Annotated in this window: 113 protein-coding genes (2 of these 113 only partly in view); 108 read left to right on the top strand and 5 right to left on the bottom strand. The window is 36.8% G+C overall.

Translation table 11 applies throughout. From position 1 onward, the window contains the following. The 107 genes from trmD to BN1243_RS04240 form a co-directional block, all read left to right on the top strand. Positions 1–276, top strand: partial view of a tRNA (guanosine(37)-N1)-methyltransferase TrmD gene (trmD, locus tag BN1243_RS04770; RefSeq protein WP_062105096.1) — the 3' portion only. Its footprint begins 432 nt before the window's first position; 276 of the gene's 708 nt are visible here — the last part of the coding sequence; its start codon lies beyond the left edge, outside the window; its stop codon occupies positions 274–276. 153 nt (positions 277–429) lie between these two features. Next, the gene (gene rplS / locus BN1243_RS04765; protein WP_062105095.1) at positions 430–774 is read left to right on the top strand and encodes a 50S ribosomal protein L19; all 345 of its coding nucleotides are present in this window, start codon (positions 430–432) and stop codon (positions 772–774) included. A gap of 170 nt (positions 775–944) precedes the next feature. Further along, on the top strand, positions 945–1487 hold the full coding sequence (gene lepB, locus BN1243_RS04760) for a signal peptidase I (RefSeq protein ID WP_062105094.1): 543 nt from the start codon (positions 945–947) through the stop codon (positions 1485–1487). 19 nt (positions 1488–1506) lie between these two features. Continuing rightward, positions 1507–2376 carry a ribosome biogenesis GTPase YlqF gene (gene ylqF / locus BN1243_RS04755; RefSeq protein WP_062105093.1) on the top strand — a complete coding sequence of 290 codons (870 nt, stop codon included), beginning with the start codon at positions 1507–1509 and terminating at the stop codon, positions 2374–2376. 26 nt (positions 2377–2402) lie between these two features. Next, complete coding sequence (locus BN1243_RS04750; protein ID WP_062105092.1) at positions 2403–3167, top strand: ribonuclease HII; 765 nt, start codon at positions 2403–2405, stop codon at positions 3165–3167. Between the two features lie 657 nt (positions 3168–3824). Beyond that, positions 3825–5114, top strand: a complete 1290-nt coding sequence (locus BN1243_RS04745; protein WP_062105091.1) for a hypothetical protein — start codon at positions 3825–3827, stop codon at positions 5112–5114. After that, positions 5111–5380: an EscU/YscU/HrcU family type III secretion system export apparatus switch protein gene (locus BN1243_RS04740; RefSeq protein WP_062105090.1), complete on the top strand. Its 270-nt coding sequence runs from the start codon at positions 5111–5113 to the stop codon at positions 5378–5380. Before BN1243_RS04745 ends, BN1243_RS04740 begins: the two co-directional genes overlap by 4 nt. A gap of 92 nt (positions 5381–5472) precedes the next feature. Next, positions 5473–6633, top strand: a complete 1161-nt coding sequence (sucC, locus tag BN1243_RS04735; protein WP_062105089.1) for an ADP-forming succinate--CoA ligase subunit beta — start codon at positions 5473–5475, stop codon at positions 6631–6633. Positions 6634–6729: 96 nt separating this feature from the next. Then, on the top strand, positions 6730–7632 hold the full coding sequence (gene sucD / locus BN1243_RS04730) for a succinate--CoA ligase subunit alpha (RefSeq protein ID WP_062105088.1): 903 nt from the start codon (positions 6730–6732) through the stop codon (positions 7630–7632). 69 nt (positions 7633–7701) lie between these two features. Continuing rightward, positions 7702–8577, top strand: coding sequence for a DNA-processing protein DprA (dprA, locus tag BN1243_RS04725; protein ID WP_062105087.1), 876 nt, complete (start codon positions 7702–7704; stop codon positions 8575–8577). Between the two features lie 195 nt (positions 8578–8772). Next, entirely contained in the window at positions 8773–10848 is a 2076-nt protein-coding gene (topA, locus tag BN1243_RS04720; RefSeq protein ID WP_062105086.1) for a type I DNA topoisomerase, read from the top strand. Between the two features lie 382 nt (positions 10849–11230). Then, the gene (gene xerC / locus BN1243_RS04715) at positions 11231–12130 is read left to right on the top strand and encodes a tyrosine recombinase XerC (RefSeq protein WP_062105085.1); all 900 of its coding nucleotides are present in this window, start codon (positions 11231–11233) and stop codon (positions 12128–12130) included. 22 nt (positions 12131–12152) lie between these two features. Further along, complete coding sequence (hslV, locus tag BN1243_RS04710; RefSeq protein ID WP_062105084.1) at positions 12153–12698, top strand: ATP-dependent protease subunit HslV; 546 nt, start codon at positions 12153–12155, stop codon at positions 12696–12698. Positions 12699–12767: 69 nt separating this feature from the next. After that, entirely contained in the window at positions 12768–14159 is a 1392-nt protein-coding gene (gene hslU / locus BN1243_RS04705; RefSeq protein ID WP_062110412.1) for an HslU--HslV peptidase ATPase subunit, read from the top strand. Positions 14160–14296: 137 nt separating this feature from the next. Continuing rightward, the gene (codY, locus tag BN1243_RS04700) at positions 14297–15073 is read left to right on the top strand and encodes a GTP-sensing pleiotropic transcriptional regulator CodY (protein ID WP_062105083.1); all 777 of its coding nucleotides are present in this window, start codon (positions 14297–14299) and stop codon (positions 15071–15073) included. 337 nt (positions 15074–15410) lie between these two features. Then, the gene (flgB, locus tag BN1243_RS04695) at positions 15411–15800 is read left to right on the top strand and encodes a flagellar basal body rod protein FlgB (RefSeq protein WP_062105082.1); all 390 of its coding nucleotides are present in this window, start codon (positions 15411–15413) and stop codon (positions 15798–15800) included. Between the two features lie 7 nt (positions 15801–15807). Then, a complete protein-coding gene (gene flgC, locus BN1243_RS04690) occupies positions 15808–16242 on the top strand; it encodes a flagellar basal body rod protein FlgC (protein WP_084782281.1) in 435 nt (144 codons plus the stop codon). Between the two features lie 26 nt (positions 16243–16268). Continuing rightward, positions 16269–16577 (top strand): flagellar hook-basal body complex protein FliE, encoded by a 309-nt coding sequence (gene fliE / locus BN1243_RS04685; RefSeq protein WP_062105080.1) that lies wholly within the window; start codon positions 16269–16271, stop codon positions 16575–16577. A 122-nt stretch (positions 16578–16699) separates the two neighbouring features. Then, positions 16700–18292, top strand: coding sequence for a flagellar basal-body MS-ring/collar protein FliF (fliF, locus tag BN1243_RS04680; protein WP_062105079.1), 1593 nt, complete (start codon positions 16700–16702; stop codon positions 18290–18292). A gap of 11 nt (positions 18293–18303) precedes the next feature. After that, positions 18304–19311, top strand: coding sequence for a flagellar motor switch protein FliG (fliG, locus tag BN1243_RS04675; protein ID WP_084781815.1), 1008 nt, complete (start codon positions 18304–18306; stop codon positions 19309–19311). After that, positions 19304–20068 (top strand): flagellar assembly protein FliH, encoded by a 765-nt coding sequence (gene fliH / locus BN1243_RS04670; protein WP_062105078.1) that lies wholly within the window; start codon positions 19304–19306, stop codon positions 20066–20068. Before fliG ends, fliH begins: the two co-directional genes overlap by 8 nt. Continuing rightward, positions 20065–21387, top strand: coding sequence for a flagellar protein export ATPase FliI (gene fliI / locus BN1243_RS04665; protein ID WP_062105077.1), 1323 nt, complete (start codon positions 20065–20067; stop codon positions 21385–21387). The genes fliH and fliI overlap by 4 nt, the downstream gene beginning before the upstream one ends. Beyond that, the gene (fliJ, locus tag BN1243_RS04660; RefSeq protein ID WP_062105076.1) at positions 21384–21830 is read left to right on the top strand and encodes a flagellar export protein FliJ; all 447 of its coding nucleotides are present in this window, start codon (positions 21384–21386) and stop codon (positions 21828–21830) included. Before fliI ends, fliJ begins: the two co-directional genes overlap by 4 nt. Positions 21831–21937: 107 nt before the next feature. Next, on the top strand, positions 21938–22429 hold the full coding sequence (locus tag BN1243_RS04655; protein WP_230200100.1) for a MotE family protein: 492 nt from the start codon (positions 21938–21940) through the stop codon (positions 22427–22429). A gap of 32 nt (positions 22430–22461) precedes the next feature. Continuing rightward, on the top strand, positions 22462–23658 hold the full coding sequence (locus BN1243_RS04650) for a flagellar hook-length control protein FliK (protein WP_062105074.1): 1197 nt from the start codon (positions 22462–22464) through the stop codon (positions 23656–23658). Positions 23659–23666: 8 nt separating this feature from the next. Further along, positions 23667–24296 carry a flagellar hook assembly protein FlgD gene (gene flgD / locus BN1243_RS04645; protein ID WP_062105073.1) on the top strand — a complete coding sequence of 210 codons (630 nt, stop codon included), beginning with the start codon at positions 23667–23669 and terminating at the stop codon, positions 24294–24296. Between the two features lie 18 nt (positions 24297–24314). Then, positions 24315–24704: a TIGR02530 family flagellar biosynthesis protein gene (locus BN1243_RS04640; protein WP_230200099.1), complete on the top strand. Its 390-nt coding sequence runs from the start codon at positions 24315–24317 to the stop codon at positions 24702–24704. A gap of 30 nt (positions 24705–24734) precedes the next feature. Next, positions 24735–26156 carry a flagellar hook-basal body complex protein gene (locus BN1243_RS04635; RefSeq protein WP_062105071.1) on the top strand — a complete coding sequence of 474 codons (1422 nt, stop codon included), beginning with the start codon at positions 24735–24737 and terminating at the stop codon, positions 26154–26156. 45 nt (positions 26157–26201) lie between these two features. Further along, on the top strand, positions 26202–26420 hold the full coding sequence (locus tag BN1243_RS04630) for a flagellar FlbD family protein (protein ID WP_062105070.1): 219 nt from the start codon (positions 26202–26204) through the stop codon (positions 26418–26420). After that, entirely contained in the window at positions 26404–26838 is a 435-nt protein-coding gene (gene fliL / locus BN1243_RS04625; protein WP_062105069.1) for a flagellar basal body-associated protein FliL, read from the top strand. The genes BN1243_RS04630 and fliL overlap by 17 nt, the downstream gene beginning before the upstream one ends. 33 nt (positions 26839–26871) lie before the next feature. Then, entirely contained in the window at positions 26872–27873 is a 1002-nt protein-coding gene (gene fliM / locus BN1243_RS04620; protein WP_062105068.1) for a flagellar motor switch protein FliM, read from the top strand. After that, on the top strand, positions 27863–29029 hold the full coding sequence (gene fliY, locus BN1243_RS04615; protein WP_062110408.1) for a flagellar motor switch phosphatase FliY: 1167 nt from the start codon (positions 27863–27865) through the stop codon (positions 29027–29029). Before fliM ends, fliY begins: the two co-directional genes overlap by 11 nt. Positions 29030–29045: 16 nt before the next feature. Further along, the gene (locus BN1243_RS04610; RefSeq protein WP_062105067.1) at positions 29046–29408 is read left to right on the top strand and encodes a response regulator; all 363 of its coding nucleotides are present in this window, start codon (positions 29046–29048) and stop codon (positions 29406–29408) included. A gap of 3 nt (positions 29409–29411) precedes the next feature. Further along, positions 29412–30104: a flagellar biosynthetic protein FliO gene (locus BN1243_RS04605; RefSeq protein WP_062105066.1), complete on the top strand. Its 693-nt coding sequence runs from the start codon at positions 29412–29414 to the stop codon at positions 30102–30104. After that, positions 30097–30765 carry a flagellar type III secretion system pore protein FliP gene (fliP, locus tag BN1243_RS04600; protein WP_062105065.1) on the top strand — a complete coding sequence of 223 codons (669 nt, stop codon included), beginning with the start codon at positions 30097–30099 and terminating at the stop codon, positions 30763–30765. The genes BN1243_RS04605 and fliP overlap by 8 nt, the downstream gene beginning before the upstream one ends. 43 nt (positions 30766–30808) lie before the next feature. After that, complete coding sequence (gene fliQ / locus BN1243_RS04595) at positions 30809–31078, top strand: flagellar biosynthesis protein FliQ (RefSeq protein WP_062105064.1); 270 nt, start codon at positions 30809–30811, stop codon at positions 31076–31078. A gap of 4 nt (positions 31079–31082) precedes the next feature. Then, on the top strand, positions 31083–31862 hold the full coding sequence (gene fliR / locus BN1243_RS04590; protein ID WP_062105063.1) for a flagellar biosynthetic protein FliR: 780 nt from the start codon (positions 31083–31085) through the stop codon (positions 31860–31862). Further along, positions 31859–32941, top strand: coding sequence for a flagellar biosynthesis protein FlhB (gene flhB / locus BN1243_RS04585; RefSeq protein ID WP_062105062.1), 1083 nt, complete (start codon positions 31859–31861; stop codon positions 32939–32941). Before fliR ends, flhB begins: the two co-directional genes overlap by 4 nt. 32 nt (positions 32942–32973) lie before the next feature. Beyond that, positions 32974–35007, top strand: a complete 2034-nt coding sequence (flhA, locus tag BN1243_RS04580; RefSeq protein WP_062105061.1) for a flagellar biosynthesis protein FlhA — start codon at positions 32974–32976, stop codon at positions 35005–35007. Further along, on the top strand, positions 35004–36143 hold the full coding sequence (flhF, locus tag BN1243_RS04575; RefSeq protein ID WP_062105060.1) for a flagellar biosynthesis GTPase FlhF: 1140 nt from the start codon (positions 35004–35006) through the stop codon (positions 36141–36143). The genes flhA and flhF overlap by 4 nt, the downstream gene beginning before the upstream one ends. Beyond that, a complete protein-coding gene (locus tag BN1243_RS04570) occupies positions 36136–36996 on the top strand; it encodes a MinD/ParA family protein (RefSeq protein WP_062105059.1) in 861 nt (286 codons plus the stop codon). Before flhF ends, BN1243_RS04570 begins: the two co-directional genes overlap by 8 nt. Before the next feature lie 30 nt (positions 36997–37026). Beyond that, entirely contained in the window at positions 37027–37620 is a 594-nt protein-coding gene (locus tag BN1243_RS04565) for a CheB methylesterase domain-containing protein (RefSeq protein WP_062105058.1), read from the top strand. A 15-nt stretch (positions 37621–37635) separates the two neighbouring features. Further along, complete coding sequence (locus tag BN1243_RS04560) at positions 37636–39645, top strand: chemotaxis protein CheA (protein WP_062105057.1); 2010 nt, start codon at positions 37636–37638, stop codon at positions 39643–39645. 19 nt (positions 39646–39664) lie between these two features. Then, a complete protein-coding gene (locus BN1243_RS04555) occupies positions 39665–40132 on the top strand; it encodes a chemotaxis protein CheW (protein ID WP_062105056.1) in 468 nt (155 codons plus the stop codon). Continuing rightward, the gene (locus BN1243_RS04550) at positions 40122–40757 is read left to right on the top strand and encodes a chemotaxis protein CheC (RefSeq protein ID WP_062105055.1); all 636 of its coding nucleotides are present in this window, start codon (positions 40122–40124) and stop codon (positions 40755–40757) included. Before BN1243_RS04555 ends, BN1243_RS04550 begins: the two co-directional genes overlap by 11 nt. Then, entirely contained in the window at positions 40750–41241 is a 492-nt protein-coding gene (locus BN1243_RS04545; RefSeq protein WP_062105054.1) for a chemotaxis protein CheD, read from the top strand. Before BN1243_RS04550 ends, BN1243_RS04545 begins: the two co-directional genes overlap by 8 nt. A gap of 40 nt (positions 41242–41281) precedes the next feature. Then, entirely contained in the window at positions 41282–42046 is a 765-nt protein-coding gene (locus BN1243_RS04540) for a FliA/WhiG family RNA polymerase sigma factor (protein ID WP_062105053.1), read from the top strand. Between the two features lie 14 nt (positions 42047–42060). Continuing rightward, positions 42061–42378 (top strand): hypothetical protein, encoded by a 318-nt coding sequence (locus tag BN1243_RS04535; RefSeq protein WP_062105052.1) that lies wholly within the window; start codon positions 42061–42063, stop codon positions 42376–42378. Between the two features lie 9 nt (positions 42379–42387). After that, the gene (locus BN1243_RS04530) at positions 42388–42930 is read left to right on the top strand and encodes a hypothetical protein (RefSeq protein ID WP_062105051.1); all 543 of its coding nucleotides are present in this window, start codon (positions 42388–42390) and stop codon (positions 42928–42930) included. Positions 42931–43079: 149 nt separating this feature from the next. After that, positions 43080–43811 carry a 30S ribosomal protein S2 gene (gene rpsB, locus BN1243_RS04525; RefSeq protein WP_062110406.1) on the top strand — a complete coding sequence of 244 codons (732 nt, stop codon included), beginning with the start codon at positions 43080–43082 and terminating at the stop codon, positions 43809–43811. A gap of 339 nt (positions 43812–44150) precedes the next feature. Continuing rightward, positions 44151–45032 (top strand): translation elongation factor Ts, encoded by an 882-nt coding sequence (gene tsf, locus BN1243_RS04520; protein ID WP_062105050.1) that lies wholly within the window; start codon positions 44151–44153, stop codon positions 45030–45032. A 96-nt stretch (positions 45033–45128) separates the two neighbouring features. Beyond that, positions 45129–45854 carry a UMP kinase gene (gene pyrH, locus BN1243_RS04515; protein ID WP_062105049.1) on the top strand — a complete coding sequence of 242 codons (726 nt, stop codon included), beginning with the start codon at positions 45129–45131 and terminating at the stop codon, positions 45852–45854. Further along, positions 45854–46411 carry a ribosome recycling factor gene (gene frr / locus BN1243_RS04510; protein ID WP_062105048.1) on the top strand — a complete coding sequence of 186 codons (558 nt, stop codon included), beginning with the start codon at positions 45854–45856 and terminating at the stop codon, positions 46409–46411. The genes pyrH and frr overlap by 1 nt, the downstream gene beginning before the upstream one ends. A 336-nt stretch (positions 46412–46747) precedes the next feature. Further along, positions 46748–47545 carry an isoprenyl transferase gene (locus BN1243_RS04505; RefSeq protein WP_062105047.1) on the top strand — a complete coding sequence of 266 codons (798 nt, stop codon included), beginning with the start codon at positions 46748–46750 and terminating at the stop codon, positions 47543–47545. Then, a complete protein-coding gene (locus BN1243_RS04500; RefSeq protein ID WP_062105046.1) occupies positions 47542–48321 on the top strand; it encodes a phosphatidate cytidylyltransferase in 780 nt (259 codons plus the stop codon). Before BN1243_RS04505 ends, BN1243_RS04500 begins: the two co-directional genes overlap by 4 nt. A 25-nt stretch (positions 48322–48346) precedes the next feature. Continuing rightward, complete coding sequence (gene dxr / locus BN1243_RS04495; protein WP_062105045.1) at positions 48347–49495, top strand: 1-deoxy-D-xylulose-5-phosphate reductoisomerase; 1149 nt, start codon at positions 48347–48349, stop codon at positions 49493–49495. A 14-nt stretch (positions 49496–49509) separates the two neighbouring features. Then, positions 49510–50778: an RIP metalloprotease RseP gene (gene rseP, locus BN1243_RS04490; RefSeq protein WP_062105044.1), complete on the top strand. Its 1269-nt coding sequence runs from the start codon at positions 49510–49512 to the stop codon at positions 50776–50778. Between the two features lie 26 nt (positions 50779–50804). Further along, a complete protein-coding gene (locus BN1243_RS04485; RefSeq protein ID WP_062105043.1) occupies positions 50805–52514 on the top strand; it encodes a proline--tRNA ligase in 1710 nt (569 codons plus the stop codon). Between the two features lie 61 nt (positions 52515–52575). Beyond that, positions 52576–56898, top strand: coding sequence for a PolC-type DNA polymerase III (locus BN1243_RS04480; protein ID WP_084781813.1), 4323 nt, complete (start codon positions 52576–52578; stop codon positions 56896–56898). 298 nt (positions 56899–57196) lie between these two features. Continuing rightward, the gene (gene rimP / locus BN1243_RS04475) at positions 57197–57664 is read left to right on the top strand and encodes a ribosome maturation factor RimP (RefSeq protein ID WP_062105042.1); all 468 of its coding nucleotides are present in this window, start codon (positions 57197–57199) and stop codon (positions 57662–57664) included. Between the two features lie 143 nt (positions 57665–57807). Then, positions 57808–58914: a transcription termination factor NusA gene (gene nusA / locus BN1243_RS04470; RefSeq protein ID WP_062105041.1), complete on the top strand. Its 1107-nt coding sequence runs from the start codon at positions 57808–57810 to the stop codon at positions 58912–58914. Positions 58915–58925: 11 nt separating this feature from the next. After that, positions 58926–59207, top strand: coding sequence for an RNase P modulator RnpM (gene rnpM, locus BN1243_RS04465; protein WP_062105040.1), 282 nt, complete (start codon positions 58926–58928; stop codon positions 59205–59207). Further along, positions 59207–59512 carry a YlxQ family RNA-binding protein gene (locus tag BN1243_RS04460; protein ID WP_062105039.1) on the top strand — a complete coding sequence of 102 codons (306 nt, stop codon included), beginning with the start codon at positions 59207–59209 and terminating at the stop codon, positions 59510–59512. The genes rnpM and BN1243_RS04460 overlap by 1 nt, the downstream gene beginning before the upstream one ends. 15 nt (positions 59513–59527) lie before the next feature. After that, complete coding sequence (gene infB / locus BN1243_RS04455) at positions 59528–61822, top strand: translation initiation factor IF-2 (RefSeq protein ID WP_062105038.1); 2295 nt, start codon at positions 59528–59530, stop codon at positions 61820–61822. Then, positions 61819–62097 carry a DUF503 domain-containing protein gene (locus tag BN1243_RS04450; protein WP_062105037.1) on the top strand — a complete coding sequence of 93 codons (279 nt, stop codon included), beginning with the start codon at positions 61819–61821 and terminating at the stop codon, positions 62095–62097. Before infB ends, BN1243_RS04450 begins: the two co-directional genes overlap by 4 nt. 17 nt (positions 62098–62114) lie before the next feature. Further along, positions 62115–62456, top strand: a complete 342-nt coding sequence (gene rbfA / locus BN1243_RS04445) for a 30S ribosome-binding factor RbfA (protein WP_062105036.1) — start codon at positions 62115–62117, stop codon at positions 62454–62456. A gap of 226 nt (positions 62457–62682) precedes the next feature. Next, entirely contained in the window at positions 62683–63591 is a 909-nt protein-coding gene (gene truB / locus BN1243_RS04440; protein ID WP_062105035.1) for a tRNA pseudouridine(55) synthase TruB, read from the top strand. 23 nt (positions 63592–63614) lie between these two features. Next, positions 63615–64568: a bifunctional riboflavin kinase/FAD synthetase gene (locus BN1243_RS04435; protein WP_062105034.1), complete on the top strand. Its 954-nt coding sequence runs from the start codon at positions 63615–63617 to the stop codon at positions 64566–64568. A gap of 115 nt (positions 64569–64683) precedes the next feature. Continuing rightward, entirely contained in the window at positions 64684–64953 is a 270-nt protein-coding gene (gene rpsO, locus BN1243_RS04430) for a 30S ribosomal protein S15 (protein ID WP_062105033.1), read from the top strand. 427 nt (positions 64954–65380) lie between these two features. Then, positions 65381–67504 carry a polyribonucleotide nucleotidyltransferase gene (gene pnp, locus BN1243_RS04425; RefSeq protein ID WP_062105032.1) on the top strand — a complete coding sequence of 708 codons (2124 nt, stop codon included), beginning with the start codon at positions 65381–65383 and terminating at the stop codon, positions 67502–67504. A gap of 77 nt (positions 67505–67581) precedes the next feature. Continuing rightward, positions 67582–68601 (top strand): polysaccharide deacetylase family protein, encoded by a 1020-nt coding sequence (locus BN1243_RS04420; RefSeq protein WP_062105031.1) that lies wholly within the window; start codon positions 67582–67584, stop codon positions 68599–68601. Between the two features lie 57 nt (positions 68602–68658). Then, positions 68659–69891 carry a M16 family metallopeptidase gene (locus BN1243_RS04415; protein ID WP_062105030.1) on the top strand — a complete coding sequence of 411 codons (1233 nt, stop codon included), beginning with the start codon at positions 68659–68661 and terminating at the stop codon, positions 69889–69891. A 277-nt stretch (positions 69892–70168) separates the two neighbouring features. Continuing rightward, positions 70169–70408, top strand: a complete 240-nt coding sequence (locus BN1243_RS04410) for a YlmC/YmxH family sporulation protein (protein ID WP_062105029.1) — start codon at positions 70169–70171, stop codon at positions 70406–70408. Positions 70409–70532: 124 nt separating this feature from the next. Further along, on the top strand, positions 70533–71432 hold the full coding sequence (dpaA, locus tag BN1243_RS04405; protein ID WP_062105028.1) for a dipicolinic acid synthetase subunit A: 900 nt from the start codon (positions 70533–70535) through the stop codon (positions 71430–71432). Next, positions 71429–72019 carry a dipicolinate synthase subunit B gene (dpaB, locus tag BN1243_RS04400; protein ID WP_069201762.1) on the top strand — a complete coding sequence of 197 codons (591 nt, stop codon included), beginning with the start codon at positions 71429–71431 and terminating at the stop codon, positions 72017–72019. The genes dpaA and dpaB overlap by 4 nt, the downstream gene beginning before the upstream one ends. A gap of 228 nt (positions 72020–72247) precedes the next feature. Continuing rightward, on the top strand, positions 72248–73300 hold the full coding sequence (gene asd, locus BN1243_RS04395; protein WP_062105026.1) for an aspartate-semialdehyde dehydrogenase: 1053 nt from the start codon (positions 72248–72250) through the stop codon (positions 73298–73300). Between the two features lie 32 nt (positions 73301–73332). Beyond that, entirely contained in the window at positions 73333–74568 is a 1236-nt protein-coding gene (gene dapG, locus BN1243_RS04390; protein ID WP_062105025.1) for an aspartate kinase, read from the top strand. A 22-nt stretch (positions 74569–74590) separates the two neighbouring features. Further along, positions 74591–75466, top strand: coding sequence for a 4-hydroxy-tetrahydrodipicolinate synthase (dapA, locus tag BN1243_RS04385; RefSeq protein ID WP_062105024.1), 876 nt, complete (start codon positions 74591–74593; stop codon positions 75464–75466). A gap of 212 nt (positions 75467–75678) precedes the next feature. Then, the gene (locus tag BN1243_RS04380) at positions 75679–77349 is read left to right on the top strand and encodes a ribonuclease J (protein WP_062105023.1); all 1671 of its coding nucleotides are present in this window, start codon (positions 75679–75681) and stop codon (positions 77347–77349) included. 130 nt (positions 77350–77479) lie between these two features. Continuing rightward, positions 77480–78238: a ClpP family protease gene (locus BN1243_RS04375; protein ID WP_407638878.1), complete on the top strand. Its 759-nt coding sequence runs from the start codon at positions 77480–77482 to the stop codon at positions 78236–78238. Next, entirely contained in the window at positions 78235–78447 is a 213-nt protein-coding gene (locus BN1243_RS04370; protein ID WP_062105021.1) for a YlzJ-like family protein, read from the top strand. Before BN1243_RS04375 ends, BN1243_RS04370 begins: the two co-directional genes overlap by 4 nt. A gap of 143 nt (positions 78448–78590) precedes the next feature. After that, positions 78591–80903 carry a DNA translocase FtsK gene (locus BN1243_RS04365; protein WP_062105020.1) on the top strand — a complete coding sequence of 771 codons (2313 nt, stop codon included), beginning with the start codon at positions 78591–78593 and terminating at the stop codon, positions 80901–80903. 227 nt (positions 80904–81130) lie between these two features. Further along, positions 81131–82408, top strand: coding sequence for an EF-P 5-aminopentanol modification-associated protein YfmF (gene yfmF, locus BN1243_RS04360; protein ID WP_062105019.1), 1278 nt, complete (start codon positions 81131–81133; stop codon positions 82406–82408). Then, positions 82408–83697 carry an EF-P 5-aminopentanol modification-associated protein YfmH gene (gene yfmH, locus BN1243_RS04355; RefSeq protein ID WP_062105018.1) on the top strand — a complete coding sequence of 430 codons (1290 nt, stop codon included), beginning with the start codon at positions 82408–82410 and terminating at the stop codon, positions 83695–83697. Before yfmF ends, yfmH begins: the two co-directional genes overlap by 1 nt. Positions 83698–83777: 80 nt before the next feature. After that, the gene (gene ymfI, locus BN1243_RS04350) at positions 83778–84506 is read left to right on the top strand and encodes an elongation factor P 5-aminopentanone reductase (RefSeq protein WP_062105017.1); all 729 of its coding nucleotides are present in this window, start codon (positions 83778–83780) and stop codon (positions 84504–84506) included. A 73-nt stretch (positions 84507–84579) separates the two neighbouring features. Further along, the gene (locus BN1243_RS04345; RefSeq protein WP_062105016.1) at positions 84580–84837 is read left to right on the top strand and encodes a DUF3243 domain-containing protein; all 258 of its coding nucleotides are present in this window, start codon (positions 84580–84582) and stop codon (positions 84835–84837) included. A 366-nt stretch (positions 84838–85203) separates the two neighbouring features. Continuing rightward, positions 85204–85992 carry a DUF3388 domain-containing protein gene (locus tag BN1243_RS04340; protein ID WP_062105015.1) on the top strand — a complete coding sequence of 263 codons (789 nt, stop codon included), beginning with the start codon at positions 85204–85206 and terminating at the stop codon, positions 85990–85992. Between the two features lie 18 nt (positions 85993–86010). Then, a complete protein-coding gene (locus tag BN1243_RS04335) occupies positions 86011–86883 on the top strand; it encodes a helix-turn-helix domain-containing protein (protein ID WP_069201761.1) in 873 nt (290 codons plus the stop codon). Between the two features lie 133 nt (positions 86884–87016). Then, positions 87017–87595: a CDP-diacylglycerol--glycerol-3-phosphate 3-phosphatidyltransferase gene (gene pgsA / locus BN1243_RS04330; RefSeq protein WP_062105013.1), complete on the top strand. Its 579-nt coding sequence runs from the start codon at positions 87017–87019 to the stop codon at positions 87593–87595. 72 nt (positions 87596–87667) lie between these two features. After that, positions 87668–88939, top strand: coding sequence for a competence/damage-inducible protein A (locus BN1243_RS04325; RefSeq protein WP_062105012.1), 1272 nt, complete (start codon positions 87668–87670; stop codon positions 88937–88939). Between the two features lie 230 nt (positions 88940–89169). Then, entirely contained in the window at positions 89170–90219 is a 1050-nt protein-coding gene (gene recA / locus BN1243_RS04320; RefSeq protein WP_062105011.1) for a recombinase RecA, read from the top strand. Positions 90220–90444: 225 nt separating this feature from the next. Then, on the top strand, positions 90445–92007 hold the full coding sequence (gene rny / locus BN1243_RS04315) for a ribonuclease Y (protein WP_062105010.1): 1563 nt from the start codon (positions 90445–90447) through the stop codon (positions 92005–92007). Between the two features lie 89 nt (positions 92008–92096). Beyond that, positions 92097–92894 carry a TIGR00282 family metallophosphoesterase gene (locus tag BN1243_RS04310; RefSeq protein ID WP_062105009.1) on the top strand — a complete coding sequence of 266 codons (798 nt, stop codon included), beginning with the start codon at positions 92097–92099 and terminating at the stop codon, positions 92892–92894. Between the two features lie 448 nt (positions 92895–93342). Beyond that, the gene (gene spoVS / locus BN1243_RS04305) at positions 93343–93603 is read left to right on the top strand and encodes a stage V sporulation protein SpoVS (RefSeq protein WP_018705045.1); all 261 of its coding nucleotides are present in this window, start codon (positions 93343–93345) and stop codon (positions 93601–93603) included. A 222-nt stretch (positions 93604–93825) separates the two neighbouring features. Then, positions 93826–95364: a tRNA (N6-isopentenyl adenosine(37)-C2)-methylthiotransferase MiaB gene (gene miaB, locus BN1243_RS04300; RefSeq protein WP_062105008.1), complete on the top strand. Its 1539-nt coding sequence runs from the start codon at positions 93826–93828 to the stop codon at positions 95362–95364. Next, a complete protein-coding gene (locus BN1243_RS04295; protein ID WP_062105007.1) occupies positions 95365–95790 on the top strand; it encodes a YlbF/YmcA family competence regulator in 426 nt (141 codons plus the stop codon). A gap of 189 nt (positions 95791–95979) precedes the next feature. After that, a complete protein-coding gene (gene cotE / locus BN1243_RS04290) occupies positions 95980–96528 on the top strand; it encodes an outer spore coat protein CotE (protein ID WP_062105006.1) in 549 nt (182 codons plus the stop codon). A 196-nt stretch (positions 96529–96724) separates the two neighbouring features. Then, positions 96725–99313, top strand: a complete 2589-nt coding sequence (gene mutS / locus BN1243_RS04285) for a DNA mismatch repair protein MutS (RefSeq protein WP_195892148.1) — start codon at positions 96725–96727, stop codon at positions 99311–99313. Between the two features lie 17 nt (positions 99314–99330). Then, positions 99331–101178, top strand: coding sequence for a DNA mismatch repair endonuclease MutL (mutL, locus tag BN1243_RS04280; protein ID WP_062105005.1), 1848 nt, complete (start codon positions 99331–99333; stop codon positions 101176–101178). A gap of 107 nt (positions 101179–101285) precedes the next feature. Next, positions 101286–101543: a hypothetical protein gene (locus tag BN1243_RS04275; RefSeq protein WP_062105004.1), complete on the top strand. Its 258-nt coding sequence runs from the start codon at positions 101286–101288 to the stop codon at positions 101541–101543. A 136-nt stretch (positions 101544–101679) separates the two neighbouring features. Further along, a complete protein-coding gene (gene miaA / locus BN1243_RS04270) occupies positions 101680–102603 on the top strand; it encodes a tRNA (adenosine(37)-N6)-dimethylallyltransferase MiaA (RefSeq protein WP_062110399.1) in 924 nt (307 codons plus the stop codon). Positions 102604–102635: 32 nt separating this feature from the next. Further along, a complete protein-coding gene (hfq, locus tag BN1243_RS04265) occupies positions 102636–102863 on the top strand; it encodes an RNA chaperone Hfq (RefSeq protein ID WP_062105003.1) in 228 nt (75 codons plus the stop codon). Positions 102864–103053: 190 nt separating this feature from the next. Beyond that, entirely contained in the window at positions 103054–103995 is a 942-nt protein-coding gene (gene spoVK / locus BN1243_RS04260; protein ID WP_062105002.1) for a stage V sporulation protein K, read from the top strand. A gap of 169 nt (positions 103996–104164) precedes the next feature. Further along, a complete protein-coding gene (hflX, locus tag BN1243_RS04255) occupies positions 104165–105415 on the top strand; it encodes a GTPase HflX (RefSeq protein WP_062105001.1) in 1251 nt (416 codons plus the stop codon). Between the two features lie 208 nt (positions 105416–105623). Then, on the top strand, positions 105624–106883 hold the full coding sequence (locus tag BN1243_RS04250; RefSeq protein ID WP_084781811.1) for a methionine gamma-lyase family protein: 1260 nt from the start codon (positions 105624–105626) through the stop codon (positions 106881–106883). Between the two features lie 135 nt (positions 106884–107018). Then, positions 107019–108353, top strand: coding sequence for a type I glutamate--ammonia ligase (gene glnA / locus BN1243_RS04245; RefSeq protein ID WP_062104999.1), 1335 nt, complete (start codon positions 107019–107021; stop codon positions 108351–108353). A 411-nt stretch (positions 108354–108764) separates the two neighbouring features. Continuing rightward, the gene (locus BN1243_RS04240; protein WP_084781809.1) at positions 108765–109265 is read left to right on the top strand and encodes a transposase; all 501 of its coding nucleotides are present in this window, start codon (positions 108765–108767) and stop codon (positions 109263–109265) included. Here BN1243_RS04240 and BN1243_RS04235 read toward each other — a convergent pair. The 3 genes from BN1243_RS04235 to BN1243_RS04225 all read right to left on the bottom strand — a co-directional run bounded on the left by BN1243_RS04235 (position 109245) and on the right by BN1243_RS04225 (position 113129). Then, positions 109245–110474, bottom strand: coding sequence for a PucR family transcriptional regulator (locus tag BN1243_RS04235; protein WP_062104995.1), 1230 nt, complete (start codon positions 110472–110474; stop codon positions 109245–109247). The genes BN1243_RS04240 and BN1243_RS04235 overlap by 21 nt on opposite strands. Positions 110475–110671: 197 nt before the next feature. Beyond that, positions 110672–112222, bottom strand: a complete 1551-nt coding sequence (gene pruA, locus BN1243_RS04230) for an L-glutamate gamma-semialdehyde dehydrogenase (protein WP_062110397.1) — start codon at positions 112220–112222, stop codon at positions 110672–110674. A 22-nt stretch (positions 112223–112244) separates the two neighbouring features. Further along, a complete protein-coding gene (locus BN1243_RS04225) occupies positions 112245–113129 on the bottom strand; it encodes a proline dehydrogenase family protein (RefSeq protein ID WP_062104998.1) in 885 nt (294 codons plus the stop codon). A 281-nt stretch (positions 113130–113410) separates the two neighbouring features. Between BN1243_RS04225 and BN1243_RS04220 the strand changes: the two genes are divergently transcribed. Beyond that, on the top strand, positions 113411–113911 hold the full coding sequence (locus BN1243_RS04220) for a transposase (RefSeq protein WP_084781809.1): 501 nt from the start codon (positions 113411–113413) through the stop codon (positions 113909–113911). On the opposite strand, the gene BN1243_RS04215 is transcribed toward BN1243_RS04220, so the two are convergent. Continuing rightward, entirely contained in the window at positions 113891–115120 is a 1230-nt protein-coding gene (locus BN1243_RS04215; RefSeq protein ID WP_062104995.1) for a PucR family transcriptional regulator, read from the bottom strand. The genes BN1243_RS04220 and BN1243_RS04215 overlap by 21 nt on opposite strands. 197 nt (positions 115121–115317) lie before the next feature. Beyond that, a protein-coding gene (gene pruA, locus BN1243_RS04210) for an L-glutamate gamma-semialdehyde dehydrogenase (protein WP_062110397.1) crosses the window boundary here: on the bottom strand, positions 115318–115343 show its 3' portion. The gene runs 1525 nt beyond the window's last position; only the last 26 of its 1551 coding nucleotides appear in the window; its start codon lies off the right edge, out of view — the gene reads right to left on this strand; its stop codon occupies positions 115318–115320.

Raw genomic sequence — 115343 nt, 5'->3', positions numbered from 1 at the left:
GCTATGGTTATGATAGATGCTGTTGTCCGACTATTACCAGGTGTTCTCGGCAATGATGCGTCACCAATCTATGATTCATTTAGTCAAGGATTGCTTGAACATCCTCACTATACACGTCCAGCTGATTTCAGAGGGATGAAAGTACCTGATATACTACTATCAGGCAACCATGCGAAAATAGAAGAATGGCGAAAACAAGAGTCGATAAAAAGGACGAAGGAACGACGTCCAGATTTGTGGTCGCGGTATCAGTCCGATCCGCTAGAAGAAGACTGAGAATATTATTCCTTTTCATTTAAAAATTCAATTGAAATCAGCTTTTCAATGTGTTAATATATTTTTTGTGGCTAATCCGTTTAGCCTTAACAACGATGTTCCGCTACGAGGCAGAATGTTTGTAAGAGCATCGGTTGGAAGGAGATGAATTCGATGCACAAATTAATAGAAGAGATTACAAAAGAACAGCTTAAAACAGATCTTCCAAGTTTTCGCCCTGGAGACACAGTTCGTGTTCACGTAAAAGTCGTGGAAGGAACTCGTGAAAGAATCCAGTTGTTCGAAGGTGTAGTTATTAAACGCCGTGGAGGCGGAATTAGCGAAACATTTACGGTTCGCAAAATTTCCTATGGTGTTGGGGTAGAGCGTACTTTCCCTGTACACACTCCAAGAATTGCAAAACTTGAAGTCGTGCGTCGTGGTAAGGTACGTCGTGCAAAACTTTACTACATGCGTAAATTACGCGGTAAAGCAGCTCGAATCAAAGAAATTCGATAGTTATACCGAAATAATTAACAGCAATGAATGTAAAAGGAGCTTGAATGAAAACAAGCTCCTTTTTCTATACTTATTTTTAATTGTTTTTAATTAGTTAGTTTTCTTGTACAATAGTGTATACATATAGTGTAGGGAAAGATCGTACTGGAAATTAATGGGATGGTGACAAGATGGCAAAAGAAAAAAATGAACTTTGGGAATGGACAAAAGCATTGCTGATTGCGATTGCACTAACTGCAATCATTCGTTATTTCTTATTTACTCCAATTGTAGTTGATGGCTATTCTATGATGCCAACTCTTCATAATGGAGATAAAATGATTGTCAATAAACTTGGTAAACCGGAGCGATTTGATATTATCGTTTTCCACGCACCAGAACATAAAGATTATATAAAGCGTGTTATTGGTCTACCTGGTGATACTGTAGAATATCGAAATGATGTTTTATATATTAATGGTAAAGCTTATGATGAACCCTATTTAGCTGATTATAAGGCACAAATTGTCGATGGATTATTAACAGAAGATTTCTCTTTAGAAGATACACCACTCGGACAGGCTACTGTTCCTGAAGGCGAGTTATTTGTTATGGGGGATAACCGACGATCTAGTAAAGACAGTCGCCATATAGGGACAATTTCTATAAATGAAGTCATCGGTGATACGAAGGTCGTATTCTGGCCAATGAAAGATATTAGAGTTGTGAAATAGAAGAACAGGGTGAGAATTTATGACGATACAATGGTTTCCAGGCCATATGGCGAAAGCACGTCGAGAAGTGACCGAAAGATTAAAATTAGTCGATATTATTTTTGAGCTAGTTGATGCACGTATTCCCGTGTCGTCCTCCAATCCGATGCTAGCAGAAATTATTCAGCAAAAGCCTCGGCTCATTTTATTAAATAAATCTGATATGGCTGATAAAGCACTGACAAGAAAATGGATTGATTATTATGCAAGTCAAGGGCAAGTGGCACTGTCGATTAATTCCCATGCTGGGGTTGGAATGAAAGAGATCGTTAAAGCGGCGGAAACAGTCTTAAAAGAGAAACGGGAAAGAGATAAGGCTAAAGGATTGAGACCTAGAGCCATTAGAGCAATGATTGTAGGCATACCTAATGTCGGGAAATCAACCTTAATTAACAGGCTTGTCAAGCGTAATATCGCTAAAACTGGGAATACACCAGGGGTAACGAAGGCTCAACAGTGGATCAAAGTAGGTAAAGAACTGGAGCTTTTAGACACTCCTGGGATTTTATGGCCAAAATTTGAAGATCCTCAAACGGGCTATAAACTGGCCTTAACAGGGGCAATTAAGGATACTTTACTTAATATGCAAGATATTGCGACTTTTGGTTTAGAATTTATTCAAAATTACTATCCTGATAAGCTGCTAGAGCGTTATCAAATAACTGAATTTCCCGATGAAATAACCGACTTATTTAAAAAAATTGCTGCATCTAGAGGATTGATTTCAAAACTTGGCGAAGTAGATTATGATAAAACAGCCGAAATGATAGTACGAGATATACGTTCGCAAAAATTAGGCAATATGACATTTGATTTTCCAGAAGATGATCTCCAAATAGAGATAGACTAATTATTTTTGAAGTAATGGAGTTTAAAATGAAGACATTAACGATTAAGGAAATAAAAGAACGATTAGAAACAATAACTGATGAGCAAGATGCTTTCTTGAAGGAATTAGAGTTCGATTCTCGTAAAGGAGTATATAATCTTAAAGAGAACTGGTATAAGCGAAAACAAAAAGAGTTAGAAGAGCAAGAACGATATAACAGTATGTTAAAATATGAAAGCGAATTGACTGACCAAGGTTTTCATTTTATTGCTGGTATCGATGAAGTTGGGCGTGGACCACTAGCAGGACCAGTTGTTTCTTCTGCTGTTATATTACCTGCAAATATATACATTAAGGGATTAAATGACTCAAAACAATTAACTTCAGCTAAACGTGAGTATTTGTATGAAATAATAATGGAAAAAGCAGTTGCAGTTGGTATTGGAATTATTTCAGCTGAAGAAATTGATCGCCTTAATATTTATGAAGCGACGAAAAAGTCAATGCTTGCGGCTGTGAGTAGCTTGAAGACAAATCCTGACTTTTTATTGATTGACGCGATGACACTGGGTAGTCCTTATCCTGAAAAATCAATCATTAAAGGAGATAGCCATAGCGTTTCAATAGCAGCAGCTTCTATTGTGGCAAAAGTTACAAGAGATAGAATGATGAAGGAATATCATAAAAAATATCCCGAATATGGATTTAATGAGCATATGGGATATGGCACAAAAGCTCATTTAAACGTAATTAACACACTAGGACCATGTCCCATCCACCGCAAATCATTTGCTCCTATAAGAAAAGCGTAAGCGCCTGTTTAGCGGCGTACGAACTTTTAAATAAGGATGAACGGCTAAAGACACGCCGTCCTGGCGCAACGCCGTTCTGACCAACGTCCTGTTGGCCTGAGATAAAGGAAACACGGCGAGGAACGAGCCGATGTTGACTTATCGTAGGAAGAAGCTGAAAGTTCGCTAGCCGCTAGGCGCTGAAGCTAGTCAATAGAAAAGCGGAAGGCAGCGTTTAGCGACGTACAAACTTTTTAAATAAGGATGAACGGCTAAAGACGCGCCGTCCTGGCGCAACGCCGTTCTGACCAACGTCCTGTTGGCCTGAGATAAAGGAAACACGGCGAGGAACGAGCCGATGTTGACTTATCGTAGGAAGAAGCGTAGAAGTTTGCTAGTCGCTGCTGCCTAGAGCTAGACAAAGAAAAGCGTAAGCGCCTGTTTAGCGACGTACGAACTTTTAAATAAGGATGAACGGCTAAAGACACGCCGTCCTGGCGCAACGCCGTTCTGACCAACGTCCTGTTAGGCTTATCGCAGGAAGAAGATGAAGCTTGCAAGTCGCTAGTTTCTGTAGCTAGGCTAGTTTAAGAAACAACATGCTAGTTTAAAAAGCCGCGCGATGGAAATTTAAACTTTCCTATTCTAATTAAACTGTTAAATGAGTGTGAATTAGGTATGCAATTTCAATCAGTCTTAAATTCAATGTTTCAGGATATTGTCCGAGAAGAACGTTCGCTTCAATTCAGAGTTGGACAAATTTTTTATGGAAAAGTGAATCGACTTTTTAATGGACAGCACGCAGAAATTTCTCTTGGTTCTCACAAGCTAATTGCAAAATTGGAAGTCCCTCTAGTAAGTGGCGAAGGTTACTGGTTACAAGTAGCGTCGGATGAGGAAGGCGTACAATTAAAATTATTAGAAGGTTATTCACAATTTCCCCAAAACACCTCAAAGGTTGCTACTTTTATTCGAACCCTCGGTCTCCGCGATACGAAAACTAATCAAATGCTCGGAAACTATTTACTTAAAGAGGAGCTATCCCTGACAAAGGCTGAAATACTCACAGCTGCAAAGTTATTGTCGGAAGTCTCTGATACAGGATTGGGATTACAAACAATTAAGATGATGAAAGAAAAAAACATGCCACTAAATGAGGCTGTTTTTAAATCGTTTATGGCCGTTGAGCAAGAGCATTCGACCGTGGATTTAATACGTCATTTGCAGAGGGCGCTTACGATAGAAAAAGATATTCAGCGCTCTGGACAGGACCTCTTACAATTAATAAGAAGTTGGAATTTAGAGTCTGAAAAACAAATGACTTTGCAAACTGAATTTGGACGCCACGAAGCACTAAAAGAATTAAAACAGGGGATAACGCGAACAGGCTTCGATTATGAAGCCAAGATATTAAATGGCGATATACAAAAGGAAAATTTCTCAGAGGCCCTTAAGCCCTTATTAGTTCGATATATTCAGGATGGAAGCATCCATAGTAGTCTACAGACAAAGGAAATAGTCGGACAATTATTAAACAGAATGAATGGTTTTCAACTTCATTCGAATGAGTTTAATCAACTTCAAACTATAATGTACGAAATTCCAATTACAATTGGTGGATCAATAAGGGAGCTTACGATGCAATGGTCTGGAAAAAGAGCAAATGATGGAAAACTTGATCCGAATTTTTGTCATATTATGTTTTATTTGGAACTACAAAACTTGGAAAGCACTATCGTAAATATGCATGTCCAAAATCGGATAGTTAACATAACTATCATTAATGACTCAAAAACTATTCAAACCATGGCTGGGGACCTCATTCCGGTATTGAAAAACGGTCTAAAGGATTTAAATTATACGTTATCAGGTGTTCATTTCAAAGAAACCTATCAAGAAAAAGTACAAAAAAAGAAGAAAGCTTATCATCAAACGTATGCAAGTTCAGGAGTTGATATAAGAATATGAAAAATAAAATAGAGGCTGTTGCGCTACGATATTCTGGGAATGTAGATGATGCCCCTGTAGTGTTGGCGAAAGGGAAAGGTGTAGTCGCCGAGAATATTTTAGATAAAGGAAAAGAACATCAAATTCCCATACAAGAGGATCCTACACTAATCGAATTATTAAGCCAACTAAACATTAATGAAGCGATTCCCGAAGAGCTATACCAAGCAGTTGCTGAGGTTTTTGCTTTTGTTTATCGTTTAGACCAAAAGCAAGTGAAGAATTAAGCGTTTTAATTTTAAAGGTGGACAGAAAGTAACCGTTTTAATACAATAGAAAAGGCAACGTATTTTTTGATTGTATGACAGGAGGATGGAAAATGAATATCCATGAATATCAAGGTAAGGAAATCCTTAGGAAATATGGGGTTACTGTACCGAATGGAAAAGTCGCTTTTAGTGTAGAAGAAGCGGTTGATGCGGCGAAAAATCTTGGTTCCGCAGTATGTGTTGTCAAAGCCCAAATCCACGCTGGCGGAAGAGGAAAAGCTGGTGGTGTTAAAGTTGCTAAAAATTTGGATGAAGTACGTACATATGCAGATGAAATATTAGGGAAAACACTTGTAACCCATCAAACAGGTCCTGAAGGTAAAGAAGTTAAACGCCTACTTATTGAAGAAGGTTGCGATATTAAAAAAGAATATTATGTCGGTGTAGTAGTAGACCGAGCAACAGACAGGGTTGTATTGATGGCCTCAGAAGAAGGTGGTACTGAAATTGAGGAAGTTGCAGCTCAAACACCAGAAAAGATTTTCTATGAAACCGTTGACCCTGTTGTAGGATTAACTGGATTCCAAGCGCGCAGACTTGCTTTTAATATTAACATACCTAAAGAACTTATTAATAAGGCCGCTAAGTTTATGATGAGTCTTTACACTGCTTTCATTGAAAATGATTGCTCGATCGCTGAAATTAATCCGCTTGTAGTAACTGGAGACGGAAATGTTATGGCGCTCGATGCTAAACTAAATTTTGATGATAACGCATTATTTAAACATAAAGATATTCTTGAATATCGTGACCTTGATGAAGAAGATCCAAAAGAAATTGAAGCATCTAAATATGACCTTAGCTATATAGCACTTGATGGTAATATTGGCTGCATGGTTAATGGAGCAGGTCTTGCAATGGCCACAATGGATATCATCAAGCACTATGGTGGAGACCCGGCAAACTTCCTTGATGTTGGCGGCGGTGCTACTGCAGAAAAAGTAACTGAGGCTTTTAAAATTATCCTTTCAGATGATAAAGTAAAAGGTATTTTCGTTAATATTTTTGGTGGAATTATGAAGTGCGATGTCATTGCTACTGGGGTTGTCGAAGCCGCTAAGCAAGTTGGACTAGCAGTTCCTCTAGTTGTTAGATTAGAAGGAACGAATGTTGACCTTGGTAAAGAAATATTAAATCAATCAGGATTAAATATTATTGCTGCAGAATCAATGGCAGATGGAGCACAAAAAATTGTAGAACTTGTAGGTTAATAGTTTACAATTTCGCTATTTCAGTATGAGAATAAAAGCTTTCATATTAGATAAAGTAAATGAACGCCGGAGGAAATAGGAAAGGCAGGGAAAATCATGAGTGTTTTTGTCAATAAAGATACAAAAGTAATTGTTCAAGGAATTACGGGTTCTACAGCTCAATTTCATACGAAGCAAATGCTTGAGTATGGTACAAAAATTGTTGGAGGTGTCACTCCAGGAAAGGGCGGCACAGAGGTAGAAGGGGTACCCGTTTTCAATACGGTAGAAGACGCTGTGAAAGCGACAGGAGCAAATGCATCTGTTATTTATGTTCCAGCGCCATTCGCTGCAGATGCTATTCTTGAAGCGGTAGACGCCGAATTAGACCTAGTTATTTGTATTACCGAACATATTCCTGTGTTAGACATGGTCAAGGTTGTTCGTTATATGGAAGGGAAGAAAACTCGTTTAGTTGGTCCTAACTGCCCAGGTGTTATTACACCAGATGAATGTAAAATTGGCATTATGCCGGGATATATTCACACGAAAGGCCATGTAGGCGTAGTTTCCCGCTCTGGAACTTTAACGTATGAAGCTGTTCATCAATTATCACAGGCAGGTGTTGGCCAGTCAACAGCTGTGGGGATCGGTGGAGATCCTGTAAACGGAACAAATTTCATTGATACTTTAAAAGCTTTTAACGATGATCCAGAAACGGAAGCTGTTATTATGATTGGTGAAATCGGCGGTACTGCAGAAGAGGAAGCCGCTCAGTGGGTTAGAGAAAATATGACGAAACCTGTAGTCGGATTTATCGGCGGGCGCACTGCACCTCCAGGAAAAAGAATGGGGCATGCAGGTGCGATCATTTCCGGTGGTAAAGGTACAGCTGATGAGAAAATCCGTGTTATGAATGAATGTGGTATCCAAGTTGCAGAAACCCCATCTGTTATTGGTGAAACGATGATAAAAGTTCTGAAAGAAAAGGGCTTATATGAAAAATGTAAAACTCATTAAAGAGTAGTACAAATGTGATAGTCCTCTTATAAGAAGGGGACTATCACACATAAAAATAAGTAAAGGAGAATGATTAAAATATTCAAGGAAAGACTATTTCATCTTATTCATTCTAATTTAAGTTACCGTTCAATTAGAAATCTCCTTAAGTCAGATCCTCAATTAACTCAACTTTACACAATGCCGACTCCGAAGCTTCAACAAATATTCCAACTTGATAATGCTAAAATGAATAATTTTACAAAAGAGTTTACTTCTATTAAAGTCGATAAGCTTTTGTCCCTCTATAAATCCCATAGTATTAATTTTATAACCGAAAAAGATCCTGAATATCCTCCCATTTTAAAAGAAATACATACGCCTCCTTTTGCACTATTCCTTTTGGGAAATAAATCACTATTATCCAATAAATCTTTGGCAGTTGTTGGAGCACGTGATGCTGATGAATATGGTAAGATGACATTAAGAATTTTATTGCCTCCGTTAATTAAAAAGAAGTTTGTTATCGTTAGTGGACTAGCGAAGGGGGCAGATACTTTTGCTCACGAACAAACGATTCAGTTAAAAGGGAAAACAATAGCGGTGCTAGGTGGAGGGTTTTATCATTTATATCCTAAGGAAAATAAAAATCTCGCAACTGTTATAGCGAAAGAACATCTATTAATATCAGAATATCCTCCGATTAAGAAACCAGAAAAATGGCATTTTCCAATGCGCAATCGAATCATTGCAGGTCTTTCCCTAGGCACAATTGTTATACAAGCTAAAAAGCGTAGTGGCTCTTTGATAACGGCTGATTCAGCATTAGAGGCTGGTAGGGAAGTATTCGCATTACCTGGGCCTATTTATCATAAGCTATCTGAAGGAACGAATCAGCTTATTCAACAAGGGGCTAAATTAGTTTTGTCAGCCCATGATATCTTGGATGAATTATACTTAGAATAAATGGAAATTATGGCTAAAGAGTATTTTTTGAGTGTTAAATACAATCTTATCATTGACAAAATGAAAATAGCCATATAGTATTTACTCTGATTTAATGATAAAAATTGGTCAAATTTTTCTATCCGTATATACTTTAAATTGTTGCAAATATATATTGCGTAATCACGAATTATTTAGCTTTGGGGAGGATTTTGAATGACGGATTATTTGGTGATTGTGGAATCGCCTGCGAAAGCGAAAACTATTGAACGTTATTTGGGGAAAAAATATAAAGTAAAAGCGTCTATGGGACATGTTAGAGATTTGCCTAAAAGTCAAATGGGCGTTGATGTAAATGAAAATTTCGAACCGAAATATATAACGATTAGAGGAAAAGGGCCAATTTTGAAAGAATTGAAAACCGCCGCTAAAAAGGCTAAAAAAGTTTATCTAGCGGCTGACCCTGATCGTGAAGGTGAAGCAATTGCATGGCATTTGGCAAATAGTCTTGATGTTGATATAGCTTCAGATTGTCGGGTTGTATTCAATGAAATTACGAAGGATGCTATTAAGGAGAGTTTCAAACATCCGCGACCTATCAATATGGATTTGGTTGATGCACAGCAAGCAAGACGAATATTAGATCGATTGGTTGGATACAACATCAGCCCACTGTTATGGAAAAAGGTTAAAAAAGGACTTAGTGCTGGACGTGTACAATCCGTTGCGGTTCGATTAATTATCGATCGGGAAAATGAAATTAAAAAATTCATCCCGGAAGAATACTGGAGTATCAATGGTAACTTCAAAAAGGGTAAAGAGAATTTCCAAGCGGATTTTTACGGGTTGGAAGGAAAGAAAAAGAAATTAAGTTCTAAAGAAGATGTTGATTCTGTTATGGGAATGTTGGATGGAAAGACGTTTCAAGTTGAAACCGTTGAAAAAAAGGAAAGAAAAAGAAATCCTGCACTTTCTTTTACAACATCGTCTCTACAACAGGAGGCTGCTCGTAAATTAAATTACCGAGCTAAAAAAACAATGATGCTAGCTCAGCAACTCTACGAAGGAATTGAACTTGGTAAAGAAGGCACTGTCGGATTAATCACTTACATGAGAACGGATTCAACTAGGATTTCAGAAGTAGCTCAAAAAGAAGCTGCATCGTATATTGAAGATCAGTATGGAAAAGAATACCTTAAGTCAGGTAACCAGAAAGGTACAAAATCGGGAAATACTCAAGACGCCCATGAAGCGGTGCGTCCTACAAGTATCTTACGTGAGCCTAATACAGTTAAATCATATTTATCAAGAGATCAATTTAGGTTGTACAAATTAATATGGGAAAGATTTGTTGCAAGCCAAATGGCGCCTGCTGTTATGGATACGATGACAGTAAACTTAAAAAATGGCCCAATTACTTTCCGTGCGAATGGGTCAAAAATAAAATTCCCAGGCTTTATGAAAGTTTATGTAGAAGGAACAGATGATCAGCAAGAGGAAAAAGAGAATATGTTGCCTAATATGGAGCCGGGGGATAGTGTTCTTGCTGAAAAATTGCTTCCGAAACAACATTTTACTCAACCGCCTCCCAGATATACAGAGGCAAGACTTGTAAAAACTATGGAAGAATTAGGAATTGGACGTCCATCCACCTATGCACCTACTCTGGATACGATTCAAAGGCGTGGATATGTCGCACTAGATAATAAAAGATTTGTTCCTACTGAATTAGGTGAAATTATCCATGAACTTATTATGGAGTTTTTCCCAGAAATTATCGATGTTGATTTCACTGCGAAGATGGAAAATGAACTTGATAGCATTGAAGAAGGGAAAGTGGAATGGGCTTCCATTATCGATGATTTTTATCAAGGATTTGAGAAAAACTTAAAAAAAGCGGAAGTAGAAATGCAAGAAGTTGAAGTCAAAGATGAATATGCTGGGGAAGATTGCGAAAACTGCGGGAACCCTATGGTTATTAAAATGGGGCGTTACGGGAAATTTATGGCTTGCAGTAATTTTCCAGATTGTCGAAATACAAAACCGATTGTGAAACAAATTGGGGTTCGTTGTCCTAATTGTAAAGAGGGTAATATCATCGAAAGGAAAAGTAAGAAAAAGCGAATTTTTTACGGCTGTGATCGATACCCTAAATGTGAATTTGTTTCTTGGGATAAACCTTTAGAGCGGCCTTGTCCAAAGTGTAATGGTGTCCTTGTTGAGAAAAAGCTTAAAAAAGGGATCCAAGTACAGTGCATGAGCTGTGATTATAAAGAAAAGACTGTGGAATGATCTTTTAAAAGACTATCCTATTATGGGGTAGTCTTTTTGAAAGGATAGAAAAGTTTACGAAGAATTTTAGAATTATATGGGCAGATGAAAATATATCCTCAAATTAAAGTTTCTTTTTTTTTATTTTTTTACTCTTAAAATTAAAAAGGAAATCTTTAAAATTTAAAATGTTTGGCGAATCCTGTAAAATATTGTACTATGATATAAGATGCTTTGAAGTTAAGATCATATTGTATATTGAATTGTTCTAAAAGAAGGAAAAAATGACAAAATCGTGAATATATATATACACAACAATTCAAAACTTTATGAAAAGTCCGTAACATTTATTGCTATGGTTACTAATTTATGATACTATTTAGTAGCCCTATGAGGTGAAACGATGAGTAAGTTTTCAGATGAATCAGTTTACTCTTTTGTTGAATACCTGCAAATTGAAAAAAACTATTCTCCATACACGATTGAATTTTACCGTAAAGATCTTGAACAATTTTTATTGTTCATACATTCACAAGGGATCACTTCAATTATGGATGTGGAATATCTTGACGCCCGCCTATACGTCACAGAACTGTATAATCAGAAATTGTCCAGAGCATCTGCAGCAAGAAAAATTTCTAGTCTTCGCAGCTTTTATAAGTTTCTTGTAAGGGAGAAACTAGTGGAAGAAAATCCTTTTGCTTATATAATACAACCAAAAAGGAGTAGGAGACTCCCAAGTTTTTTTTATGAAGAAGAGCTTGAGCAATTATTTAAAGTACAGGATAATACACCTTTAGGAATAAGGAATTTGGCGATCGTCGAACTTCTTTATGCTACTGGTATTAGAGTTAGTGAGTGTGCAGGTATTCAATTGAAAGATATTGATTTTGATTTATCAACAGTACTTGTTAGAGGAAAAGGTAGTAAAGAAAGGTATGTGCCTTTTGGTAGTTTTGCGCATAATGCACTAGAAAGATATCTATATGACGGTAGAGTTAAGCTCTTAAATGGTCAAACCGATCATCAAACTTTGTTTCTTAATTCCCGTGGAGGTGCACTTTCACCGAGAGGTATTCGTTATATATTACCAAAGATGATCGAATCTGCTTCATTGACGGGGAAAATTTATCCCCATATGCTACGTCATACATTCGCAACCCACATGTTAAATAACGGTGCCGATATGAGGACAGTTCAGGAACTGCTTGGGCATTCCCAACTATCTTCGACCCAAGTTTATACACATGTAACGAAAGATCATTTACGAAAAACTTATATGAATCATCACCCTCGAGCATAAAAATAGGCAAGGAGGAAGAATGTTGAGCCAATTTCATGCCACAACAATATTTGCGATCCAACACAAAGGGAAATGTGCTATGGCAGGCGATGGTCAAGTAACATTTGGAAATGCTGTCGTGATGAAACATACTGCAAGGAAAGTTCGAAAGCTCTTTAATAACAGAGTATTGGCCGGTTTTGCCGGTTCTGTAGCAGACGCTTTTACGTTATTTGAGAAGTTTGAAAGTAAGCTTCAAGAATTTAACGGTAATCTGCAAAGAGCAGCAGTTGAATTAGCTAAAGAATGGAGAAGCGACAAAGTATTAAGACAGTTAGAAGCAATGCTGATCGTAATGGATAATGATAATCTATTGCTAGTCTCTGGTACTGGAGAAGTCATTGAACCAGACGATGGGATACTTGCAATCGGATCAGGTGGGAATTATGCCTTAGCTGCTGGTCGGTCCTTGAAAAATTACGCTTCTGAACAGCTTTCGGCAAAAGAAATTGCTCAAGCTTCCTTAGAAATCGCCGCGGATATTTGCGTGTACACAAATAGGAATATCATTGTTGAAGAACTAAATTAAAACGATGGATCTGAAAAAATTCGCTTTTTAGGAGGGGATAGTTTGGTGAATGAACAAAGAGGCTTGAATATGACACCTCGTCAAATTGTTGAAAAACTTGATCAATACATTATTGGACAAAGAGATGCTAAAAGAGCTGTTGCAGTTGCTCTTCGAAATCGTTATCGTCGTGGATTATTAAACTCAGATATACGAGATGAAATTATTCCGAAGAATATTTTAATGATTGGGCCGACTGGTGTGGGGAAGACGGAAATAGCTAGAAGGCTTGCAAAACTAGTTCGAGCTCCATTTATTAAAGTCGAAGCGACCAAGTTTACGGAAGTCGGCTACGTTGGCCGCGACGTAGAATCAATGGTCAGAGATTTAATGGAGACGTCGATAAGGGTTGTAAAAGAAGAAAAAATGGCAGTTGTTAAAGCCCAGGCTGAAAAACAGGCTAATGAACGACTTGTTAAACTACTTGTCCCTTCTAAGAAAAAAACGGAAAACTTCAAAAATCCATTCGAAATGATCTTTGGTAACCAAAACCAAGATTCCTCTAACGATAATGATGATAATCAAGAGGAAATGAGTTTAAGGGAAAAACGAAGGGTAATAACAGAAAAGCTTGCTAATGGCGAATTGGAAAATGAGCTAGTTCAAGTGGAAGTGGAAGAACAACAACCTTCAATGTTTGATATGCTTCAAGGTTCGGGTATGGAACAAATGGGAGTCTCTATGCAAGATGCACTTGGTAGCCTCATTCCGAAGAAAAAGAAGAAGCGTAAATTGCCTGTGAAAGAAGCGCGTGTAGTTTTAACGAACGATGAAGCGCAAAAGTTAATTGATATGGATGAAGTAACTCAAACAGCTATTTTTAGGGCTGAACAGACAGGTATTATATTCATTGACGAAATTGATAAAATAGCTAGTAAAAACAGTGGTTCTGCTTCCGCAGATGTATCAAGAGAAGGAGTGCAAAGAGATATTCTTCCTATTGTTGAAGGATCAACAGTTGTAACGAAATATGGGCCTGTTAAGACAGATCATATTCTTTTTATTGGGGCGGGTGCTTTTCATATTTCGAAACCATCTGACTTAATTCCTGAGCTACAAGGAAGGTTTCCGATTCGAGTGGAATTGGAAAAATTATCTCCGGAGGACTTTGTGAGAATTCTTACAGAGCCAGATAATGCGATTATTAAACAATATATCGCACTTCTTGAAACAGAAGGTATACAAATTGATTTTACAGACGATGCTATTCACAGACTTGCAGAAATTGCCTTTAATGTAAATCAGGAGACTGATAATATTGGCGCTAGAAGACTGCATACCATTATGGAAAAGCTTCTTGAAGATCTTTCGTTTGAAGCCCCAGATGTAGCTTTGGATAAAGTCTCCATTACTAGAGATTATGTGGATGAGAAATTAGCAGTCATTTCCAAAAATAAAGATTTGAGTCAATTTATTTTATAATGGCTTAATTCCTACTAACAAGTCACATCTATATCAATAAACATGATAGTAAAACCTCTATCGAACATCGTAATATTAATGCTAAGAGATTCAATTAAATGATCGTAATAATTACACTCAAGGAGGAAATAAGTAAGATGGAATTATTATCAAGAACTAGAACAATCAATGCTATGCTACAAAAAGCAGCTGGGAAAAATGTTAATTTTAATGAAATGGCAGAAACGTTAAGCAGTGTTATTGAAGCTAATACATTCGTATTAAGCCGCAGAGGAAAATTACTTGGTTTTGCCATCAACGTACAAATTGAAAATGACAGAATGAAAAAAATGTTAGAAGATAGACAATTTCCGGAAGAATATACTAATTCCTTGTTTAATGTAACGGAAACTTCATCCAACTTGGGCATGGAAAGTAACTACACTGCGTTTCCGGAAGAAAATAAAGATTTATTCTCGAATAGCTTAACAACAATTGTGCCAATTGTCGGTGGTGGAGAGAGACTAGGTACTTTAATCCTTGCTCGCCTGGAAAAAGAATTTAATGATGATGACTTAATCTTGGCTGAATATGGAGCGACTGTAGTCGGTATGGAAATTTTACGTGAAAAATCAGAGGAAATTGAAGAAGAGGCTAGAAGCAGAGCTGTTGTTCAAATGGCCATTAGTTCATTATCTTATAGTGAACTTGAAGCGATTGAACATATATTCGAGGAATTGAATGGTACAGAAGGATTGTTAGTTGCTTCTAAGATTGCTGATCGCGTTGGTATAACACGTTCTGTTATTGTAAATGCTTTAAGGAAATTGGAAAGTGCTGGAGTCATTGAATCCCGTTCACTAGGTATGAAGGGTACTTACATCAAGGTTCTAAATTCTAAATTTCTTAAAGAACTTGAACAGCTTAAATCTTAAGTTCTTTTAAAAAGACTGCCTGATCAATGGCAGTCTTTTTTTTGCTTAGGAAGGGTGAAAAGTGAGTTTTGTCATATCTTTTGAAATCTGGACTTCTGCCATTCAAGTAGGGTAGGTCTAATATACGCATATTTAATTGAAGTTTCAAGCAACTCTGTTTTTAACAAAAATGTGTATTCAGGTTAAAAGGAATGGTTCTCAAGTCCTAAATGAGGTTTAGTTACTAGAATCTGTCATAAAAATTGTGTCAGGATATATGGACGAAATGTTACATTAGTAATACAATTATAGTAGAATTTTGTCTAAAGATAGATTAATATAGAAAGTGGTGGAAGAAATGGAATTATTTTCCAACACAATACGGTCACTGGAAAATGGTTTAAACTACTCAGCGGTTAAGCATAAAGTCATAGCGCAAAATATTGCAAATGTAGATGTGCCTAATTATAAGTCAAAAGGGGTAGAGTTTCGTCAGGTTTTAGAGGATGCTAATAAAACGCTAAACTTGAACAGAACAGATTCTCGTCATTTGGATTTAAATACTTCCAACAGTACACCTAAAATATTTACAAAACAAAATCTGCAGTATCAAGATAACGGGAATAATGTCGATGTTGATCAAGAAATGTCAGATTTAGCCCAGAATCAAATCTATTATCAAGCATTGATTGAAAGGCTTAATGGGAATTTTTCATCACTTTCTAATGTAATTAAAGGAGGAAGGTAACGTGTCAATGTTCAAAGGCATGGGAATAACATCCTCAGCATTAACGGCACAACGCTTAAGAATGGATACTATATCATCCAATATGGCTAATGTGGATACAACACGTGGAAAGTATGTAAATGGACAGTGGCAGCCATATACGAGAAAAATGGTTGTCATGCAGCCGCAAGGTTCTTCTTTTTCATCTTTCCTTCAAAAAGCGGAAAATCAACTGAATGGTGTCAAGGTGTCGAAAATAGTCGAAGATGACTCCCCTTATCAGCTTGTTTACGACCCAAATCATCCAGAAGCAAATGAAGAGGGTTATGTACAATTACCGAATGTTGATCCACTTCGTGAAATGGTTGATTTAATTAGCGCAACACGATCGTATGAGGCGAATGTCACAGTATTTAATGCAACAAAGTCAATGTACACTAAAGCACTAGAGCTTGGTAAGTAAGAATTTATCCAAGGGGAGGATCTATTATGATTATTCAAAATGGTACTGTTGCAAATGCTCAATTATTCCCAATTAAAAACGTCAGTCAAAATCAAGTAGCTACAACATCTAAAGAAAATAGCTTTGGAAATATGCTTAAAAAAGCAATGGATGAGGTAAATCAAGCTCAAATTGATTCTAGTAACTCAACGCAAAAATTGATACAAGGTGAAAATATCGAATTGCACGATGTGATGATCACTGCACAAAAAGCATCTATCACGATGCAAGCAGCGTTAGAAATTCGAAATAAGGCAGTTGAAGCATATCAAGAAATGATGAGGATGCAAGTATAATATCGGGAAATATTCCGAACCTTTTACTATATTTTAACAAAAGTATTATTTTTTTTGCTTTTTGTAAAGATAAGGTTCTAGTCCATATTTGTTTCAAATGTAATTTGGTAAGGGGCTTATAAATGAGAGAATCAATAAATAAACAGATTGAAAGATTAAAAGAATTTTGGATAAACAGGACAGGGAATCAAAAAGCACTTTTAATTGGCTCTGTACTAGCAGTTTTGCTTTTAGGTTTCGGTATTATATATTTTTCTACAAAAACTACTTTTGTACCTCTCTATTCTAATATGACACCTCAAGAAACAGGTTCAATCAAAGAGAACTTAGATTCGAAAGGGATTAAATCGGAAATTTCAAATGGCGGGACAACCATTAAAGTTCCGAAAGAAAATGTTGAGTCACTGAAAGTAGAACTTGCAGCTGAAGGTATTCCAAAGACGGGGAATATCGACTATTCGTTCTTTGGAGAGAACGCTGGCTTTGGGATGACCGATAATGAGTTTAATGTATTAAAGCTTAGTGCAATGCAAACGGAATTAGCTGAATTAATTAAGACTGTTGATGGGGTCCAACAGGCTAAAGTTATGCTTAATTTACCTAATAAAGGGATATTCTTGAATGATGCTAATGAAGAAGCATCAGCTTCTATTATTCTTCAAACAAAACCAGGATATCAATTTAATGAAAAGCAAATTCAATCTCTTTATCACCTAGTCGCAAAAAGTGTTCCTAGTTTGCCCGTTGAAAATATTGTGATTCGTAATCAATTCCTAGAATATTTTGATCTGAATCAAAGCCAATATGCTGATAATGGTATAACGCAACAAATGCAGATAAAAAAAGAAATTGAAAGAGACATTCAGCGTCAAGTTCAAAATATGTTAGGAACATTAATGGGCTTTGATAAAGTTGTAACATCTGTCACTGCAGATATCGACTTTACTCAAGAAAATCGCGATGAAAATTTAGTTTCACCCGTAGATGAAGATAGTATGAGTGGTCTGGCCATTAGTGCCCATCGAATTACCGAAACATATACAGGAAATGGAGATCAAGCTGGAGGAATCCCGCCGACAGGGGACGAGACAGATACTGGTGGAACCCAATACCTAGAAGGCACTAATTCAAACGGAGACTATGAAAAAACAGAGGAAACTATAAATAATGAAATTAATAGAATCCATAAGCAGATAGTTGAAAGTCCATATAAAATTCGTGATCTTGGCATCCAAGTAATGGTAGAACCTCCAAATCCCGATGATGTTAATTCTTTTCCTGAAGAGAGAAGACAAGATATTCGCGATATTTTATCGACTATAGTAAAAACGTCGATTGATAAAAATGTAGGAACGGACCTCTCTGATGAATCCGTTGAAAGCAAAATTATGGTTTCAGTTCAGCCTTTTAACGGAAAAGTAGAAATTTCAGATTCTCCTGGGAACAAGATTCCTTGGTGGGTTTATATCGTCGGAGGGTTGCTGCTAACAGTCATCGGAATATTATTATTTTTCCTAGTAAGAAGTAAGAAAGTGCATGAAGAAGAGGAAGATGATTTTACAGATGAGATTGTCGATGCCCCGATTGACATACCTGAGCTTCAAGAGGAAAATTTATCGGATTCACACATTCGTAAAAAACAATTGGAAAAACTCGCCAAGGAAAAGCCTGATGAGTTTGCTAAACTATTGCGGACTTGGTTGGCGGAGGATTAGGAGGGATAAAGTTGTCAAAAAAAGGATTGTCTGGCAAACAAAAAGCTGCTATTCTCTTAATTTCTCTGGGTCCAGATGTGGCTTCATCTGTTTATAAGCATCTATCAGAAGAAGAAATTGAAAAATTAACATTGGAAATCTCTGGTGTTCGAAAAGTTGAATCATCTGCGAAGGAAGATGTTCTTGATGAATTTCATAATATTGCGATGGCACAAGATTATATTTCGCAAGGAGGAATAGGTTACGCAAAAACCGTGTTAGAGAAGGCGCTTGGGGAAGAACAAGCCTTGGCGATTATCAATAGACTAACGTCTTCCTTGCAAGTTCGTCCATTTGACTTTGCAAGGAAGGCAGATGCAGCACAAATTTTGAATTTTATTCAGAATGAACATCCGCAAACGATAGCTTTAATTTTGTCGTATTTAGATCCAGAAAAAGCAGGTCAAATTCTCTCGGAATTACCTCAAAACATGCAAACGGATATTGCAAGGAGAATCGCTGTTATGGACAGTACTTCTCCAGAGGTAATAAGCGAAGTTGAATCAATTTTGGAAAGAAAACTTTCCACAACAGTTACACATGATTATACGCAAACCGGAGGAATTGAAACAGTTGTTGAAGTTCTAAACGGTGTTGATCGTGCGACGGAAAAAACGATTCTAGATGCACTCGGAATTGAAGATCCCGATTTAGCGGAAGAGATTAAAAAACGAATGTTTGTATTTGAAGATATAGTCACTCTTGATAATCGTTCCATCCAACGTATTATTCGTGAATGCGAAAATGAAGACTTAATTTTGGCGCTTAAGATTTCTAGTGAGGAAGTGAAAGAAATTGTGTATCGAAATATGTCTGCCCGGATGGTAGAAACGATAAAAGAAGAAATGGAATTTATGGGTCCAGTGAGATTGCGTGATGTAGAGGAAGCTCAATCGAAAATTGTTGGGATTATCCGCAGACTGGAGGATTCTGGAGAAATCATTGTAGCACGTGGTGGAGGAGATGATATTATTGTCTAGGTTGTTCAAGAATAAATCTTTTTCCGCGTATGAGAATACGAAGGTTATTCACGTGAAGAATATTCGGATTGAGAATGATCAACAGGCAGTAATAGAGCCCTCATTCTATGAAGAAGAACGTCAAACAATCCTCTCAAATGCTAAAAAAGAGGCGTCATTGATTCTGGAACAAGCAAAGAAGCAAGCCGATATGTGCCTTGAAAATATAAATAAGCAACAAGAAGAATGGGTTCAAGAAAAGAAAAATCTCATGGAGCGTGCTTATGAAGAAGGACTGCAGATCGGGATTGCTGATGGAAGACTTCAAGGGAAAGCTGAATATGTAGAGGTTATAGAAAGTGCACAAAAAATAGTCGAACAGTCAAAAGTGGCATTTCATGAACATATTGAAAGCTCAGAAACTGATATTTTGCAGATTGCTATTGCTTCAGCAGAGAAGATTATTCAGTGTAGTTTAACGGATAAGCCTGAAAGTTTTGTTGGACTAGTTAAAAAGACGATTAAAGAGGCAAAGGATTCGCAGGAAATCCAACTACACGTAAATCCTATACACTATGAATTTCTTGTGAAAGAAAAACAAGAGTTGGAAGCTGTATTTCCAAAAGAAGTTCAATTATATATATATCCCGATACAGAGTTAGATGAAGATGCCTGTTTTATCGAATCCGAAAACGGCAGGATTGATGCAAGTATTTCCAGTCAACTTACTGAATTGAAAGGGAAATTACTAGAATTGCTTGACGGTGAAAATAAATGAGAGCAAAAGACTTAATTCCACTTATTAAAACGGTCAACACATATAAGAGGTATGGAAAGGTCAGTAGGGTTGTAGGGTTAATGATCGAATCCATTGGACCAGAAAGTTCGATTGGTGATGTTTGCTACATTCATGTTGGAAATGGAACGAAACGGAAAATTATAGCCGAGGTAGTTGGATTCAAAGAACAGCATATAATTTTGATGCCATATACTCACATTCGAGAGATTGCTCCAGGTAGTCTTGTGGAAGCAACGTCTAAACCATTACAAATTAAGGTGGGTCCAGAATTAATTGGCAGAGTAGTAGATTCATTAGGTAATCCTATTGATGGAATGGGATTACCAACAGGTATGACAACAACTGATGCAGACAGAAATCCACCTAACCCTTTAAATAGACCGCCAATCTCAGAAAAATTGGAAGTAGGTGTCCGTCCAATTGACAGTTTGTTAACTGTAGGCAAAGGACAAAGACTCGGGATTTTTGCCGGTAGTGGGGTTGGTAAAAGTACATTACTTGGTATGATCGCCCGTAATACGAAGGCAGATATTAATGTTATTGCACTAATTGGAGAACGGGGAAGAGAAGTAAGGGAGTTTATTGAACGGGATCTCGGACCAGAAGGATTGCAAAAATCAATCATTGTTGCGGCAACATCTGATATGCCAGCACTAATGCGAATAAAAGGAGCTTTCACGGCAACTGCAATTGCTGAATATTTCCGTGATAAAGGCAAAGATGTCATGTTTATGATGGATTCTGTTACAAGGGTAGCAATGGGACAAAGAGAAGTAGGCCTTGCAGTCGGAGAACCGCCAGCAACAAAAGGATATACTCCTTCCGTATTTTCGATTCTTCCACAATTAATGGAGCGAACAGGGACGAATGAAAATGGGTCGATCACAGCCTTTTATACAGTTTTAGTCGATGGTGACGATATGAATGAACCAATTGCGGATGCGGTACGAGGGATTTTGGATGGACATATTGTGCTTGATCGGAATCTAGCTAATAAAGGTCAATTCCCAGCTATAAATATATTGAAAAGTATAAGTAGATTAATGAGCGGTCTGGCGACGAAAGAACATCAAATTGCAGCGAATAGAATTCGAGACTTATTAAGCATTTATACAAACTCAGAAGATTTGATTAATATTGGAGCCTATAAACGAGGTGCGTCAAAAGAAATTGACGAGGCTATTCAAATGTATCCAAACATTGTCTCGTTTTTAAAACAAGCAACAGATGAGAAGATTTCTATTGATGATAGTATTCAATCATTAATTCATTTGGCAAGAACGGGTGAAATGAATTGAGCTACAAATATAAATTCCAAAAAATATTAAATTTAAAAGAAAACGAAAAAGAGCAAGCTCTTGGTTTGTATCAAGACTCTGTGAAGAAATTTACTATTGCAGCTGAAAGTCTTTATGAACTATTAAAGAAAAAAGAAGATCTAGAACAATATCAATTAAATGAATTAGCAAGCGGATTGTCAGTTCACAAGATTAGACATTATCAGCAATTTATTTTCAATCTTGAAAAATCAATTGAACATGCTCAAACACTCGTTAACCGTGCTCGGAATACGATGGCTTGGTATGAAGAGAAGTTAAAAGAATGCAATATAGAAGTGAAGAAATATGAAACTCTAAAAGAGAAAAGTATGAATCTCTATAAGCAAATGCTAAACGAAATAGAAAATAAGAACCTCGATGAATTTTCTTCACAGCAATATTATTATCGGGGAGGAAGCTAGGTGAACAAGTGGAAAAGGCCTTAAACAAACAAACCGTAGAAAAGGAAGTAAGCTCTTTTCAACGCTTCATTTATTGGGTTTTGATTCCGCTTTTGTTTGCTCTTTTTTTGAGTCTTTTAATTGCTTCTATTGCCGGAGTAAATGTCTTTCAAAAAGCAAAAGAGCTTGGTGAAAAAGTTCCTATTCTGTCTGGAATGATTGCAAAAGAAGAAAAGCAAAACCTAGAAGAGTTTGAAACGAAAATCATCAATCTAGATGCGGAAATTCAAAATAAAAATGCGCAAATTGACCAGTTGAAGAAGCAACTGGAGAATAAGGAAATAGAAAAAGAACGATACGTACAACAACAAAAAAGTTTAGAAGCTACAATTGATGAGTTGAAGCAGATGCGAGAGGAAGAGAAGCGAGCATTTAAAGATATTGTCTCCACTTATGAGGCAATGTCACCAAAAAAATCAGCACCGATCATTTTAGAAATGAAAGATGAAGAGGCGTTGAAAATACTATCTAATATTGGAACTCAATCCTTAGCTAAGATTCTTGAAAATATGCCTCCTAAAGATGCAGCGAAATATATGGAACAGCTATCAACAAATTGATTTTCTTACATATTGAAGGGAGGTGAGAATAATTGAAAATTAGCGGATTAAATATGGATTTTTCCAATCAAAATGTTTTGGCAACTGCAAGTTCTCCAAAAGAAACTCAGCAAAATTTTCAAATGATACTCGGGTCATTAGCAGGGCAACTTGAGGAGGAAGGCAATACGCAATTTACACAAAAAGGTCTAAACCCATTAGAAGAAATTGCTGAACTTTTACGTGTAGATTTGGAGTGGACGAAAGAATCTACAGAAAATAGAGATTTAGAAAATTTAGTAGATGAACTATTTCCTGAATGGGAGAAAACGATTTTAGAGTTATTGGATTCTCTACGTAGACAAGATACCGAGAAACACGCAGAGGAAAAACTACCTGCTGATTTTTTGTCAGCGATTTTGCAAGTTGTTCAACTTATCAACGATCTCGATCCTAAGGAACTTCGAGAATTACCAGCCAAAGAACTAAAACAATCAATCCAAATGGCTAAAGAACTCCAAGTAATGGCAAGACAAATACCAATTTCATTAAGTGAGATGAGTAAACTTAATGAGTTGGAGCAAGATTTTCAAAGTTTGTTAGATCAAATCCAAAAAGCTAATAAAGAATCAAAGTTAAAACAGATGGCATCTATCGTTGATAAAACATTTTATAGTTTTAAAAAGGAGCAAACAGATCCTCCTGGAGTGTCAGATTTATCCAATACCGGTCTAGAGTCTAAAAATGTCATGACTTCTACTAATCAACTACGTTCAGAAGGCTTAATCCTAAATTTAGGGAAATCGGTAGATCCAGAAATAGAAATGAGAGGATTTGTAAGAGAGCTTGCCAATATATTAGCGAGATCAAACTATTCGCAAACAGGTAACACAACTAAGTTATTAATTCGATTGTATCCTGAGGAATTAGGATCGTTACGAATAGAGTTGCTTCAAAAAGACGGATTGATGACGGCGAAATTCTTGGCTTCAACAACAACGGCGAAAGAAATGTTAGATCTTCAATTAAATAATTTAAGACATGCTTTTCAACAACAAAATTTAACAGTAGACCGAATTGAAGTGAGTTATAGCACTAATACTCAATCCCAATATACAGCTCAGCAGGAACATAATCCTCATGATCGTCAAGGGGAACAAAGCAGCAAGGAGCAGCAAACAGAAAACACAGAAGAGGCCACCCATTTTCAAGAGATGTTGAGTGAGCTTTTATTTGAAGCGGAGGTGTAAAGGATCCGATGGCGAATACAATTGACTCTAATTTGTTTCTTTCTTCTGTTCAACAAAACGAATCCAGAACGACGGGGAAAGATATTTTAGGTAAAGATGATTTCTTAAAATTATTAATGGCACAACTTCAGAACCAAGATCCACTAAACCCAATGCAAGATAAAGAATTTATTTCACAAATGGCTACTTTTTCTTCATTAGAACAAATGACAAACTTGAATAAATCAATTGATAAACTTGTTCAAATGGAAACTCAATCGAGTTTAATTGATTTTAGTCATTTTGTCGGGAAAGAAGTAACATGGCACCAAGTATTGGAAGGGGAAGAATCTGAAGCTACCATCCTTAATGGTAAAGGTTTTGTTTCTTCAGTCCAATTTACTGGGGATACTGTGAAATTTATCTTGGAAGATGGAACTGAACTTGCACCGGCGAATATATTTCAGGTGAATAATCCTATGGGAGAGTCACCTTTAATTCAAGCAAGTAATATGATTGGTAAACATATTTCATGGAACAATGAAGGCGAAGAATTTGAGGATGTTGTTGAATCAGTATCTTATAAGAATGGAAATATTTCATTGTTGACGGAGAATGGGCAAACAGTAAAAATAAATCAGGTAACAAAAATTTATTAGGGAAGGATGTCGTTCTCATTGAGTAATCCAATACACAGATTACCTCCTTTACCGACAGCGATTCATCCATTTCCGAAGCAATCTATCGAAAAGGAAAGAGTAGGGACCTCAACTTTTTCTAAGGCCTTAGATGAAGCGAAGACAACACTACCGGCTTTAACTATTAGTAAACATGCGAGACAACGTATGGCAGAGCGTAATATCTCAATTACTCCTCATGAATGGCAGCAGATAGGAAACAAAGTCGAGGAAGCGAAGCAAAAGGGTGTAAATGATTCGCTTGTGCTTCTGAAGGATGCAGCATTAATAGTTAATGCGGAAAATCGAACAGTTGTCACAGCAGTAGATAGACGAGAGGTAGAGATTTTTACAAATATTGACGGAACGATTGTCATGGAATCAATATAAATTTATATAGCTGGACCTATTAAGGGGGCTATGTACCGCCGACTGATTGAAGCGGTGCAATTAGAAGGGAGCACACTAATTATGATTCGTTCAATGTATTCAGGAATAAGTGGAATGAAGAACTTTCAAACAAAACTAGACGTAATCGGAAATAACATTGCCAATGTTAATACATATGGCTTTAAAAAAGGCAGAGTAACGTTTAAAGACATGGTAAGCCAAACGGTTATGGGAGCAAGTGGTCCGACACAGGATAAGGGTGGTAAAAACCCGATCCAGGTTGGACTAGGAGCACAGTTAGCGGCAATCGATACTGTGGACACGCAGGGCTCCATGCAAACAACTGGCCGAGTTCTTGACCTTGGCATCCAAGGGGATGGCTACTTAGTTGTTTCCGAGGGTACTCCAGCTGGAGATTCTTTTTTCGCTACTTCCACTTATTATACAAGAGCTGGAAATCTTTACTTAAATAATCAAGGATACTTGGTAACTGGTGCAGGTCATTACGTAATGTCTGTTAATCCAGATGATAATAGTTTGCAACCTGTTCATATGAATGGTGGAAATGTCCAAGAAATCCAAAGTTTGAGTATATCCGAAGATGGGAAAATCAGCTTTATTAAGGAAAAAGGTTTGACTGTTGCGGAGAAAACTCAAGAAATAGCAGGGAAGATCTCTGCTGCAGCCAAAAACCTTGTCGAAGATCCTACTTCACTAAAGCATGTGGATTCATTAGTAAAATTAACGAACGAAATGAAAGAGTTATCGACACAGGCAAAAAGGGAAGCTGATTTATTGCAAATTGAGGCGCAAAGCCTGAAAGCAGAGGCAGATGTGTCTGGAGATCAAAAAGCGATCCAAGCAGCACAAGATGCTCAAACAAAGGCAGATAGTGCTGTCGCAGAGGCACAAAAAGTTATTAATGCGTACAATCAATTAAACCCGAATGTAAATAGCGTGTATTCAGCTTACCAAAATTACAAGGGCAACCCTAATGAAACAACGGAATCAGCTGTTGAAACAGCGGCTAAAACAGCATTAACAAGTGCGAATGACTTGTTTACACAATCAGGAATAACTGCTGACTCGGTTGCATTAGCAATTGATGCCATTGAATATGTTAAGGCTGATAAACTGGGGTTAATGAAAGAAGGAGATCTTTACACTACAAATCATTCCATCGCTCTCGCAAAATTTGCCAATCCAGGTGGTCTTGAGAAAATTGGCGAAAATTTATATGTAAGTACAGCAAATGCTGGAGAAACAAACATACTAGTTCCCGGTTCGGTAGGGGCAGGTTCCATTATTTCTGGTGCATTGGAAATGTCAAACGTTGATCTTTCTGAAGAATTCACTGAAATGATCGTAGCTCAGCGTGGTTTCCAAGCGAATACAAGAATTATTACAACATCAGACGAAATTCTTCAGGAGTTAGTTAACTTAAAACGTTAGGGGGCTAATTAGAGTCAAGGCCCTTGCCTTGACTCTGCTAAGACATTGATCACAGTTACGAAATTAAACGGAAAAACTTTTCAACTTAACGCACTTTTTATTGAAACAGTGGAGTCTTTCCCAGATACAACCATAACGCTAACAAACGGAAAAAAATATTTAGTAGCCGAGCCGGAAGATCTGGTGAAAGTTAGAATTATCAACTTTTATCAATCCATCCATCTGTTAGGCCGGAAACAATGGGAGGATGGGGAAATTGAATAAAAAATTGGTATCTACTATGATCGTGCTTTTATCGGCGATCTTATTGCTTGCCGCATTTGCACTCATTATTATATTGAAAATGGATGCGAAAGATGAGAATAAAGAACCATCAATTGAAGAAGTATTGAAAGTTTCTGTTGATGTTCCAGAAATTACAACAAATTTGAAAAATGGCCAGTTCATTAAAATCTCCTTTAAAGTTCAAACAAACAGTAAAAAGGCCAAAAAGGAGTTGGAAAAAAGAGATTTCCAGGTCAAGAATATTATTATCTCGGAGCTATCAGAAATGGATCGGTCATCTTTAGATAATAAAGAGGACAAACTAAAATTCGAAGAAAAATTAAAAGAGCAATTTGGTGAACTTATGCAAAATGGAAAAATAATAAAAGTCTATATCACCTCCTCAATGATCTCTTAAGTATAAAAAAATTTGTATAAAGGGGGTGCAGGTATGTCCGAAGAAGTACTGTCCCAAAGCGAAATAGATGCATTACTATCTGCTATCTCTACTGGTGAGATGACAGCTGAAGACTTTAAAAAGGAAGAAGAGAAGAAGAAGGTTAAAGTTTATGATTTTAAAAGAGCATTACGGTTTTCAAAAGATCAAATAAGAAGTTTAACAAGAATTTACGAAAACTATGCACGTTTGTTAACTACCTATTTCTCGGCTCAACTAAGAACATATGTTAATATTTCAGTTGCTTCAGCTGATCAAATTCCTTACGAAGAATATATTAGGTCCATTCCCAATATGACGATTCTAAATGTAATTGAAGTGCCGCCACTTGATGGAAGGATGATTATGGAAATCCATCCTATGATCGCATATTCCATGCTAGATAGAATCTTGGGGGGAAAGGGACAAAGTTATAATAAAATTGATAATCTTACTGAGATCGAAATGCGCTTAATGACTAATTTATTTGAACGTACATTGGATCACCTGCAGGAAGCTTGGTCAAGTCTTGCCGAAGTTGAACCGATATTAGCCGATATTGAAATCAATCCCCAATTTTTGCAAGCTGTAGCTCCAAATGAGACAGTTGTTGTCATTTCTATGAATGCAAGCGTAGGTGAAACAAGTGGGATGATTAATATTTGTATACCGCATGTGTTGCTTGAGCCAATTATTCCAAAGCTCTCTGCACATTATTGGATGGCTAGTACAAAAAAAGCACGAAAACCTGAAGAAGTTGTGATATTAGAAGAAAAAATTAAAGAGTCACACGTTGAAATTATTGCTGAACTCGGGTCATCAGAAATAACCATTGAGGATTTTCTTTCTTTAGACAGCGGTGATGTCATCGAATTAAATAGAAGGTTCGATCAACCGCTCATGCTAAAAATAGGAGATAAAGTTAAATTTACAGGACAGCCTGGTAAGAAAAATAAAAAGATGGCTGTTCAAATATTAGATACATTCAAGGAGGGTGATGGAGAAAATGAATGGTGATATGCTCTCCCAGGAAGAAATTGATGCACTATTACGTGGAGAAACGGTTTCATCAGAAAGTAATGATGAGAACGAGGATTTTAATGTAAATGATTATTTGGATGATTTGCAGCAAGACGCAATTGGAGAGCTTGGTAATATCTCATTTGGAAGTTCAGCTACAGCACTCTCAGCTTTACTAAATCAAAAAGTAGATATAACTACTCCGTTTGTCTCAATCATTGATACAAGACGATTAGAAGAAGAATTTCCGCATCCTTATGTAGCAATTAAAGTAAATTATACGGAAGGATTTTCGGGTGTAAATATATTAGTTATTAGACAAACAGATGCTGCTATTATTGCGGATCTTATGCTTGGTAGTGACGGGCTGTCTCCTAATGAAGAGTTAGATGAAATTCATTTAAGCGCCGTACAGGAAGCTATGAATCAAATGATGGGTTCAGCTGCAACATCTATGTCATCCATATTCAACAAAAGAGTAGATATATCCCCGCCTTCTATTGATTTATTGAATACAGCTGAAGGGACTGGGGTGGAACAATTACCGGATCAAAAGCTGCTCGTAAAGGTCGCCTTCCGTCTTAAAATAGGGACTTTGGTTGACTCGGAAATTATGCAATTACTACCAGTTGAATTTGCAACCAATCTAGTCGAGGATCTGATTTCAAATAATCATACAGAGGTAGTGGAACAAAAGCCAATGATGGCAGAGCAACAGTTAATAAATGAATCACCACCTGTAAGAGAAAATGTCCATGTACCATTGCCTCACGAAGAAATAAGAAGCCATCAAGCACCGGTAGAAAGGGCAAAAGAAAAAACACAGCAAAATCCTAACGTGCAAACAGCGAGTTTCATGGATTTTGACGAAACAACGCCTGTTCAAGCTGGTACAAAAAATTTGAATATGCTACTTGATATCCCTTTACAAGTTACCGTAGAGCTTGGGAAGACGAGTCGTTCTGTTAAGGATATACTTGAACTTGGGTCAGGCTCGGTCATTGAGTTGGACAAGTTGGCAGGCGAGCCCGTTGATATTCTAGTGAACAGTCGCCTAATCGCCAAAGGGGAAGTCGTAGTAATTGACGAGAACTTCGGAGTAAGGGTAACCGATATTGTAAGTAAATCAGATAGACTAAAAAAATTAAATTAAACTAGGAGGAAATCTCATGGGAAACAGAATTTTAATTGTAGATGACGCTGCATTTATGCGCATGATGATAAAGGATATATTGGTCAAAAACGGTTTTGAAGTGGTTGGAGAAGCTGCTGATGGAGCGCAAGCAGTAGAAAAATATAATGAATTAAAGCCTGATCTTGTAACGATGGATATTACAATGCCAGAAATGGATGGTATCACAGCATTGAAGCAAATAAAGGCAACTGATCCAGCTGCAAAGATAATTATGTGTTCGGCTATGGGCCAACAGGCTATGGTTATTGATGCTATTCAAGCTGGGGCAAAAGACTTTATTGTTAAGCCATTTCAAGCGGATCGAGTTATTGAAGCCATTCAAAAAACGCTGGGATAAGAGATGAAACTAGAAAAAAAGTGGTTTTTGAGCATCTTCATTTTTACTTTTGTTTTTTTCTCCTATACGAATTGGACAGTTCAAGTGAATGCAGCGGCCGTCGATAAAAGTGTTGCAGATTGTTATGAAGATAAAAAGAATTGCCAAGATGGGAACGAGAAGGTAGTTAAGCAAAATCAGACAGAGGACCAAGATGAACAAGTTCAAGCTAATCGAATAGATATAGGCTTTTTCGATGTGCTAAAAATGATTGTTTCACTAATTCTTGTAATAGCCATCTTGTATTTCTTATTAAAGTTCATACAAAAAAGAAGTCAATCATACCAGCATAACAAGATCGTTCAAAACTTTGGTGGTTCCTCGTTAGGAGGTAACCGCTCCGTTCAAATTATTAAAGTCGGAAATCGATTATTAGTTCTAGGTATAGGAGAGAACATTCAATTATTAAAAGAGATTGATGATGAAGCTGAGATTGAGAGTTTCATTCAGCAACATAATGAACAATTAGATCAAAGTCTTCAACCATCAACATTAATTACGAAATGGCTAAATAAAAAACAAGAGAAGGGTTCCTCCTTTTCGAACGATTCTAGTCCGTCTTTTCAAGTTCAGTTAAAAAAACAATTGGATGAGATAAAGAAAAAACGTACAAATGCTATGGACAAGCTTGAAAGGAAGGAGTCTACAGATGAATGAGTTTATGGAATTCTTTAATAATAGTTCATCAGAGGCTGTTTCCACTTCTGTCAAGTTATTCCTTTTATTAACTGTATTATCAATTGCACCTGGTATTCTAATTTTAATGACGTCTTTTACAAGAATTATAATAGTGCTCTCGTTTGTGAGAACATCGTTAGCTACTCAGCAAATGCCGCCAAATCAGGTTCTAGTCGGGCTTGCATTATTTTTAACCTTTTTTGTTATGGCTCCGACTTTTAGTCAAGTCAATCAAGAGGCACTAACACCATTATTTAATGACGAAATAAATTTGGAAGAAGCCTATGACCGTGCAGCAATTCCATTTAAGGAATTTATGAGCAAGTACACTAGACAAAAAGATTTGGAATTATTTTTAAGCTATTCACAGACAGAACGGCCAGAATCGATTAACGATATACCACTAACAGCATTAGTCCCAGCTTTTGCACTTAGTGAAATGAAGACGGCATTTCAAATTGGATTTATGATATTTATTCCGTTTCTAGTCATCGATATGGTAGTGGCAAGTATTCTAATGTCCATGGGGATGATGATGTTACCGCCGGTCATGATTTCACTCCCTTTTAAAATATTGTTATTTGTTTTAGTTGATGGCTGGTATTTAGTTATCCAGTCTTTGCTGCAAAGTTTTGGATGATGGAAATTATTTCATATGAAATTTGCAGAAAAAAGGTGATTTTATGAGTGCAGAAGCTGTTATTTCGATTGCTCAAAATGGAGTATATACAATCCTAATTGTTGCAGGGCCATTATTATTGATTGCTTTAGCTGTCGGTCTTGCTGTTAGTATTTTTCAGGCGACAACTCAAATTCAGGAACAAACTTTGGCATTTATACCAAAAATTGTTGCAGTTTTAGTCGGCCTTGTTGTTATGGGCCCGTGGATATTAAGTAAGTTGTTATCTTATGCTAGTGATATTTTTCAAAATCTAACAAGGTTTGTAGGTTAACTTTATGGAAGCTCTAGTCCCACATTTTTCTATATTTATGCTTGTATTCATGAGAGTTTCCGCTTTTTTCGTTACACTTCCTTTATTTTCATATAGAACTTTGCCGGCAACATTTCGGATAGGCTTTTCTGCTTTTTTGGCTATCCTTATTTACTACACTTTGGATGTTCAGCCTATCGCAATTGATGGAGTATATCTCTTGTTAATAGTTAAAGAAGCGATGGTCGGTTTATTCATTGGTTTTATAGCTTATATGATGCTAACAGCAATCCAGATAGCCGGGGGCTTCATTGATTTTCAAATGGGTTTTGCCATCGCTAATGTAATCGATCCGCAAACAGGTGCTCAAAGTCCGTTGATCGGCCAGTACTTCTATATGTTTGCATTATTGTTTTTGCTTACAGTAAATGGTCATCATCTAATTATTAATGGTGTTTTTAATAGCTACCAATTTATTCCGATCGATAAAATGATCGTCTCGTTTGGAAATGAAAATTTTGTCATGTACATTGCCAAGTCTTTCACATCTATGTTCATGATTGCTTTTCAAATGGCGATACCAGTTGTTGCCTCCATTTTCTTGGTGGATGTGGGGTTAGGGATTATTGCAAGGACAGTGCCACAGCTCAATATTTTTGTTGTAGGATTTCCAATTAAGATTGCTGTTAGTTTTATTGTGTTATTTATCGTGTTAGGTTTGGTTTTTACTGTGATTCAAAATTTATTTGAACAAATGCTTGTCGTTATCAGTAGTGTAATGAGATTTATGGGAGGCGCGGGATGATACAGCTCAAACTGGATCTCCAATTCTTTTCTGGTGAAAAAACGGAGAAGGCGACTCCGAAAAAAAGGCAAGATACGAGAAAAAAAGGGCAGACCGCTAAGAGTCAAGATGTTAATAGTGCGATTGGTTTATTATCGGTATTTTTATTTCTACTTTTCTTTTCAACCAGTATAGGTAAGGTTGCACTAGGTACATTCCGCACAGCATTTAACGAGACAATTCTCTTGGATGTTACAGAGGCTAATATTCGCCCGATTATGATTGATTTTCTAATGGATATAGCCTATATGCTAGGCCCTGTTCTGTTAGTCGCTCTAATTGCTGGAATTGCCTCTAATTTATTGCAGGTTGGGTTTATGTTTACTACAGAACCACTTCAACCAAAGTTAGAAAAATTAGATCCAATAAAAGGTTTCAAAAGAATTTTTTCAATTCGAGCTATTGTAGAATTATTAAAATCCATTTTAAAGATTTGCTTTGTAGGAACTGTGATCTTTTCGGTTTTATGGATTAATATTGATGAAGTGTTGGTTTTATCGCAAAAATCAATTGGAGCCGCCTTAAAAACAGTAGGGAATCTTACTTTACAAATGGGCATTGCTGCATCTATCAGTTTGCTTGTTTTATCTTTATTTGATTACTTGTACCAAAGGTATGATTTTGAAAAAAACATCCGAATGTCAAAACAGGATATTAAAGATGAATATAAAAATACTGAAGGCGATCCGCTTATAAAATCGAAAATAAAACAGAAACAACGTGAAATGGCTATGTCGAGAATGATGCAAGAGGTACCGAAAGCTGACGTCATTATCACGAACCCGACACATTACGCAATTGCTTTGAAATATGACGAACAAAAAGATGATGCGCCCGTCGTAATTGCAAAGGGTGTTGATTTTATTGCACAAAAGATCAAATTAATAGCGCGAGAGAACAATATTGTAATGGTCGAAAACCGCCCCTTAGCGCGGTCACTATATGATCAACTAGAAATTGGCGATAAAATCCCAGATGAGTTTTTTAAAGCCGTAGCAGAAATTTTAGCTTATGTTTATCGAATTCAGCATAAGATTTAATGTTTTTATAGGGTGTACAGGGAGAGAAAGTTATGAAATTTAAAGATATTGCTGTTTTATCAAGTGTTATATTAATTGTTGCTATGCTGGTCATTCCTTTTCCGCCATGGCTGCTTAGTCTATTAATCATAACAAATATTTCCCTTGCTCTATTGGTGTTGTTGACATCCATGAATATGCAGGAGCCACTGCAATTTTCAATTTTCCCATCTTTGCTTTTACTTTTAACCTTATTTCGTTTAGGTTTGAATGTTTCTACGACAAGGTCGATTTTGTCAATTGGGGATGCCGGTGGTGTCGTTGAAACATTTGGTACATTTGTTACCGGGGGAAATATTCTTGTTGGACTTGTTGTTTTCTTCATATTAATAGTAATTCAGTTTATTGTAATCACTAAGGGATCGGAGCGTGTGTCCGAGGTGGCGGCCAGATTTACGCTCGATGCTATGCCAGGTAAGCAAATGAGTATTGATGCAGATTTAAATGCTGGAATTATTTCTGACCATGAAGCTAGAGAAAGACGTGAAAAGGTCTCGCGAGAATCTGACTTTTACGGTGCAATGGATGGGGCAAGTAAATTTGTTAAAGGGGATGCCATCGCCGGGATTATTATCGTATTAATCAATCTTATATTTGGGATTGTAATTGGAATGGTCCAGCAAGGTTTACCTATTGGTGAGGCGGCAGTCAAATATTCAATGCTAACAGTGGGTGATGGTATTGTAAGTCAAATCCCAGCTCTCTTAATTTCAACAGCAACTGGTATTGTTGTAACAAGAGCTGCATCAGAAGGGAATTTAGGGACTGATATCGTTGGTCAATTGTTTGCATATCCAAAAATGTTGTATATAGCGGCTGCAACCATTTTTCTTCTCGGTTTATTTACGCCAATCAACGACATCTTAACAATACCAATTGCAGCTTTGCTTGTTATCGGGGGAATTTCATTATCACGGACTTCGTCTATACAGGATGCCGATTTATTAGATCAAGCAGAGGATGTAGAAACTGACGAAATGAAGAGCCCAGAAAGTGTTATTAATCTACTTAATGTTGACGCGATCGAATTTGAGTTTGGTTACGGTCTTATTCCATTAGCTGATGTTAACCAAGGTGGAGATCTTCTTGATCGTGTTGTGATGATTCGTAGACAATTGGCATTGGAACTTGGAATTGTTATTCCGGTAGTTCGTATTAGGGATAATATACAACTTGAACCAAATGCCTATCGAATAAAGATAAAAGGGCATGTTATGGCTAAGGGAGAACTACTTTTAGATCATTATTTGGCAATGAGTCCCGGTGGAGAAGATACTTTGGAAGGAATTGATACGATTGAGCCTTCGTTTGGACTTCCAGCCAAGTGGATCTCAGAAGAGGTTAAAGAACAGGCAGAAATTTTAGGTTATACAGTTGTTGATCCACCATCTGTTGTTTCGACTCATATTACTGAAATTTTGAAGGCTAATGCTTATGAACTATTAGGTCGTCAAGAAACGAAACAACTGATTGAGCATTTGCAGGAAACTTCTCCAATTCTTGTGGAGGAAGTTACGCCTAATCCATTAATGATCGGAGAAGTACAGAAGGTTCTTGCAAAATTATTGAAAGAAAATGTGTCAATTCGCAATCTGCCAGTAATTTTTGAAGCATTAGCGGATTACGGGAAAATGACAACAGATACTGACTTATTGGCTGAGTATGCACGCCAAGCTCTGGCAAGGCAAATTACTAAGCAATATGCGGGCGATGAAGCAATTTTACGAGTTATTACAGTTTCAGGAAAAGTCGAAAAGTTAATTGCGGATGGCGTGCAGCAGACTGAACATGGAAATTATCTTTCGATTGATCCCGAAAGTTCGCAGTCCATATTAGAATCAACGGCAGCTCAAATTGAACAACAGTCGATGATGCATCAATCACCTTTATTACTATGTTCTCCTGCAATTAGAATGTATTTACGTCAATTAACGGAAAGGTATTTTCCGAATGTACCTGTCCTCTCTTATAATGAATTAGAGGCAGATGTTGAAGTTCAAAGTGTCGGGATGGTGAACATTGAATGAACGTAAAAAAAATCAGTGCCCCTACTATGCCGGAAGTAATGAAAAAGGTTAAAGCCGAAATGGGTGAGAATGCCGTCATCTTAAATTCTAAAGTTGTTTATAAAGGCGGACTTTTTGGCTTATTCCGCAAGAAAAATGTGGAGGTCATAGCGGCAGTCGATGAGCAGCAGTTGCCTCCAGTTACAATAAAGAAAGATAAGAACCTTACACTTCCCTCAAAAAATGAGGGGAATGCCCGTATAGAAGATAAGCTGAATGAAAAAGAAATACTGTCAGAGATTTCGCAATTGAAAGAGGAGCTTATTAAGCTGAGGCAGGGGCATATTCCACGGTTAGATCAATATCCGGAGGTTATACAAAGCTGTTTGTCCAAATTAAGTGAAATGGGTCTAGCTGATGAGTATGTACAAAAATATGGCGAACTATTACTAGAAAAAATGCGAAGTACGATGAATAAACCAGTCGAATCCGATGTATTAGACTGGTGCCGTGAAATCATTATTGCCGACCTTAACCAAATCGGATTTATAAAAATACCAAGGCAGACAAAAGTAATTAACTTTGTTGGTCCAACTGGTGTAGGAAAAACAACAACTATTGCTAAATTAGCAGCGGAAGCGGTACTTAAGCAAAAGAAAAAGGCGGCGTTTATCACTACTGATACTTATAGAATTGCCGCGATTGAACAGTTAAAAACTTATGCGGAATTACTAAAAGTCCCAATTGAGATTATATACGAGGATGAAGAATTTCAAGAAGCTCTCCAAAAATTTTCCGATTACGATATCGTTTTCATTGATACAGCCGGCAGAAATTACCGTGATAAACGATATATTGAAGATTTAAAGAAATTGTATGGAAATGAGAGCATGATGACTTTTCTTGTTCTATCCTTATCGATGAAAGAAAAGGATATGGAGAAGATCGTAAATAATTTCATGGAATTGGCATTTGATCAATTTATCTTTTCGAAGGCTGATGAGACCTCTACATTTGGAGTTATGTATAACCTAATATGGCAATATCAGATCGGTGCTGCGTATATTACAACTGGACAAGATGTACCAGATGATATTATCAAAGCTACGCCTGAAACGATAGCAGATTATTTGATAGGGACTGGAACATATGAATGACCAAGCACAGAAATTAAGAATGTTGGTTCAGGATAGGCAAGGAAATCACGCTAAAACTCTAGCTGTCGTTAGTGGAAAAGGCGGGGTAGGAAAATCTAATATATCCATTAATACGGCAATGATTTTGAATAAAAAAGGCTATAAAATTTTACTGTTTGACTTAGATATTGGTATGGGAAATGTCAATATTATGCTTGGTTATTCTTCTCCAAAAACGATAGCAGATTTTTTAAAACGAGATATACCGATTACAGATATTGTTTATACCACCGGCGAAGGAATCTCTTATATATCTGCTGGAAATGGTTTAAACGAGACATTGGAACTAAATGAAATGATGCTTTCAAAGTTGTTAAATGGACTTAGTGATTTGCAACAAGATTATGATTTCATTATTTTTGACATGGCTGCTGGAGCGACGGCCTCCACATTAAAAATATTACTTGCTGTTGATGAAATTTTTGTTATTTCAACTCCTGAGCCTACATCTATGACAGATGCCTATTCGATGATGAAGTTTATTTCTTTGGAAGGTTCTAGCAGTGTATTTTATTTAATTTGTAATCGGGCGGAAAGTGAGAAGCAAGGTAGGGAGACTTTGAACCGCTTAAAGCAAACAGCTGTTAAATTTCTTCAAAAAGATGTCGTTTTATTAGGAGTGCTACCAGAAGACCAACATGTTAGAAAGGCAGTAATAAGTCAAACTGCTTTTTCAATTAAATTTCCTAGTTCGTCCATTACAGTAAAGCTAGAGCGATTGATTGATCAATATTTAAATAAAAAGCAAGCTGTTGATCATAATCCTGCTCATTCTTTTATCGGTAAACTCCGCAGCCTGTTTTTCCAAAAATAATGATATCGCCTTATTATAGAGGAGAAAATAATGTTTTTAAAAAAAGAGCCTTCAAACAAAAAAATTATCTGTATCGGAACCTCAACAGGAGGTCCAAGGGCTTTACAAGCTGTTCTTACAAAACTACCCAAGGATTTAAGGGCACCTGTTGTAATCGTCCAGCATATGCCGCCAAAATTCACGAGTTCACTTGCCAATCGCCTCGATAGTCTTTGTGAGTTATCAGTCAAAGAAGCAGAAAACGGTGAAATTTTAAAACCTGGGACGGCATACATAGCTCCAGGCGGTAGGCACATGACTCTAATTCAAAACAATGTGGATCTAAAAATCAAAATAATGGATACGAGTCCCGTCAATGGTCATCGTCCATCAGTAGATGTCCTTTTTGATTCTCTTTGTAGAATAAATAACATTCAAAAAATTGCTGTCATCATGACGGGGATGGGATCTGATGGTACAGCTGGTTTAGTACAATTAAAAAAAGATGAAGATACTGTCGCAATTGCGGAATCGCAAGAAAGCTGTATTGTATACGGGATGCCAAAATCGGCTATAGAAACGAACTTGGTCGATTACGTTGTAAGGTTGGACGAAATCGCTACAAAAATTTTGAAAATAATGTGATAAGGATGTGGGCTTATGGACATGAATCATTATCTAGAGGTGTTCATTGATGAAAGCAAGGAACATTTACAAGAATTAAATCAAAACCTTTTGACATTAGAGCAAAACCCTGAAGATATGGATGTAGTTAATAAGATATTTCGAGCCGCACACACATTAAAAGGCATGTCTGCCACAATGGGTTATCATGATTTAGCCAATCTTACTCATATTATGGAGAATGTCTTGGATGGAATACGTAATAAAAAGATCGCTGTAACTCCTGAATTATTAGATATTGTTTTTCTTGCAGTAGATGATTTGGAAGCTATGGTTGAATCTATCGAAAGTGGCGGTGACGGAAAACGAGATGTAAAGGACGTTATTGCCAGATTAGAGCAAATCGAAAAAGGTGAAACGTTAACACAAACAATTAGCGAAATCGCTGTTACTACTACTGAAGAAAGTCTAAATAATAATTATGATCAATATGAAAAGACAGTTATTGAGCAATCGCAAGAGCAAGGGTATAACTGTATGGAAATAACGATAAATTTGCGTCCGGATTGTTTATTGAAAACAGCGCGAGTTTTCATGGTCTTTGAAGTTTTGGAAAAAAGTGGAGAGGTAATAAAATCCTTCCCTTCTGTAGAACAATTGGAGGAAGAACAGTTTGAATCGGAATTTACTGTTACTTTCATTTCAAAAGAAACGCCGTCTGAACTGGAACAGAAAATTACGAAAATATCAGAGATCGATTCTGTTAAAATATCATTCGTGAATGTTAGCCAACTTAAATTAGATGATAAAGCAGCTGAAAAAGACCCAATTGTGATAAAAGAAGATGAACTCTCATCCGATGAACAAGAGCCTGCAGAAAAGAAACATAAGAAAACAGTAAGTAAAACTATCCGTGTTAACATTGAACGACTCGACATTCTTATGAATTTGTTTGAGGAGCTTGTCATTGACCGCGGCCGGCTTGAACAGATTTCTCAAGATATAGAACACCCTGATTTAAAAGATACAGTTGAAAGAATGTCTAGAATTTCAAGTGATTTGCAAAACATTATTCTTAATATGAGAATGGTGCCCGTTGAAACAGTATTTAATCGTTTTCCGAGAATGGTTAGACAGCTTGCTAAAGACTTAAATAAACAATTAGATTTGCAAATCTTTGGAGCTGAAACCGAATTGGATCGTACAGTTATTGATGAAATAGGTGATCCAATCGTCCATTTACTAAGGAATGCGATTGATCATGGTATTGAGAAACCAGAAATTCGTGAATCTCAAAGTAAATCTGCAACAGGAACAATCTATTTAAAAGCCTATCATAGTGGCAATCATGTCTTTATTGAAATCGAAGATGATGGTGCTGGAATAAACCGTAATAAAGTTATAGATAAGGCAATTTCCAAAGGAATAATTACAAAAAGTCAAGCTAAATCTTTATCTGATCAAGAAGCTTTTGAACTTATTATGGCACCGGGCTTTTCAACTGCTGATACTATTTCTGATATTTCTGGGCGGGGCGTTGGTCTAGATGTCGTTAAATCTACGATTCAATCACTAGGCGGGTCGATCGCCATTGAATCGACAGATGGAAAAGGCTCTAAATTCTCTATCCAGCTACCGTTAACGCTATCGATAATTTCAGCCCTCCTTGTTGAAATTGGTACTGAGAAATATGCAATCCCACTTTCATCGATCATTGAAACGGCTATTATTAAAAAATCGGATATCATGAATGCCCACCATCAACCAGTTATTGATTTCAGGGGTAGTGTCGTCCCTCTTGTTTCATTGAAAGATGTTTTTCAAGTTGATGTTGAAGATAAAGATGATGAATTTGTTTCAATTGTCATTGTTCGCAAGGCTGATAAAATGGCGGCACTTATTGTTGAATCTTTTATTGGTCAACAAGAAATTGTATTAAAGTCATTAGGAAACTACTTATCAGAGGTTTTTGCGATTTCTGGAGCAACAATTTTAGGAGATGGCCAAGTCGCCCTTATTGTCGATTGTAACGCTTTAATAAAATAAAGACGGGAGGTAGAATGCTTTGAACGAAACAATTACCGCTTCTGGACAAAAAGTTATTGTTTTCAAGTTAAATGATAAAGAATATTGTATTTCTGCTGAGTTTGTAACAGCAATAGAAAAAATGACCCATATAACAAGAGTTCCTAATACGCTTAAGTTTATAAAAGGAGTAATTAATTTACGTGGACTTATTATACCTATTATTGACTTGAAAAGGCGTTTCGACATTGGGGATACTGAATATACCGGCAAGACAAGAATGATTATTGTTTCTTATAAAGAACTATCAGTAGGGATGATTGTTGATGAAGCAAGTGATGTTTTAGATATACCTGAAGAAGCAATAGAACCTTGTCCCACTGTAGCTGGGTCTGTGGAAGAAGAATTTATAGAAGGTGTGGCAAATTTGAATAAGCGACTATTAATACTTCTTGATTTAGAATCCACCATAAAGTCACCAGCAAGGAATGAAAGTAATGAATCTTAATCAAAAGATAACCCCATTCCATCTAGATGTTCTGAAAGAAATTGGAAACATTGGAGCAGGCAATGCAGCAACTGCTTTATCGGTCTTAATTGGAAAGCACATTGATATGAAAGTTCCCAATGTACGGATTGTAACCTTTGATGAGATGCTTGAGTTGGCTGGAGGGCATGACCAAATAGTAACTGCTGTTTTTCTAAGGGTTGATGGAGATGCTACTGGAAGCATGTTTTTTATTCTCCCGATTGAACAGGCAACAAAATATGTTCAAAAATTGACTGGAGACGAGTCTTTTTCATTTGATACACCGCCCTATTCTGAATTGGGATTATCTGCCATGCAGGAGTTAGGAAATATACTTACTGGTTCCTATTTATCTTCTTTAGTTGATTTTACAGGTCTTGATTTAAGCCCCTCCGTTCCATCGATAAGTATTGATATGGCTGGGGCCATCATTAGTTATGGTCTGCTCGAGCTTTCACAAACACAGGATTATGCCATTGTCATTGACACTGCATTGGAAGAGGATTCACGACGGGATGATGTAAAGGGACATTTCTTTTTATTACCTGATCCTGACTCTTTTTCAATCATCTTTAATAAACTTGGAGTCGAAATGCATGATTGAAACGGTCGTTCGTGTAGGTATAGCAGATATAAAAATTGTCAAAACTCCCGATAAGATCAGAACATCTGGGCTTGGCTCATGTGTAGGGGTTGTCATATATGACACACAATTAAAAATAGCTGGGCTTGCGCATATAATGCTACCTGATTCATCACTTGCAAGAGGGGAAAAAATCAATATCGCAAAATTTGCCGATACAGCACTTAAAAAAATGACTAATGATTTACTTTTAATTGGAGCTAGTCGATTTAGATTGAAAGCAAAGATTGCTGGGGGAGCCCAAATGTTTCATTTCCATACACAAAATGAACAAATGAGAATAGGACCTCGGAATGTGGAAGCAGTAAAAAATGAATTAAAAGTGCTTGGAATCCCTCTCGTGGCTGAAGACACTGGAGGGAATAGCGGAAGAACGATTGAATTTAACCCAGAAACTTTTTTACTTCAAATTAAAACGGTATATCAAGATACGATTGAAATCTGAATCAGCATTGGGAAGCATGTACCAGTGAGGAGGAGATAGGATGTCAAACTCACCATCGCTAGATGAGCAAAAGTGTTGGGAAATGTGGGTTAGTTCCCGCGATGCTGATGCAGGAAATTTATTAGTTGAACGATATATGCCATTAGTGTCATACCATGTCCAGAGAATATCAGTTGGACTACCCTTGAATGTAGCTCGTGAAGAGTTGAGAAGCTTGGGGATGATCGGTCTGCTTGATGCACTAAATAAATTTGACACTACTCGTGATTTAAAGTTTGATACATATGCCTCCTTTAGAATACGGGGAGCAATTATCGATGGCTTACGGAAAGAAGACTGGTTACCACGCAGCACAAGAGAAAAAGTGAAAAAGATAGAAACGGTTTCTAATAAATTAGAACAAAAGTTAATGAGACACCCTACGACATCTGAGGTTGCGGAAGAATGCGGTTATTCAGAAGAAGAAGTATGTAAGACATTAAATGAAAATATTTTTTCCAATGTTCTTTCAATCGATGAAAAAATTCAAGATCAAGATGATAATGATCATTATATTCATACAATTAAAGCCGACGATATACTTACCCCAGAGGATCAACTTGTCAAAAGCGAGTGGTTAGATGAGCTTACAGTAGCAATAAAGAATCTGAATGAAAAAGAGCAATTGGTATTAAGTTTATTTTATGACGAGGAATTGACATTAACAGAAATCGGAGAGATTGTTCAACTATCTACGTCTAGAATCTCACAAATACATTCAAAAGCTCTAGCAAAATTAAAAGACATTCTTTTAAAAAATCGATGACTGAGGAGTTATAAATGAGCCTAAAATCGATTGAAATGCAAGTTGCACTGCCAAGAACGGTGGAAGCAGGAAAAGTCTCGGAACAGCTTCAACAACGAGGACAATTAATCTCAGATCAAGCGAATGAAGAAATGACAAAGCAAATCGAACAAGATCGGCGTTCTGTAAAAGAGATGTCAGAACAAGAGAAACTACATTTAAAGCAAGGCTCCCGTGATGGCCAGAATGACCACAAACATAATGAACATGACAAAAAACAGAAAGATCCAAGAAAAGATCGAACCAAGGATTCGCATCCTTATAAAGGCAAGACTATTGATTATAGCGGGTAGTGATATAAATTGACAGGTATACTTATTTTTCTATTATTCGTATTAAATGCGATATTAGCATTTGCAGTTGTTTTATTATTTCAGCGCCAAAATCGCCTAATGGAAATGGAAAAAAAAGAAAGACAACTCCAAAAGGAATCTGAAGAATTACTTACAGCCTTTTTGATGGAATTGAAAGATGAAAATGAGCAGTTTATATCTAAAATTAATACTTTGCAGCGTGAAATGTCTATTCATGCAGGTAGAAGCGAAATAAATGATGAAGTTAAACGTGAGCAAGAAGTGTATCTAGATGATACTAGTCAGCTTAACACGAAGGCATACTCTAGAATGCAGGCAGTTCATGCATACAAGGTAAATACACAGAAAGAAACACTACCTGAAAATGCAATCGTGGACACGTCAGAGCTAATAGAAGATAAAAAAGAATTTAGTGAAGAAGTTTATGAGCTTTATAAACAGGGTATGACAATTGATGAAATCGCTAAGAAAATTAAAAAAGGAAAAACAGAGGTAGAACTATTACTAAAGTTTCATGATGATCTCAATTAATGCTTGATAATGAAGATAGATTATGCTATATTCATTGTTGGTGTTAATACACACGTTTTGTGATTTTATGCAGGGTGCTGTTTATTATGACAGTTTGTATGAAAAATGAGCAAAACGGAGGAAAACAAAAACCAAGGAGGAAAGACACAATGTCTGTTATTTCAATGAAACAATTGCTTGAAGCTGGTGTACATTTCGGACACCAAACACGCCGTTGGAATCCAAAAATGAAAAAATATATTTTTACGGAACGTAACGGTATCTATATTATCGACCTACAAAAAACGGTTAAAAAGGTCGAAGAAGCTTATAATGTTATGAGGGAAATTGCCGAAAATAATGGGAAAGTTTTATTTGTCGGTACAAAAAAACAAGCTCAAGAATCTGTTAAAGAAGAAGCAGAGCGTGCAGGTCATTATTATGTTAATCACCGCTGGCTTGGTGGAACTTTAACAAACTTCGAGACAATTCAATCCAGAATTGATCGTTTAAAATCTATTGAAAAAATGGAAGAAGATGGAACATTTGAAGTCCTTCCTAAAAAAGAAGTTGTCATGTTGAAAAAAGAATATGACAGACTTGTAAGATTTTTAGGTGGAATTAAAGATATGAAAGTTTTACCAGATGCAATTTTCATTATCGATCCACGGAAAGAAAGAATTGCAGTTGCGGAAGCACGCAAATTGAATATTCCGATTATTGGTATCGTTGATACAAACTGTGATCCTGATGAAATTGATTATGTCATTCCAGCAAATGATGATGCCATCCGTGCAGTTAAATTGCTCACTTCAAAAATGGCAGATGCATTATTAGAAGCCCAAAAAGAAGTTGACGAAGTAGAGGAAACAGAAGAAGTAACTGATACGGCTAATGTTTAAGAATGTTCTAGAACAGGTCATCCTGTCTATGTAACAAAGAAAGGTGATGGAGTGATAGACACTTATCACCTTTTTTAACACATTTTTTAGAAAAGTAAAGAAAAAAATGACTATCAAGCTCTAGCACCTAGCAAACTTTCGGTTTTTTACAGTTATAAGGATAATGAAGCAAGGTTCGCTTTTCTGGCCAACCTTAATTTCCTTGAGCTCGTCAGAAACCTCAAAATGTTTGTATATCGCTACAATGGACAAATGTCTAAGAACAGGCTTTGTGATATGACTTCGCAACTTTTTAGCCTGTAAGGGGCTTTCGCTTTTCATATGAAGGAGGAAAAGGAAATGGCTATTACTGCACAAATGGTTAAAGAACTGCGCGAAAAAACAGGCGCAGGTATGATGGACTGTAAAAAAGCACTAACTGAAACAGATGGAAATATGGAGGCTGCTGTTGATTTTCTTCGCGAAAAAGGTATAGCATCTGCAGCGAAAAAAGCTGATCGTATTGCAGCAGAAGGTACAACGTTTATTGCTAGTAAAGGTAATACTGCCGTTATTTTAGAAGTGAATGCAGAAACAGATTTCGTTGCGAAAAATGAAATGTTCCAGCAACTTGTTAAAGAACTAGCTGAGCATTTGCTAGAAAACAAACCTGCATCTGTTGAGGAAACACTTGAGCAAAAAATGGCTAACGGACAAACTGTTAGTGAATATATTAACGCAGGTATCGCGAAAATTGGTGAAAAACTAACACTTCGTCGTTTTGAGATTAAAACGAAATCAGATAATGCAGCATTTGGTGAATACTTACACATGGGTGGACGAATTGGAGTTCTAACTATTCTTGAAGGAACTACAGACGTTGAAGTGGCCAAGGATGTTGCTATGCATATTGCCGCTATTAATCCAAAATACGTTTCTCGTGATCAAGTTTCTGCAGAAGAAGTTGAACGTGAACGCCAAGTTTTAACACAACAAGCTTTAAATGAAGGAAAGCCTGAAAATATTGTTCATAAAATGGTCGAAGGTCGACTTGGGAAATTCTTTGAACAAATCTGCTTGCTTGATCAATCATTTGTAAAAGATCCTGACCAAAAAGTTCGTAAGTACGTTGAATCCAAAGGTGGAACTGTTACAGGATTTGTTCGTTACGAAGTTGGCGAAGGACTTGAAAAACGCCAAGAAAATTTTGCTGAAGAAGTAATGAGCCAAATTAAAAAATAAGATAATCACAGGCGAATTATACCGTGATAATACGTAGGGAACACATTGTGTTCCCTAGTTTATAGATAATACATATAAATAGTAATGGAGGTTCATATGGACAACCCGAAATATAAGAGAGTTGTACTGAAACTCAGTGGCGAAGCTTTGGCTGGAGATGACGGTTTTGGTATTAATCCTTCCGTAATCCAATCAATTTCCGGGCAAATTAAAGAAGTTGCAGAATTAGGTGTCGAAGTAGCTGTAGTAGTAGGGGCTGGTAATATATGGCGTGGAAAAGTAGGTAGTGAGATGGGGATGGACCGAGCAACAGCCGACTATATGGGAATGCTTGCAACAGTTATGAATTCTCTCGCGTTGCAAGATAGCCTAGAACAACTCGGCATTGAAACTCGTGTCCAAACTTCAATTGATATGCGCCAAGTAGCGGAGCCGTATATAAGACGAAGAGCTATTCGCCATTTGGAAAAGAAACGAGTTGTGATTTTTGCTGCTGGAACGGGAAATCCATATTTTACTACAGATACAACTGCAGCACTTAGAGCGGCTGAAATTGAGGCTGAAGTTATTTTGATGGCAAAAAATAATGTAGATGGAGTTTATAATGCGGATCCGAAATTGGATAAGGATGCAACTAAATATGACCAACTTTCCTATTTAGACGTAATTAAGGAAGGTTTAGGTGTGATGGATTCTACAGCCTCTTCTTTATGCATGGATAATGATATCCCATTAATTGTTTTTTCGTTTACAGAAAAAGGGAATGTAAAACGTGCTGTTATGGGTGAACAAATTGGAACATTGGTGAGGGGGAAAGAATAATGCCAAAGCAAGTTATTTCTGAAACAAAAAGTAAAATGGAAAAAGCTATACAGGCATATGGACGTGAGCTTTCTAGTATACGGGCTGGTAGAGCAAATGCTTCACTTCTTGACCGTATTTCAGTTGATTACTATGGTGCTCCAACACCTATCAATCAGTTGGCATCTGTATCAGTTCCAGAGGCAAGAATGCTCGTCATTCAGCCTTACGATAAATCTGTACTAGGTGATATTGAAAAGGCGATTCTAAAATCTGACCTTGGCTTGACACCTTCAAATGATGGCTCGCTTATAAGATTAACAATTCCGCAATTAACTGAAGAACGCAGAAAAGAGTTAGTTAAAATAGTCAGAAAAGAATCTGAAAATGCGAAAGTAGCTATCCGTAACGTTCGCCGTGATGGTAATGATGATCTGAAAAAATTAGAGAAATCAGGAGATATTACAGAAGATGAACTCCGTAATTTTTCCGATGATATTCAAAAATTAACAGATGATCATATTAAAAAAATTGATGATATGACGAAGGAAAAAGAACAGGAAGTACTTGCTGTTTGATGAATAAGTTTCATAAAAAACTCCCTTTAATGTTGGGAGTTTTTTTATACCTTTTTTTACATTCTCCTTTTCCGAATTACCTACTTTTTGTTTATCCCGCATTAACTGGCTGTAAGACCCCACTTCAAGAATTCGAGGACCATCCGAGAGTTGTATGTAGGGGATGAAAAAGACCCACTGATTGAAGTTTCACTTTATAACTATTCAAAAAGAAATGTTTTCTTTATAATAGTATTCATGGTTGCTACATAAATAATAGAAAGCGTGTATAATTGCATTCTATACTATGGTAAGATATGGAAAGAAACAGAAGCAATGCTGATGGAGGACCCTTTCATGTTTAAAAAAATGAACCTGTGGAATAAATCGAAAACAAATTTGACCATCAACGAGAGGGTTAGCCGGATATTGGAACAACCGATCCCAAAACATGTTGCGATAATAATGGACGGAAATGGTCGCTGGGCAAAAAGACGCGCGTTGCCACGAGTTGCTGGACATCATGAGGGTATGAAGACAGTTAAAAAAATTACGACACTTGCTAATCGACTGAACATTGAAACTCTCACTTTGTATGCATTCTCAACGGAAAATTGGAAACGTCCAAAACATGAAGTTGATTATTTAATGGGACTTCCAGAGGAATTCTTGGGGAGTTTTTTACCAGAACTAATTGCGGAAAACGTAAAAGTAAGCATGATTGGAGATAATAGTCGTTTACCTGCAAAAACAAAAAAAGCAGTTGAAAAGGCAATCGAGCAAACAGCCAATAATACGGGATTGAATTTAAATTTTGCGTTAAATTATGGCGGCAGATCAGAAATTGTAGAAGCTGTCAAAAAGATCTCAACCGACGTTAAAAACGGCGAGATATCAGTAGATCATATTGATCATGAGTGTATTTCTCATTATTTAATGACTCATGCTCTACCCGATCCGGATTTATTGATTCGGACAAGTGGTGAATTACGTATAAGTAATTTTATGTTATGGCAAATTGCGTATACTGAGTTATGGTTTACAGATGTATTATGGCCTGACTTTTCTGATAAACATTTAATAGATGCAGTCGAAGCATTTCAAAAAAGAACTAGACGATACGGTGGATTAAATGACAAGGAGTCAAAAAAATGAAACAACGAATCATAACTGCCTCAATCTTGATTGCAATATTTTTACCGATTGCAATTTGGGGTGGTATCCCTTTTTCAGTTTTAGCCTTTATTATGGCAACAATTGGTTTATATGAGTTCTTTCAAATGAGGAAGTTATCTATTTTTTCGTTTCACGGGATAGTAGCACTTCTTTTACTTTGGACACTGTTACTTCCAGAGTCTGTTATAGTAGATATCGGTATGACGAAAATGAAGCTGGTTTTTGTAGCGGTGCTTCTCTTTTTATCTTATACCGTTATCGTTAAAAATCATATTTCCTTTGAACAAGTCGGGGTTACGCTTTTTTCCGTTCTGTATGTTGGGATGGGTTTCTATTATATGATTCAAACAAGAGATGCAGGCATTGTTTACCTTTTTTACGCATTATTCGTTGTTTGGATGACTGATTCAGGAGCTTATTTTGTCGGTAGAAAGCTAGGGAAAAGAAAACTGTGGCCAGATATTAGCCCTAATAAAACGATCGGGGGATTTATCGGCGGAATTATTTCAGCTTTAGTTGTAGCTGGGGTTTTTGCTGTTTTTACCAATATCCAAATACCGGTAATGAAATTATTTATTATTACTATTTTGCTTTCGATTTTTGGGCAACTTGGAGATTTAGCTGAATCAGCATTAAAGCGCCATTTTGGAGTAAAGGATTCAGGTAATTTATTCCCTGGACATGGAGGAATTTTAGATCGTTGTGATAGTTGGTTGTTTGTATTACCGCTTTTTAATTTCCTGCATGTACTATAAAGACTTTAGGCAAGGAGAGAGAAAAATGAAGTATATTAGTCTTCTTGGGGCTACGGGGTCAATTGGAGTACAAGCTCTAGATATTATCCGCAGAAACCGGGAACATTATCAATTGGTTGCTATAGCTGCGGGAAGGAACATTGAATTAACGAGAAAAATCATAAATGAATTTCATCCTACATTTGTTTCCGTTTATCATAAAAAGGATTACGAAACATTAAAAAGTGAGTTTTCAGCGGAGATTAAATTTAGTTACGGCGAGAACGGGATTGTCGAAGCTGCGGTACATCCTGATGTCGATGTTGTTTTGAATGCTGTAATTGGTAGTGTTGGCCTTGAACCAACACTTGAAGCCATTAAGGCTAAAAAGACGATTGCACTTGCAAATAAAGAAACACTTGTAACAGCTGGTCATCTTGTCATTTCTGCTGCAAAAGATAACGAAGTACCAATTTTGCCAGTTGACAGTGAACATTCGGCTATTTTTCAATGCTTAAATGGAGAAAATAAAGCAACGGCTCAACGCTTAATTTTAACTGCATCAGGGGGCAGTTTTAGAGATCTTTCAAGAGAGGATTTGCAAGAAGTTACGTTAGAGCAGGCTCTTCAACATCCTAATTGGTCAATGGGTTCCAAAATTACAATTGATTCTGCTACAATGATGAATAAAGGTTTAGAAGTTATCGAAGCTCATTGGTTATTTGGTATTCCTTACGAACAGATCGATGTTCTTTTACATCGGGAAAGCATTATCCATTCTATGGTTGAATATCACGATAGTAGTGTAATTGCTCAACTAGGCAGTCCAGATATGCGAGTGCCCATTCAGTATGCTCTTAGTTTTCCGGATCGATTGCCCTTACATTCGAATTCCCCTCTCGATTTAACTAAGATTGGAAGGCTTCATTTTGAGGAAATGGATTTAGAAAGATTTCGTTGTCTAGGATTTGCTTACGAGGCAGGCAAAGTGGGAGGTACTATGCCAACTGTTTTAAATGCGGCCAACGAAGTAGCTGTAAGCCAATTTCTAAACGGAAACATATCATTCCTAACAATAGAAGAGATGATCGAAAAAGCTCTCGTACGTCATATCAGCATCAAGAATCCAAATTTATCTACTATACAAGAAGTCGATACGGAAACGAGAAATTTTGTGAATTCACTTTGTCTATAAAGGTGGTTATTTAGTTGAAAACTGTTATTTCCTTTATTATTATTTTCGGTTCATTAGTCTTCTTTCATGAGTTAGGACATTTTATTTTTGCCAAACGGTCTGGAATCCTTGTTCGTGAATTTGCTATTGGATTTGGACCAAAGATTTTTTCTTACAAAAAAGGTGAAACTCTTTATACAATTCGTTTGCTTCCAATTGGTGGTTATGTCAGGATGGCGGGTGAAGACCCTGAAGTGGCTGAAATAAAACCGGGACATCGGATTGGGATCATATTGGACGAAAATGAACTTGTTACTAAAATTATTCTTACTGGTAAAGATCGTTACACAAATGCGCGAACAATAGAAGTTGAAGACGCTGATTTAGAACACAAGCTTTGTATTCGAGGTTATGAAGAAGGAGACGAAGATGAAGTTTTACAAACGTATCCCTTATCTCGAAAAGCGGTTATTGTTGAAAATCAAATTGAGACCCTAATTGCTCCATGGGATCGACAATTTGCATCGAAAAAACTTAGTCAGAGAGCAATGACAATTTTTGCTGGCCCTCTATTTAATTTTATTCTTGCAGTTGTTGTATTTACAATGATTAGTATGCTACAAGGAGTTCCAGTAAAAGAAGCAATTCTTGGACATGTTCTTCCAAACGATCCTGCAAGTGAAGCTGGATTTCAAGAAGGAGACCTTGTTTTAAGCATAGACGGCGCAGAAGTAAATACTTTTACTGAAATGACGAAGATTGTGCGGGCACATCCTGAAGAAGAATTGATTTTCACAGTTGAACGAGATAATCAAACCTTTGATATAGCTGTCACTCCTAAGAAAGAAATAGGAGAGAATGAGGAAACGATCGGGTTAATAGGTGTGCAATCAGCTTTAGATAAATCGATCGGAAAGATCGCCGTAAGTGGGTTTCAGGAAACCTATCATTGGACAATAGAGATATTTAAATTACTCGGACAATTAGTGACAGGACAATTTTCTATCGACATGCTATCTGGACCTGTTGGAATATACGCATCTACGGAAACAGTTGCAAAGGCTGGGTTCATTTATTTACTACGTTGGATGGGCTTATTAAGTATCAATTTAGGGATTATGAATCTCTTGCCAATTCCAGCGTTAGACGGCGGTCGTCTTTTGTTTTTTGGAGTCGAAGCTCTGCGTGGAAAACCGGTAGATCGACAAATGGAAAGCATTGTTCATTTCATTGGTTTTGCCTTATTGATGTTACTGATGATTGTTGTCACGTGGAATGACATACAACGTTTCTTTATTAATTGATGGAAATCAAAGTTGAGGTGTGTCTAATGAGACAAAGCATGACCTTTATTCCAACTCTTCGAGAAGTCCCAGCTGATGCTGAAATCAAAAGCCATCAGCTCCTGCTTAGAGCAGGATATATTAGACAAACAGCCAGCGGTGTGTACACTTACATGCCTCTGGCCAAAAGAATTTTAGATAAAATAGAAAAGATTATTCGGGAAGAAATGGAAAATGCTGGTGCTGCAGAACTTTTGATGCCAACCTTACAGCCAGCAGAATTATGGCAAGAATCAGGACGTTGGAATACATATGGTGAAGAATTAATGAGAATGAATGACCGACATGGTCGAGATTTCGCCCTTGGGCCAACACATGAAGAAGTCGTTACAAGTCTAGTTAAAGACGAAATTAAATCTTATAAACGATTACCGTTTGCTGTGTTCCAAATTCAGACAAAATTTAGGGACGAAAAACGCCCTAGGTTTGGGCTGTTGCGTGGACGTGAATTTATTATGAAAGATGCTTACTCTTTTCACTCTACTCAAGAAAGTCTTGATGCAGTTTACGAAAAAATGTTCATAGCTTATAATAATATTTTCACTAGATGTGGACTTAACTTTCGGGCAGTTTTAGCTGACTCAGGCGCTATTGGTGGGAAGGATACCCAAGAATTTATGGTGTTATCTGAAACTGGGGAAGATACGATCGCTTATTCCGATACATCAGATTATGTTGCCAATATTGAAATGGCGGAAGTTAATCCAAACTACGAAAAATCTAGTGAGACACCTTTGCCACTTGAGAAGTTGGAAACACCGAATCAAAAAACGATTGCTGATATCTCCTCCTTTTTTCAAGTTGATGCGACTCAATGTATAAAATCATTAGTGTTTAAAGTGGATGATGAGTATGTACTCATATTAGTTAGAGGAGACCACGAAGTAAACGATATTAAAGTTAAAAATGTTTTAAAAGCTACGTCTGTAGAGCTTGCTGAACATAATGATATTGAAAGGCTGCTTGGTTGCTCAATCGGTTCAATTGGACCTGTTGGTGTACCAAAAAATATAAAGGTTTACGCAGATTACGCAGTAAAGTCGATGGTGAATATCATATGCGGAGCGAATCAAGATGGGTATCACTATAAAAACGCTGTCGAAAATCGTGACTTTACGGTGCATGAGTTTGCTGATTTCCGTTTTATTATGGAAGGTGATCCTTCCCCTGATGGTCAAGGAACTATTCATTTTGCTAGAGGTATAGAAGTCGGTCATATTTTCAAACTTGGCACAACATATAGTGACTCAATGGAAGCTAAATTTCTTGATGAAAACGGGAAATCACAAAGCTTTATAATGGGATGTTACGGTATTGGGGTTTCTAGAACACTTTCTGCCGTTGCGGAACAATTTAATGATGAAAATGGACTAATATGGCCAATTAATATTGCACCTTATCAGATTCACTTAATTCCCATTAATGTAAAAGATAAGGAGCAATTAATTCTAGCAGAAGAATTATATTTGCAACTGAAAAACGATGCATTCGAAGTCTTGTTTGATGACCGTACAGAACGTGCTGGTGTAAAATTTAAAGACTCTGACTTAATTGGGTTGCCTATTAGAGTTACAGTCGGTAAAAAGGCTTCAGAGGGAATCGTTGAAGTGAAATTAAGAAAATCAGGTGAATCATTTGAAGTTGAAAGGTCTCTACTTTCGACATTTGTACAAAAATTACTAAAAAGCGGTGAATAGATAGGTGCCTACTGAGGTACCTTCTTCACTGATTAAATGACTTTTTATTGAGGGGGAGTGGATAAAAGTGAATCCCGATTCGAAAAAAGAGAGATTTCAATTACTTATGCAGCAAATTGGTTTTACAGAAGATGCATTAGTACCATATTTTATTAATGCCGAGATTGGTAAATTAAGTGTAGATCGGCAACAGAAAAAATGGCACTTTTCTTTTGTTTTTGAAAAGGTCATCCCCAGTGAAATACTAAATAGATTTTCCCTCCAACTTGCGCGATCATTTCAACATATTGCGGCTGTAAGTTTTCAAATAGAGGCGAGAGACTCAAGCGTCAGTAAGGAACTAATTCAAGATTACTGGAAATATTGTGTGAAGGAATTGGATGGGATTTCCCCAGTATTATTAACTCTACTAAATGAACAAATTCCTGAAGTTAATGGCAATGTCATTTTGGTGAAAACGAATAATGACACAGAAGCGAGAACTTTAAAACATAAATATGGACAACTAATCCAAGAGATCTATCAAGGATTTGGATTTCCTGCCCTTAGTTTGGATAGTCAAATCATGAGTGATCAAGAAACAAATGAAGAATATCAAAAGTTTTTGGAAGCTAAGCAAAGAGAAGATGCAGAACGAGGCAAACAAGCAGTTCTAGATATGCAAAAACAGGAACTAGACCGTGGAAGTAAGGTGGAAAACTATAGTGGCCCGCTTTCAATTGGATCGTCGATAAATGGCGATGATATTCAAAGCCTTGAAAATATTGTGGACGAGGAAAAGAGAATAGCGATCGAAGGATACATTTTCGATGCGGAAACAAAGGAATTGCGTAGTGGTCGAACTTTATTAACTTTTAAAATCACAGATTATAGTGATTCGATTCTTGTAAAGATGTTCTCTAGAGATAAAGAAGATGCTGAAATAATGAAGCAAGTGAAAAAAGGCATGTGGGTAAGAGCACGTGGAAGTATACAAAATGATACATTTGTTCGCGACCTAGTTATGATCGCAAATGATATGAACGAAATTAAACCAAAAGAAAAAAGCGATCTTGCTAAGCAAGATTCTAAGCGGATTGAGCTTCATCTTCATACGACAATGAGCCAAATGGATGGCATTGTTTCTGCATCGAGATATGTTGAGCAAGCTAAAAAATGGGGACATAAAGCGATTGCGATTACAGATCATGCTGTTGCACAGTCTTATCCAGATGCTTTTAATGCAGGGAAAAAACATGATATTAAAATTATTTATGGTCTTGAGGCTAATCTAGTCGATGATGGGGTACCTATTGCTTATAATAGTGAGCATCGAAAGCTAGAAGACTCGGAATTCATTGTCTTTGACGTTGAAACGACGGGCCTTTCTGCAATATATGATACGATTATTGAACTAGCCGCTGTAAAAATTCGCGGTGGAGAGATAGTAGATACATTTGAAAGTTTCGCAAATCCTCATCATCCATTGTCAACAACGACAATTGAACTTACTGGTATTACAGACGAGATGGTTGAAAATGCGCCAAATATTGATGAAGTGTTGAAGAAGTTTTATGAATGGTCTAATGATTCCATTTATGTCGCTCATAATGCGACGTTTGATATGGGATTCTTAAATACTGGTTTTCAAAAATATGGTCTAGGTAAATCTAAAAATCCTGTTATTGATACATTGGAATTAGCTAGATTTCTTTATCCACAATTAAAGAATCACAGGCTCAATACTTTGGCTAAAAAGTTTGACATCGAGCTCACTCAACACCATCGAGCAATCTATGATGCTGAAGCTACCGGTTATTTGTTTTTAAAGATGTTGAAAGATGCCAATGAAAAAGGAATAGAATATCATGATCAATTTAATGATTATATGGGGGAAGGAGACGCCTATAAACGAGCACGTCCATTTCACTGTACATTATTAGCTACAAGTGAAATAGGGTTGAAAAATTTATTTAAACTTGTTTCTATTTCACATTTAAACTATTTCTATCGAGTACCACGAATTCCAAGGTCTGTATTGGAAAAGCATCGTGAAGGCTTATTAGTTGGTTCAGGTTGCCAGAAAGGTGAAGTATTTGAAGCAATGATGCAAAAAGGCCGCCAAGAGGCGGAAAAGGCAGCAAGCTTTTACGACTACTTGGAAGTTCATCCGAAGCCTGTTTATGCACCTTTAATTGAAATGGAACTTGTAAGAAACGATCGAGATTTAGAAGATATTATTCGAAATATTGTAGATATGGGTGACAAACTTGATTTACCCGTTGTGGCTACAGGGAATGTACATTATTTACATGAGGAAGACAAAATTTACCGTGAAATATTAGTAGGCTCTCAAGGTGGAGCAAATCCGTTGAATAGGCATAGATTGCCAAGCGTCCACTTTCGGACAACAGATGAAATGCTTTCAGAATTTGCTTTTCTAGGCAAGGAAAAGGCCTTTGAGATCGTCGTGAAAAATACAAATGCTATTTCGGATCGGATTGATCATATTAAACCAATTAAAGATGAATTGTATACACCTAAAATTCCTGGTGCGGATGATGAAATCCGAACGATGAGTTATGAAAGAGCAAAAAGTATTTATGGTAATCCACTTCCTGAGTTGATAGAAGCTCGACTTGAAAAAGAATTGAAGAGTATTATCGGACACGGCTTTGCGGTTATTTATCTTATCTCTCATAAACTAGTAAAAAAATCACTTGATGATGGTTATTTAGTTGGTTCAAGGGGATCTGTTGGTTCTTCTTTCGTTGCAACTATGACGGAAATTACTGAAGTGAATCCTTTGCCACCACATTATGTATGTCCTAATTGTAAACACTCTGAATTCTTTGATGATGGATCTGTCGGTTCCGGTTTTGATTTACCGAATAAGGCTTGTACAAAGTGCGGCACTGCTTACAAAAAAGATGGACACGATATTCCGTTTGAAACATTTCTTGGTTTTAAAGGGGATAAAGTTCCCGATATCGACCTCAATTTCTCTGGGGAGTATCAACCGCAAGCACATAACTATACAAAAGTACTGTTTGGAGAAGATTATGTGTATCGTGCAGGAACAATTGGAACGGTAGCAGAGAAAACAGCATTTGGTTATGTTAGAGGCTATGCGAATGATCATAATCTCCATTTACGAGGGGCAGAAGTTGACAGACTTGTCCAAGGATGTACGGGAGTAAAGAGAACAACAGGCCAGCACCCGGGCGGAATAATAGTTGTCCCTGACGATATGGAAATTTTTGACTTTTCCCCGATCCAATTTCCAGCGGATGATAGTGGGTCGGAATGGAAAACTACTCACTTTGATTTCCATTCAATCCACGACAATCTATTGAAATTAGATATACTTGGTCACGATGATCCTACAGTAATTAGAATGCTTCAGGATCTGAGCGGAATAGATCCAAAAGATATTCCAACGGATGATCAGGAAGTAATGAAATTATTCCAAGGCACAGAATCATTAGGCGTTACTGAGGAACAAATTATGTGTAAAACCGGAACCCTTGGCATTCCTGAGTTTGGTACACGTTTTGTCCGACAAATGTTGGAAGATACGAAGCCTAAGACTTTTTCAGAACTGTTACAAATATCAGGATTATCTCATGGGACTGATGTTTGGTTAGGGAATGCACAAGAATTGATACAAAATAATATTTGTACGCTACCAGATGTTATCGGGTGTCGGGATGATATAATGGTATATCTCATTTATCGTGGCTTAGATTCTTCGTTGTCTTTCAAAATCATGGAATCAGTTCGTAAAGGGAAAGGCTTGACTCCTGAAATGGAAGAAGAAATGAAGAAAAATAATGTTCCTGATTGGTATATCGATTCATGCAAAAAGATTAAATATATGTTCCCGAAGGCGCATGCGGCCGCCTATGTTTTAATGGCTGTGAGAATTGCTTATTTTAAGGTTCATTACCCACTTTATTTCTATGCTGCCTATTTCACAGTCCGTGCAGAAGATTTTGACTTGGAAGCAATGCATCGAGGTTCTAATGCGATTCGATCGAGAATTGAGGAAATCAATGCTAAAGGTCTTGAAGCCTTACCAAAAGAGAAAAGTTTATTAACTGTCTTGGAAATAGCACTGGAAATGTGTGAGCGTAAATTTAAGTTTAAGCAAGTTGATCTATACCGATCTAGTGCCACAGATTTTCTAATAGACGGTGATTCATTAATTCCTCCTTTCAATGCGATACCTGGGCTTGGTACGAATGCTGCTATTAACATTGTGAAGGCTCGTAAAGATGGAGAGTTTTTATCTAAAGAAGATTTGCAACAACGTGGTAAAGTTTCAAAAACAATTATAGAGTATCTTGACAAACAGGGGATTTTAGAAGAGCTACCAGATCAGAACCAGTTATCATTATTCTAAAGTCAACCCATTGCAATTGATTTGGGCTCTTGCGACTAGCGAACTTTGAGTTTCTTCCTACGATAAGAAACATGTGCTTGCCTTTAAACTTACTGTGTTTCCTTTATCTCGTAATGAAGGAAAAAAGTTTATAGTCGCTAAGGGCGTCTTGGCTTCTCTATTTGCATAAACATAGTGATTATGGTATATTTTTTATGGATATACTGTAAATAACTCTCTATTGACAAAAGAGTGGGCGCCCCCCACTCTTTCCTATTGTTGATAATAGTATGCTAAACATGAAACTCTGGAGGTAATGATGAGTAAAGTAACCGACCTCGTTGAAGAACTCGCACAGCCAATCCTTCACAGTCTGCAGTTAGAATTAGTCGATATCGAATATGTAAAAGAAGGAAAAAATTGGTTTCTTCGCTTATTTATTGATAAGGAAAACGGTGTAGATATTGAAGAATGCGGTCTTGTAAGTGAACGGTTAAGCGCGAAATTGGATGAATTGGATCCAATCCCTCATAATTATTTTTTGGAAGTATCTTCACCAGGGGCAGAACGCCCATTAAAAAAAGAAAAAGACTTTGTCAATGCTATTGGTAAAAAGGTTCATGTAAAGACGTATGAACCTATTGATGGAGAAAAAGTTTTTGAAGGTAAGTTGAATGATTTTAATGAGGGAACGCTGATAATTGAAGTAATGGTAAAAACAAGAGTTAAAACGATTGAAGTACCACTTGACAAGGTATCAAAGGCAAGATTAGCTGTAGAATTTTAGGAAATAAAGCATTTCTTGTTAATAAAGTTGTTTTATCTCACCCAAACAGGATATTTAACGCGGTGCATATTGACTACAGCTTCGCGTATCGATAAGCAAGATATTTGCGCTTTTCGTATGAAAAAGAAGGGGATGACATTTTAATGAGTTCGGAATTATTAGATGCTCTCATTATATTGGAAAAAGAAAAGGGCATTAGTCGAGAAGTCTTGATCGAAGCCATAGAAGCCGCACTTGTTTCAGCTTATAAAAGAAATTTTAATCAAGCGCAGAACGTTCGCGTTGATTTAAATCTTGAAACTGGGTCAATGAGAGTATTTGCTCGAAAAGAGATAGTGGACGAAGTATTTGATTCAAGGCTTGAAATATCTTTAGATGATGCAAAAGGGATCCACCCTGCATATGAAACTGGAGATATTGTTGAGTTAGAAGTTACACCGAAAGATTTCGGAAGAATTGCAGCCCAAACAGCTAAACAAGTCGTTACTCAACGAGTCCGAGAAGCTGAAAGAGGGATTATATACTCCGAATTTATTGATCGTGAAGACGATATCATGACAGGAATTGTTCAACGCTACGATTCAAGATATATTTATGTTAGTCTAGGCAAGATTGAAGCGTTACTTCCTCAAAGTGAGCAAATGCCTAATGAAACTTATAAACCACACGATCGTATTAAAGTTTATATTACAAAAGTGGAAAAGACAACAAAAGGACCGCAAATTTATGTATCTAGGTCTCATCCAGGATTATTAAAAAGACTGTTTGAGATAGAGGTTCCAGAAATTTACGATGGAACAGTTGAAATTCGCTCTGTTGCGCGTGAAGCAGGTGATCGATCTAAAATTTCTGTGAGTACAGATAATCCGGAAGTCGATCCTGTTGGTTCATGTGTGGGTCCAAAAGGTACCCGAGTACAAGCAATAGTCAATGAATTAAAAGGTGAGAAGATTGATATCGTTGAGTGGTCGACAGACCCAACTATATTTGTTGCTAATGCTTTAAGTCCTTCAAAAGTGTTGGAAGTTATAATTGATGATGATGAAAAATCAACAACGGTTGTTGTTCCTGATTACCAATTATCTCTAGCTATTGGAAAACGAGGGCAAAATGCAAGGCTTGCAGCTAAATTAACCGGTTGGAAAATTGATATAAAAAGTGAAACAGATGCCCGTGAGGCTGGTATTTATCCACGTGAGGAATCCCTGCTGTTCGATAATGATGAAGATTCAATAGAGGATTTTGAGTAGGGGGGAGTAAATTGGCAATTAGAAAAAAAATACCTATGCGGAAATGCCTTGCTACAGGAGAGATGAAACCGAAGAAAGAAATGATTCGGATTGTACGCTCTAAGGAAGGGGAAGTTTCCATCGATCCGTCCGGGAAGAAGGCGGGTAGGGGAGCCTATGTATCTTTAGATCGCGATGCCATACTTTTAGCTAAAAAGAAAGATGTGTTTTCAAGTCAATTAAATGCTAAAGTTGAAGATTCCCTTTACGAGGAACTCCTTTCGTTAGCAGAAAAGGAAAGTAAGCCTAAATAATGAATCAAGAAAAATGGATGACACTACTTGGCTTAGCTAATCGGGCAAGAAAAATAATTTCGGGAGAAGAACTGGTATTAAGGGAGATCAAAAACAAAAAAGCAAAATTGGTTATTCTTTCTGATGATGCTTCTTTCAATACTTCAAAAAAAGTTCAAGATAAATGTACTTATTACCAAGTTCCTTTCCGATTTGTACAATCAAGGGTCCAACTCGGCCACGCTATTGGAAAGGAAGAAAGAGTGGTGGTGGCGATCCTAGAAGAAGGTTTCGCTAAGAAACTTACTTCGTTGCTCGATGAATAAAACGGGGGTGAACCAATGAGTAAAGTACGAGTTTATGAATATGCAAAAAAACAAAATACTACAAGTAAAGATATCATTACTAAACTACAAAGCATGAATATTGAAGTAGGCAATCATATGTCTATGATTGATCCAGATACGGTTCAAAAATTGGATTCTCTTTATCAAAAAGGAATTCAGGGAAAAAAAGATTCAAATAAAGAATCTACTCGTAATAGCGGGCAAAACAAAGATAACCATGCTGATAAAAGAAATAAGGGTAATCACCAGAAAACCCAAACGAATAATGATTTTAAAAAACAGCAGCCAAGGAATAATAATGCACAGACAAATAAAGTAAATAAATCTGCTGCCATTCAACCGACCAACAACAATCGGAATAATGAAGTAAAACAAGGCAATCAGGGGACGGAGCAAAAAAGACAAAATATGAAAAATAACGGCGATGCAAAAAATAGTAACAAGCCATTTAACAAGAATAAAAGAGCTAATCAGAATAAAAATGCGAAAAACAGACCACAGCAGCAACAACCTGTAGTGAAAAAGCAAAGGGAACTTCCAGAAAAAATAGTTCACAGTGGCTCACTATCAGTAGGAGAGCTTGCGAAAAAACTTCATAGAGAACCATCTGAAATTATTAAAAAGCTCTTCCTTCTTGGTGTAATGGCAACTATTAATCAAGAGCTAGACCATGATGCTATTGAGCTAATTTGTGGTGACTATGGAGTAGAAGTAGAAGAAGAAATTCAAATTGACACGACAGATCTTGAAGTCTATTTCACTGATGATGAACCTGGAGAAATGAATGATCGCCCAGCTGTTGTTACTATTATGGGGCACGTTGATCATGGGAAAACAACATTGTTAGATTCTCTCCGCCATACAAAAGTAACAGCTGGAGAAGCTGGAGGAATCACTCAGCATATTGGTGCCTATCAAATTGAAGAAAACGGCAAAAAAATCACCTTCTTAGATACTCCAGGACACGCAGCTTTTACAACTATGCGTGCACGCGGAGCAAAAATCACCGATATAACCATTCTTGTAGTTGCTGCTGACGACGGTGTAATGCCGCAAACAATTGAGGCGATTAACCACGCAAAGGCTGCTGAAGTTCCAATCATTGTGGCGGTTAATAAGATGGATAAGCCAACAGCCAATCCGGATAGAGTGATGCAGGAGCTAACTGAACATGCTCTTGTTCCTGAAGATTGGGGTGGAGATACAATCTTTGTTCCAATTTCAGCTTTAAAAGGTGAGGGAATTGACAATTTGCTTGAAATGATTCTATTAGTAAGTGAAGTGGAAGAGTTAAAAGCGAACCCAAAACGTAAAGCTATCGGAACTGTTATTGAAGCACAGTTGGATAAAGGTAGAGGTTCTGTTGCAACATTACTCGTTCAAAATGGTACATTAAAAGTAGGCGACCCAATTGTTGCTGGAAATACATTCGGTCGTGTGCGCGCAATGGTAAATGATGTAGGTAGAAGAGTAAAAGTAGCTCCACCGTCTACACCAGTGGAAATAACGGGACTTAATGATGTTCCACAAGCTGGTGACCGTTTTGTTGTCTTTGAGGATGAAAAAACAGCTCGTCAAATCGGAGAGGCTCGCGCACAAGATGCTATACTTGCATCAAGAAATGAAAGCTCTCGTGTCAGTCTCGATACTTTGTTTGAACAAATGAAACAAGGCGATATGAAAGATTTAAATGTTATTGTTAAAGCGGATGTTCAAGGTTCGGTTGAAGCTTTAGCATCTGCCCTAAGGCAAATTGATGTCGAAGGAGTAAATATTAAAATTATTCATACGGCCGTAGGTGCGATTAATGAATCAGATATAACACTTGCAGCAGCATCTAATGCTATTGTTATTGGCTTCAATGTGCGACCTGACGTCAATGCTAAACGTGCAGCTGATTCTGAAAAAGTCGATGTTAGACTTCATAGAGTCATCTATAAAGCGATTGAAGAAATTGAATCAGCAATGAAAGGTATGCTTGATCCAGAATTTAAAGAAGAAGTTATTGGTCAAGCAGAAGTACGCCAAACATTTAAAGTATCCAAAATCGGTACAATTGCTGGATCATATGTTATAGACGGAAAAATCACACGAGATAGCGGTGTTCGAGTGATTAGAGACGGAATTGTAATATATGAAGGCGAAATTGATGATTTGAAACGCTTTAAAGACGATGTTAAAGAAGTAAGTCAAGGCTATGAATGTGGAATAACTATTAGGAATTTTAATGATCTTAAAGAGCAAGATATAATTGAAGCATATGTAATGAAGGAAATTGAGCGAACTTGATTGGTTTCGTTGAACTGGAATACCGAATTTTCGACTGTATGTCACTGAAGGAAAAACGTTCTGTATTAAAAAGAACGATGACAAGAGTGAAGCAAAAATATAATGTTGCTACAGCTGAGATTGGACATCAAGATGTGTGGCAATTAACAAAAATATCACTAGTTACAGTAGCTTCCTCCCGACAGGCAGCAGAGCGGGAATTGAATCATGCTCTAAATTTTCTTGATTCTTTCCCTGAATGGGAAAGAATGAATACAACTTTTGAGTGGCTTTAATGTGAGGTGGATAAAGAATGAGTTTGCGTGCCAACCGAGTTGGAGAACAAATGAAAAAAGAACTCGGTGATATTATTGCGAGAAAAATCAAAGATCCACGGGTAGGGTTTGTGACGGTTACCGATGTTCAAGTTACTGGTGACCTTCAACAAGCCACTGTATATATATCGATCTTAGGTGACGAAGATCAAAAGATAGACACTTTAAAGGGTCTTCAAAAGGCAAAAGGTTTTATCCGATCAGAAATAGGTCATAGAATTCGCCTGCGTATAACACCGGAGATTGAATTCGAGCTTGATGAATCAATCGATTATGGTAACAAGATCGAGTCGATTTTAAGACAGCTTAAAGATGAATAAATACAGCTTCCAGCAAATGGCTGTCCCAAAGTGCATGGCTCTTCTGTCATACTCGTATGCAAAGAACAGCCTGTATCCTTAGGGATGGCCTATTTTAAATTGATTAGAAAGTATAATGCGGTGAGCGTGAGTCTAGCTCTGACAAGACAGGATGTTCTAGTGTAGGCATGCGATGATGTCGGCAACGCGCTTACACTTTTCTTATTGTTTTTTAGGAGGGGATTAGGTGGACGGGATATTGCCTCTTTGGAAACCAAAGGGAATGACTTCACATGATTGTGTTTTTAGAATTAGAAAAATGCTGAAGATGAAAAAAGTCGGACATACAGGAACTCTTGATCCGGATGTGGATGGAGTGCTACCAATCTGTCTGGGAAGGGCAACAAGGATTGCCGAGTATATAACAAATGCAGGTAAAGTTTATGAAGGAGAGGTAACAATTGGCTTTTCCACTACTACAGAAGATGCCCAAGGCGAAATTGTTGCAACAAAAGCAGTCGAACAAGAAATTTCTATTACTACGATAAATAACGTCCTTCTTGAATTTACCGGAGAAATCGAGCAGACTCCTCCAATATATTCAGCTGTTAAGGTGAATGGAAAGAGACTATATGAATATGCTCGAAAAGGAATAGAAGTCGAACGGCCTACTAGAAAAGTTAATATTTATGAGTTGAAACTTCTTGATGATAAGATCAGAATAAAGGATGGAACACTAAGTTTTTCGTTTAGAGTACATTGCAGTAAAGGAACATACATAAGAACGCTTGCAGTGATGATTGGAGAAAAACTTGGATATCCAGCTCATATGTCTGCTCTGACAAGAGTGGCTGCATCATCATTTACGGCTAGTCATTGTGTAACGTTTGAGCAACTTGAAAACATAATCGCTGAAGATCTTCCACTTGAAAAGGTGATAAAGCCTTTGGAGGAGGGACTTTGCAATTTGCCTATTTGGAATATGGATGTTCAATTATTGGAAAAAGTGAAAAATGGTGCTGTTTTACCGACGCCACAAAATTGGCCGGAGGGGCAGGTAGTAATGGTGTATGAAGGTGTAGCTTACGCCATTTATCAGAGCCATCTTAATAAACAAGATTTAATTAAACCAGTAAAAGTTTTACTAAATCTATAAGTTCACAAAATGAGGTGATCTATATGAAAATAGTTAGAATTGAACACCCCCATCATTATCAAAAGCACGATTTTCCTTCGTTAACAATAGCACTTGGCTTCTTTGATGGCGTCCATAAAGGGCATCAGGAAGTTATCAAAATGACAAAGGAGATTGCTTTAGAAAAAAATACAAAAAGTGCAGTGATGACTTTCGACCCTCATCCATCAATCGTTCTTGGAAAGAAATCAAATGTGCAATACATTACACCTCTTCAAGAAAAAATTGAACAAATTGCTACATTAGAAGTAGATTATTTGATGATCGTTCATTTTACCGAGTCATTTGCTAACTTACTCCCTGAAGAATTTGTTAAACAATATCTTTTATTATTGAATGTAAAGCATGTGGTAGCAGGTTTTGACTATACATATGGTAAGTTCGGAAAAGGTACAATGGAAACCTTACCTATCCACTCTAAAGGTGAATTTGGGGTGACTATTATTCCAAAAATGGAAATAGGGGATGAAAAAATTAGTTCTACTTCGATTCGACTTTCATTGAATCAAGGTGATATTGAAAGAACAAATGAATTATTAGGGCGGAAATTCGTAAATAGAGGGACCGTTATTCATGGCGAGAAGCGGGGAAGGACAATAGGGTTTCCAACAGCTAACATATTAATTGAGGATGATTATATCATCCCAAACACAGGCATATACGTAGTGAAAATGCTTGTAAAAGGAAATTGGGAGCTGGGGGCATGCAGTGTTGGTTATAACCCTACTTTTAATCGAGTTGGTGAATCTAACCTTTCTGTTGAAGTTTTTCTTCTCGATTTTGATCAGTCCATTTATGATGAAGAGGTAACGATAGAATGGCATAAGAAACTTAGGGACGAACAAAAATTTGATGGAGTCGATGAGCTGATAGCTCAAATAAAACAAGATGAAGACGATACTAGAGAATATTTTAAAGAGCTTAACAAAGAAACTTGATTTTTCTTTTGTAAAGTTGTATCCTAATACAGTATCAAGAACCTTTGCTTGGCAAAACGATTCACCAACGTTTGCTAGGTAACAGGGGATTTGTAAAAAATGGGAGGTGAAAACCATGGCGATTTCACAAGAACGTAAAAATGAAATCATCAATGAATTTAAAATTCATGATACAGATACTGGTTCTCCAGAAGTTCAAGTTGCCGTTTTAACTGAAGAAATTAACAAATTGAACGATCATCTACGCGTCCACAAGAAAGATCATCATTCTAGACGCGGCTTGATGAAAATGGTAGGACGCCGCCGCAATCTTTTAACATATCTTCGGAATAAAGATGTGCAGCGCTATCGCGAACTAATTAACAGACTTGGATTACGTAGATAATAAAGTTAGTAAAAAGCGGGAAATAATCCCGCTTTTTTCTCTAAATACGATTCCATAATTTAGCACGACGTTTCTAATGGCATTGAGCTGTCTTGTTAGATAACATGCAATGCTGACTGAATTATAATTGAAGGACTGTCATGCAGAGCATGGCAGAACTGAACATTGGACATGAATAAGATATTTATGGAAGCTTTTGAAAGGGTTTATTTTATAGTAAAACCTGACTAAAAAGTTAGAATCTAGTACTATAATCCAACTATTAGTATTGCGTCGCCTAAGATCGTTATACTTCTTATTTATGTCTAATGTTCAGTGTTCAGCCAGCAGACATGATTCCAACAACTAACAACAACTTAATTATGCCAACTGTCCAGAATAAAAATGAGGCGATAAAAGTTGCTATATGAAAGTGAGGAAATTCTGAATGGAGCAAAAGAAACAAACATTTACTATGGATTGGGCTGGCCGAACATTAACCGTTGAAATTGGTCAATTGGCTAAACAAGCAAATGGGGCAGCTTTAATTCGTTATGGGGATACAGCTGTATTAAGTACGGCAACCGCATCTAAAGAAGCTAAAGCGGTAGATTTTTTTCCTCTTACAGTAAATTATGAAGAAAGACTATATGCTGTTGGGAAAATTCCAGGAGGTTTTATAAAGAGGGAAGGTCGGCCAAGCGAAAGAGCGATTCTTGCAAGCCGTTTAATTGATCGTCCAATTCGTCCTTTATTTGCAGATGGTTTTCGAAATGAAGTTCAAGTTGTGAATATCGTTTTAAGTGTTGATCAGGACTGCTCATCTGAGATGGCTGCTATGTTTGGTGCTTCACTTTCCCTTTGCGTGTCGGATATTCCATTTGAAGGTCCAATTGCAGGTGTTGTAGTTGGAAGAGTGGATGGAGAATTTATGATTAATCCAACTGTCGCTCAAATGGAGAAAAGTGATATTAATTTAACTGTTGCTGGAACTAAAGATGCTATTAACATGGTTGAAGCTGGTGCTGAAGAAGTTCCAGAAGAAACAATGTTAGAAGCGATTATGTTCGGTCATGATGCAATTAAAAAACTAATTCAATTTCAAGAAGAAATCGTAAGTCAAATCGGTAAAGATAAACGTGAAGTTACCTTATTTGAATTAGATGCTGAACTAGATGCTGAAATTCGGAATATGTGTGAAAAATCACTTGTTGAAGCTATCCAAGTTGAGGAAAAGCACGCCCGTGAAGATGCAATCCAACAAGTAAAACAACAAGTGATCTCCGATTTTGAAGAACGAGAAAATATTGAAGACGAAACGATGAAACAGGTAAAACAAATATTGGACAGCCTTGTGAAAGAAGAAGTCCGTCGTTTAATTACTGTAGAAAAGGTTCGTCCAGACGGTAGAAAGCCAAATGAAATTCGACCACTATCTTCGGAAATACACTTATTACCTAGAACACATGGCTCTGGTTTGTTTACTCGTGGACAAACTCAAGCTTTAAGTATATGTACGCTAGGAGCACTTGGTGATGTTCAAATCCTTGATGGGCTAGGAATTGAAGAATCGAAACGATTTATGCACCATTATAATTTTCCACACTTTAGCGTTGGAGAAACTGGGCCAATTAGAAGTCCTGGTCGACGCGAAATTGGACATGGTGCTCTTGGAGAACGTGCATTAGAGCCAGTTATTCCTGATGAGACGGAGTTTCCTTATACGATTCGTCTTGTTTCAGAAGTTCTAGAATCCAATGGTTCTACTTCCCAAGCTAGTATTTGTGCAAGTACACTTGCTATGATGGATGCCGGAGTTCCGATTAAAGCTCCTGTTGCGGGAATTGCTATGGGACTTGTGAAATCAGGTGACCATTATACGATCTTAACAGATATTCAAGGAATGGAAGACCATCTAGGTGATATGGACTTTAAAGTTGCAGGTACTGCCAAGGGAGTAACTGCTCTTCAAATGGATATTAAAATTGAAGGACTTTCACGCGAAATTCTAGAAGAAGCATTACAACAAGCGCGTGAAGGAAGAATGCATATTTTGGATTCCATGCTTTCCACTATTAAAGAGCCAAGAGAGCAGCTTTCTGCTTACGCACCTAAAATCTTAACAATGCAAATTAATCCAGATAAAATTAGGGATGTTATTGGTCCAAGTGGTAAACAAATTAATAAAATAATTGAAGAAACAGGCGTGAAAATTGATATTGAGCAAGATGGCAAGGTGTTTATTGCATCTTCAGACCAATCCATGAATGAAAAAGCTAAGAAGATAATTGAAGACTTGGTTCGTGAGGTTGAAGTTGGACAAATGTATCTTGGAAAGGTTAAGCGTATCGAAAAATTCGGCGCATTTGTTGAATTATTCCCTGGAAAAGATGGTTTGGTTCATATCTCTCAACTTGATGAGCAAAGAGTAAATAAAGTTGAAGATGTAGTGTCCATCGGAGATGAAATACTTGTGAAGGTTATTGAAATTGATAATCAAGGAAGAGTTAACGTCTCAAGAAAAGTAGTTTTAAAAGAGCAAAAAGAACAACAACAGAAAAATGAACAATAAAAAGAGTCGGGATCTCCCGACTCTTTTGTTATTAAGCTGGTTGGATAGTTCTAAGCACTTCTTCTTTTTCATACTTTATGTTGAAGGAGGTAGTAAGTGTGTTAAATGCAAAAAACTTGATAGCCTTTACACTGATTGCTATTCTATCAATATCTGCCATTTTTAATCCATATACTAGCCAATATCTTTCACAGTTAAAAGAAGGAGCTATACCAGCAAGCCAAATGCAAAATGAATTATATGATCTTATTGTTGAAGCGGCAGATCGATATGAGTCTGATCCACAAGATGCCAAGATTGATCGGGTATGGAAAGCAATGCCTGGCTATAATGGTATTAAAGTTGATATTGATGCTTCATACCGAAAAATGAAAAAAGACAAAGTATTTGATGAACGTAAACTTGTGTTCACGCAAATATCTCCAAAAAAACATTTAAATGATTTGCCAGCTTCTCCTATTTATCGGGGACATCCTGACAAGCCCATGGTTAGCTTTTTAATTAATGTTGCTTGGGGAAATGAATACTTGCCCTCCATGCTAGCCACTTTAAAGGAACATAAAATTCATGCAACGTTTTTTTTAGAAGGGCGTTGGGTGAAGGAAAATCCCGAATTAGCTAAGATGATAGCGGATGGAGGACATGAAGTGGGCAACCACTCGTACAGTCATCCTAATATGCAGACTCTAAGCTCTGAAAAAATTAAAGAAGAAATACAGAAGACCAATGATATCATTGAAGCAACAACAGGACAAAAACCAAATTGGTTTGGTCCACCAAGTGGCGCTTATCGTGACGAAACAATTGAAATTGCTTATTCCTATGGCCTTAGGACAGTTATGTGGACTGTTGACACGATTGATTGGCAAAAGCCATCTCCTCAAGTGTTAATTCAGCGTGTGACAACTAAAGTTGAACCTGGGGCGATGATACTAATGCATCCAACTGAATCTACTAGCAAGTCATTGGATACATTAATTAGAGAATTAAAGGGTAAAAATTTGAGGATTGGAACGGTAAGCAAATTAATGGATGAAGAAAGAATCATTAAATTAAATGGACTAGAAAAAGAAGATAATAAAGGGCAAAATCCATAAAAAAACTTCAATGTACGGCCGACGAGTTTTTGCATCATGAACAGGAGGAATGGCAAAATGAAGAAATATACATGTCAAAATGGAGTTCGAGTAGTACTAGAGACTATTCCTACAGTTAGATCAGTTGCTATTGGCATCTGGGTCGGTGTTGGTTCTCGAGATGAAAACGAACAAAACAATGGGATTTCTCATTTTTTAGAGCATATGTTTTTTAAAGGGACCCAATCCCGATCCGCAAAAGATATAGCAGAAGCATTTGATTCCATTGGTGGGCAAGTCAATGCTTTTACATCGAAAGAATATACATGTTATTATGCAAAAGTGCTCGATGATCATGCATCACACGCACTTGAAATCCTTTCAGATATGTTTTTTTATTCCACCTTTGATGAAGTGGAGCTGAATAAAGAAAAAAATGTTGTTTTAGAAGAAATTAAGATGTATGAAGATACGCCGGATGATATTGTTCATGATTTGTTAAGTAAGGCCGCTTATCATAATCATTCACTTGGTTATCCAATATTAGGGACAGAGGAAACCCTTGCATCCTTCTCAAGTCATACGTTAAAAGAATATATATTTAACATGTATACTCCTGATAAAATCGTAATTTCTGTTGCTGGTAATGTGGACGAGCATTTCATAATGCAAGTCGAACAATTTTTTGGCTCATTCGAAAGAGGGAATACAACTCGTAGTAACTTGCTACCTGTCTTTCATTCTGAACAAATCTTGAAACGAAAAGAAACTGAACAGGCTCATCTTTGTATTGGGTTTGAAGGCCTTCCAATAGGACATAAGGACATTTTTGATTTAATAGTCTTGAATAATATCTTTGGTGGCAGTATGTCATCAAGGCTCTTTCAAGAAGTGAGGGAAGAGAAGGGGCTGGCATATTCAGTATTTTCCTTTCACTCCTCATTTCAAGATACGGGAATGCTTACGATCTATGGCGGGACAGGTGCAAATCAACTTGACGAATTATATGATACCATTTTCTCAACTATGGAGATATTGAAAAAAGAAGGAATAACTCAGAAAGAACTTCAAAACGGTAAAGAACAGCTTAAAGGAAATCTAATGTTAGGTTTAGAAAGTACAAATAGCAGAATGAGTCGTAATGGAAAAAATGAATTACTTTTGAGAAAACATCGGACTCTAGATGAGATCATTAATGATATTAATAATGTGACTGTCGAAGGTGTTAATAGAATGGGCAATCAAATATTTAATGAACATTATACGACGGCTCTAGTTAGTCCTAATCCTAATTTAAGAAATAAATCATAATCATTAGATGGAGCTTCCAAAAAGGTTAAACAACCGCCTTTTTGGAGGCTCCTATTTTTATTGTGTAATACATGATCTCCCGACTATATAGTTGGTCGGCATGCAGCATATAGATATTCTCCAGATAAATGAGTTGTTTTAAAACGACAATCCTTATGCATCTTAAGATGTTTTTATCATAGTGGATTACTATTTTTTAGATGTTTCCTTTTTCTATTCTAAAAAGGAAAAAAATGCCTATATATGAATTATATAAGGCTTGGAAGGAGGGGGAGTTATGAGGCTAAGTGAACTAGGTGGAAAAGAAATAGTTGATTATCGAAAGGCAAAACGATTAGGTGTACTAGGACAAACTGATTTGGAAATAAATGCAAGTACAGGTGAGATTAATCATTTAATAATTCCAACTGGAAAATGGATGGGGAGAAAGGCTGGTGCAGAAATAAAAGTCCCCTGGCACTTTATTAGAACGATTGGTACCGATATGATTATCCTTGAGGTTCCTGAAAATAAATGAAATAAAAGGATGGGAGATGCCCCATCCTTTTTTAATTGTATTAGTCAGGCACAGCCCTTTAAGTCATACATACAATGATCGTGGAGTGATTATTTATGATTCACAAAGAAGGTGAATACCGTTGATGTTAACAGATATGCAAATAGCAATTTTAGGCGGAGATGCAAGGCAACTGGAAATTATTAGGAAACTAACTGAATTAGATGCAAAACTATATTTAGTTGGATTTGAGCAACTGGCACAACCTTTTTCTGGCGCTGTAAAGGAAAAATTAAAAGATGTTAATTTTTCTCAAATAGACGCTATCATCCTACCTGTTCCCGGAACGAATTTAGAGGGAGAAGTTGATACTATTTTTTCCAGTGAAAAAATAGTTTTGACAGAGCAAATTCTTAATAAAACGCCTTCTTACTGTAAAATTTATTCGGGTATAAGTAATCCTTATCTTAATCAAATTGCTAAAAATTCGAATAGGAAACTGATTCAGTTATTTGAAAGAGACGATGTAGCTATTTACAACTCTATTCCAACAGTAGAAGGAACCATTATGATGGCTATCCAAAATACTGATATTACCATTCATCAATCGTCTATCGCTGTCTTAGGGCTTGGCCGTGTTGGGATGAGTGTAGCTAGAACATTTTCTTTATTAGGTGCAAAAGTAAAAGTGGGAGCAAGAAATACTGCCCATCTTGCAAGGATTACTGAAATGGGACTAAAACCATTTCAATTGGATGCATTGAAAAATGAGGTAAGCGATCTTGATATTTGTATTAATACGATTCCTCATCCTATCTTAACGGCAGGTATTATCGCAAATATGCCTGCTAATACATTAATCATCGACCTTGCCTCTAAACCTGGTGGTACCGATTTTCGTTATGCAGAAAAAAGAGGCATTAAAGCGTTGCTTGCCCCGGGACTTCCCGGTATTGTGGCGCCTAAAACAGCCGGACAAATTCTGGCAAATGTCCTTTCACAGTTACTACAAGATGATTTCGAAAACAGGAAGGAGAATGGATAATGACATTAGAAGGAAAAAGAATTGGATTTGGAATTACAGGCTCCCACTGTACTTATGAGCAAGTTGTCCCGCAAATAGAAACTTTGGTCAATCAAGGCGCAGATGTCGTACCTGTTGTAACCTTTACAGTAAAGAATACAAATACAAAATTTGGTGATGGAGCTGATTGGGTTGCAAAGGTGGAGGAATTAACAGGTAAAAAAGTAATTGACTCTATGGTTGCTGCTGAACCATTAGGACCTAGAGAACCTTTAGATTGCATGGTCATTGCTCCATTGACGGGAAATTCGATGAGTAAATTTGCCAATGCTTTAACTGACTCTCCTGTTTTAATGGCCGCAAAAGCAACATTAAGAAATAGATGTCCTGTCGTTCTAGGAATATCGACAAATGATGCCCTTGGATTGAATGGTGTCAATTTAATGCGACTTATGTCTAGTAAAAATATTTACTTTATTCCTTTTGGTCAGGATGATCCTATTAATAAACCTACCTCCATGGTATCAAGAATGGAATTTCTCTCCGAAACGATCGAGGCGGCTCTTGAAGGAAATCAGCTCCAGCCAATAATTAGAGAATACACTTAAAGAGTTAAAGCTATAACGACGAGTGGAAAAGAATATCAGGCGGAGCTTTCAAAGCTGCCTGATTGCTTTGTTTCCTTAAAAGAATATGCCCCTTTTTACTTAATAATCATGAATTCGACAGCATTTTAATAAAATAATATCGAAACGGGTTATAAATATGATAATATATTAATATTACTTGAAATTATCAACATCCATTGTGTTAGTTGAAGTGGAAGGGGAATTCACATGTCAACGAATCAAGGTTATCATCTAGCGGTAATGGGAGCTACTGGAGCTGTGGGACAGCAAATAGTGAAAACATTGGAAGAAAGAAATTTTCCTGTTAGAAAATTAACTCTCCTCTCTTCAGCGCGTTCAGCAGGAACTAAGGTTCAATTTAAAGATCAACTGATCACAGTAGAAGAAGCTGTGCCAGAGTCATTTGAAGGGGTAGATATTGCTCTTTTCAGTGCCGGTGGAAGTGTTTCCCAAAAATTCGCTCCAGAAGCAGTAAAGCGCGGGGCTATAGTAGTAGATAATACAAGTGCTTTCAGAATGGATCCAGAAGTACCGCTTGTTGTTCCAGAGGTAAATGAAAAAGTACTACAAGAACAAAAAGGAATTATTGCAAATCCCAATTGTTCGACAATCCAAATGGTTGCAGCACTTGAGCCTATTCGCAAAGCTTTCGGGCTAAAGAAAGTCATTGTGTCTACCTATCAGGCTGTCTCTGGTGCCGGTGCATCTGCAATTGATGAATTAAAGAAACAGTCGGATGATATTTTAAATAAACGTGATTTTACTCCGGAAATATTACCGGCCAGCAGTGATAAAAAACATTATCAAATTGCCTTTAATGCGATTCCTCAAATTGATAAGTTTACTGAAAATGGTTTTACATTTGAGGAAATGAAAATGATTAATGAAACGAAAAAAATTATGGAAATGCCAGAACTGAAGGTTTCTGCTACATGCGTTCGTATTCCGGTCGAAACAGGGCACTCCGAATCGGTCTATATAGAATTAGAAAAAAACGCTGTTCAAGTAGACGATATTAAGAGTGTACTTTCTGATGCTCCTGGTATAACATTGCAGGATCAGCCGGAAGAACAAATTTATCCTATGCCAGCAATGGCTAAAGGTACTGGCGATGTGTATGTAGGAAGAATCAGGAAAGATCTAGATGAAAAATCGGGTTTCCATCTTTGGATTGTAGCTGATAACTTATTGAAAGGTGCCGCATTGAATACTGTTCAAATTGCGGAAAGTTTAATAAGACTTGGCTTGGTTTCTAACTAGAAGATTCATAAACTAACCATTGGGGTGTCATCATGAAAATTATTATTCAAAAATTTGGTGGAACTTCCGTACAAAATAATGAAACCAGGCAGTTTGTTCAGAAGCATATTAAAAGTGCGATCAAAGAGGGGTATAAAGTTGTAGCAGTCGTGTCTGCTATGGGAAGAAAAGGCGCACCCTATGCTACAGATACACTGCTCTCTTTGGTTGGAGGACACCAAACTTCCCTTAACAAACGAGAACAGGATCTACTTTTATCTTGTGGTGAAACCATTTCAAGTGTAGTATTGGCGAATGAGCTAAAAGAAAATCAAATCAAAGTTACTGCCTTAACCGGCGCTCAAGCAGGATTTTTGACTAGTAACGACCATACTAATGCTAAAATACTTGAAATGAAATGCGATAGACTTTTAAAAGAATTGGAATCTCATGATGCAATAATAGTTGCTGGTTTCCAAGGAGCTACGAAAACCGGAGATGTTACTACTATTGGTAGAGGAGGTAGTGATACATCTGCTGCTGCTCTTGGTGCCGCCCTTAATGCAGAGTGGATTGATATTTTTACCGATGTAGACGGTATGATGACAGCTGATCCAAGAGTTGTAAAGAATGCTCGCCCTCTTGTATGTGTCTCTTATAATGAAGTATCTAATATGGCTTACCAAGGAGCAAAAGTCATTCATCCTCGAGCTGTTGAAATTGCGATGGATGCCAAGATCCCACTGCGAATAAGATCAACTTATTCCGATTCTCCTGGTACTTTGGTTACTACGATGCATAGGGATGACCATACAGTAGGAATAAAAGAGAGATTGGTCACTGGCATAGTACATATGCCAGATGTTGCTCAAATTAAAGTAACTGCTGGCGAAGGGCAATATAACCTCCAATCTGAAGTCTTTAAAGCTATGGCAAGTGAAGATATTAGTGTCGATTTTATAAACATCTCACCGAATAATGTCGTTTACACGGTTCCTACTACGGTATTGGATAAAGCAATTGCTGCATTAGAAAAAATCGGCTATCAACCTACAGTTGAAAGGAATTGTGCGAAGGTTTCCGTTGTGGGAGCAGGAATTACTGGAGTCCCAGGGGTTACAGCAAAAATTGTGAGTGCATTGTCAAATGAAGGAATTAGAATTCTTCAATCAGCTGATAGTCATACTACTATTTGGGTATTAGTAGATGGTGATAAATTGAATGAGGCTGTTAATACATTGCATGATGCTTTTGAGCTTCAAAAGGATGAGGTAGAATACGAAAGATAGATAGAAATAGGGGTGTATTTTAATGATTCATTTTGGCCAAGTGTCAACGGCAATGGTGACGCCGTTTGACCGAAAAGGGAATGTTGACTTCCTTAAAACTGCCAAACTTGTTGATCATCTAATCAACAATGAAAGTGACTCGCTAGTTGTAGCTGGTACTACCGGAGAATCACCAACACTTACTACCGAAGAAAAGCTCGCACTATTTGAGCATGTAGTAAAAGTGGTAAATGGAAGAGTACCAGTTATAGCTGGAACAGGTAGTAATAATACGTATAGCTCTATTGAATTAACAAAGAGGGCGGAAGCTACAGGGGTTGACGCTATTATGTTAGTTGCCCCTTACTATAATAAGCCTAATCAAAAAGGTTTGTACGAACATTTTTCGGCAATCGCTAAATCTACTTCCTTGCCAGTCATGATCTATAATATCCCAGGGAGATCAGCAGTTAATATAGCACCTGAGACGATGATTGAACTTTCGCGAATAGATAACATCGTTGCTGCAAAAGAAGCAAGCGGTGATCTAACTGCCATAGCGGAAATTCTTTCAGGAGTAGATGAAAATTTCATGTTGTATTCTGGCGATGATGCAATGACATTACCTATACTCGCTCTTGGTGGTTGTGGTGTTGTATCTGTGGCAAGCCATGTAGTAGGACCTGAGATACAGGAAATGGTTCGCTTATTTAAGCAAGGCAAGAATAATGAGGCGGCATTGCTTTATAGAAAATTACTTCCGATTATGTGTGAATTGTTTAAAGCGCCAAATCCTGTTCCTGTTAAGACAGCCATGCAGCTACAAGGATTTGATGTTGGTTCTGTGCGTCTTCCATTAGTACCTTTAACAGAGAAAGAACGGAGTAGTCTCACGGACGTACTCAATTTATATCAATAATATATGAGTAAATAAAGCTAGTTCCAATATGGAGCTAGCTTTTTCGATGTTCAAAAATAATTAAGGTTGTATAGTGATTTCGCATTCAAGTATAATGATATTAGCGATGAGGTTCGGGAAAACAAAGTGGAAGGGGCTTCAATAGCTAGATCAATGATTAATTGAGCAGAAATAGAAAACTATTTAGCATAATTCTTAGGAGGAAAAGGACTTTGTCACAAATTAAAAATGAAATCATTAAAATCATCCCGATGGGGGGTGTCGGGGAATGCGGAAAAAATATGTACGTCATCGAGGTTGATTCGGAAATCTTTATTATCGATGCTGGACTCATGTTCCCCGAAAATGAAATGTTGGGTATTGATATCGTTATACCTGATATTACGTGGTTGGAAGAAAATAAAGAGCGGATCAAAGCTATCTTTTTAACACATGGTCATGAAGATGCTATTGGGGCATTGCCATATGTTTTACGAAAAATTAAAGCTCCTGTGTATGGGTCGAAGCTAACGATTGCGCTAGCAAAAGAGAAAATGAGAGAACATAATATAAAAACTGATGGACTTTTTCACACGATCAAATCAAATTCTCGTTTGAAATTTAATAGTGTGATTGTCAGTTTCTTTCATACAACTCATAGCATTCCGGATTCATTAGGAATATGTATACATACATCTGAAGGGAAAATTGTGCATACAGGAGATTTTAAATTTGACCAAGCAGCAAAAGGGTTTTATCGATCTGAGATAGGGAAGATGGCTAATATTGGTGATTCAGGTGTACTTTGTCTTCTATCCGACAGTACAGAAGCCGAGCATCCTGGCTTCGCTACTTCTGAATCTGTGACAGCACAGGAAATTTCAGATGCCTTTCATACTGCTCAAGGTAGAGTCATCATTTCTTGTTTTGCATCAAATTTTATTAGAATCCAACAGGCACTTGATGCAGCCTATGAAAATAATAGAAAAGTTGCTGTAGTTGGGAAAAGCATTGAACGTAGCTTTGAAATTGCTCTAAAGCTCGGCTATTTATCTATCGACGATCCAGACTTAATTATTCCTGTACAAAAAATAAATCAGTATACGGATAATGAAATTGCTATTATTTTCACAGGATTAATGGGAGAACCAATTGAAGCACTTCAGAAAATGGCATCCCAAAATCACAAACAAATAAATGTAAAAAAGGGCGATACAGTCCTTATAACAGCGACCCCAACCCCTGCTTTAGAAACTAGTTTATTCAAAACGGTTGACATGTTATATCGTGCAGGTGCAGTTGTTCTGTCATCCAATCGGAAAGCATATGTTTCGGGACATGGAAGTCAGGAAGATTTAAAGTTAATGCTTAATTTAATGAAACCTAAATATTTTATCCCTATTCAAGGGGAATATAGAATGCTGTTTTCCCATGCAAAAGTAGCTCAACAAGTAGGTTTGTCTAGAGATCAGATTTTTATCCCAAGCAAGGGTGAGGTAGTCGAATATAAAGATGGGGAAATGACTGCCGGAAGCCGTGTTCAATCTGGAAATGTTCTTATTGATGGTATTGGTGTCGGAGATGTTGGGAATATCGTACTGCGAGATAGAAAATTATTATCTCAAGATGGTATCTTTATTATTGTTGTTACGGTAAATAAAAAATATAAGAAAATTGTCTCAGGGCCAGAAATTATTTCTAGAGGCTTCGTTTATGTTCGTGAATCTGAACAACTCCTTGAAGAAGCGGAAAAAATAGTTCATTCAATTGCTGAGGAGGCCATCTCTGGAAATTCTTTTGATTGGTCTTCCTTTAAACAAGATATTAGGGACCGCTTAAATCATTTTCTATATGAAAAGACAAAACGGAGACCAATGATCTTACCAATAATAATGGAAGTATAATTTTAATCCCCCACAAAGTTGGGGGATTTTAAAATTGCCTCTAAACTACCAATGTCCTTCTATATTTGATTATGAATGAAATTGCCTTTGTAGCTTATACTATGTGTATCATTCGATAAGCAAGGAGGCTATTATGCATAATCCTGAAAATTCTAAAACTGAGACTGAACAAGAGCCTACTAAAGAAAACGAAGGAAAACCGCAAGGCATCATTGAAAAAATTCAACAATTAGGACAAACGAATGTACCAGAGCTATCTCAAGATACAAATATTCATTGTTTGACTATTATTGGACAAATCGAGGGGCATATGCAATTACCCCCCCAAAATAAAACGACAAAATATGAACATATTATTCCGCAATTAGTCGCCATTGAGCAAAATCCCAAAATTGAAGGCTTGCTTGTAATTTTAAATACAGTTGGTGGAGATGTGGAAGCTGGTTTAGCTATTTCTGAAATGATTGCCACTCTTTCAAAGCCTTCAGTTTCGATTGTTTTAGGGGGCGGGCACTCAATTGGTGTACCTATCGCTGTGTCCTGTTCCTATTCCTTTATTGCAGAAAGTGCAACGATGACCATTCATCCAATTCGTTTGACAGGTCTTGTAATTGGAGTTCCGCAGTCATTTGAGTATATGGATAAAATGCAGGAGCGTGTAGTAAAGTTTGTCACGAAGCACTCCAAAATCCCCGAGGAAGTATTTAAAGATTTAATGTTTGCCAAAGGAAATTTAACAAGAGATATTGGTACGAATGTAATTGGTGCAGATGCAGTTAAATACGGATTAATGGACCAGGTTGGTGGAGTTGGTGAGGCTATTCAAAAATTGAATGAACTGATTGGTAAGAAGCAAGAGGACAAACTCAATGGGGGAATGTTGCAATGATTCTCCATACTATTGTGCCTCCGGAATTAATTTTTCCAGATAATGACCAAGGTTTTCAGAACCAAAATACGATTATCCGGCAAGGTATTCCTCTAGTGGTAGAACAAGATGGAAATATGTATAAAGTGGTTCGGATTATGAGTAGTAATCCATCGGATTTTTTGAGAAATGATCTATGTCCAGGAGCTTATATTCCTTTATATGAATAAGCAATTTTAAAAAGACTGTTATACATTACAGTCTTTTTTCATGTGCTGAAATAGGGTGACATATCCAAATATGGTATAATATACTTAATTGAACTTATCGATTAAACATGATTATGAACTTTTAGTATGGACAAGGTGATGAAATGGCAAAAAATAAACGAAGAAGCCAAAAAAGGTCTTCAAAAAAGATGAAGGAAATTCTTAAATTTGAAATTTCCGGGATTATTTTACTGGCTTTAAGTTTGATTATTATAGTAAATGGCGATAAGCTTTTTTCTTTAAACTATCCTTTTTATTTTTTACTAGGTGAATGGCATATCATTGGACCAATCTTCTTTATAGCTCTCGCCGGCTATATGATTATTAAACGAAAACGGCCAATCTTAATTGGGTATCGACTTATAGGAATTTATCTCATTATATCTTGTCTTCTTTTATTTTCTCATATTAAGTTTTTCGATCTGAAAATGGAGAGCAATCATGTTAAAGGTATCAGTATTATCGCAAATACCTTCCAAGACTTCTTTGAAATTATTAAAGGCAACACTACGACAAAAGAACTTGGAGGAGGAATGCTTGGTGCGATATTAACATCTGTTACGTATTTTGTTTTTGGCTCTCTCGGCACCAAAATATTAGGTTTTTTCTTAGTAATTATAGGAATGATCTTAATTACAGGTAAATCGCTAGGTGAAATTCTTGCTAAGATGTGGAAATCACTATCAAAGTTTTGCAAGAAACAGTGGGAACTGTTTAAGTCAGATGTAAATGATTGGCTAAAAGACCAAAAAGCTAAACAACTTGAGAAAAAAACATCACCTCCTGAACCTAAGATCATTAATCAATCGGATGAACAAGTAGTTGAACGAGAAGTGAATCCAGATATTGACAATGCTCCAGAACCAATTATATCAAGTTTTACAGAACAAGTTTTTTCACAGGGTGAGAAGGTAGAAGCCGAAAAAATAGATCAACAAAGTAATGAAGATGACACTGTTCCCGCTATGGCTTTTACGGAACATGAAAATAAAGATTATGAACTTCCTCCTCTTCATTTACTGACGAGACCTCGTGCTACCGACCAAAGCAGTGAATATAAACTTATTCATGAAAATGCTGCAAAACTAGAAAAGACATTTCAGAGTTTTGGTGTCAAGGCTAGAGTAACTCAAGTACATTTAGGTCCTGCTGTAACTAAATATGAAATTCATCCAGAAGCGGGTGTAAAAGTAAGTAAAATTGTCAGTTTAAGTGATGATGTTGCATTAGCTCTTGCTGCGAAAGATATTAGGATTGAAGCCCCTATCCCAGGTAAATCAGCAATCGGAATCGAAGTTCCAAATTCTGAAGTAGCGATCGTTTCACTACGTGAAGTATTGGATTCTAAAGAAAATGATAAACCAGAGGCCAAACTTCAAATTGGATTAGGGCGAGATATTGGGGGACAGGCTGTTGTAGCTGAATTGAACAAAATGCCCCACTTGCTTGTAGCTGGAGCAACTGGAAGTGGAAAAAGTGTATGTATCAATGGAATTATTACGAGTATTTTAATGAGAGCAAAGCCGCATGAAGTCAAAATGATGATGATTGATCCTAAAATGGTTGAATTAAATGTATATAACGGGATTCCTCATTTATTAGCTCCGGTTGTCACTAATCCGAAAAAAGCATCACAAGCTTTAATGAAGGTTGTTAGTGAAATGGAAAGAAGATATGAGTTATTCTCTCATACAGGAACAAGAAATATTGGGGGATATAATGATTATATCTCAAGAATGAATGCTGAATCCGAAGAAATTCAGCCTTTGCTACCTTATATTGTCGTAATTGTAGATGAGTTAGCTGATTTAATGATGGTTGCTTCGAACGACGTGGAAGATTCGATTACACGTTTGGCGCAAATGGCAAGGGCAGCAGGTATTCATTTAATTATTGCTACCCAACGCCCTTCGGTAGATGTAATAACAGGGGTCATTAAAGCGAACATACCTTCTCGAATTGCTTTTGCTGTTTCTTCAGCAACAGATTCTAGAACCATTCTCGATACTGGCGGAGCGGAAAAATTACTAGGTAGGGGAGATATGCTTTTTTTACCAGTTGGAGCATCAAAGCCTGTAAGAGTGCAAGGTGCTTTTTTATCGGATCAAGAGGTTGAAGACATAGTAGAGTTTGTCATAGGCCAACAAAAAGCACAATATCAGGAAGAAATGATTCCAGAAGATATTCCTGAAGTTTCTGATAGTGTTGAAGATGAGCTATATGAAGAAGCTGTTCAATTAATTGCTGAAATGCAAACAGCTTCAGTGTCCATGCTTCAACGACGGTTTAGAATTGGTTATACAAGAGCGGCTAGATTAATTGATGAAATGGAGGCACGTGGGATAGTCGGTCCATATGAGGGGAGTAAACCGCGGACAGTTTTATTGCCTAAGCCTTCAGAAGAACATACGTCTTAACAGAAAAGCTGTTTCAGATATATTTGAAGCAGCTTTTTCTTTTTGCGAAATTCATTATTCTCAACATTTGAATAAACTTATAGATGATCACATAAAATATAAAGAAATCTCATTTTTATATACGATAACATTATTATGTTAACAAATAGGAAAAACTTGCCACTTCTTCCTATAAAAAGTTATGCTATATATGCTACCAATTAATAGAAATAGGAGGTTTTGCCAATATGGAATTTACTAAGGAATATACGGTAGAAAAATCTGGTTTTTCCTTACATATGATTCAGACGGAAAAATATAAGACGAACACAATCGTTTGGAAAATGAAAGCGCCTCTTAAACAAGAGACAGCTACCCTTAGAGCGTTATTGCCATATGTCATGCAAAGCAGCACAAAAAAGTACCCAACGACTGGAGCTTTACGCAGTTATTTAGACGAGCTTTATGGTGCATCTTTTTATACAGACTTAGGTAAAAAAGGGGAAGAACATATTATTACTTTCACATTGGAGATAGCGAACGAAAACTACCTTCAAGATAAAACACCTCTTCTAAAAAAAGCGGTAGAATTTTTTAATGAAGTTTTATTACATCCTAATATGACAGATCGTGCATTTGATAAAAAGACTGTTGAGAAAGAAAAACGTGGTCTTAAGCAACGAATTCAATCCGTTTTTGACGATAAAATGCGTTATGCTAATGTTCGCTTAATAGAAGAAATGTGTAAAGGTGAACCATATGAGATTCAGCCAACTGGCGAATTGAATAAAGTAGATGATATTACAGGGGAAGCTCTCTACGAATATTATCAAAAGGCATTTAATGAAGATAAGATGGATCTTTATGTTATTGGTGATATTGATATAAATGAAGTTGAAAATTTGTTTTCTACTTTAATCTTTAAAGAAAGAAGTAATATACAAAATTTAATAGAAGTAAAAAAAGATGTACGAGAAATTAAGGAAGTAAAAGAACATCAAGATTTAAATCAAGGTAAATTAAATATTGGGTGCCGAACTAATATTGTTTACGGTGAATCGGATTACTTTGCTTTGCAAATGTTTAATGGGATTTTTGGCGGATTTCCACATTCCAAACTCTTTATTAATGTGCGAGAAAAGGAAAGCTTAGCCTATTATGCAGCTAGTAGAATAGAGAGTTACAAGGGCCTTTTAATGATTATGTCTGGAATTGAAAATCAAAATTATGACAAGGCTGTCTCGATCATTAAAGAGCAGTTGGATTTAATGAAGCAAGGTCAAATTACCGAACAGGAATTGAATCAAACGAAAGCAGTCATTCAAAATCAATTTCTTGAAACGATTGATTCAGCAAGAGGTTTAATTGAAGTTTTATATAATAATGTTGTGGGGTCTACCAACATATCCCCTGAAGAATGGATAGAGCAAACAAAAGCGGTTACAAAGGAAGAAATTATTAAAGTTGCTCAAAAAGTTCAAATGGATACTATTTATTTTTTGACGGGATTGGAAGGTGATCAATAATGGAAAAACTGGAATTTACCCAAGTTAATGAAACTTTATACCACGAGAAATTAGAAAATGGGTTAGAAGTATACATTCTGCCAAAACCAGGCTTTAATAAGACGTATGCCACATTTACAACAAAGTATGGCTCCGTTGATAATCACTTCAAACCGCTTGAACAGGATGATTTTAAACTAGTACCTGATGGAATTGCTCACTTTCTTGAACATAAAATGTTTGAAAAAGAAGATGGAGATGTGTTTCAACAGTTTAGTCATCAGGGAGCTTCTGCCAATGCCTTTACATCTTTTAATAAAACAGCTTATTTATTTTCAAGTACAAACAATGTAGAACTGAATTTAAAAACGTTATTGGATATGGTACAGGACCCCTATTTTACAGAACAAACTGTTGAAAAAGAAAAAGGTATTATTGGCCAAGAAATTATGATGTATGATGATAATCCCGATTGGCGTGTTTATTTTGGTGTTATTGAGAATATGTATCACAACCATCCTGTAAAAATCGATATTGCTGGAACAGTTGAATCTATTTCTCATATTACCGCTGAAATGTTATATGAATGTTACCATACGTTCTATCATCCAAGTAATATGCTGCTTTTTATAACGGGGCCAATTGATCCTGAAAAAATAATGAATATGATTAAACAGGATCAAGCTGCGAAAGAATATAAAGCGGCACCTAAAATAGAGCGGATTTTTGACGAAGAGCCAGAGTCTGTGGCTTCTAAGAAACAAACACTTGAAATGAACGTTCAAATTCCAAAGTGTTTCGTTGGGATAAAAGCGTTAAATGTTGAACAAAAAGGCAAGGAAATGTTAAAACAAGAATTAGTCATTTCATTATTATTTGATTTATTATTTAGTAAAAGCTCTGATCTTTATGAGGAATTGTATACAAGCGAATTAATTGACGACACATTTCAATTTGAATACTCTCAAGAGCAAGGATTTGGTTTTGCTGTTGTAGGGAGTGACTCAAAAGACCCAGACCAACTCGCTACGAAACTCGAGTCTATATTATTAGAAGCAAAAGATGGCAAGCATCTCTCAGAATCTGCCTTGGAAAGATCAAAGAAAAAGAAAATTGGCGGTTTTTTAAGATCTTTAAATTCCCAAGAATATATTGCAAATCAATTTACGCGATATGTTTTTAATGATATGAATTTATTTGATGTTGTTCCGGTCTTAGAAGAAATTAGTTTCCAAGATCTTTTGGATACGGCTAAGAGCTTTATCGACGAAAATCGTATGACTGTTTGTCAAGTCGTACCTAAGAAGTAGATATTAAAAAGCCCTGCCTAAAGTGCGGGCTTTTTATAGTTAATGAGGGAGAACTAGAAAAATGTGTACGGAGGGTAATGATGAAGAAGTTTGCCTTAATTACAGGGGCGAGTGGGGGCATAGGGATAGCGATTGCCAAGGAACTTGCTAGTTGTGGTTGGAATCTATACTTGCATTACAATCAAAATGAACAAAAAATTATAGAGTTAATCGATGAATTAAACGATCTTTATGATCAAATAGAACTAATTCCCATTTATGCGGATCTTTTAACTGACGAAGGATCTCATATTTTAGCCAATTCAATTTTTCAACTTGATGCAATTGTGTGTTCGTCAGGGGTCGCGCCATATGGTCTATTCAGTGATTTAGATGAGAAAACAATGGACAATATGTTACAACTTCATGTTAAAAGTCCAATGGTTCTAATTCAAGCTTTATTGCCACGATTATTAAAAAATTCTGCTTCGAAAATTGTTTTGATTAGCTCAATTTGGGGGCAAACTGGAGCAGCTTGTGAGGTCATTTATTCCACTGTTAAAGGAGCTCAGATTGCCTTTGTGAAAAGTTTAAGTAAAGAACTTGCTAGATCAGGTTTAACAGTAAATTGTATTGCTCCAGGAGCAATTAACACAAACATGTTAAATCAATTTAGTGAAGATGAAATAATGGAATTGGAAGCAGAAATCCCAGTAGGACGACTAGGAAAACCAGAAGAAATTGCCAACACGGTTTCATTCCTTTTATCCAATAAGGCTACATATATCACAGGCCAAGTTTTGGCTGTTAATGGTGGTTGGTATACATAATTTTTCCACTGTATAATGTCAATTTTGCATGCACATAATAACTCCGAAGTTCAATTCTAAGGAGGATAATGACATGTCAGTTCTAAATAATTGGGATCATTGGAAAAACTTTTTAGGTGACCGCTTAGATGAGGCGCAACAAAACGGAATGTCTAAAAACGTTATCAATCATCTTGCACATCAAGTTGGTGACTATTTAGCAGACAAAGTGGATCCTAAAAATGAGCAACAACGTGTTCTTTCAGACTTGTGGTCAGTTGCTTCCGAAGAAGAGCAGCAGGCAATTGCCAGTGTAATGGTAAAACTTGTTGAAAACAACAGTACTCAATAAATAAGTTAGCGGCTGTCTCAAAGTATTTCCTCATCATTTTTTATCGAGGATAGTACTTTTGAAACGGCCTTTTTAATTTTTAGAATTAGTTATAAAATAAGACATCTTGGGTAAGTAAAATGATATGCCGTTTAACGGCATACTCAGGTAACTAGCAATTGTCTAAGGCTTATTCCGACAGATCTATAACAGCGATGTTTGAATGTGTAAGAGCAAGGGGCTACATTTTTTGTTCGCTGTTAGAAACTCCCAAGAATAGAAATGTTTTTCTTTCAAATTAAGTTATTATCAGCTATCATAATACTAGACAAACAATGATTTGTGCATTGGTGAAACTGGGTTTGTTATTTCAAGGAGTTGCGGGATATGGAAAGAAAAGATTGGTATTTAGAATATGAAATCATTATCGACCGTCCCGGTTTATTAGGTGATATTTCATCTTTGTTGGGTATGTTATCGATTAATATAGTAAGTATAAATGGAATAGATCGTGGAAGGCGCGGGCTTTTAATACGAGCAAGCAGTGAGGAACAAATTTTGCGCCTGGAATCAATTTTGGAAACAGTAGAAACAATAAAAGTGACAAAGATAAGGGAACCTAAACTTCGCGATCGACTTGCAGTTAGGCATGGCCGTTATATCCAGAGGGATATGGATGATAAGAAGACTTTTCGATTTGTTCGTGATGAACTTGGCCTCCTTGTCGACTTTATGGCGGAATTGTTTAAGCAGGAAGGGCATAAACTGATCGGGATAAGAGGTATGCCACGTGTTGGAAAAACTGAATCGGTTGTGGCTTCCAGCGTTTGTGCGAATAAAAAGTGGTTATTCGTTTCCTCAACGCTTTTGAAACAAACGATTCGAAAAGAATTGATAAAAGATGAGTATAACTCCAATAATATATTTATAATCGATGGAATTGTCTCAAGAAAAAGAGCGGATGAAAAACACTTACAGCTCGTACGGGAAATTATGCGTCTTCCTGCAGTAAAGGTGATTGAACATCCTGATATATTCGTACAGCATTCTGAATACTCTATAGAAGATTTTGATTACATTATCGAGCTCAGAAATGATCGCGAGGAACTGATTACATACGAGACTATGGAAAACAATAGTCTTTTTAATGAGCAAGAGTTTGGTTTTGATTTTTAGGATTGGTAGGTGTGACAATTGTCTGAATTAGGAAGTAGGCTGCGAATGGCACGGGAAGAAAAAAGCCTTACTTTAGACGAACTTCAAAATATCACAAGAATTCAAAAACGGTATTTATCGGCAATCGAGGAAGGTAACTATGATATCTTACCCGGAAAATTTTATACAAGGGCTTTTATTAAACAGTTTGCTGAAGCGGTAGACTTGGAACCTGAGGAACTCTTTGAAGATTATAAAAATGAAATACCTCTCGCTTATGAGGATGACTTGCCTGAACAGTTATCGCGAGTTCAAACAAGAAATACGATTTCTAGAAGAAGTTCGAAATTAATAGAAGTATTCCCCAAAATCTTAATCACTGTTTTTGTAATTGCGCTTGTAGTTCTTATTTGGTTTTTAGTCGTGAAGTACGGGAATTTTGGCGCTAGACAGCCAGAAACAGATCCAAATAAAACGGTAGAGATTCAAGAGTCGGAAGATATTCCCTCTCCCGATCAACAGAATTCTGAAGATGAAGGTGGGGAAGAAAATGTTGATGAGGAGACTCCGCCTGAAGATGTAAAGCCACAACAAGAAATTACCGTTGAAGGGGTTTCCGGTGGAACAACAACTTATGTTCTTACAAACGCCGAAAAGTTTGAAGTGATGGTTAAAGCAGTTTCTGCCAATACTTGGTTAGTAGTCACAAATAATCAAGAAAAAGTGTTCCAAGCTGGAATCGAGTTGGAAAATGGGGAAACTGAAACGTATGATTTATCAGATGAATCAGAAGCTAAAATTAGGGTTGGAAATTCAGCAGCAGCCGAAATTTATGTAAATGATGAAAAAATAGAATTTGAAAGTGACAAGATTGTTCAAGATATCATTATTAAATTTGAACAGGCGGAATAAAATTGTAATCTGGATTTTATGGGTCGTCGTTACTTAGCTTGAATAGGATTCTGCGTTTTTCTTATTCCGCCGCAAGTCGGCGGATCTGTTTATACATAGTAATTTATGCCATTTGTTGGAGGGATTTACATTCATGAACTTGCCGAACAAAATAACGGTGTCAAGAATTATACTTATACCTGTTTTTTTAATTTTAATGTTAATTCCATTTAATTGGGGGACTGTAAAACTTCCCGGAACTGAACTTGAAACAGCTCATTTTATTGGTGCGCTCATATTTATATTTGCCTCCGTTACAGACTGGGTTGATGGCTATTTTGCTAGGAAATATAGTTTGGTTACCAATTTCGGGAAGTTTCTCGATCCGCTTGCCGACAAATTGCTAGTATCTGCAGCATTGATTGTTCTTGTTGAAATGCAATTAGCCCCATCTTGGATTGTAATTATCATTATTAGCCGCGAGTTTGCAGTTACGGGGTTAAGACTTGTGTTGGCAGGTTCCGGTGAAGTAGTTGCTGCTAATATGCTTGGTAAAATTAAGACATGGACACAAATTATTGCCGTTTCTTCTTTGCTCCTTGGAAATATATTTTTTGAAGCGATTGGCTTTCCTTTTGCAGATATTGCTCTATGGGTTGCGTTATTTTTTACTGTGTGGTCCGGACTTGAATATTTTCAAAAGAATCGGGCTGTATTCAAAAATTCGATCTAGTCTATTTCTGCTAATTGTCAATAAGCTCCCGGTAATGGAGAAAAACAGACTAGAAAGAAGGGATTGGGGAACATGAATGCAGAAATTATTGCAGTAGGAACCGAACTATTACTTGGGCAAATCGTTAATACGAATGCCCAATTTTTATCACAAGAACTTGCAGAAATAGGTGTAAATGTTTATTATCACACCGTGGTTGGAGACAATCCGGACAGACTGGAAAAAGCTATTTCCATCGCCGAGAGTAGGGCTGATTTTATCATCTTTACTGGAGGATTGGGGCCTACTAAAGATGATTTAACTAAGGAAATAATCGCAAAACATATCGGGAAAAATCTTGTGGAAGATAAAGAGGCAATGGAGACAATCCTTTCTTATTTTAAAAGGGTTGGAAGAATCATGACAGACAATAATAAAAAACAAGCCCTCGTTATCGAAGGCTCTCAAGTTCTTCCAAACGAACATGGCATGGCACCTGGTATGTTTCTTAAGCATGAATCTCATTACTATATGCTTTTGCCTGGACCACCCCATGAAATGAATCCTATGGTTAGGAAGTATGGTCGGCCAGCTATTATGGATCAAATGGAATCATTAGAGAGGATTGAGTCGAAAGTACTGCGATATTTTGGAATTGGTGAATCTCAGCTTGAAGTTGAAATCGAAGATATTCTGGATGCCCAAACGAATCCAACAGTAGCACCTTTAGCAGGCGACCAAGAAGTTACTCTGCGAATTACTGCTCGTCATCGATCAGAGGAAGAAGCAAAGAAAATGATTGATGAAATGGAAAAGAAAGTAAACGAGCGACTCGGTAAATATTTTTATGGGTATGGTCAAACGACCATTATGAAAGAATTGTTAAAAGTACTGGAAGCTAAGAAGTTAACGGTGGCCGCCGCTGAAAGTTTAACTGGTGGATTGTTCCAATCAGAAATGACTTCAGTGTCAGGTGTCAGTACAATGTTGATCGGTGGAGTAGTTTGTTATTCGAACATGTCAAAAATTAAGCTTTGCAATATAAAAGAAGAAACTATTGAAAAGTATGGAGTCGTTAGTGAACAATGTGCTATTGAACTGGCTGATAACATTCGTTTAAAATTGGGCACGAGCATTGGAATTAGTTTTACTGGAGTAGCTGGTCCTGATCCTCTTGAAGGTCATCCAGCTGGTACAGTTTGGCTTGCTATATCTTTCGAAGATCGTCCAACCAAGTCCTATTTGTTGAATTTATCGGGATCAAGAGTAGGCAATCAAAAGCGATCTGTGAAGTATGGCTGCTATTTTTTATTAAAAGAGTTAAGAGAGGATTTTACTAAAAAAGCAGATGATTCGCTTCTTTAAAAAGTTAATTTTTGGATTTGACCTTAAAAATGCTAGTTAAAATGTGATTTTCCTTAGTGGAAATCACATTTTCTATCTATTTCATAGTTTGAAATAAAACGAATAAGCGTTCGCTTTTTGCTTGGCAAATGAACCAAAAAGCATTATACTAGAGTTAGGCTTTAGTTTATGAGACAACATGAAGCAAATGAAACATTTTCATAGAATAAGATATTCAAGGAGGAAATTGTGTGAGTGATCGTCAAAAAGCATTGGATATGGCGTTAAAACAAATTGAGAAGCAATTCGGGAAAGGCTCTATCATGAAGTTAGGGGAGCAAACAAACCGAAAAATTTCAACAATATCAAGTGGTTCACTAGCACTTGATATCGCCCTTGGAGTGGGAGGCTATCCACGAGGGAGAGTTATTGAAATATATGGTCCAGAAAGTTCAGGTAAAACGACTGTTGCTCTTCATGCAATTGCAGAAGTTCAAGCAAACGGAGGACAAGCAGCATTCATCGATGCTGAACATGCGCTCGACCCAGTATATGCCCAAAAACTTGGTGTAAACATTGATGAGTTGTTGCTTTCACAACCTGATACTGGTGAGCAGGCGCTGGAAATTGCTGAAGCACTTGTTAGAAGTGGTGCCATTGAGATTATTGTTATTGACTCTGTAGCAGCGTTAGTACCAAAAGCGGAGATTGAAGGTGAAATGGGTGACGCCCACGTTGGATTACAGGCGCGCTTGATGTCTCAAGCATTAAGAAAACTTTCCGGTGCAATTAACAAATCTAACACTATCGCAATCTTCATTAACCAAATACGTGAAAAAGTTGGTGTAATGTTCGGTAATCCTGAGACAACGCCAGGTGGGAGAGCACTTAAATTCTATTCCTCGGTACGACTTGAAGTACGTCGCGCAGAACAATTAAAACAAGGACAAGAGATTGTCGGAAATAGAACGAAAGTAAAAGTTGTTAAAAATAAAGTAGCGCCGCCGTTCCGTGTTGCTGAGCTTGATATTATGTATGGAGAAGGGATTTCTCGTGAAGGAGAGATCATTGACATGGGTTCGGAACTGGATATTGTTCAAAAAAGCGGTTCTTGGTATTCTTATAATGAAGAACGAGTAGGGCAAGGACGTGAAAACGCGAAACTATTTTTGAAAGAAAATCCAGATTTACGAAATGAAATTATGTTTAAAATTCGTGATCATTATGGGCTTGATGAAGAAAAGTTTTTGTCTAAAGATGAGGACAAAGAACAAGAAGAATTTAGCCTTTTAGATGAATAAATCTACACAAAGCGAAGCATCCATGCTTTGCTTTGTTTTTTAATTGGATGAATACTGAAGTTTACTTGACATTAAACATTCACAACTATAAAATTAACATGTATATTTTACATTTTTTTTCACAATGAAATTTTGAGCTTGGCTCTGTATATTGAAACTATGTAGCAATGTACCAGCCGACATGAAAAAAAGTAATACAAGTTCATAGCAAGAGGAGGTGAAAGTATGGATCTGCTTGTACAAATCATCTCCATTTTGCTTGCCCTTATCGTCGGTGTAGTTGTTGGCTATTTCATCTTTAATTATGTGACCAAAGTAAAGATAGCAGGTGCGAAAAATTCTGCTGAACAAATTTTGGAAAGCGCCAAGCGAGATGCAGAAGCTTTGAAAAAAGAAGCCCTGTTGGAAGCAAAGGACGAAAACCATAAACTTCGTTCTGAGACTGAACTTGAACTTCGGGAAAGAAGAACCGAATTGCAAAAACAAGAAAATCGCTTATTGCAAAAGGAGGAGAACCTCGACCGGAAAGACGAAACCCTTGACAAGCGGGAAAGCTTGCTTGAAAAGAAAGAGGAATCTCTTAATGAAAGACAACAACATATTGAAGAGATGGAAAGCAAAGTGGATGAGATGATCCGCAGACAAGAACATGAGCTTGAACGTGTAGCAGGACTTACTCGTGATGAGGCAAGATCCATCATTTTAACCGATGTGGAGAAAGATTTGGCACATGAAACGGCGATCATGATTAAAGATAGTGAAACACGCATGAAAGAAGAAGCCGATAAAAAAGCCAAAAATATTCTATCCCTTGCTATCCAGCGTTGTGCGGCGGAACATGTGGCAGAAACAACTGTATCAGTTGTAAATCTACCTAATGATGAAATGAAAGGTCGTATCATTGGACGTGAGGGTCGAAATATTCGTACACTCGAAACATTAACCGGGATTGATCTTATTATAGATGATACCCCTGAAGCGGTTATTTTGTCAGGATTTGACCCTATTAGACGTGAAATTGCTAGAATCGCATTGGAGAAACTTGTGCAAGATGGCCGTATTCACCCTGCACGAATAGAAGAAATGGTTGAAAAAGCTAGACGTGAAGTGGATGAATATATACGCGAGATTGGTGAGCAAACCACGTTTGAAGTAGGTGTTCATGGGCTTCATCCAGACCTGATAAAAATTCTAGGTCGTTTAAAATATCGGACAAGCTACGGACAGAATGTTCTTAAGCATTCTATGGAAGTTGCTTTCCTTTCCGGATTATTGGCAGCAGAACTCGGTGAAGATGAATCTCTTGCACGACGTGCCGGCTTACTTCATGATATTGGTAAAGCGATTGATCATGAAGTGGAAGGAAGCCATGTGGAGATTGGAATCGAACTTGCAACGAAATATAAAGAACATCCAGTTGTGATCAATAGTATAGCTTCTCACCATGGAGACACGGAGCCAACGTCTATTATAGCTGTACTAGTGGCAGCGGCAGATGCTTTATCAGCTGCGCGTCCTGGCGCACGTAGTGAAACTTTGGAAAACTATATTCGCCGTCTTGAAAAATTAGAGGAAATTTCAGAGTCCTATGATGGAGTTGAGAAATCCTACGCTATCCAAGCTGGTCGTGAAGTGCGAATTATTGTCAAACCGGATCAAATTAATGACTTAGAAGCTCATAAACTTGCACGTGATATTCGTAAAAAAATTGAGCATGACTTGGATTATCCAGGACATATAAAAGTAACGGTCATTAGGGAAACTCGAGCAGTCGAATATGCAAAATAAAAGCGGAGTGAACGACTCCGCTTTTTGCTGTTATCATAAATAAAATGTTAAACTTATATATAATTAAGTGTAAATAGAGAGGAAAAGATATGGAGATTTTATTTGTTGGTGATGTTGTGGGTTCGCCTGGTAGAGATATGGTAAAAGAGAATTTATCCAAATTAAAAAAACGTTATCGCCCACATATAACAATTATTAATGGAGAAAATGCTGCTGGCGGACGGGGTATTACCGAAGTCATTTATAAACAATTTTTAGAAGCAGGGGCAAACGCTGTTACATTGGGAAATCATGCTTGGGATAATAAAAATATTTTTGAATTTATCGATGAAGCAAAATATTTAGTGAGACCAGCAAATTTTCCAGAAGATACGCCAGGTAACGAAATGGTTTTTCTTAAGATCAATACGCTAGAAGTCGCAGTTATTAATTTGCAAGGTAGAACATTTATGCCTCCGCTTGATTGTCCTTTTAAAAAAGCGGAAGAATTAATTGAAAAAGCGAAGAAACGTACAAACATTATTTTTGTAGATTTTCATGCAGAAGCGACTAGTGAGAAGCAAGCGATGGGATGGTTCCTAGATGGTAAGGTAACTGCTGTCGTTGGTACTCATACACATGTCCAAACTGCCGATCATCGCATACTCCCCAAAGGAACTGCCTATATGACTGATGTAGGGATGACAGGGCCATATGACGCTATACTCGGTATGGAAAAAGAAGCAGTTTTGTACAAATTTCTTACTGCATTACCAGCTAGATTTGAAGTTCCGAAAAGCGGAAGAACACAGTTAAGTGCATGTATCATTAATGTAGATAACGAAACTGGTAAAGCATTGTCCATTAAGCCAATCCTTATAAACGACGACCAACCATTTTTTGAGTAGTATCTTATATTAATTGTAATTTTCTTGTTTTCTGCCTTCAGCTCTCAGTGACTGAGAACTTTTACGCACTTTCCTACGATAAGTCAACATCGATTCGCCTTTTCAGGCTCCTCGTGTTTCCTTTATCTCGTCAGAAGCTTAAAAAGTTTCTACGTCCCTAAACAGGCGCTTTCGCTTTTCATTGTCTAGCTCCAGTCGGTAGCGACTAGCAAACTTCTTGTTCTTTTCTCTACGATAAGTCAACATCGGTTCATCCTTTCGGATTCACCGTGTTTCCTTTATCTCGGTCAAAGACCCAGAAGTTTGTACGTCGCTGAACACCTCCTTCCGCTTTTCTAGGACAAACCGGAATAGTTCATTCTTATCCCGAATATAGTAACAATGGAAAGGTTACCGCGATTGTGTGTAAGGGCAATCGCTATGGGGAAATGACAAGGAGGAACAAGAAATGGAAATATTAAAAGTTTCAGCAAAATCTAATCCCAATTCCGTGGCGGGTGCGCTAGCAGGGGTTCTCCGGGAAAGAGGCGGCGCAGAAATTCAGGCAATTGGAGCGGGGGCATTGAACCAAGCAGTAAAGGCAGTTGCGATTGCAAGAGGATTTGTCGCCCCGGGCGGTGTTGATTTAATTTGTATCCCCGCATTTACCGATATTTTAATAGACGGGGAGGAAAGAACAGCCATTAAACTGATTGTTGAACCTAGATAATTTAATTAATAATTAGATAGGGCTGAGAAAACAATTATTAGTAAAAAGGCTTGTTTGCATTTTGCGAACAGGCCTTTTTCGTATGAATGTTTAGACTTTAGTTCACGGCTGTTGTATTCGAAAATAAAAGACTATATACTATTATAATGGCAGGAATAAATTTAATGTTATAAGTAATACCGTTCAGAACGGTTTAATGATAAAGATAGAAAGGGGATTTTTATGAACGAAAAACAGCGTTTGGAAAGTCAGCAAGCTCAGCGTCCGAAAGATTCCAAAGTAGAAAAAGATTATAGTAAATATTTTCAATCCGTTTATATGCCACCGTCCTTAAAAGATGCAAGAAGAAGGGGCAGGGAAGAAGTTAAATATCATGATGATTTCAAAATAGATACTCGTTATCAAGGTATGGGTGATGGTAGAAAATTTTATATTCGTACTTATGGCTGTCAAATGAACGAGCATGATACAGAAGTTATGGCAGGAATTTTCTTAAGTCTCGGTTATGAACCAACAGAAACAGTGGAAGATGCTGACGTTATTTTATTAAATACATGTGCAATTAGGGAAAATGCAGAAAATAAAGTATTCGGTGAATTAGGCCATCTGAAATCATTAAAATTAGAAAAACCTGATTTACTTTTAGGTGTATGTGGATGTATGGCACAGCAAGAATCTGTCGTTAATCGGATTCTTCAAAAGCATCAATTTGTAGACATGATCTTTGGAACCCATAATATTCATCGCTTACCGGAAATTTTAAGTGAAGCTTATATGGCAAAAGAAATGGTCGTCGAAGTATGGTCTAAAGAAGGCGATGTTATCGAGAATTTGCCAAAAGTTCGTGCTGGGAAAATTAAAGGTTGGGTTAATATTATGTACGGCTGTGATAAATTCTGTACATACTGTATTGTACCTTATACACGAGGTAAAGAAAGAAGTAGACGACCAGAAGATATTATTCAAGAAGTGCGCCAATTAGCTGCACACGGTTATCAAGAAATTACATTATTGGGCCAAAATGTAAATGCTTATGGGAAGGATTTCGAGGACATTGAATATCGTCTAGGAGATTTAATGGATGACTTACGTAAGGTCAATATTCCGAGAATCCGTTTCACAACGAGTCACCCGCGTGATTTTGATGATCACTTAATTGAAGTATTAGCGAAAAAAGGCAACCTTGCTGAACACATCCATTTGCCGGTTCAATCTGGTTCCAGTGATATCTTAAAAATTATGGGACGGAAATATACAAGGGAACAATATCTAGAACTTGTAAGAAAAATTAAAGCTGCGATTCCTGATGTTTCCCTTACTACAGATATTATTGTAGGTTTTCCGAATGAAACGGACGAACAATTTGAAGAGACGATGAGTCTTTATAAAGAAGTTGGTTTTGAAACTGCATATACTTTCATATACTCGCCTAGAGAAGGTACCCCTGCAGCGAAAATGCAGGATAATGTTTCAATGGAAGTAAAACGAGAAAGACTTCAACGGCTAAATGACTTAGTTAATGAATATTCTCGTAAAGCTATGGAAAGCTTTGAAGGACAAACATTAGAAGTATTAGTGGAAGGGGAAAGCAAAAATAACCCTGAAATTCTTTCTGGATATACCAGAAAAAATAAATTGGTTAATTTTAGAGGTCCAAAATCAGCGATCGGAAAATTAGTCATGGTGAAAATAAAAAAAGCTAAAACTTGGACTTTGGATGGAGAAATGGTTGACATTAGTGAATCCGTTGAGGTGATATAAATGGGGAAATATACGAAAGAAGATATAGTCAAGCAGGCCCATGAGCTGGCGAAAATGATTGCTAATACTGAAGAAGTTGATTTTTTTAAGCGTGCTGAAGCACAAATTAATGAAAATCAGTCTGTTCGCGAAATGATTGCAAGTATTAAAAGTCTTCAGAAACAGGCTGTTAATTTTCAGCATTACGGTAAAGAAAGAGCATTGCAGTTAGTTGAAGAAAAATTAGACAAGTTACAAGCAGAGATCGATGAAATTCCAATTGTTCAAGAGTTCAAACAGTCACAAGTAGATGTGAACGACCTATTACAGATGGTTTCAAGCGCAATTTCAAATAAAGTTACGGACGAAATCCTCATCTCAACTGGTGGAGACCTTCTAACTGGAGAAACAGGATCAAAATTGAAAAACAGCCCATCCAGTTGTTAACAAGATTGCCATTACCCTAATCGGGTGATGGCTTTTTTATTGTGTAAACTGTTAGGGTTTCCTGAACATTCCCAAGATCCTTTCATACAATATTCTAGGAATTGGAAGTGAAATGCCATTGTAGGTAAGTAACACTAGTCTGGTCAAACGCATAAGATGAATGGAAAATGAAAGAGGAGGTACGCTCGAATGGCAGAATTTAGAGAAATTATAACAAAGGCCGTCGTTGCGAAAGGGCGTAAATATACAAAAGCGAATAACGCGATTAGCCCACAGCATCAACCATCGAGCATTTTAGGCTGTTGGATTATCAATCATAAATACGAGGCTCGCAAAGTCGGCAAAAAAGAAGTCGAAGTTAGCGGATCTTTCGATATGAATGTTTGGTATTCCCACCACGATAATACGAAAACTTCAGTCGCTACTGAGAGAGTAGACTACAGAGATCTCATTAAACTTCATTATCGGGATCCAGATTGTTTGGATGTTCGACAAGTACTAGCAAATGTTCTTCAGCAGCCTAATTGCATCGAAGCCGTCATTTCTAAAAAAGGGAATAAAATTCTTGTCACAACGGAAAGAGAATTTCAAGTTGAGGTCATTGGAGAAACAAAAATTTGTGTAGAAGTTCATCATGATAAAATTTCTGAAGATGATGACTGGGAAGAGGAATTAGATAGTAGTGAATTAGAGGAAATTGACCCAGATTTTCTCAAGGTAGAAGAAAGTACTGAATAATGCCGGGAGGAAGATCTTCCCGGTTTTTCTTTTTGCCTTTTTACTTATAACGAATGATTGAAATAATGAAGGTATGTTATACTTAGAGGATATAAAGTACAATAATTTTATAAAGCATGATAGTAAAGATAAGAAATAATGTTTTTTAGTTAACTAGCTTATTAGAGTAGTTTTTATGAAAGGAAATCAGTACATTATGTCTCAATTTACCCCGATGATACAACAATATTTACGTGTAAAGGCAGATTATCTTGATGCCTTTTTGTTTTTTCGTTTAGGTGACTTTTACGAAATGTTCTTTGAAGATGCCATAAAAGCCTCACAAGAACTAGAGATAACATTAACAAGCAGGGATGGTGGAGCTGAAGAAAAAATCCCAATGTGTGGAGTTCCCTATCATTCTGCATCTGGATACATTGAACAGCTCATTCAAAAAGGATATAAAGTAGCAATATGCGAACAGACAGAAGATCCTAAACAGGCTAAAGGTGTTGTAAAACGTGAGGTAGTTCAACTTATTACACCAGGTACTGTTATGGAGGGAAAAGGCTTAATAGATAAAGAGAATAATTACATTATGTCTATATCCTTTTTTAAAGAATCCCTTTATGGAATTGCATATACAGATTTGACGACTGGAGAAAGTAGAGCTACCCTCTTAAACAGTTCTGAAGAGTTGTTAAATGAAATAGCGACGCTTGGTTCAAAAGAACTTGTCGTTGATCACGATTTCGACAAAGGCGTGATTAAACGAATTCAAACACTATACAATGCGGTTATATCTTTCGAAGATAATGATGAATTTAATTTAAGTTTTCAAACATTAGTAGACGAATTGCATAATGATGAACTTAAACGTACAGCACAACGCCTTCTACAATATTTAACAAAAACCCAAAAGAGAAGCTTGGATCATTTACAGCCGTTCTCCACTTACGAACTGGCTCGGTATATGAAGATTGATTATTATTCCAAGAGAAACTTGGAGCTAACGGAATCGATCAGAGGAAAGAATCATAAAGGAACTCTATTGTGGCTTTTAGATGAAACAGCTACAGCAATGGGAGGCAGATTGTTAAAACAGTGGATAGATCGTCCACTAATGAGTAAGATGGATATAAATAAACGTCTAGATCTTGTAGAAATACTTAAAGATTCATATTTTATACGTCAGGAGCTTCGCGAGATGTTAAAAGGTGTTTATGACCTTGAACGTCTTACGGGTCGTGTTGCCTTTGGAAATGCCAATGCAAGGGATTTTATTCAATTAAAGAAGTCACTACTTCAAATCCCTAACATTATAGATTTAACGCAACAGTTAAAGCACGAACACGCAAAGGAAATTGGGGACAAACTTGATCCATGTAAAGATTTAACCGATCTGCTTGAGGAATCAATTATCGACAATCCACCATTATCGGTTAAAGAAGGCGGAATTATTAAAGATGGGTTTCACGACGAATTGGATCGTTATAAGGATGCAAGACGAAATGGGAAGCAATGGATTGCAGAGCTTGAAAAGGAAGAACGAGAAAAAACAGGAATCAGATCATTAAAAATAGGCTATAATCGAATATTTGGATATTATATTGAAGTCACCCGAGCAAACGTTCATCTTTTAAAAGATGAACGTTATGAAAGAAAGCAAACATTGGCGAACTCCGAAAGGTATATTACTCCTGAACTGAAGGAGAAAGAAGCATTAATTCTTCAAGCTGAAGAAAAAAGTATAGAGTTAGAATACGAATTGTTTTTGAAAATACGTGAATTCGTTAAAACGTATATTAAACGAATTCAACAAACAGCTAAATTGATTAGCGAGTTGGATGTTTATCAAGGGTTTGCAACACTTAGCGAATCGCGTCATTATACTAGACCGTTATTTAATTCAAATCGTTTACTTCATTTGGAGGAAGGACGTCATCCAGTTGTAGAGAAAGTGATGGACTCCCAAGAATATGTCCCCAATGATTGTGCAATGGATGAAAGCAGAGAAATGTTATTAATTACTGGACCAAATATGTCTGGAAAAAGCACATACATGAGGCAGATTGCCCTTATTTCCATCATGGCGCAAATAGGGTGTTTTGTGCCAGCTAAACACGCTGATATTCCAATTTTTGATCAAATTTTTACTAGGATCGGAGCAGCTGACGATTTAATCTCTGGTCAAAGTACTTTTATGGTAGAAATGTTGGAAGCGAAAAACGCTATTATGAATGCAACAGACCAGAGTTTAATATTATTTGATGAAATTGGTAGAGGTACATCGACCTATGACGGAATGGCACTTGCACAAGCAATTATCGAATATATTCATGATCATATTGGAGCTAAAACTCTTTTTTCAACTCACTATCACGAATTGACTGTTTTAGAAGACAAGCTTGCTCAATTAAAAAATATCCACGTAAGTGCGATGGAACAAAATGGAAAATTAGTATTTCTTCATAAAGTAAAGAACGGTGCAACCGATAAAAGTTATGGAATTCATGTGGCGGAATTAGCAGAACTCCCTAAAGAATTAATTTTGCGTGCTAACGAAATTCTTTCTGAGCTTGAAAATACTAATAACATTCAAAAGAAGGTTGAAGCAAGTCAAAAAGACGAAAATAGTAATTTAAGTGAACAGCTGGCCTTTTTTGAACAACCAGTAGTTGAAGATCAAAAAATGAAGAAATCATATCAAAAGGTCATTGATAAAGTGTTATCCATTAATATTTTGGAATTAAATCCAATGCAAGCAATGAATATTCTTTATGAAATTCAAAAGGATTTAAAGTAAGTTAGGAGTGTGCATTCATGGCTGAAATTATTGAACTGAATGATATATTATCCAATAAAATTGCTGCGGGAGAAGTAGTAGAAAGACCTGCATCAGTTGTTAAAGAATTGGTGGAAAATGCCATTGATGCGAACAGTTCTATTATCGAGATAGATGTAGAGGAGGCGGGGTTGAACAAAATTCGAGTGCTCGACAATGGTAATGGGGTCGAACAATCAGAACTGGCTCTTGCATTTAGACGTCATGCAACAAGTAAAATTAAAGATGAGAATGATTTATTTCGCATTCGTACACTTGGGTTTAGAGGTGAGGCACTGCCAAGTATAGCATCAGTTTCGAAAGTAGAGTTTACATCAGCTAAAGCTAACCAACCAGGAGCTAGAGTCGTATTCGAAGGGGGAAAACTTCTAACCCAAGAAGCAGCACCAAGTAGAAAAGGTTCTGATATTACTGTTTCAAATCTATTTTACAATACACCAGCTCGGTTGAAATATTTAAAAACAATTCATACAGAAATAGGTCATATTTCAGATATTGTAAATCGTTTAGCGTTAGCTCATCCTAATATTTCATTTAGACTTCGTCATAACGATAGGATTCTTTTAAATACAAATGGAAATGGTGATGTTAGACAAGTACTAGCTGCTATTTATGGAATGAATTTAGCTAAACAGATGATTCCTATCCAAACACAATCACTTGACTTTTCTCTTTCTGGTTTTATATCACTTCCTGAAGTGACGCGAGCTTCGAAAAATTATATATCTACAATGGTCAATGGACGGTTTATAAAAAATTATTCCATTGCAAACGCAGTTAAAGAAGGGTATCATACGCTGCTACCGATTAACCGCCATCCAATTGTACTTTTAATGATTCAAATGGATCCTTTACTTGTTGATGTAAATGTTCATCCAGCAAAAATGACTGTACGCATTAGTAAAGAGACTGAACTAAATGAACTTATTAGCGAAACAATTAAAGCTGCTTTTAAAAAACAAGTGTTGATCCCATCAGGGACTACACCTAAAAAAGAAGTTATGATTCAGCAAACGATTATGGATTATGAAGCAAAGCAACATAATCGACCACCTGCAATGAAACAGCCTATTACCCATTCTTATGAAACTAAAAATGAGATAGAGCTTCCTAAAGAAAATGTGGAAAATAAACGATACGAACTAGATAAAGTTCAAGCAGTGTCGGGATTCATAGCAAATGAAGCATCAGTACAAAATAATGTCAGCTATGAAAATATAACGGAAGAGTCAAAGAAGATCGAACGTATTCCGCCGCTATATCCAATTGGGCAATTACATGGAACGTACATTCTTGCTCAAAACGATCAAGGGTTTTATATGATTGATCAGCATGCAGCACAGGAAAGAATTAAATACGAGTATTTTCGTGAAAAAGTCGGACAGGTTGAAAATGAATTACAAGACATGTTAGTTCCTCTAACACTTGAATTTTCGCCAGATGAAGTGATTAAAATTCAAGAGCATAAGGAAAAAATGGAACAGATTGGAATTTTCCTTGAGGATTTTGGGACAAATAGTTTCATTATCAGGTCCCATCCGAGATGGTTTCCGAAAGGTTATGAAAAAGAAACGATAGAAGAGATTATCGAACAATTGCTCGTCATGAAAAAAATTGATATTCAAGCACTGTTAGAAGATGCTGCAATAATGATGAGTTGCAAAGGATCAATAAAAGCTAATCATTATTTGCGTCAAGATGAAATTCAAGCACTATTAGATGAGTTGCGTAAAGCGGAAGATCCCTTTACCTGTCCGCACGGCAGACCCATTATTATTACCTTTACAACATATGAAATAGAAAAAATGTTTAAAAGAATTATGTAATCTGTAGCCGGTAATTGTCATGAATTTTTCTCAAATATAAACAATGAACCTACGATTTCACGATAAAATAGAGTGAAATGCTTTATTTGTCTTTGGAGGGATATGTATTGTTGATTTTTATGATTATTGCAGCGATTGTAATTTGTATAATAGCTCTAATTGGAACATTGCTCGTAGGCAAAGAGATAAGTGCCAAGCAAAAACAATATGAGGTTGATGGAGATTCACTAGAAAACGAAATAGCCAGATCTCATGATTATGAAACATCTTCTTTGAAAACGAATGTAAAATCATTAACTTGGATTTATATCGCATTAACTGTCATCGTTATAGCAGCTTGCATTGGAATTATTATTGCATTTTAATTGAGAAAACACCTGAATTAGACAGTCAGGTGTTTTTCTGTTAGCTTATTTTATGATATTATGACTTAATAATTAATTGTAAGCGAAAGTAGTGAACTGTGTGGAGGATAAACAAAAAGATAAAATTCTAGTTTTAATGGGACCGACTGCTGTAGGTAAGACTAATCTAAGCATAGAAATAGCTAAGAGGTTTGATGGCGAAATCATTAGCGGCGATTCCATGCAAATATATAAGGGAATGGACATTGGTACTGCAAAAATTACAAATGAAGAAATGCAAGGGATTCCCCATCACCTAATTGATATTATAAATCCAGATCAATCATTTTCAGTAGCCGAATTTCAAACTTTAGTAAGGGCTAAAATTAAGGAGATTCAACAACGGGGGCGCTTGCCAATCATAGTTGGAGGAACGGGGTTATACATACAAGCTGTTCTATATGATTATCAATTTTCGGAAGTAGAAGGTGATGTGGAATTTCGTATGAAGATGGAGGAACGAGTGCAATCAGGAGATGGTATGAAGCTATATAAAGAATTGGAAAAGATAGATCCAATAAGTGCTAAAAACATCCATCCCAACAATTATCGAAGAGTAATACGAGCATTAGAAGTATATCATACTACTGGAAAAACGATGACAGAATTTCAAAAAGACCAACAAAGGACTCTTCTTTACCCTGCACTTTTAATCGGTTTAACGATGGATCGGACGAAACTGTATAAAAGAATTGAGATGCGAGTAGAGAAGATGCTAGAGGTTGGCCTTGTGGAAGAAGTCGAACAACTTTACAAATGTGGGATTGGTTCAGACTATCAATCAATGAAGGCTATTGGTTATAAAGAAATACTTGATTATATAATAGGTAAGCAAACATTAGAAGAAGCAATAAATCAATTGAAGAAAAATTCCCGTAATTATGCTAAACGCCAATTAACATGGTTTAGAAATAAAATGGATGTTCATTGGTTTGATATGACTGATGGGAGGGAAGAATGGGAAAAAACGGCGAAAATTCTTGATTTTATTGCAGGAAAGCTTGAGATAAAGGCGAATTAATAATTATAGAGATAAAATAGGAGGCCATTATTATGAAACCATCTGTTAATATTCAAGATCAATTCCTGAATCAGCTTCGTAAGGAAGCTATCCCAGTCACATTGTTTTTATTAAATGGATTTCAATTGCGCGGACTTGTTAAAGGATTTGATAATTTTACTGTTTTGTTCGAAACAGAAGGTAAGCAACAGTTAGTTTTTAAACATGCAATATCAACATTCTCGCCACAACGTAACGTTCCAATTAATTTTGAAGAATAGAATAACTAAAAGGAAGTCGTCTCTATATGAACAACCAAACTCGGTTGTTCATTAGATAGACGGCTTCTTTTATTCATGCCGTTGTCTTAGTGCGAATATACATAAATGAATACCGTTTCTAGGCTGGAAATTGAAAAGGAACCAATCTCATTTCTGGGCGTATACTGTTTCTAAATGCGAGGTGATGAGGATGAGTGAACCAATTAGAATGAAAAATAACGGACAAATAAGCATCATGTTAAATGTTAATAATAAAGAAAAGATTCGTCAATTGCATAAAGAGATATCACCAAAACCTTTATCACATGAACACGCAGTATTGAAAGAAATTGAGAAGGAAATGAATTCTCTTGTAGGTATGGAACAAATTAAGAAAATGATGAAAGAAGTATATGCCTGGATTTATATTAATAAGAAGCGTGAAGAGGCAGGGTTAAAGTCTGGCAAGCAAGTACTGCATATGATGTTTAAAGGGAATCCAGGTACTGGAAAAACAACGGTTGCTCGTCTTATTGGAAAGTTATTTCAAAAAATGGATGTTTTACCTAAGGGGCATTTAATTGAGGCGGAACGCGCTGATTTAGTCGGGGAGTATATTGGACATACGGCCCAAAAAACGCGTGATCTTATTAAAAAAGCAGCAGGTGGAATTCTTTTTGTTGATGAGGCTTACTCCTTAGGTCGTGGTGGTGAAAAGGATTTTGGAAAAGAAGCGATTGATACACTTGTGAAGCATATGGAAGATAAACAAAATGACTTTATCTTAATATTGGCTGGTTATTCACGAGAAATGGATTATTTTTTGAGTTTGAATCCAGGTCTTCAATCCCGTTTTCCACTTGTCTTTCATTTTCCGGACTATAGTGTGGGAGAACTAATGGAAATTAGCCATCGTATGTTGGGAGAGAAAGAATATACGTTAAGTAAAGAGGCAGAATCTAAATTGAAAGATCACCTTCTATATATAAAGGGTATGAGAGGTAATCATTTTTCTAATGGCCGCTACGTCCGTAATATTATAGAAAAAGCTATTCGTTCGCAGGCAATGAGATTATTAAGCGAAGCCAATTTAGACAAAAATATTTTAACTTCTTTAATTAGCGAGGATTTCAATTTTTCTTCTGAAAAATAACTATACTTACAAATAAACCTTATACATGTACTTTTGGTATGCCCCTTGCCTTAAGTACATTTTTTCTTGAAAAGGTCAAATGAAAGGTACATAAGCATGATCAAAAAATATGTTTTATCCGTGCTTTTTGTTATGATGGCATTATGGTTAACGTAGAAAGAAGGGATTTATGAAGATGCAAGATAAGGAAAAGGCAATCATTGTTGGTAGTCAAGTACATGCAGACAATTTACAGTTCCAATACTCTATGTTAGAGCTGGAATCTTTGCTATCAACGGCGCAAGGTGAGGCACTTGCATCGTGTACGCAAAAACAGGAAAAATTACATCCAGCGACCTATATTGGAAAAGGAAAACTGGAGGAACTTCAACATTTAGAGGAAGAATTGGAACCAGATTTAATTGTTTTTAATGATGAACTAACACCTAGTCAACTTCGTAATCTTCAGGGGAAATTAAAAGCGCGAGTTTTAGATCGAACTCAACTGATCCTTGATATTTTTGCACAGCGAGCAAGATCTAAAGAAGGAAAATTGCAAGTTGAATTAGCTCAGTTACAGTATTTGTTACCTCGCCTTCAAGGACAGGGGATCTCGCTATCAAGATTAGGTGGAGGAATCGGTACGAGAGGTCCTGGTGAAACGAAATTGGAAACGGATCGGAGGCATATTAGACGTCGAATCGATGAGATTAAAAAACAATTACAAACAGTAGTGGAACACCGTGAACGTTATCGAGAAAGAAGAAAGCGCAATAAAGCCTTTCAAATTGCGATTGTTGGTTATACGAATGCGGGTAAATCTACTTTGTTCAATCGACTTTCAACAGCTGAATCGTATGAAGAGAACCAATTATTTGCTACACTTGACCCGTTGACTAGAAGGCTTGTATTACCAAGTGGATATAGTGCAATTATTACAGATACCGTTGGTTTTATTCAAGATCTGCCGACAACATTAATTGCTGCGTTTCGTTCGACTCTAGAAGAAGTTCGTGAAGCTGATCTATTATTGCATATAGTAGATTGCTCAAATCCAGACTATGTAAATCATGAAAATACTGTGAATCAATTATTGAATGAACTAGGTATGGATCATTTACCGCAGCTTGTTGTTTACAATAAAGCTGATGCTATTTCTCCAGAATTTGTTCCAAGTTCTAGTCAACATTTTATTATGAGTGCTTTCAATGAAGATGATCGAAGTCTTCTAAAAGATAAAATTGAAGATATAGCGATTGTTAACATGCATTATTATCGGGTACTCATACCGAATAATGAAGGCCGCCTGCTTTCAGTCTTAAAGAACGATACGATTTTGCGGGAACTTATTTTTCTGGAAGAAGAACAAATGTATAAATGTAGGGGCTATGTACAAAAGGACCATCCTGTAATGGCAGCTTTAAAATTATATGGAGTATAAAGAAAATCAGCAGCGTAGAAGTTTGTTAGTCAATATGTGATGAATCGAGATAAAGAAAAGTGAAATTACATGACTCATCGACAGACAAACTTCAAAGCTTCTGACGAGAAAGGAAACACGGTTGAATCGATGTTGAACTTATCGGAGGGAGAAGCTTAGAAGTTTGCTAGTTGATATGCACTGAAGCGAGACAAGGAGTATGAAGATTATGGATATACAAAGCAATTTACACAAGTTAATAGAAATAGTAGAGGAACAAATTAATCCTATTCATCGTGAAATTGAGAAAATGATCGAGAAGAATCAATATCGAGTTTTAAAAAGTTTTCAAAAACACCGGGTTAGCGACACTCATTTTACTCCCTCAACTGGATATGGATATGGAGATATTGGTCGAGAAGTATTAGAACAGATATATGCCGATGTCTTTGGAGCGGAGGCTGGATTAGTCCGCCCTCAAATTATATCTGGAACTCATGCCATTTCTATTTCATTGTTTGGAGTCCTTAGGCCAGGCGATGAACTTCTTTATATAACTGGAAAGCCTTACGATACACTAGAAGAAATTGTTGGGATTCGTGGAAATAATAATGGTTCATTAAAAGATTTTCAGATTGATTATCAATCTGTACCATTAGCTAATAATGGATTCATCGATTTTGCAGCTGTAGAAAAGCAAATTAAACCAAATACAAAGGTCATTGGTATTCAACGTTCTAAAGGTTATGGGACAAGACCATCCTTCACTATTGCCCAAATTAAAGAAATGATCGCTTTTGTAAAAGAAATCAAACCCGAAGTCATTGTTTTTGTTGATAATTGTTATGGAGAATTTGTCGAGGAATTAGAACCATGTCATGTAGGAGCAGACTTAATGGCAGGTTCACTAATAAAAAACCCAGGTGGAGGAATTGTTAAGACAGGTGGATATATTGTTGGAAAACAAGAATATGTCGAAGCTTGTTCTTATCGAATGACCGCTCCAGGACTTGGAGCAGAGGCAGGTGCATCTTTATATAGCATGCATGAGATGTATCAAGGTTTTTTCCTAGCTCCTCATATTACCGGACAAGCTTTAAAAGGTGCTGTTTTTACTTCAGCTTTACTTGAAAGTGTTGGACTTAATACGTCACCGAAATGGAATGATAAAAGAACTGACTTAATTCAATCAGTGCAATTTGAAGATAGAGAGAAGATGATTGCATTTTGTCAGGCTATTCAAGCGGTGTCGCCTGTTGACTCATATGTCACTCCTACCCCGAGTTTAATGCCGGGTTATGAAGACGAAGTGATCATGGCTGCAGGTACCTTTATTCAAGGAGCAAGTATTGAGTTGTCGGCAGATGGACCTATTAGACCACCATACATTGCATATGTTCAAGGCGGTTTAACTTATGCCCATGTTAAAATTGCTGTTACTACTGCATTAAACCAATTATTAGAAAAAGGTTTAATCATACTAAATTAAGTGAATTAGTAAATGAAATGAAAATTTTACTGTATTTTTTTATAGGAATCTTATAAAATTTTAAAGTGCATAATGCTTCATGTTCAATAGGAGTTATTTGCAACTTTGATTTAAACGGGAGGACAATTTAAAAGGATGGGTAGACATACCAGAGAAAATATTATGCAACTGGCCAAGGAACAGAACGTCAAATTTGTCAGACTACAATTCACAGATATTCTCGGAACAGTAAAGAATGTTGAAATTCCTATTAGTCAATTAGGAAAAGCTTTAGATAATAAAATGATGTTTGATGGGTCATCTATTGAAGGATTTGTTCGGATTGAAGAGTCAGATATGTACCTTTATCCAGACCTTGATACATGGGTTGTTTTTCCTTGGACCGCTGGCAAGGGAAAAGTGGCAAGATTGATCTGTGATGTTTATAATTCTAATTTACAACCATTTCCAGGCGATCCTCGCAGTAATCTAAAGCGAGTTTTGAAAGAAATGGAAAGTCTTGGATTTACAGATTTTAATCTAGGGCCAGAGCCGGAATTCTTTCTATTTAAGCTAGATGAAAACGGGGAACCAACACTTGAGTTAAACGATCATGGCGGTTATTTTGATCTTGCACCAACTGACCTTGGTGAAAATTGCCGGAGGGATATCGTTTTAGAACTCGAAGAATTGGGATTTGAAATTGAAGCATCTCATCATGAAGAAGCACCAGGTCAGCATGAAATTGATTTTAAATATGCTGATGCAGTGACGGCGTGTGACCAAATTCAAACTTTTAAATTAGTTGTTAAAACAATTGCTAGAAAGCATGGTCTTCATGCTACATTTATGCCCAAGCCACTTTACGGTGTAGCTGGATCAGGAATGCATTTTAATCTATCGCTATTTAAAGACGGACAAAATGTATTTTATGATGAGAACGGCGAATTGAAAATGAGCGAAACAGCTTTTCAATTTTTAGCTGGTATCATTAAACATGCTCCAGCCTTTACAGCTGTTACAAATCCAACAATCAATTCATATAAACGGTTAGTACCGGGATATGAAGCACCTTGTTATATTGCATGGTCAGCTCAGAACAGGAGTCCACTTGTGAGAATTCCTTCATCACGTGGATTAAGTACCCGAGTTGAAGTTCGGAGTGTTGACCCTAGTGCGAATCCATATTTGGCAATGGCTGTGTTGTTAAAAGCCGGATTAAGTGGGATTAAAGATCAATTGACTCCGCCACACGCGGTCGATAAAAATATTTATTTGTTAAATAAAAATGAACGGTTAGAAGAAGGGGTTATTGATTTACCTGCTAACCTGTCAGAGGCACTTGAACAATTAAAACAGGATGAGATTATTAAAGAAGGTTTAGGAAAACATATTTATGAAAATTTTGTTGAAGCCAAAGAAATTGAATGGAATATGTTTAGAACTCAGGTCCATCCTTGGGAGCGGGAGCAGTATTTGAAACAGTACTAAGAAGAAAACTTCTACCGAGTTAAAAGTGCGAGACGACCGATTATCGGCAGAAGCGATAAGGGGCAGCCAAAAAGTGGAAGATCACTTCCCTTTTTGGCTACCCCTTTTTTAGTTGTTTTAAACGAGGGTGTTGATTGGAGCAGAAGGCACTCGCTTTCCGCGGGCATGGCTTGAGCCTCCTCAGTCGCTGTGCGACTTGCGGGGTCTCAAGGCTCATGTTATTCCCGCAGGAGTCTCGCGCCTTCTGCTCCAATCAACGTGCTTAAAATGAAACGATTATTTTTAACATATCTAAAAAAAGTGCACAAAAAAATCGTCCTATCTAGTAAAATGAAGTTACCACACAACATTCATAGAGAGGACGATTTTTATGTGCAATCCGAAGATTACTACTGAGAGGACGATCTATTCATCTGTCCGAATGGACAGAGAATCATTTTTAAAAGGGATCAAAACAAGAAAAACGCCTCAGGATTTGTGCAAAGCTACAAGATTTACCAATGTGAATACTGTTCGGGTTGCCCATTGAAAGAAGTCTACACAAAAGCCAAAGGTGATCGTAAAGTTCATTGGAATCCGATTTTCGAAGAAATGAAAACAAAAGCAAAAACAGCCCTTGAATGTGATAAGAAGGCAGCTATCTACGCTCGGCGCAAGATTGAGGTGGAAAGCGTGTTCGGTCACATCAAGGGCAATCGGTCATTCCGTAGATATTTACTACGGGGTCTTGAAAAGGTCCACACTGAATTCGGAATTGTGGCCTTGGCTCACAATCTCCTGAAAATAGCCAGCTATTTTCAGGTAATAAGCAAAAAAACACAAAAACAGGAGGAGAAAAAAGTGTCATTTTTCTCCTCCTGTTTTATTCGAGGGACTTATAGGACAGCCCCTTTATTCATCCGTTTTCATTAACTGTATATCAATATATAATTGACAATTCATTAGAAAGCTATCAAATTGAATTGAAGTTAATTCTGCAATTTGATTTAATCGATATTTTAATGTATTCGTGTGAATATATAATTGTTCAGCTGATGGCTTTAAACGACAGTTATTTAATAAAAACAACTCTAATGTTTCGATTAAGCTTGTTTGGCTTTCCTCATCTTTCTGCTTTAAGATTAATAAATCACTATTAGTATAATTTAATTTTGTGTGATAGCTAGAAATCGTTTCAAGATACCGCAAAATCCCAAGGTTTTTGTATTCGAAAGAGGGGAGCTTGCCTAAACCTAGGAATTTTCCCGTTTTTATCACTTCAAGTGCTTCTAAGTAGCTATGTTTTAATTTGAGAACAGATGAGTGTTCATTACTGATGCCAGAATAAATGGTTTGTTCTGGAAAATGATCTAAAATAAGGGATGTTAAGTTTTTGGTACTTTCCGTTAATTCGCGAGAAGGAGCTAAGTCACTTCCAATTAAAACGATAATTTTTAAATGATCTGTAAATAGATGAGTAGGGTATTTTAAAGTATTTAAATACAGTATTATTCTATCTAAAAGATCGTTAAAAATATGTTCGTTTTCTTGAGGTACGGAAAATACATTTAGAATAAAAAATTTTGGGAACTTAACATTCACATTAGCTGCTGCCGACTTCATTTGTTTCTCTGTTTGATAAAAGTCACCTATAACTTTTTTGAAAAATATATCTTTTTCTTGGCTTTTCTTAAGTTTATTTTGATTGTTTTCATATAGTAGCTTAGCAATATGAGAAGAAACCTCGTGTATGAATGCAAATTCTTTGTCAGTCAGTAGAGGAGCTGTTTCTTGTATCCATATATAGCCTAAGATTGTCCCTTTATATTTAGCGCTTACAACAACCCTCTGATTAAGGCCAATTTCTTTCATTTCCTTAACTCTGAAAGGTTTTGAAGATGTTTTAAGTTGGTCCACAATCCCTTCATCGAAAAATTTTTCTACAATGGAAATTGGCCAACGTTTTGCAAAGATCGTTAATTTGTTTACCTCATCAAACCGGTCAATGTAAAAGGAATTATAGGCCAATAAAGAAAATTGATGATCTTCAATAATGATCGGTTTTTTTAAATGATTGCTTATTAAATCGGCTATTTCATCAATATCAGATAGTGTAAAGATTTTTTCTAATAATGGCTTCAAGAATATTCACCTCGCAAAGCATTCTTACCATAGTCTACCATAGTGATAGCTTAGACAGTAAAAAAAGCTAGAGATAAAGGAGACACTCCCTTATTTCTAGCTCGATGCATGCAATTTGTTCAGAGCTCATCCCCTATGATAAGTCAAAGGGACCGAAGTTTGTACTTCGCTAAACAGTGCATTTTCGCTTTCCTTATTCAAAGCATTTCCGAAGTTGTTTTTGCTTGTAAATGGAGGAGGAGATAATCAGGACCGCCTGCTTTCGAATCTGTACCTGACATATTGAAGCCTCCAAATGGTTGATAACCAACGATAGCACCTGTACAGCCACGATTGAAATATAGATTCCCAACATGAAAATCTTCGCGCGCTTGTTCTAAATGATCGCGGTTATTTGAAATGACTGCTCCTGTTAATCCATATTCTGTGTTATTGGCTATTTTGATTGCGTGCGTAAAATCCCTAGCTTTAGAAAATGCTACTACAGGTCCAAAAATTTCCTCTTGCATAATCCGAGCATTAGGGTCAGCATCTGCAAAAATGGTCGGCTGTATGAAATAGCCTATTGTGTCATCACCTGCTCCACCAATCATTAACCGACCTTCATCCATGCCAATTTCAATATAGTTCATTATTTTATCAAAAGCATTTTGGTCATTAACTGGCCCCATAAAATGATCTGGATTTGTTGGATCCCCTACGGTTAGTTCTTTCGTTAATTCAACCGCACGGCCTAAAACTTGATCGTAAACATCCTCTACAATGATCGCACGGGAACATGCAGAGCATTTTTGTCCGGAGAAACCAAAAGCTGAACGAACTATGGATTGGGCAGCCAGTTCTAAGTCAGCTTCTGTATCAACGATAATCGTGTCTTTACCTCCCATTTCAGCGATGACACGCTTTAACCAAATTTGTGACTCATTTACTTTTGCAGCACGTTCATAAATGCGAGTACCTACTTCTCGAGAACCAGTAAAGCTAATAAATCGTGTTTTAGGATGATCGACAATGTAATCACCAATTTCCGATCCACTACTTGGTATAAAATTTACTACACCTTTTGGTAAGCCAGCTTCTATTAACACCTCAATAAATTTTGCTGCAATAATCGGTGTCGTTGATGCAGGTTTTAACAGTACCGTATTCCCTGAAACAAGTGCAGCTACGGTAGTTCCTGCCATGATTGCGAAGGCAAAATTCCACGGTGAAATGACCACACCTACGCCGAGTGGAATATAGTCATAGCGATTATATTCACCAGGTCTACTCTCCACTTTTTTTCCGTTCTTCATTTCTAACATTTGTCGTCCATAATATTCCAAGAAATCAATGGCTTCCGCAGTATCTGCATCCGCTTCGTTCCATGGTTTTCCAGCTTCCTTCACTAACAATGCAGAGAACTCATGTTTACGGCGACGAATAATGGCACTAGCTTTAAAAAGGATATTTGCTCGAACTTCAGGTTTCGTTTTTTTCCATGTTTCAAATGCCCTTAAGGCACTTTCCATTGCAAGTTCGACCATTTTTCGATCTGCTTTTGAGACACGTCCTATAACCTCTTTTTTATTCGCTGGATTAATAGAAATAATATGATCTTCCGTAGTGATAGACTCGCCATTGATGATTAGCGGATAGTCTTTTCCTAGATAACTTTCAACAAGTTGTATAGCTTTAGCAAATTCTTTTTGATTTTTTTCTTTCGTAAAATCAGTAAAAGGTTCATGTTTATACGTAATCAATACTATCACTCCTAAAAAATGTATTTAACTATTTTTTTGTTAGTCCCTTAAATGCAAAAGCAATATTTGCAGGCCTTTCTGCTAACCTTCTCATAAAGTAACCGTACCAATCCTCACCATAAGGTACATAAACCCTCACTTTATAGCCATCCTGAACTAGGATTGACTGCAAATTATTTCGCATTCCATACAACATTTGAAATTCAAATTGCTGCTTAGATATGTTCAAGTTTGTAGCCAATTCTTTAGTGTAGTCGATCATAGTATCGTCATGAGTGGCAATAGCAGTATAAAGGCCGTATTCTAAGCTGTGCTTAATCAGCTTTTTATAGTTATCATCTACATCTTTCTTATCAGCAAAGGCGACGTTAGGGGATTCTTTATACGCACCTTTAACTAACCGTAAAAATGGTTGGTACGTGCTAAGATCTTTCAAATCCTGTTCAGAACGATATAAATAGGCTTGGAGCACGGTACTTACACAGGTATAAGATTCTTTAAATTGCTTAAATAAATGAATCGTTTCATGACAACGAGTGGCATCCTCCATATCGATAGTAATCATGACATTGCTTTTTTCTGCCTCATCCAAAATGTTTACCATGTTTTTTATTAAGAGATCACGGCTAATATCTAAGCCTAAAGAAGTTAGCTTTAGTGAAACATGAGAATCAAGTTTTTTATCTTTAATCATTTGAATAGTATGAATACATTCATTAGCCCTTTCTTTAGCAATATCCTTAGAGTTAACAAATTCACCAAGATGATCGACTGTAGTGGATAAACCGCTCTCATTTAGTTTTTGGATGTAAGGAATCGTTTTTAAAAAATCCTTTCCTCCGATGATTTTCCCTGAAACAAAATGAACTCCTCTTTTCTTTGCGATTCTATTGAGCACTTTATTTTTAGACATGAACAAGAATACATTCCTNCTCGCTTTCCGCGGGCATGGCTTGAGCCTCCTCAGTCGCTGTGCGACTTGCGGGGTCTCAAGGCTCATGTTATTCCCGCAGGAGTCTCGCGCCTTCTGCTCCAATCAACGTGCTTAAAATGAAACGATTATTTTTAACATATCTAAAAAAAGTGCACAAAAAAATCGTCCTATCTAGTAAAATGAAGTTACCACACAACATTCATAGAGAGGACGATTTTTATGTGCAATCCGAAGATTACTACTGAGAGGACGATCTATTCATCTGTCCGAATGGACAGAGAATCATTTTTAAAAGGGATCAAAACAAGAAAAACGCCTCAGGATTTGTGCAAAGCTACAAGATTTACCAATGTGAATACTGTTCGGGTTGCCCATTGAAAGAAGTCTACACAAAAGCCAAAGGTGATCGTAAAGTTCATTGGAATCCGATTTTCGAAGAAATGAAAACAAAAGCAAAAACAGCCCTTGAATGTGATAAGAAGGCAGCTATCTACGCTCGGCGCAAGATTGAGGTGGAAAGCGTGTTCGGTCACATCAAGGGCAATCGGTCATTCCGTAGATATTTACTACGGGGTCTTGAAAAGGTCCACACTGAATTCGGAATTGTGGCCTTGGCTCACAATCTCCTGAAAATAGCCAGCTATTTTCAGGTAATAAGCAAAAAAACACAAAAACAGGAGGAGAAAAAAGTGTCATTTTTCTCCTCCTGTTTTATTCGAGGGACTTATAGGACAGCCCCTTTATTCATCCGTTTTCATTAACTGTATATCAATATATAATTGACAATTCATTAGAAAGCTATCAAATTGAATTGAAGTTAATTCTGCAATTTGATTTAATCGATATTTTAATGTATTCGTGTGAATATATAATTGTTCAGCTGATGGCTTTAAACGACAGTTATTTAATAAAAACAACTCTAATGTTTCGATTAAGCTTGTTTGGCTTTCCTCATCTTTCTGCTTTAAGATTAATAAATCACTATTAGTATAATTTAATTTTGTGTGATAGCTAGAAATCGTTTCAAGATACCGCAAAATCCCAAGGTTTTTGTATTCGAAAGAGGGGAGCTTGCCTAAACCTAGGAATTTTCCCGTTTTTATCACTTCAAGTGCTTCTAAGTAGCTATGTTTTAATTTGAGAACAGATGAGTGTTCATTACTGATGCCAGAATAAATGGTTTGTTCTGGAAAATGATCTAAAATAAGGGATGTTAAGTTTTTGGTACTTTCCGTTAATTCGCGAGAAGGAGCTAAGTCACTTCCAATTAAAACGATAATTTTTAAATGATCTGTAAATAGATGAGTAGGGTATTTTAAAGTATTTAAATACAGTATTATTCTATCTAAAAGATCGTTAAAAATATGTTCGTTTTCTTGAGGTACGGAAAATACATTTAGAATAAAAAATTTTGGGAACTTAACATTCACATTAGCTGCTGCCGACTTCATTTGTTTCTCTGTTTGATAAAAGTCACCTATAACTTTTTTGAAAAATATATCTTTTTCTTGGCTTTTCTTAAGTTTATTTTGATTGTTTTCATATAGTAGCTTAGCAATATGAGAAGAAACCTCGTGTATGAATGCAAATTCTTTGTCAGTCAGTAGAGGAGCTGTTTCTTGTATCCATATATAGCCTAAGATTGTCCCTTTATATTTAGCGCTTACAACAACCCTCTGATTAAGGCCAATTTCTTTCATTTCCTTAACTCTGAAAGGTTTTGAAGATGTTTTAAGTTGGTCCACAATCCCTTCATCGAAAAATTTTTCTACAATGGAAATTGGCCAACGTTTTGCAAAGATCGTTAATTTGTTTACCTCATCAAACCGGTCAATGTAAAAGGAATTATAGGCCAATAAAGAAAATTGATGATCTTCAATAATGATCGGTTTTTTTAAATGATTGCTTATTAAATCGGCTATTTCATCAATATCAGATAGTGTAAAGATTTTTTCTAATAATGGCTTCAAGAATATTCACCTCGCAAAGCATTCTTACCATAGTCTACCATAGTGATAGCTTAGACAGTAAAAAAAGCTAGAGATAAAGGAGACACTCCCTTATTTCTAGCTCGATGCATGCAATTTGTTCAGAGCTCATCCCCTATGATAAGTCAAAGGGACCGAAGTTTGTACTTCGCTAAACAGTGCATTTTCGCTTTCCTTATTCAAAGCATTTCCGAAGTTGTTTTTG

This window comes from Bacillus niameyensis, assembly GCF_001375535.1.
GTDB classification, from domain to species: Bacteria; Bacillota; Bacilli; order Bacillales; family Bacillaceae_C; genus Lederbergia; species Lederbergia niameyensis.
Note: the sequence above shows the minus strand (reverse complement) of the source record. Positions and strands in the feature narration are given on the sequence as shown.

Coding starts and splice junctions, on each gene's coding strand:
- rplS (WP_062105095.1), top strand. CDS start 430: ATGCACAAATTAATAGAAGAGATTACAAAAGAACAGCTTAAAACAGAT.
- lepB (WP_062105094.1), top strand. CDS start 945: ATGGCAAAAGAAAAAAATGAACTTTGGGAATGGACAAAAGCATTGCTG.
- ylqF (WP_062105093.1), top strand. CDS start 1,507: ATGACGATACAATGGTTTCCAGGCCATATGGCGAAAGCACGTCGAGAA.
- BN1243_RS04750 (WP_062105092.1), top strand. CDS start 2,403: ATGAAGACATTAACGATTAAGGAAATAAAAGAACGATTAGAAACAATA.
- BN1243_RS04745 (WP_062105091.1), top strand. CDS start 3,825: ATGCAATTTCAATCAGTCTTAAATTCAATGTTTCAGGATATTGTCCGA.
- BN1243_RS04740 (WP_062105090.1), top strand. CDS start 5,111: ATGAAAAATAAAATAGAGGCTGTTGCGCTACGATATTCTGGGAATGTA.
- sucC (WP_062105089.1), top strand. CDS start 5,473: ATGAATATCCATGAATATCAAGGTAAGGAAATCCTTAGGAAATATGGG.
- sucD (WP_062105088.1), top strand. CDS start 6,730: ATGAGTGTTTTTGTCAATAAAGATACAAAAGTAATTGTTCAAGGAATT.
- dprA (WP_062105087.1), top strand. CDS start 7,702: ATGATTAAAATATTCAAGGAAAGACTATTTCATCTTATTCATTCTAAT.
- topA (WP_062105086.1), top strand. CDS start 8,773: ATGACGGATTATTTGGTGATTGTGGAATCGCCTGCGAAAGCGAAAACT.
- xerC (WP_062105085.1), top strand. CDS start 11,231: ATGAGTAAGTTTTCAGATGAATCAGTTTACTCTTTTGTTGAATACCTG.
- hslU (WP_062110412.1), top strand. CDS start 12,768: ATGACACCTCGTCAAATTGTTGAAAAACTTGATCAATACATTATTGGA.
- codY (WP_062105083.1), top strand. CDS start 14,297: ATGGAATTATTATCAAGAACTAGAACAATCAATGCTATGCTACAAAAA.
- flgB (WP_062105082.1), top strand. CDS start 15,411: ATGGAATTATTTTCCAACACAATACGGTCACTGGAAAATGGTTTAAAC.
- flgC (WP_084782281.1), top strand. CDS start 15,808: ATGTTCAAAGGCATGGGAATAACATCCTCAGCATTAACGGCACAACGC.
- fliE (WP_062105080.1), top strand. CDS start 16,269: ATGATTATTCAAAATGGTACTGTTGCAAATGCTCAATTATTCCCAATT.
- fliF (WP_062105079.1), top strand. CDS start 16,700: ATGAGAGAATCAATAAATAAACAGATTGAAAGATTAAAAGAATTTTGG.
- fliI (WP_062105077.1), top strand. CDS start 20,065: ATGAGAGCAAAAGACTTAATTCCACTTATTAAAACGGTCAACACATAT.
- flgD (WP_062105073.1), top strand. CDS start 23,667: ATGGCGAATACAATTGACTCTAATTTGTTTCTTTCTTCTGTTCAACAA.
- BN1243_RS04635 (WP_062105071.1), top strand. CDS start 24,735: ATGTACCGCCGACTGATTGAAGCGGTGCAATTAGAAGGGAGCACACTA.
- fliL (WP_062105069.1), top strand. CDS start 26,404: ATGGGGAAATTGAATAAAAAATTGGTATCTACTATGATCGTGCTTTTA.
- fliM (WP_062105068.1), top strand. CDS start 26,872: ATGTCCGAAGAAGTACTGTCCCAAAGCGAAATAGATGCATTACTATCT.
- fliY (WP_062110408.1), top strand. CDS start 27,863: ATGAATGGTGATATGCTCTCCCAGGAAGAAATTGATGCACTATTACGT.
- BN1243_RS04610 (WP_062105067.1), top strand. CDS start 29,046: ATGGGAAACAGAATTTTAATTGTAGATGACGCTGCATTTATGCGCATG.
- BN1243_RS04605 (WP_062105066.1), top strand. CDS start 29,412: ATGAAACTAGAAAAAAAGTGGTTTTTGAGCATCTTCATTTTTACTTTT.
- fliP (WP_062105065.1), top strand. CDS start 30,097: ATGAATGAGTTTATGGAATTCTTTAATAATAGTTCATCAGAGGCTGTT.
- fliQ (WP_062105064.1), top strand. CDS start 30,809: ATGAGTGCAGAAGCTGTTATTTCGATTGCTCAAAATGGAGTATATACA.
- fliR (WP_062105063.1), top strand. CDS start 31,083: ATGGAAGCTCTAGTCCCACATTTTTCTATATTTATGCTTGTATTCATG.
- flhB (WP_062105062.1), top strand. CDS start 31,859: ATGATACAGCTCAAACTGGATCTCCAATTCTTTTCTGGTGAAAAAACG.
- flhA (WP_062105061.1), top strand. CDS start 32,974: ATGAAATTTAAAGATATTGCTGTTTTATCAAGTGTTATATTAATTGTT.
- flhF (WP_062105060.1), top strand. CDS start 35,004: ATGAACGTAAAAAAAATCAGTGCCCCTACTATGCCGGAAGTAATGAAA.
- BN1243_RS04570 (WP_062105059.1), top strand. CDS start 36,136: ATGAATGACCAAGCACAGAAATTAAGAATGTTGGTTCAGGATAGGCAA.
- BN1243_RS04565 (WP_062105058.1), top strand. CDS start 37,027: ATGTTTTTAAAAAAAGAGCCTTCAAACAAAAAAATTATCTGTATCGGA.
- BN1243_RS04560 (WP_062105057.1), top strand. CDS start 37,636: ATGGACATGAATCATTATCTAGAGGTGTTCATTGATGAAAGCAAGGAA.
- BN1243_RS04550 (WP_062105055.1), top strand. CDS start 40,122: ATGAATCTTAATCAAAAGATAACCCCATTCCATCTAGATGTTCTGAAA.
- BN1243_RS04545 (WP_062105054.1), top strand. CDS start 40,750: ATGATTGAAACGGTCGTTCGTGTAGGTATAGCAGATATAAAAATTGTC.
- BN1243_RS04540 (WP_062105053.1), top strand. CDS start 41,282: ATGTCAAACTCACCATCGCTAGATGAGCAAAAGTGTTGGGAAATGTGG.
- BN1243_RS04535 (WP_062105052.1), top strand. CDS start 42,061: ATGAGCCTAAAATCGATTGAAATGCAAGTTGCACTGCCAAGAACGGTG.
- rpsB (WP_062110406.1), top strand. CDS start 43,080: ATGTCTGTTATTTCAATGAAACAATTGCTTGAAGCTGGTGTACATTTC.
- tsf (WP_062105050.1), top strand. CDS start 44,151: ATGGCTATTACTGCACAAATGGTTAAAGAACTGCGCGAAAAAACAGGC.
- pyrH (WP_062105049.1), top strand. CDS start 45,129: ATGGACAACCCGAAATATAAGAGAGTTGTACTGAAACTCAGTGGCGAA.
- frr (WP_062105048.1), top strand. CDS start 45,854: ATGCCAAAGCAAGTTATTTCTGAAACAAAAAGTAAAATGGAAAAAGCT.
- BN1243_RS04505 (WP_062105047.1), top strand. CDS start 46,748: ATGTTTAAAAAAATGAACCTGTGGAATAAATCGAAAACAAATTTGACC.
- BN1243_RS04500 (WP_062105046.1), top strand. CDS start 47,542: ATGAAACAACGAATCATAACTGCCTCAATCTTGATTGCAATATTTTTA.
- dxr (WP_062105045.1), top strand. CDS start 48,347: ATGAAGTATATTAGTCTTCTTGGGGCTACGGGGTCAATTGGAGTACAA.
- BN1243_RS04485 (WP_062105043.1), top strand. CDS start 50,805: ATGAGACAAAGCATGACCTTTATTCCAACTCTTCGAGAAGTCCCAGCT.
- rimP (WP_062105042.1), top strand. CDS start 57,197: ATGAGTAAAGTAACCGACCTCGTTGAAGAACTCGCACAGCCAATCCTT.
- nusA (WP_062105041.1), top strand. CDS start 57,808: ATGAGTTCGGAATTATTAGATGCTCTCATTATATTGGAAAAAGAAAAG.
- BN1243_RS04460 (WP_062105039.1), top strand. CDS start 59,207: ATGAATCAAGAAAAATGGATGACACTACTTGGCTTAGCTAATCGGGCA.
- infB (WP_062105038.1), top strand. CDS start 59,528: ATGAGTAAAGTACGAGTTTATGAATATGCAAAAAAACAAAATACTACA.
- rbfA (WP_062105036.1), top strand. CDS start 62,115: ATGAGTTTGCGTGCCAACCGAGTTGGAGAACAAATGAAAAAAGAACTC.
- BN1243_RS04435 (WP_062105034.1), top strand. CDS start 63,615: ATGAAAATAGTTAGAATTGAACACCCCCATCATTATCAAAAGCACGAT.
- rpsO (WP_062105033.1), top strand. CDS start 64,684: ATGGCGATTTCACAAGAACGTAAAAATGAAATCATCAATGAATTTAAA.
- pnp (WP_062105032.1), top strand. CDS start 65,381: ATGGAGCAAAAGAAACAAACATTTACTATGGATTGGGCTGGCCGAACA.
- BN1243_RS04420 (WP_062105031.1), top strand. CDS start 67,582: ATGTTGAAGGAGGTAGTAAGTGTGTTAAATGCAAAAAACTTGATAGCC.
- BN1243_RS04415 (WP_062105030.1), top strand. CDS start 68,659: ATGAAGAAATATACATGTCAAAATGGAGTTCGAGTAGTACTAGAGACT.
- BN1243_RS04410 (WP_062105029.1), top strand. CDS start 70,169: ATGAGGCTAAGTGAACTAGGTGGAAAAGAAATAGTTGATTATCGAAAG.
- dpaA (WP_062105028.1), top strand. CDS start 70,533: ATGTTAACAGATATGCAAATAGCAATTTTAGGCGGAGATGCAAGGCAA.
- asd (WP_062105026.1), top strand. CDS start 72,248: ATGTCAACGAATCAAGGTTATCATCTAGCGGTAATGGGAGCTACTGGA.
- dapG (WP_062105025.1), top strand. CDS start 73,333: ATGAAAATTATTATTCAAAAATTTGGTGGAACTTCCGTACAAAATAAT.
- dapA (WP_062105024.1), top strand. CDS start 74,591: ATGATTCATTTTGGCCAAGTGTCAACGGCAATGGTGACGCCGTTTGAC.
- BN1243_RS04370 (WP_062105021.1), top strand. CDS start 78,235: ATGATTCTCCATACTATTGTGCCTCCGGAATTAATTTTTCCAGATAAT.
- BN1243_RS04365 (WP_062105020.1), top strand. CDS start 78,591: ATGGCAAAAAATAAACGAAGAAGCCAAAAAAGGTCTTCAAAAAAGATG.
- yfmF (WP_062105019.1), top strand. CDS start 81,131: ATGGAATTTACTAAGGAATATACGGTAGAAAAATCTGGTTTTTCCTTA.
- yfmH (WP_062105018.1), top strand. CDS start 82,408: ATGGAAAAACTGGAATTTACCCAAGTTAATGAAACTTTATACCACGAG.
- ymfI (WP_062105017.1), top strand. CDS start 83,778: ATGAAGAAGTTTGCCTTAATTACAGGGGCGAGTGGGGGCATAGGGATA.
- BN1243_RS04345 (WP_062105016.1), top strand. CDS start 84,580: ATGTCAGTTCTAAATAATTGGGATCATTGGAAAAACTTTTTAGGTGAC.
- BN1243_RS04340 (WP_062105015.1), top strand. CDS start 85,204: ATGGAAAGAAAAGATTGGTATTTAGAATATGAAATCATTATCGACCGT.
- pgsA (WP_062105013.1), top strand. CDS start 87,017: ATGAACTTGCCGAACAAAATAACGGTGTCAAGAATTATACTTATACCT.
- BN1243_RS04325 (WP_062105012.1), top strand. CDS start 87,668: ATGAATGCAGAAATTATTGCAGTAGGAACCGAACTATTACTTGGGCAA.
- rny (WP_062105010.1), top strand. CDS start 90,445: ATGGATCTGCTTGTACAAATCATCTCCATTTTGCTTGCCCTTATCGTC.
- BN1243_RS04310 (WP_062105009.1), top strand. CDS start 92,097: ATGGAGATTTTATTTGTTGGTGATGTTGTGGGTTCGCCTGGTAGAGAT.
- spoVS (WP_018705045.1), top strand. CDS start 93,343: ATGGAAATATTAAAAGTTTCAGCAAAATCTAATCCCAATTCCGTGGCG.
- miaB (WP_062105008.1), top strand. CDS start 93,826: ATGAACGAAAAACAGCGTTTGGAAAGTCAGCAAGCTCAGCGTCCGAAA.
- BN1243_RS04295 (WP_062105007.1), top strand. CDS start 95,365: ATGGGGAAATATACGAAAGAAGATATAGTCAAGCAGGCCCATGAGCTG.
- cotE (WP_062105006.1), top strand. CDS start 95,980: ATGGCAGAATTTAGAGAAATTATAACAAAGGCCGTCGTTGCGAAAGGG.
- mutS (WP_195892148.1), top strand. CDS start 96,725: ATGTCTCAATTTACCCCGATGATACAACAATATTTACGTGTAAAGGCA.
- mutL (WP_062105005.1), top strand. CDS start 99,331: ATGGCTGAAATTATTGAACTGAATGATATATTATCCAATAAAATTGCT.
- miaA (WP_062110399.1), top strand. CDS start 101,680: ATGGGACCGACTGCTGTAGGTAAGACTAATCTAAGCATAGAAATAGCT.
- hfq (WP_062105003.1), top strand. CDS start 102,636: ATGAAACCATCTGTTAATATTCAAGATCAATTCCTGAATCAGCTTCGT.
- spoVK (WP_062105002.1), top strand. CDS start 103,054: ATGAGTGAACCAATTAGAATGAAAAATAACGGACAAATAAGCATCATG.
- hflX (WP_062105001.1), top strand. CDS start 104,165: ATGAAGATGCAAGATAAGGAAAAGGCAATCATTGTTGGTAGTCAAGTA.
- BN1243_RS04250 (WP_084781811.1), top strand. CDS start 105,624: ATGGATATACAAAGCAATTTACACAAGTTAATAGAAATAGTAGAGGAA.
- glnA (WP_062104999.1), top strand. CDS start 107,019: ATGGGTAGACATACCAGAGAAAATATTATGCAACTGGCCAAGGAACAG.
- BN1243_RS04225 (WP_062104998.1), bottom strand. CDS start 113,129: ATGTCTAAAAATAAAGTGCTCAATAGAATCGCAAAGAAAAGAGGAGTT.